103 protein-coding genes, 1 tRNA gene and 1 pseudogene (2 of these 105 cut by a window edge) are annotated in these 115343 nt (G+C 65.6%); 52 read left to right on the top strand and 53 right to left on the bottom strand.

What is annotated here, in order from left to right; genetic code table 11:
• On the top strand, nt 1-72 hold the 3' portion of the coding sequence (locus tag BKA07_RS19880) for a DUF5808 domain-containing protein (protein WP_425339346.1). 108 nt of this gene lie to the left of the window's left edge; 72 of the gene's 180 nt are visible here — the last part of the coding sequence; its start codon lies off the left edge, out of view; the stop codon is at nt 70-72.
• A gap of 8 nt (nt 73-80) precedes the next feature.
• On the opposite strand, the gene BKA07_RS03015 is transcribed toward BKA07_RS19880, so the two are convergent.
• From BKA07_RS03015 to BKA07_RS19485, 3 genes and pseudogenes are all read right to left on the bottom strand, one after another.
• Nucleotides 81-620, bottom strand: a complete 540-nt coding sequence (locus tag BKA07_RS03015) for a DinB family protein (protein ID WP_167949595.1) — start codon at nt 618-620, stop codon at nt 81-83.
• A 69-nt stretch (nt 621-689) separates the two neighbouring features.
• Complete coding sequence (locus tag BKA07_RS03010) at nt 690-971, bottom strand: DUF488 domain-containing protein (protein WP_280712827.1); 282 nt, start codon at nt 969-971, stop codon at nt 690-692.
• Nucleotides 971-1057, bottom strand: a pseudogene (locus tag BKA07_RS19485) (DUF488 domain-containing protein); the annotation flags it as partial. The pseudogene BKA07_RS19485 and the gene BKA07_RS03010, both read right to left, overlap by 1 nt.
• Before the next feature lie 154 nt (nt 1058-1211).
• Here BKA07_RS19485 and BKA07_RS03005 point away from each other — a divergent pair.
• Nucleotides 1212-1964 (top strand): pyrimidine reductase family protein, encoded by a 753-nt coding sequence (locus BKA07_RS03005; protein ID WP_167949594.1) that lies wholly within the window; start codon nt 1212-1214, stop codon nt 1962-1964.
• Between the two features lie 12 nt (nt 1965-1976).
• Here BKA07_RS03005 and BKA07_RS03000 read toward each other — a convergent pair whose 3' ends face one another.
• From BKA07_RS03000 to BKA07_RS02980, 5 genes are all read right to left on the bottom strand, one after another.
• On the bottom strand, nt 1977-2627 hold the full coding sequence (locus BKA07_RS03000; RefSeq protein ID WP_167949593.1) for a TetR/AcrR family transcriptional regulator: 651 nt from the start codon (nt 2625-2627) through the stop codon (nt 1977-1979).
• Nucleotides 2617-4218: an AMP-binding protein gene (locus BKA07_RS02995; protein ID WP_167949592.1), complete on the bottom strand. Its 1602-nt coding sequence runs from the start codon at nt 4216-4218 to the stop codon at nt 2617-2619. The genes BKA07_RS03000 and BKA07_RS02995 overlap by 11 nt, the downstream gene beginning before the upstream one ends.
• 69 nt (nt 4219-4287) lie before the next feature.
• Nucleotides 4288-5034, bottom strand: coding sequence for an SDR family NAD(P)-dependent oxidoreductase (locus tag BKA07_RS02990; protein ID WP_167949591.1), 747 nt, complete (start codon nt 5032-5034; stop codon nt 4288-4290).
• 28 nt (nt 5035-5062) lie between these two features.
• Nucleotides 5063-6208: an acyl-CoA dehydrogenase family protein gene (locus BKA07_RS02985; protein ID WP_167949590.1), complete on the bottom strand. Its 1146-nt coding sequence runs from the start codon at nt 6206-6208 to the stop codon at nt 5063-5065.
• Nucleotides 6209-6266: 58 nt separating this feature from the next.
• Nucleotides 6267-7094 (bottom strand): enoyl-CoA hydratase-related protein, encoded by an 828-nt coding sequence (locus tag BKA07_RS02980; RefSeq protein ID WP_167949589.1) that lies wholly within the window; start codon nt 7092-7094, stop codon nt 6267-6269.
• 277 nt (nt 7095-7371) lie between these two features.
• On the opposite strand from BKA07_RS02980, the gene BKA07_RS02975 reads away from it, so the two are divergent.
• Nucleotides 7372-7992: a hypothetical protein gene (locus BKA07_RS02975; protein WP_167949588.1), complete on the top strand. Its 621-nt coding sequence runs from the start codon at nt 7372-7374 to the stop codon at nt 7990-7992.
• A 133-nt stretch (nt 7993-8125) separates the two neighbouring features.
• On the opposite strand, the gene BKA07_RS19685 is transcribed toward BKA07_RS02975, so the two are convergent.
• Nucleotides 8126-11461, bottom strand: coding sequence for a PDZ domain-containing protein (locus tag BKA07_RS19685; protein ID WP_167949587.1), 3336 nt, complete (start codon nt 11459-11461; stop codon nt 8126-8128).
• Nucleotides 11462-11541: 80 nt separating this feature from the next.
• Here BKA07_RS19685 and argS point away from each other — a divergent pair, with 80 nt between their 5' ends.
• Nucleotides 11542-13326 carry an arginine--tRNA ligase gene (gene argS, locus BKA07_RS02965; RefSeq protein WP_167949586.1) on the top strand — a complete coding sequence of 595 codons (1785 nt, stop codon included), beginning with the start codon at nt 11542-11544 and terminating at the stop codon, nt 13324-13326.
• Nucleotides 13323-14633, top strand: a complete 1311-nt coding sequence (locus BKA07_RS02960; protein ID WP_342448974.1) for an MFS transporter — start codon at nt 13323-13325, stop codon at nt 14631-14633. The genes argS and BKA07_RS02960 overlap by 4 nt, the downstream gene beginning before the upstream one ends.
• Before the next feature lie 100 nt (nt 14634-14733).
• On the opposite strand, the gene BKA07_RS02955 is transcribed toward BKA07_RS02960, so the two are convergent.
• On the bottom strand, nt 14734-15516 hold the full coding sequence (locus tag BKA07_RS02955; protein ID WP_245161812.1) for a hypothetical protein: 783 nt from the start codon (nt 15514-15516) through the stop codon (nt 14734-14736).
• Between the two features lie 173 nt (nt 15517-15689).
• Here BKA07_RS02955 and BKA07_RS02950 point away from each other — a divergent pair, with 173 nt between their 5' ends.
• Entirely contained in the window at nt 15690-16229 is a 540-nt protein-coding gene (locus tag BKA07_RS02950; protein ID WP_167949585.1) for a peptidylprolyl isomerase, read from the top strand.
• Nucleotides 16230-16302: 73 nt separating this feature from the next.
• Complete coding sequence (locus BKA07_RS02945) at nt 16303-17010, top strand: rhomboid family intramembrane serine protease (RefSeq protein ID WP_167949584.1); 708 nt, start codon at nt 16303-16305, stop codon at nt 17008-17010.
• Nucleotides 17011-17473: 463 nt separating this feature from the next.
• Here the strand turns inward: BKA07_RS02945 and BKA07_RS19680 are convergent, their stop codons facing one another.
• Nucleotides 17474-18259: a cell division protein CrgA gene (locus tag BKA07_RS19680; protein ID WP_167949583.1), complete on the bottom strand. Its 786-nt coding sequence runs from the start codon at nt 18257-18259 to the stop codon at nt 17474-17476.
• 381 nt (nt 18260-18640) lie between these two features.
• Here BKA07_RS19680 and BKA07_RS02935 point away from each other — a divergent pair, with 381 nt between their 5' ends.
• The 4 genes from BKA07_RS02935 (at nt 18641) to BKA07_RS02920 (ending at nt 21214) form a co-directional block, all read left to right on the top strand.
• A complete protein-coding gene (locus BKA07_RS02935) occupies nt 18641-19678 on the top strand; it encodes a class E sortase (RefSeq protein ID WP_167949582.1) in 1038 nt (345 codons plus the stop codon).
• 2 nt (nt 19679-19680) lie between these two features.
• Nucleotides 19681-19854 carry a hypothetical protein gene (locus BKA07_RS02930; protein ID WP_167949581.1) on the top strand — a complete coding sequence of 58 codons (174 nt, stop codon included), beginning with the start codon at nt 19681-19683 and terminating at the stop codon, nt 19852-19854.
• Nucleotides 19851-20525: an anthranilate synthase component II gene (locus BKA07_RS02925; RefSeq protein ID WP_167949580.1), complete on the top strand. Its 675-nt coding sequence runs from the start codon at nt 19851-19853 to the stop codon at nt 20523-20525. Before BKA07_RS02930 ends, BKA07_RS02925 begins: the two co-directional genes overlap by 4 nt.
• A gap of 176 nt (nt 20526-20701) precedes the next feature.
• On the top strand, nt 20702-21214 hold the full coding sequence (locus tag BKA07_RS02920) for a GyrI-like domain-containing protein (RefSeq protein ID WP_167949579.1): 513 nt from the start codon (nt 20702-20704) through the stop codon (nt 21212-21214).
• A 60-nt stretch (nt 21215-21274) separates the two neighbouring features.
• Here the strand turns inward: BKA07_RS02920 and pknB are convergent, their stop codons facing one another.
• The 7 genes from pknB to BKA07_RS02885 all read right to left on the bottom strand — a co-directional run bounded on the left by pknB (nt 21275) and on the right by BKA07_RS02885 (nt 30928).
• A complete protein-coding gene (pknB, locus tag BKA07_RS02915) occupies nt 21275-23170 on the bottom strand; it encodes a Stk1 family PASTA domain-containing Ser/Thr kinase (RefSeq protein WP_167949578.1) in 1896 nt (631 codons plus the stop codon).
• 83 nt (nt 23171-23253) lie between these two features.
• The gene (locus BKA07_RS02910) at nt 23254-25080 is read right to left on the bottom strand and encodes a protein kinase domain-containing protein (RefSeq protein WP_167949577.1); all 1827 of its coding nucleotides are present in this window, start codon (nt 25078-25080) and stop codon (nt 23254-23256) included.
• Complete coding sequence (locus BKA07_RS02905) at nt 25077-26546, bottom strand: peptidoglycan D,D-transpeptidase FtsI family protein (protein WP_167949576.1); 1470 nt, start codon at nt 26544-26546, stop codon at nt 25077-25079. Before BKA07_RS02905 ends, BKA07_RS02910 begins: the two co-directional genes overlap by 4 nt.
• Nucleotides 26543-28123, bottom strand: a complete 1581-nt coding sequence (locus tag BKA07_RS02900) for an FtsW/RodA/SpoVE family cell cycle protein (RefSeq protein ID WP_167949575.1) — start codon at nt 28121-28123, stop codon at nt 26543-26545. The genes BKA07_RS02905 and BKA07_RS02900 overlap by 4 nt, the downstream gene beginning before the upstream one ends.
• Nucleotides 28120-29517: a PP2C family protein-serine/threonine phosphatase gene (locus BKA07_RS02895; RefSeq protein WP_342448973.1), complete on the bottom strand. Its 1398-nt coding sequence runs from the start codon at nt 29515-29517 to the stop codon at nt 28120-28122. The genes BKA07_RS02900 and BKA07_RS02895 overlap by 4 nt, the downstream gene beginning before the upstream one ends.
• A 53-nt stretch (nt 29518-29570) precedes the next feature.
• The gene (locus BKA07_RS19675; RefSeq protein WP_167949573.1) at nt 29571-30077 is read right to left on the bottom strand and encodes an FHA domain-containing protein FhaB/FipA; all 507 of its coding nucleotides are present in this window, start codon (nt 30075-30077) and stop codon (nt 29571-29573) included.
• Complete coding sequence (locus BKA07_RS02885; RefSeq protein WP_167949572.1) at nt 30074-30928, bottom strand: FHA domain-containing protein; 855 nt, start codon at nt 30926-30928, stop codon at nt 30074-30076. Before BKA07_RS02885 ends, BKA07_RS19675 begins: the two co-directional genes overlap by 4 nt.
• Nucleotides 30929-31327: 399 nt before the next feature.
• On the opposite strand from BKA07_RS02885, the gene BKA07_RS02880 reads away from it, so the two are divergent.
• Nucleotides 31328-31411, top strand: a tRNA-Leu gene (locus BKA07_RS02880).
• A gap of 102 nt (nt 31412-31513) precedes the next feature.
• On the opposite strand, the gene fni is transcribed toward BKA07_RS02880, so the two are convergent.
• The 4 genes from fni to mvk are packed head-to-tail and all read right to left on the bottom strand — an operon-like array spanning nt 31514 to nt 35745.
• The gene (gene fni, locus BKA07_RS02875; RefSeq protein WP_167949571.1) at nt 31514-32614 is read right to left on the bottom strand and encodes a type 2 isopentenyl-diphosphate Delta-isomerase; all 1101 of its coding nucleotides are present in this window, start codon (nt 32612-32614) and stop codon (nt 31514-31516) included.
• Nucleotides 32604-33695, bottom strand: coding sequence for a phosphomevalonate kinase (locus BKA07_RS02870; protein ID WP_167949570.1), 1092 nt, complete (start codon nt 33693-33695; stop codon nt 32604-32606). The genes fni and BKA07_RS02870 overlap by 11 nt, the downstream gene beginning before the upstream one ends.
• Nucleotides 33692-34756, bottom strand: a complete 1065-nt coding sequence (gene mvaD / locus BKA07_RS02865) for a diphosphomevalonate decarboxylase (RefSeq protein WP_167949569.1) — start codon at nt 34754-34756, stop codon at nt 33692-33694. Before mvaD ends, BKA07_RS02870 begins: the two co-directional genes overlap by 4 nt.
• Nucleotides 34753-35745, bottom strand: coding sequence for a mevalonate kinase (mvk, locus tag BKA07_RS02860; RefSeq protein WP_167949568.1), 993 nt, complete (start codon nt 35743-35745; stop codon nt 34753-34755). Before mvk ends, mvaD begins: the two co-directional genes overlap by 4 nt.
• Nucleotides 35746-35984: 239 nt before the next feature.
• Here mvk and BKA07_RS02855 point away from each other — a divergent pair, with 239 nt between their 5' ends.
• Together BKA07_RS02855 and BKA07_RS02850 are read left to right on the top strand one after the other, a co-directional pair.
• Nucleotides 35985-37784, top strand: coding sequence for a bifunctional 3'-5' exonuclease/DNA polymerase (locus BKA07_RS02855; RefSeq protein ID WP_167949567.1), 1800 nt, complete (start codon nt 35985-35987; stop codon nt 37782-37784).
• A gap of 182 nt (nt 37785-37966) precedes the next feature.
• Nucleotides 37967-39052 carry an NAD(P)-dependent alcohol dehydrogenase gene (locus tag BKA07_RS02850; RefSeq protein WP_167949566.1) on the top strand — a complete coding sequence of 362 codons (1086 nt, stop codon included), beginning with the start codon at nt 37967-37969 and terminating at the stop codon, nt 39050-39052.
• Nucleotides 39053-39134: 82 nt separating this feature from the next.
• On the opposite strand, the gene BKA07_RS02845 is transcribed toward BKA07_RS02850, so the two are convergent.
• Entirely contained in the window at nt 39135-39584 is a 450-nt protein-coding gene (locus BKA07_RS02845) for an anthrone oxygenase family protein (RefSeq protein WP_167949565.1), read from the bottom strand.
• 84 nt (nt 39585-39668) lie between these two features.
• Here BKA07_RS02845 and BKA07_RS02840 point away from each other — a divergent pair, with 84 nt between their 5' ends.
• Nucleotides 39669-40292 carry a TetR/AcrR family transcriptional regulator gene (locus BKA07_RS02840; protein WP_167949564.1) on the top strand — a complete coding sequence of 208 codons (624 nt, stop codon included), beginning with the start codon at nt 39669-39671 and terminating at the stop codon, nt 40290-40292.
• Between the two features lie 95 nt (nt 40293-40387).
• On the top strand, nt 40388-40855 hold the full coding sequence (locus tag BKA07_RS02835; protein ID WP_209043844.1) for a VanZ family protein: 468 nt from the start codon (nt 40388-40390) through the stop codon (nt 40853-40855).
• Nucleotides 40856-40974: 119 nt separating this feature from the next.
• On the opposite strand, the gene BKA07_RS02830 is transcribed toward BKA07_RS02835, so the two are convergent.
• Nucleotides 40975-41448: a MarR family winged helix-turn-helix transcriptional regulator gene (locus BKA07_RS02830; protein WP_167949563.1), complete on the bottom strand. Its 474-nt coding sequence runs from the start codon at nt 41446-41448 to the stop codon at nt 40975-40977.
• Nucleotides 41449-41567: 119 nt separating this feature from the next.
• Here BKA07_RS02830 and BKA07_RS02825 point away from each other — a divergent pair, with 119 nt between their 5' ends.
• Nucleotides 41568-41936 (top strand): VOC family protein, encoded by a 369-nt coding sequence (locus tag BKA07_RS02825; protein ID WP_167949562.1) that lies wholly within the window; start codon nt 41568-41570, stop codon nt 41934-41936.
• A gap of 24 nt (nt 41937-41960) precedes the next feature.
• Here the strand turns inward: BKA07_RS02825 and BKA07_RS02820 are convergent, their stop codons facing one another.
• The 3 genes from BKA07_RS02820 to BKA07_RS02810 form a co-directional block, all read right to left on the bottom strand.
• Nucleotides 41961-42989 (bottom strand): methyltransferase family protein, encoded by a 1029-nt coding sequence (locus BKA07_RS02820; RefSeq protein ID WP_167949561.1) that lies wholly within the window; start codon nt 42987-42989, stop codon nt 41961-41963.
• Nucleotides 42986-43825: a PhzF family phenazine biosynthesis protein gene (locus BKA07_RS02815; RefSeq protein WP_167949560.1), complete on the bottom strand. Its 840-nt coding sequence runs from the start codon at nt 43823-43825 to the stop codon at nt 42986-42988. Before BKA07_RS02815 ends, BKA07_RS02820 begins: the two co-directional genes overlap by 4 nt.
• Nucleotides 43826-44127: 302 nt before the next feature.
• Nucleotides 44128-45315, bottom strand: a complete 1188-nt coding sequence (locus BKA07_RS02810) for an ROK family transcriptional regulator (RefSeq protein WP_167949559.1) — start codon at nt 45313-45315, stop codon at nt 44128-44130.
• A 109-nt stretch (nt 45316-45424) separates the two neighbouring features.
• Between BKA07_RS02810 and BKA07_RS02805 the strand changes: the two genes are divergently transcribed.
• Both BKA07_RS02805 and BKA07_RS02800 read left to right on the top strand, forming a co-directional pair.
• Entirely contained in the window at nt 45425-46525 is a 1101-nt protein-coding gene (locus BKA07_RS02805) for a Gfo/Idh/MocA family protein (RefSeq protein ID WP_167949558.1), read from the top strand.
• Nucleotides 46522-46758: a hypothetical protein gene (locus tag BKA07_RS02800; RefSeq protein ID WP_209043843.1), complete on the top strand. Its 237-nt coding sequence runs from the start codon at nt 46522-46524 to the stop codon at nt 46756-46758. Before BKA07_RS02805 ends, BKA07_RS02800 begins: the two co-directional genes overlap by 4 nt.
• A gap of 123 nt (nt 46759-46881) precedes the next feature.
• Here BKA07_RS02800 and BKA07_RS02795 read toward each other — a convergent pair whose 3' ends face one another.
• On the bottom strand, nt 46882-47622 hold the full coding sequence (locus BKA07_RS02795) for a LysE family transporter (RefSeq protein WP_167949556.1): 741 nt from the start codon (nt 47620-47622) through the stop codon (nt 46882-46884).
• Nucleotides 47623-47770: 148 nt separating this feature from the next.
• Here BKA07_RS02795 and BKA07_RS02790 point away from each other — a divergent pair, with 148 nt between their 5' ends.
• From BKA07_RS02790 to BKA07_RS02780, 3 genes are all read left to right on the top strand, one after another.
• Nucleotides 47771-48520, top strand: coding sequence for a M50 family metallopeptidase (locus BKA07_RS02790; RefSeq protein WP_167949555.1), 750 nt, complete (start codon nt 47771-47773; stop codon nt 48518-48520).
• 143 nt (nt 48521-48663) lie between these two features.
• Nucleotides 48664-49371, top strand: coding sequence for an HAD family hydrolase (locus tag BKA07_RS02785; protein WP_167949554.1), 708 nt, complete (start codon nt 48664-48666; stop codon nt 49369-49371).
• A gap of 455 nt (nt 49372-49826) precedes the next feature.
• On the top strand, nt 49827-51737 hold the full coding sequence (locus BKA07_RS02780) for an HNH endonuclease signature motif containing protein (RefSeq protein WP_167949553.1): 1911 nt from the start codon (nt 49827-49829) through the stop codon (nt 51735-51737).
• A gap of 83 nt (nt 51738-51820) precedes the next feature.
• Here BKA07_RS02780 and BKA07_RS02775 read toward each other — a convergent pair whose 3' ends face one another.
• On the bottom strand, nt 51821-53416 hold the full coding sequence (locus BKA07_RS02775; RefSeq protein ID WP_167949552.1) for a nucleobase:cation symporter-2 family protein: 1596 nt from the start codon (nt 53414-53416) through the stop codon (nt 51821-51823).
• A 613-nt stretch (nt 53417-54029) separates the two neighbouring features.
• Between BKA07_RS02775 and BKA07_RS02770 the strand changes: the two genes are divergently transcribed.
• Nucleotides 54030-55409: an 8-oxoguanine deaminase gene (locus tag BKA07_RS02770; RefSeq protein ID WP_167952798.1), complete on the top strand. Its 1380-nt coding sequence runs from the start codon at nt 54030-54032 to the stop codon at nt 55407-55409.
• A 2-nt stretch (nt 55410-55411) separates the two neighbouring features.
• Here BKA07_RS02770 and BKA07_RS02765 read toward each other — a convergent pair whose 3' ends face one another.
• The gene (locus tag BKA07_RS02765; protein WP_167949551.1) at nt 55412-55897 is read right to left on the bottom strand and encodes a hypothetical protein; all 486 of its coding nucleotides are present in this window, start codon (nt 55895-55897) and stop codon (nt 55412-55414) included.
• A 146-nt stretch (nt 55898-56043) separates the two neighbouring features.
• Between BKA07_RS02765 and BKA07_RS02760 the strand changes: the two genes are divergently transcribed.
• Nucleotides 56044-56493: a DUF2871 domain-containing protein gene (locus BKA07_RS02760; protein WP_167949550.1), complete on the top strand. Its 450-nt coding sequence runs from the start codon at nt 56044-56046 to the stop codon at nt 56491-56493.
• 142 nt (nt 56494-56635) lie between these two features.
• Here the strand turns inward: BKA07_RS02760 and BKA07_RS02755 are convergent, their stop codons facing one another.
• Complete coding sequence (locus BKA07_RS02755; RefSeq protein WP_167949549.1) at nt 56636-57037, bottom strand: GyrI-like domain-containing protein; 402 nt, start codon at nt 57035-57037, stop codon at nt 56636-56638.
• 65 nt (nt 57038-57102) lie between these two features.
• Between BKA07_RS02755 and BKA07_RS02750 the strand changes: the two genes are divergently transcribed.
• The 5 genes from BKA07_RS02750 (at nt 57103) to BKA07_RS02730 (ending at nt 60541) form a co-directional block, all read left to right on the top strand.
• Nucleotides 57103-57843 (top strand): type 1 glutamine amidotransferase, encoded by a 741-nt coding sequence (locus BKA07_RS02750; protein WP_167949548.1) that lies wholly within the window; start codon nt 57103-57105, stop codon nt 57841-57843.
• A gap of 171 nt (nt 57844-58014) precedes the next feature.
• Complete coding sequence (locus tag BKA07_RS02745) at nt 58015-58629, top strand: DUF6230 family protein (RefSeq protein ID WP_167949547.1); 615 nt, start codon at nt 58015-58017, stop codon at nt 58627-58629.
• Entirely contained in the window at nt 58629-59312 is a 684-nt protein-coding gene (locus tag BKA07_RS02740; RefSeq protein WP_209043842.1) for a DUF6114 domain-containing protein, read from the top strand. The genes BKA07_RS02745 and BKA07_RS02740 overlap by 1 nt, the downstream gene beginning before the upstream one ends.
• Nucleotides 59309-60088 carry a hypothetical protein gene (locus BKA07_RS02735; RefSeq protein ID WP_167949546.1) on the top strand — a complete coding sequence of 260 codons (780 nt, stop codon included), beginning with the start codon at nt 59309-59311 and terminating at the stop codon, nt 60086-60088. The genes BKA07_RS02740 and BKA07_RS02735 overlap by 4 nt, the downstream gene beginning before the upstream one ends.
• Nucleotides 60089-60310: 222 nt before the next feature.
• On the top strand, nt 60311-60541 hold the full coding sequence (locus BKA07_RS02730; RefSeq protein ID WP_167949545.1) for a hypothetical protein: 231 nt from the start codon (nt 60311-60313) through the stop codon (nt 60539-60541).
• Between the two features lie 16 nt (nt 60542-60557).
• On the opposite strand, the gene BKA07_RS02725 is transcribed toward BKA07_RS02730, so the two are convergent.
• The 5 genes from BKA07_RS02725 to BKA07_RS02705 form a co-directional block, all read right to left on the bottom strand.
• Complete coding sequence (locus BKA07_RS02725; protein ID WP_167949544.1) at nt 60558-62090, bottom strand: AbgT family transporter; 1533 nt, start codon at nt 62088-62090, stop codon at nt 60558-60560.
• Nucleotides 62091-62287: 197 nt separating this feature from the next.
• Complete coding sequence (locus BKA07_RS02720) at nt 62288-63172, bottom strand: creatininase family protein (protein WP_167949543.1); 885 nt, start codon at nt 63170-63172, stop codon at nt 62288-62290.
• Entirely contained in the window at nt 63169-63909 is a 741-nt protein-coding gene (locus tag BKA07_RS02715; protein WP_167949542.1) for a FadR/GntR family transcriptional regulator, read from the bottom strand. The genes BKA07_RS02720 and BKA07_RS02715 overlap by 4 nt, the downstream gene beginning before the upstream one ends.
• A gap of 58 nt (nt 63910-63967) precedes the next feature.
• Nucleotides 63968-65059, bottom strand: a complete 1092-nt coding sequence (locus tag BKA07_RS02710) for a CE1 family esterase (protein WP_167949541.1) — start codon at nt 65057-65059, stop codon at nt 63968-63970.
• Between the two features lie 147 nt (nt 65060-65206).
• Nucleotides 65207-65875 (bottom strand): GntR family transcriptional regulator, encoded by a 669-nt coding sequence (locus BKA07_RS02705; protein ID WP_342448972.1) that lies wholly within the window; start codon nt 65873-65875, stop codon nt 65207-65209.
• A gap of 177 nt (nt 65876-66052) precedes the next feature.
• On the opposite strand from BKA07_RS02705, the gene BKA07_RS02700 reads away from it, so the two are divergent.
• Nucleotides 66053-67069: a 1-aminocyclopropane-1-carboxylate deaminase gene (locus BKA07_RS02700; protein ID WP_167949540.1), complete on the top strand. Its 1017-nt coding sequence runs from the start codon at nt 66053-66055 to the stop codon at nt 67067-67069.
• Here BKA07_RS02700 and uxuA read toward each other — a convergent pair.
• From uxuA to uxaC, 3 genes are read right to left on the bottom strand one after another with little or no spacing between them, the layout of a single operon-like run.
• Nucleotides 67051-68157: a mannonate dehydratase gene (gene uxuA / locus BKA07_RS02695; RefSeq protein ID WP_167949539.1), complete on the bottom strand. Its 1107-nt coding sequence runs from the start codon at nt 68155-68157 to the stop codon at nt 67051-67053. The genes BKA07_RS02700 and uxuA overlap by 19 nt on opposite strands.
• On the bottom strand, nt 68154-69815 hold the full coding sequence (locus tag BKA07_RS02690) for a mannitol dehydrogenase family protein (protein WP_167949538.1): 1662 nt from the start codon (nt 69813-69815) through the stop codon (nt 68154-68156). The genes uxuA and BKA07_RS02690 overlap by 4 nt, the downstream gene beginning before the upstream one ends.
• Nucleotides 69812-71272, bottom strand: coding sequence for a glucuronate isomerase (uxaC, locus tag BKA07_RS02685; RefSeq protein ID WP_167949537.1), 1461 nt, complete (start codon nt 71270-71272; stop codon nt 69812-69814). The genes BKA07_RS02690 and uxaC overlap by 4 nt, the downstream gene beginning before the upstream one ends.
• A gap of 235 nt (nt 71273-71507) precedes the next feature.
• Here uxaC and BKA07_RS02680 point away from each other — a divergent pair, with 235 nt between their 5' ends.
• Nucleotides 71508-73130: an MFS transporter gene (locus BKA07_RS02680; RefSeq protein WP_167949536.1), complete on the top strand. Its 1623-nt coding sequence runs from the start codon at nt 71508-71510 to the stop codon at nt 73128-73130.
• Between the two features lie 64 nt (nt 73131-73194).
• On the opposite strand, the gene BKA07_RS02675 is transcribed toward BKA07_RS02680, so the two are convergent.
• Nucleotides 73195-74139: a sugar kinase gene (locus tag BKA07_RS02675; RefSeq protein WP_167949535.1), complete on the bottom strand. Its 945-nt coding sequence runs from the start codon at nt 74137-74139 to the stop codon at nt 73195-73197.
• Nucleotides 74136-74780 carry a bifunctional 4-hydroxy-2-oxoglutarate aldolase/2-dehydro-3-deoxy-phosphogluconate aldolase gene (locus BKA07_RS02670; protein WP_167949534.1) on the bottom strand — a complete coding sequence of 215 codons (645 nt, stop codon included), beginning with the start codon at nt 74778-74780 and terminating at the stop codon, nt 74136-74138. Before BKA07_RS02670 ends, BKA07_RS02675 begins: the two co-directional genes overlap by 4 nt.
• A gap of 106 nt (nt 74781-74886) precedes the next feature.
• On the opposite strand from BKA07_RS02670, the gene BKA07_RS02665 reads away from it, so the two are divergent.
• The 3 genes from BKA07_RS02665 (at nt 74887) to BKA07_RS02655 (ending at nt 78903) form a co-directional block, all read left to right on the top strand.
• Nucleotides 74887-75642 (top strand): IclR family transcriptional regulator domain-containing protein, encoded by a 756-nt coding sequence (locus tag BKA07_RS02665; protein WP_167949533.1) that lies wholly within the window; start codon nt 74887-74889, stop codon nt 75640-75642.
• Nucleotides 75643-75963: 321 nt separating this feature from the next.
• Entirely contained in the window at nt 75964-77358 is a 1395-nt protein-coding gene (locus BKA07_RS02660) for an NAD-dependent succinate-semialdehyde dehydrogenase (RefSeq protein ID WP_167949532.1), read from the top strand.
• Nucleotides 77359-77568: 210 nt separating this feature from the next.
• Complete coding sequence (locus BKA07_RS02655; protein WP_167949531.1) at nt 77569-78903, top strand: MFS transporter; 1335 nt, start codon at nt 77569-77571, stop codon at nt 78901-78903.
• Here BKA07_RS02655 and BKA07_RS02650 read toward each other — a convergent pair.
• Genes BKA07_RS02650 through BKA07_RS02640 form a run of 3 tightly spaced genes read right to left on the bottom strand, consistent with a single transcriptional unit; the run spans nt 78839 to nt 80267 of the window.
• Nucleotides 78839-79285: a helix-turn-helix domain-containing protein gene (locus tag BKA07_RS02650; RefSeq protein WP_167949530.1), complete on the bottom strand. Its 447-nt coding sequence runs from the start codon at nt 79283-79285 to the stop codon at nt 78839-78841. The genes BKA07_RS02655 and BKA07_RS02650 overlap by 65 nt on opposite strands.
• Nucleotides 79282-79623: a DUF6204 family protein gene (locus BKA07_RS02645; RefSeq protein WP_167949529.1), complete on the bottom strand. Its 342-nt coding sequence runs from the start codon at nt 79621-79623 to the stop codon at nt 79282-79284. Before BKA07_RS02645 ends, BKA07_RS02650 begins: the two co-directional genes overlap by 4 nt.
• Nucleotides 79620-80267 carry a TetR/AcrR family transcriptional regulator gene (locus BKA07_RS02640; RefSeq protein WP_167949528.1) on the bottom strand — a complete coding sequence of 216 codons (648 nt, stop codon included), beginning with the start codon at nt 80265-80267 and terminating at the stop codon, nt 79620-79622. The genes BKA07_RS02645 and BKA07_RS02640 overlap by 4 nt, the downstream gene beginning before the upstream one ends.
• A gap of 203 nt (nt 80268-80470) precedes the next feature.
• On the opposite strand from BKA07_RS02640, the gene BKA07_RS02635 reads away from it, so the two are divergent.
• The 4 genes from BKA07_RS02635 (at nt 80471) to BKA07_RS02620 (ending at nt 86562) form a co-directional block, all read left to right on the top strand.
• The gene (locus BKA07_RS02635) at nt 80471-82072 is read left to right on the top strand and encodes an AMP-binding protein (RefSeq protein WP_167949527.1); all 1602 of its coding nucleotides are present in this window, start codon (nt 80471-80473) and stop codon (nt 82070-82072) included.
• Nucleotides 82069-83505: a beta-ketoacyl-[acyl-carrier-protein] synthase family protein gene (locus BKA07_RS02630; protein ID WP_342448971.1), complete on the top strand. Its 1437-nt coding sequence runs from the start codon at nt 82069-82071 to the stop codon at nt 83503-83505. The genes BKA07_RS02635 and BKA07_RS02630 overlap by 4 nt, the downstream gene beginning before the upstream one ends.
• Complete coding sequence (locus BKA07_RS02625; protein ID WP_167949526.1) at nt 83492-84697, top strand: acyl-CoA dehydrogenase family protein; 1206 nt, start codon at nt 83492-83494, stop codon at nt 84695-84697. The genes BKA07_RS02630 and BKA07_RS02625 overlap by 14 nt, the downstream gene beginning before the upstream one ends.
• A 194-nt stretch (nt 84698-84891) precedes the next feature.
• Nucleotides 84892-86562 carry an amidohydrolase gene (locus tag BKA07_RS02620; protein WP_167949525.1) on the top strand — a complete coding sequence of 557 codons (1671 nt, stop codon included), beginning with the start codon at nt 84892-84894 and terminating at the stop codon, nt 86560-86562.
• Between the two features lie 23 nt (nt 86563-86585).
• Here BKA07_RS02620 and BKA07_RS02615 read toward each other — a convergent pair whose 3' ends face one another.
• Complete coding sequence (locus BKA07_RS02615) at nt 86586-88088, bottom strand: sodium:solute symporter family protein (protein ID WP_167949524.1); 1503 nt, start codon at nt 88086-88088, stop codon at nt 86586-86588.
• On the bottom strand, nt 88085-88456 hold the full coding sequence (locus tag BKA07_RS02610; RefSeq protein WP_167949523.1) for a DUF3311 domain-containing protein: 372 nt from the start codon (nt 88454-88456) through the stop codon (nt 88085-88087). Before BKA07_RS02610 ends, BKA07_RS02615 begins: the two co-directional genes overlap by 4 nt.
• 349 nt (nt 88457-88805) lie before the next feature.
• Between BKA07_RS02610 and BKA07_RS02605 the strand changes: the two genes are divergently transcribed.
• Nucleotides 88806-90440, top strand: a complete 1635-nt coding sequence (locus BKA07_RS02605) for an ABC-F family ATP-binding cassette domain-containing protein (protein ID WP_167949522.1) — start codon at nt 88806-88808, stop codon at nt 90438-90440.
• A gap of 65 nt (nt 90441-90505) precedes the next feature.
• On the opposite strand, the gene BKA07_RS02600 is transcribed toward BKA07_RS02605, so the two are convergent.
• From BKA07_RS02600 to BKA07_RS02585, 4 genes are all read right to left on the bottom strand, one after another.
• Nucleotides 90506-91972, bottom strand: a complete 1467-nt coding sequence (locus tag BKA07_RS02600; RefSeq protein ID WP_167949521.1) for a dihydrolipoamide acetyltransferase family protein — start codon at nt 91970-91972, stop codon at nt 90506-90508.
• Nucleotides 91972-92991, bottom strand: a complete 1020-nt coding sequence (locus BKA07_RS02595; protein WP_167949520.1) for an alpha-ketoacid dehydrogenase subunit beta — start codon at nt 92989-92991, stop codon at nt 91972-91974. Before BKA07_RS02595 ends, BKA07_RS02600 begins: the two co-directional genes overlap by 1 nt.
• The gene (gene pdhA, locus BKA07_RS02590; protein ID WP_167949519.1) at nt 92988-94094 is read right to left on the bottom strand and encodes a pyruvate dehydrogenase (acetyl-transferring) E1 component subunit alpha; all 1107 of its coding nucleotides are present in this window, start codon (nt 94092-94094) and stop codon (nt 92988-92990) included. Before pdhA ends, BKA07_RS02595 begins: the two co-directional genes overlap by 4 nt.
• 135 nt (nt 94095-94229) lie before the next feature.
• Nucleotides 94230-94772: a YqeB family protein gene (locus BKA07_RS02585; RefSeq protein WP_245161811.1), complete on the bottom strand. Its 543-nt coding sequence runs from the start codon at nt 94770-94772 to the stop codon at nt 94230-94232.
• A gap of 190 nt (nt 94773-94962) precedes the next feature.
• Between BKA07_RS02585 and BKA07_RS02580 the strand changes: the two genes are divergently transcribed.
• The 3 genes from BKA07_RS02580 to BKA07_RS02570 all read left to right on the top strand — a co-directional run bounded on the left by BKA07_RS02580 (nt 94963) and on the right by BKA07_RS02570 (nt 98814).
• Nucleotides 94963-95631 (top strand): TetR/AcrR family transcriptional regulator, encoded by a 669-nt coding sequence (locus tag BKA07_RS02580; protein WP_167949518.1) that lies wholly within the window; start codon nt 94963-94965, stop codon nt 95629-95631.
• Nucleotides 95632-95880: 249 nt separating this feature from the next.
• Nucleotides 95881-97785, top strand: a complete 1905-nt coding sequence (locus tag BKA07_RS02575; RefSeq protein WP_167949517.1) for a siderophore-interacting protein — start codon at nt 95881-95883, stop codon at nt 97783-97785.
• A gap of 12 nt (nt 97786-97797) precedes the next feature.
• Nucleotides 97798-98814 (top strand): ABC transporter substrate-binding protein, encoded by a 1017-nt coding sequence (locus tag BKA07_RS02570; RefSeq protein WP_167949516.1) that lies wholly within the window; start codon nt 97798-97800, stop codon nt 98812-98814.
• Nucleotides 98815-98873: 59 nt separating this feature from the next.
• On the opposite strand, the gene BKA07_RS02565 is transcribed toward BKA07_RS02570, so the two are convergent.
• Nucleotides 98874-99332 carry a winged helix-turn-helix transcriptional regulator gene (locus tag BKA07_RS02565; RefSeq protein ID WP_167949515.1) on the bottom strand — a complete coding sequence of 153 codons (459 nt, stop codon included), beginning with the start codon at nt 99330-99332 and terminating at the stop codon, nt 98874-98876.
• A 406-nt stretch (nt 99333-99738) separates the two neighbouring features.
• Here BKA07_RS02565 and BKA07_RS02560 point away from each other — a divergent pair, with 406 nt between their 5' ends.
• From BKA07_RS02560 to BKA07_RS02550, 3 genes are read left to right on the top strand one after another with little or no spacing between them, the layout of a single operon-like run.
• A complete protein-coding gene (locus tag BKA07_RS02560; RefSeq protein WP_167949514.1) occupies nt 99739-100515 on the top strand; it encodes an electron transfer flavoprotein subunit beta/FixA family protein in 777 nt (258 codons plus the stop codon).
• Nucleotides 100516-100526: 11 nt separating this feature from the next.
• Nucleotides 100527-101513 carry an electron transfer flavoprotein subunit alpha/FixB family protein gene (locus BKA07_RS02555; protein ID WP_167949513.1) on the top strand — a complete coding sequence of 329 codons (987 nt, stop codon included), beginning with the start codon at nt 100527-100529 and terminating at the stop codon, nt 101511-101513.
• A gap of 1 nt (nt 101514) precedes the next feature.
• Nucleotides 101515-103986: a cytochrome b/b6 domain-containing protein gene (locus BKA07_RS02550; protein WP_167949512.1), complete on the top strand. Its 2472-nt coding sequence runs from the start codon at nt 101515-101517 to the stop codon at nt 103984-103986.
• Nucleotides 103987-104417: 431 nt separating this feature from the next.
• Here the strand turns inward: BKA07_RS02550 and BKA07_RS02545 are convergent, their stop codons facing one another.
• Nucleotides 104418-105080, bottom strand: coding sequence for a GntR family transcriptional regulator (locus BKA07_RS02545; RefSeq protein ID WP_167949511.1), 663 nt, complete (start codon nt 105078-105080; stop codon nt 104418-104420).
• A gap of 106 nt (nt 105081-105186) precedes the next feature.
• Between BKA07_RS02545 and glyA the strand changes: the two genes are divergently transcribed.
• From glyA to purU, 7 genes are all read left to right on the top strand, one after another.
• Nucleotides 105187-106644 (top strand): serine hydroxymethyltransferase, encoded by a 1458-nt coding sequence (gene glyA / locus BKA07_RS02540; protein WP_280712826.1) that lies wholly within the window; start codon nt 105187-105189, stop codon nt 106642-106644.
• Nucleotides 106644-107861 (top strand): sarcosine oxidase subunit beta family protein, encoded by a 1218-nt coding sequence (locus BKA07_RS02535; protein ID WP_167949510.1) that lies wholly within the window; start codon nt 106644-106646, stop codon nt 107859-107861. Before glyA ends, BKA07_RS02535 begins: the two co-directional genes overlap by 1 nt.
• Nucleotides 107862-107886: 25 nt before the next feature.
• The gene (locus BKA07_RS02530) at nt 107887-108219 is read left to right on the top strand and encodes a sarcosine oxidase subunit delta (protein WP_167949509.1); all 333 of its coding nucleotides are present in this window, start codon (nt 107887-107889) and stop codon (nt 108217-108219) included.
• Complete coding sequence (locus BKA07_RS02525) at nt 108216-111179, top strand: 2Fe-2S iron-sulfur cluster-binding protein (protein ID WP_167949508.1); 2964 nt, start codon at nt 108216-108218, stop codon at nt 111177-111179. Before BKA07_RS02530 ends, BKA07_RS02525 begins: the two co-directional genes overlap by 4 nt.
• The gene (locus tag BKA07_RS02520) at nt 111172-111885 is read left to right on the top strand and encodes a sarcosine oxidase subunit gamma (RefSeq protein WP_167949507.1); all 714 of its coding nucleotides are present in this window, start codon (nt 111172-111174) and stop codon (nt 111883-111885) included. Before BKA07_RS02525 ends, BKA07_RS02520 begins: the two co-directional genes overlap by 8 nt.
• The gene (locus tag BKA07_RS02515; protein WP_167949506.1) at nt 111885-113303 is read left to right on the top strand and encodes an L-serine ammonia-lyase; all 1419 of its coding nucleotides are present in this window, start codon (nt 111885-111887) and stop codon (nt 113301-113303) included. Before BKA07_RS02520 ends, BKA07_RS02515 begins: the two co-directional genes overlap by 1 nt.
• 114 nt (nt 113304-113417) lie before the next feature.
• Nucleotides 113418-114272 carry a formyltetrahydrofolate deformylase gene (purU, locus tag BKA07_RS02510; protein WP_167952789.1) on the top strand — a complete coding sequence of 285 codons (855 nt, stop codon included), beginning with the start codon at nt 113418-113420 and terminating at the stop codon, nt 114270-114272.
• 138 nt (nt 114273-114410) lie between these two features.
• On the opposite strand, the gene BKA07_RS02505 is transcribed toward purU, so the two are convergent.
• Nucleotides 114411-115343, bottom strand: partial view of an Ldh family oxidoreductase gene (locus BKA07_RS02505; protein WP_167949505.1) — the 3' portion only. The gene runs 54 nt beyond the window's last position; the window shows 933 of its 987 coding nt (coding positions 55-987); its start codon lies beyond the right edge, outside the window; the stop codon is at nt 114411-114413.

Raw genomic sequence — 115343 nt, 5'->3', positions numbered from 1 at the left:
TTCGGCAGCCCGTGGTCGCTGCTGTTCCTCATCGTCGTCATCGCCGTTCTGGTGTGGGGCATCTTCTTCTGAGGCAGAGCTCAGGCACCCACGTCCTGCAGATGATGCTGAAGTTCATGCAGACCGTACCGGGTCAGTGAAGTGACGGTGAATTCGCGTCCGTCGGAGCGGTAACCGGTGCGCTCCCACTGTTCCTCGGTGACCTGGGCCAGATCGGCGGCGTAGGCCAACGATGCCGCTCGCAGGCCCACCGCCACCTCGGCGAGGTTCTGATTCCGGTAATCGGACTCGAGGGCCACGGCATCACCGTCGAAGTTCAGAAGCGTCGGTGCCGACTGGGAGACGATGAGCTGCGTGCGCTCGCGGAACAGGTCGAGGATATCGCGGACATGGGCCGCGTACTCGACGTCGGACCAGCGGTCCGGGCGGGAGCGAAGACCGGCGTTCGGTCTGGCCAGCACCTCATCCCACCTCTCCGCAGAGGCGGAGACGACTCCGGCCACCGCGGCGACGTCCTCGTCGCCGACGAACCCGCACTCGGCGCAGCCGGTCTCCAGCACGTCGGCCCAGTCGCGTGTGTCCGGTTCGATGCCCTGTGCACCTGATTCGGTCTCGCCCATGTCATGCACCTGTCCTGTCGTGGTCGTATCGCGGTCGTGTCCCGGGTGGTGGTCGTATCGCGGGAGTTACTATTTCCCGTCCAAGACCTTCTTCAACACCGTCGCATCGCTGATGTCGTCGCGCTTCGAGGCGGTCAGGAGGGTGAGTTTGCCCTTCTTCGCATAGTCCTTGAGCTGTTCGAGCGCCTCGGCGTGGTCATCGTCCTTGAGCTCTTCACGGTAGCGCTTGGAGAACTCATCGAACTTGTCGGGGTCGTGGGAATACCACTTGCGCAGATCGCTCGAGGGCGCGCGAGATCCTTCAGCCAGTCGTCGAGCTGGGCCTTGTCCTTGCTGAGCCCGCGCGGCCATATGCGGTCGACGAGGATTCGGGTTCCGTCGCTGTTGACCGGATCATCATAGGCTCGACGCACCTGCACCCGGTGCTGCTCTGACATGATCGTCCTCCCGTTCGCAAACTGATCGTTGGTGCCGATCTGTCGTGCTGCTGTCAGTCTAAGACGGAACAGGTCAGACGCAAGGTCTGATCGGCGACAACCCCGAGCCGTTCGAGCGTAGACTCGACGACCAGTGTGATGAAGCGAGGTGGCGATGACTGAGAATCCGAGGATCAACCGGCTCTTGCCCGACCAGGTGCGGGGTGTGGGTCTGTCAGATGCCCTGGCGTTTCCCACCGATGCCGGTCACTGGGTGCGGGCGGTGTTCGTGGCTTCGGTCGACGGGGCTGCGACCATTGCCGGTCACGTCGGGGGGCTGGGCAATGACGTCGACAAGCAGCTGTTCGCACTCAACCGGGCTCTGGCAGATGTCATCCTCGTCGGCGCCGGCACCGCCCGGACCGAAGTCTACGGACCCGCCGAGGACGATCCGCAGTGGCGGCATCTGCGCGAGGGCCGCAGTCCCACAGCACCCATAGCGCTGGTCTCACACAGCTTGGGCCTCGATCTCTCCGCGCCGCTGTTCACTGAGGCTCCCGACTCGGCCAGGACCATCCTCATCACCTGCGCAGACGCTCCCGCTCGGGCGCGAGCAGAGGCTGCCGAGGTCGCCGAGGTGATCGTGGCCGGGCAATCGTCCGTGGACCTGAAGGCGGCGATCGTCGAGCTTCGAGCTCGTGGATTCGCACGTATCGTGAGCGAGGGCGGTCCTCAGCTGTTCACGGATCTGCTGATTGCCGGAGTCGTCGACGAGCTGTGTCTGACCCGCAGCCCGACCCTGGTCGCCGGGACCGAGACGACCATCCTGCGTGGGGCTCAGTTCGAGCCGCCGGTCGACCTCGAGCTGGAATCCCTCTTCGGCACCGAAGACGGATATCTCTATCTGCTGTATCGACCCGCGGCATGATGGTATTCGACCCTAGTCCAGGCCCACCCGTCTGCGTGCACCATCGCTGAGGTTGCCGACGATCACGGTGCGAACCTGCCGGTCGATGTACCGATCGAGACCGACTCCCGTCTGCTGGAAGTACCAGTGTTTGAGTGCCCACATGTGCGCCAATGTCATGAGGTCGTGGCCGAGCGTGCCTGCGTCGACTTCCCGCAGGTCGCCCCTCGCCGCGGCCTCGTCGACGACGTCGATGAGCGGCTGCAGGGTCGCCAGCTCCTGGGATTGGATGGACTGCAGACCGCTGCGTGAGAGAGACCGGGAGGACTGATAGGTCAGAACGACCGCCAGCCGGTGCTCGTCGACGACCCGGCAGAACTCGGTGAACGCCGCGATGATCCGATCGACAGGATCGTCGGCGTTCTGGATGGCGGCAGGAACGCGCAGCCGGAAGTCGTCGAGAACCCGGGTGATCGCGGCCAGCACGATCTGCTCCCGGTCCGAGAAGTACTTGTACAGCAGTCCCACGCTGACGCCCGCGGATTTCGCGATCGCCTGCATCGACACCGCGTGCGAGCCCTTCGTCTGCATCAGGCTCACGGCCGCATCGACGATCTGCTTCTCGCGGAATTCCGCGCGGGCGCCGCGAACGATGGCGTTGAGATCGTCCGTCTCACTTGTCATGGGTGGTGACCACTTCCTCACGGAGCTTGAACTTCTGAATCTTACCGCTCGGCGTGCGTGGGAACTCATCGAGGCACTGCAGTGCCTCTGGCCAATAGTGTTTGGTCACACCCTTGGCGGCAAAGAATTCGCGCAGGTCGTCCATGGTGAAGGTGTGCCCCTCCCGCAGCGTGACCACGGCACAGGCGACGGGAATGTTCTCCCCTCCCCGGATGATGATGTCTTTGGAGCGGCCGCCGATCTTGATGAAGCCCTCTGCATCCATCTCCGCGATATCGCCGGTGTCCAGCCAGTCACCGTCGAAGGCCTGATCGGTGAGCTTCGGTTCCTTGAGGTATCCGACGAACAGGAACGGCCCTCTGACCTGGACCTTCCCCTCGGTTCCGGAAGGGACGGGCTCCCCGAGGGGGTCGACGACTCGGACCTGCATATCGCCGAGGGCGCGACCGTCCGTGCTCGTGACCTTGTCGTCCGAGTCGCCGGGTGCGGTCATGGTGACGAGGCCGCATTCGGTCTGGCCCCAACCGCCGAAGACGTTGAGGTTCGGGAGCAGCTCCTTGGCTTCATGGACCATGACGCGAGGGATCGGGGCACCCATGCAGCAGAAGTGCCTGAGACTCGACAGGTCACGTTCTGTCGTCTTGGCCGCCTCGATGAGGTCGTGCAGGAACGGGGTGGCACCCGAGGTGTGCTCGATGCCGAACTCCTCGACCAGCCGTGCGAACTCCTCGCCGTTCCAGGCATCTTGGAAGACACCGGAGCCGCCGACGAGCAGCGGCAGGCAGACTCCGTACATGTAGCCGGTGAGGTGTCCGAAGGTCGAGGCCATGTGGATGACGGAATCGGGTCCGAGGCCGAGACTGTCGGGCCATGGCAGGGAGGCCGAGAGCACCGAGTTGTGCGTGTGCATGACGCCCTTGGGATCACCGGTCGTCCCCGAGGTGAAGAGGATCAGACCGACATCATTGGGAGCGGGGCGCCGGGAGTCCCAGTCGACGTCCGTCGCTGAGGTGCTCGCACTCGGCGCGTCCACCGAGCCGTGGTCTCCCCGATCGAGGAAGTCGGCCCATCGCTCGAGTCCCTCGCGAGCGACGAACGGCTCCTCCCCCGGCGCGTCGACGACGACCGTGTGGCGCAGATCTGGCAGACCGTCCCGGAGACGGTCGACCATGTCCGGGTAGTCGAACTTGCGGAACCGGTTGGGGACGAAGAGGACTGTGACCGCCGCCTTCTTCGCCATATATCCGATCTCGCGATCCCGGTAGATCGGGATGAGGCCGTTGGTGACGGCGCCGGCCTTGAGCGCGCCGAGGTGGATGACCAGCCATTCGTACCAGTTCGGCAGATGGATGCCCACGACTTCACCGGGAGCCACACCCAGGTCGATCAGGCCACGGGCACACGCCTCGGCGTCGGCTGAGAGCTGACGATACGTGTGGCTTCCATAGGGATCCCTGGAGACGACCGAATCGGGGGTCTGACTCGTCCAGTGGTCGAGATGGTCGAGCAGCGTCGCGTTCTTCCACGCACCGGTCGAGGTGTATTCCTCGATGAGGGCGTCGGTGAGGATCGTGTCGAATCGGGTGGGCATGTCAGGGCTCCTTTGCTCTGGTCTCGTGCCGGTGATTGCGGGTCGGTGCGGTGACTCGGTGAGAGAGGTTCAGGCCATGGTGAGTCCGCCGGAGACGGACAGCGTCTGACCCGTGACGTAGGCGGATTCGGGACGGGCGAAGAAGGCGACGGCATTCGCCAGGTCGTGGGGATGAGCGAGGCGACGCATCGGGATCGCCTTTTCCAGTGCGGTCCGCAGCTTCGGGTTGTCTTCCGAGATCTCGGCGAACAGAGGGGTGTCGGCAGGTCCCGGGCAGACGCAGTTGGCCGTGATGTTGTGCCGTGCGACCTCACGGGCGAAGGTCTTGGAGAAGGAGATGATGCCGCCCTTGGCCGCCGAGTAGACGGCTTCACCGCTCGAGCCCACACGTCCGGCGTCGGAGCCGATGCTGATCACGGCCCCGGATTCGGCGGCGATCATGTGGGCCGCAGCCGACTGCGTGCAGTTGAGCGTGCCGATCAGGTTGATGGCGATGACGCGATCCCAGGTTTCGGCCGTTGACTCCATGAAGGGCTCGACCTTGTCCCAGCCGGCGTTGTTGACCAGGACATCGATGCGTCCGAAGGTCTCGATCACTTCAGCGGTCATGGCATCGACCTTGGCCCGATCGGTGACATCGACGGAGAGGCCGATGGATTCGTTGCCCAGCGCCGAGGCGGTCTCCTGGGATTTCGTCTCGTCGAGGTCGGCCACGACGACGGTGGCTCCGTCGGCGGCCAGACGGGTGGCGATGCCCTTGCCGATTCCGGAGGCGGCGCCGGTGACGATGATGATGCGGTTGTCCAGTGCGGACATGGTGTGGTCCTTTCGACGAAAGCGGTTGTCAGGGGGCGTAGGCGCGTCCGGCCGATTCCCTGGCGATGACGAGTTTCATGATCTGTGCGGTGCCGTCCCCGATCTGCATGCCGAGCACGTCACGGAGTCGTTTCTGAATGTCTCGGTCCTGTTTGTAGCCGTTCTGGCCGTGCAGGAGGAGGCACTGGTGGATGGCGTGATAGGCCTCGAGCGGGGCCCACCATTTGCACATGGCCGCCTGCGAGGTGTGGGGCAGACCCTCATCGCCGAGCCAGAGCGTGTTCAGGCACAGGAGTCGTGCGGCGGCCATCTTCGTCTCGGCCTCGGCCAGGGGAAAGGAGACCCCCTGGAACGTCGACAAGGGCTGGTCGAAGGCTTCCCGGCCCTTCACATATCCCCAGGTGTCCTCGATCGCTCGGCCGGCACTGCCCGTGCATTGCAGGCCGATGAGGGCCCGGGAGAAGTCGAATCCCTGCATGACCTGGGAGAACGCTGCTCCCTCCGCGCCGAGGAGGTGGTCGGCCGAGACCCTGACATCGGTGAAGTCGACAGAGCCGCGGGCGACCGCGGACTGTCCCATATCGACGATCGCCGTGCGGGTCACTCCCGGGGAGTCGAGGTCGACGAGGAAGGCGGAGATGCCCTTGCCTCTGGTTGCGTCCGGATCGGTTCTGGCGAAGATGACTGTGGCCGTCGATGTCAGCGCCAGTGACATGGACTTCGTGCCGTTGATGATCCAATCGTCGCCATCACGTGTGGCCGTGGTCCCAGGATTGCCTGCATCCGAACCCGCTTCGGGTTCGGAGAGGCCGATGGCCACTGTCCCGGCACCGGAAGTGATGAGACGGCAATAGTGCTCGGCCACCTCGGCGCTCGCGTTGCGGGCGATGACCTGACCCATCAGTGAGCCCACGACCTGCAGATACGCTACGTTGAGGTCGCCTCGAGCGACCGCCTCGGTGACCAAGCCGGCGGTCACCTTCGACTGATTCTGTCCGCCGAGGTGGGTCGAGAGTTCGGGTGCGATGAGTCCCGCGCTGCCCATTTCGCGGGCGATCTCGGTGCCGATCTGCCCGTTGGCCTCGCGAGAAGGTGCCTCGGAGATGAGGCGTTCCTCGAACGCTGCCGCCTTGTCGAGCAATGTTTCGGCCCCTGGGGTGATTGCGAAGTCCACGGTGATCCTCTGTTCTGATGGTCCGGTCTCTGATGATCCGGTTGACCTCGGATGCGGCTCAGTGAGCGCCGTCGAAGCCGCTGAAGTCGGGGTCGCGCTTCTCTGCGAAGGCTTCCGCTCCCTCGTGCGATTCCGGTGAGTGTGCGTAGAGGTCGAGGGCACTCATGGCCAGGTTGGTGACACCGGTCTGCATCTCGGAATCGGCGTTGAAGGACTGCTTGAGGAACCGCAGCGCAGTGGGTGCCTTGAGCCCGAGGGCACGTGCCCGGTCCCTGGCCCGCGGCATGAGCTCCTCGGCCTCGACGACCTCATTGGCCAGCCCCCAGCTTTCGGCTTTCGGAGCATCGATGAGTTCGCAGAAGTACCACATCTCGCGGGCACGCTTCTCACCGATGATCCTGGCCAAAAAGGCTGAACCGTACCCGGCGTCGAAGGATCCGACCTTCGGTCCGGCCTGTCCGAATCGGGCGTGTGTGGCGGCGATCGTGATGTCGCAGAGAGTGTTGAGGACGTTGCCGCCGCCGATGGCGACGCCGTTGACCGCGGCGATGATGGGCTTCGGCACGGAGCGCATGGTCTTGTGCAGTTCCGAGATGCGGAACATGCCGTATCGGCTGGGACCGTAGTCTCCGGTCTTCGCCTTCTGCTTGACGTCGCCGCCGGCACAGAACGACTTCTGCCCGGAGCCGGTGAGGATGATGGAGCGGACTCGGTTGTCGCCCCAGGCCAGGGTCAGTGCCTCGATGAGTTCATCGACGGTCTGTGAGCGGAAGGAATTGAACGAGTCGGGACGGTTGATGGTGATGACCGCGAACGACTCCTCCACCTCATAGAGGATGTCGTCGAACTCCTGTGTGGTGCCTGCGGATTCGTGTGTGTCCGGCATCGTTGCCTCCTCAAGTTGGACTCCTCCGATCGGATTCGATCGTGACGCGAAGGAGTATGAATCGTAGTTCACACTAAGTGAACCGCAATTCACCAATGAGGTCAAGACCCACTTCGGCGATGTTTCGAAGGTGCTTGGGCGGATTCGCGCCAATGGACGGCGAGGGGTGCGAGAATGTGAATGCAGAACCGAGCCTCGCGATCCGGCGGTTGCCTTCTCTGCCCGCTGATTGCTCGACCGGAGACCGTGGCGCCCGTGCTCTCTCGACAGGACAGTGATGACTCAATCGCGCGAGACCAGACCCCAGCCGGCCGCCGGTGCGGAGATCGGCTCCCTGATCGGCGGGGCGTTCGGCCTCGTGTTCCTCATCGTCAACAGTGCCCAGTTCTCGACTCTGGGCCGCATTCTCGTGCTGGTGTTGGGCGTCGCTGCCTTCGCCGTCATCGCGGTCTTCGCCATCCGAGGTCTGCGGCGAATGGGGCGCACCGAGACCGCTGAGATTCGAGCCTCAACCCAGCAGACGATGCCGGACGACGGCACTCGCGAGGCCGTAGGCTTGAGAGCAGGCCCCTTCGGGCGCAGCTACTGGATCATCGTCGCGGTCGAAGCGCTCGCGCTCTTCGGCGGCACTCGCCTGTTGAGCGGCTTGGGGCACCCCGAGCTCGGAGTGGCCTGGGTGGCGTTCGTCGTCGGCACTCACTTCTATGCGCTCGGCCACGTATTCAAACTCAACCGATTCCACGTTCTCGCCACAGTCGTCACCCTGTGCGGCATCGTCGGCTTCATCGCCTTCTTCGCCTCGCTCCCGGCGTTCATCCCGATCTTCGGCGGAATCATCCCCGGATTCGTGCTCCTGGCCTTCGGTCTCTGGTCGCTCGTGGCGATCGAAGGGCGCTGAGCTGTCGCGTCGTGCGCAGCTGGGCGATGTGATTGTGGGCAGATGGTCGAATCTGCGCGTGATATCGACCATCTGCCCACAATGACGCGGACCATCTGCCCACAATGACGCGGGGTGCCCGCTGCTTTGGTGTCTACTGGACCCGTGGGGCCGGGAAGTCCGGGGCTGTGGCTGCGGGTGTCTCGTCGAGGCCGGCGAGCACCTCGGCGATGGCACGGTCGAGCTGCAGATCGTCCTCGCTGAATAGCTGCGAGGGGTCGTGCTCGACCTCGATGTCGGGGTCGACACCGTAGTTCTCCACACCCCAGCCCTTGCCCTCGAGCCAGAAGGCGTAGCGCGGCTGCGTCACTCCGGTGCCGTCGACGAGGTCGTAGCGGCCGTCGATGCCGACGACTCCGCCCCAGGTGCGGACGCCGATGACGGGACCGAGACCCTTCGCCTGCACACGGGCGTTGATGATGTCACCGTCGGATCCCGAGAACTCGTTCGCGAGGAAGGCGACCGGACCGCGGCGGGTGTCCTCCGGGTCGGGAAGCATGGTGTCGTAGTTCCTGGAGGCGTTCCATGCGATGACTCTGTCGGCGAAGCGCTCGGCCACCAGGGCACTCGTGTGACCGCCCCGGTTGAATCGGACATCGGCGATGACGCCCTCGGCGGACATCGCCTGCCGCAGATCACGGTGCAGCTGAGCCCAGCCGCCGGCCATCATGTCGGGGACATGGACGTAGCCGAGGCGGCCACCGGACTTCTTCGCCACGTACTCCCGCCGTGAACGCACCCAGTCCTGGTAGCGCAGCTTCTCCTCATTGGCCAGCGGGATGATCGCCACCACACGATCCTTGCGTCCCCGTCGCAGGGTGAGTTCGACGATCGAGTCCGCCGCTCCCACCAGATGGGCTGCGGGACCGCGCACCTCGTCGACGGGCTGACCGCCCACGGCGACGATGAGATCCCCTTCGCGGGCACCGACACCGGCCTGGCGCAAGGGTGACCTGGCCGCCGGATCGCTGCTCTCACCGGGGAGGATGCGGGCAATCTTCCAGCCCTGCTCGGTCCGCTCGAGGTCAGCACCCAGGAAGCCCAGCTTCTTCGACTGGTCACCGGGCGGGCTGGGCGGAGAGACATAGGCATGCGAGGTGTTGAGCTCGCCCACGGTCTCCCACAGGATGTCGACGAGGTCGTCGTGGGTCAGCGCCTTCGCCGCGATCCGGCGCCAGCGCAGGGTCACACCTTCCCAATTCACCCCATTCATGTCCGCGCGCCAGTAGTGGTCGCGCATGATGCGGGAGTTCTCCTCGAACATCTGCAGCCATTCGGCCCGCTGGTCGAGCTCGAAGCGCAGACGAGTGAGATCCACGGAGACCGAATCGTCGTCATCGGCTTCGACCTTGCGGGTGGCCGGCCGCACCGTCACACCCCCATCGTCGGAGACGATGATGAGCTTGCCGTCACCGGTCACGGCATAGTCATCGGCCTTGTCGACCACGGTGGAGAGCTTGCGCTTGGCGAAGTCGAAGTATTGGACCACCTCGCTCGGCTTCTCGCCTGCATCGCCGGAGCGCTTGTCGCCGAGCTCACCCTCCTCGGCATCACCGGTGCGCATCCACAGAACACCGCCCTCGGCCGCCTTCAGATTGCGGAAGACGCCCGAGGAGACGGGGAACGCCACGATCCTCTCCTCCGCTCCTTCCAGGTCGGCCTCGGAGGTGACGACAGTCTTCGCCTTGTCCGACTTCGAGGACTCATCGGTGACCTCGCCGATCGCCCACCCGCCGGCACTCGGTCCGAAGGGTGCGGGCTCGGTCGAACTCAGCGGCAGCAGCCACGGCCTGGTCACACCGTTGAACGAGAGGTCGAAGGAATGCTGATTGTAGGAGGGGTCGAAGGTCCGATCGGAGAGGAACGCGACATACTTGCCATCGGCGGTGAATGCCGGAGAGAAGTCGTTGAACTTCCCACTCGTCAGCGCCTGACCTTCACGATCCGACCTGGTGTCGACGATCATGAGCCGCTCCAGCATCTCCTCGCCCTGGGTCGGCTGCGACCACACGAGATAGCGGCCGTCGGGAGAGAACCGCGGAGTTCTGGCTTCCCCGAAACCCGAATGACCGACGAGGCGGGTCCTGCCGTTGCCGACCTCGACGAGGCGGATGCTGCCATCGTGGGAGATCGTGGCCAGGGTCTTGCCCGCCGGATCGGATGCCATGTCGAGGACACGTCCCAGGGCACCCGCCCCGATGCGCCGAGGCGGCTTGTCACCGGAGATCGCACGCACCTCGATCGAATCCTCTCCTTCGACGTCGGTGATGTAGGCGGCGAGTCCGGTCTGTCCGAGCACCACCGGCTCACGGGTGCGGATCGACGAATCCGCGCACAGCGCCCGTGCCGGGCCCTCACGGTAGGCCAACCAGAAGGTCTTCCCACGCCATTCCACCACCGAGGCATTGCCGGCGTGATCAGGCACGATGCTCAGCGTGCTGGACGTGGAATCGATATTGAGCGGCTGCACCCCGGTCCCCGGAAGCTGCACGTTCAGGGTTCGGATCTGCGCGTCGAGGCTGTCGAGGATTCGGATCTCCCCGTGACTGTGCCACACGATGCGGGTTCCATCGGTCGTCGCGTCGCGAACATAGCCTTCCGCCTCGGTCTGGAACGTCAGCTGCCGAGGTTCACCGGCGGCGGCCTGCTCCGATCCCTCGCGCGCAGACCCGGTCCCGCCGGTCCCGCCGGTCCCGCCCGTCGCGCCGGTCCCGCCCGTCGCGCCGGACTGCGTCGCCAGGCCGTCCCAGATCCACAGATTGGCCTGCTCGTGTGCATGGTGTGGGAAGGTGGCGGCACGATCGGAGGTGAAGACCAGCGAGTCGCCGACCCAGATCGGATCGGTCAGCGACGCCTCTTCCTCACGGAGCAGGCGCTGCCACCTGGCACCCGTCCCCGAGGAGTCGCCGGCGCGATCGAGCCACAGTCTGGGCGCGGTGCCGCCGCGATAGCGCTTCCAGTGTGCGGGTGGACGGGAGAACGGGGTGGACAGTGCCGTGACACCGGTGTGGTGTCTGGCCAGCCCCGAGGCCCGACCCAGCGAGAGACGCTCGACGCCGCCATCGAGGCCGACGGACTTCACCACATGGTTGCGGACTTCGAACTCACCGGCATTGGATCCGACGAGAACATGGGACTCATCGGTCCATCCCAGCATCGTCGTCGTCGACCCGCCCAGCCAACTCAGCCGTCGCAGGGACCCGGAGGCCACCTCGGCGAGCATCAGCTCGGGGTGACCGTCACGGAATGACACATAGGCGATGTGTGCGCCGTCGGGGGAGATCCGCGGACTGCGGACGGGAACATGGTCCGAGGTCAGACGCCAGGCACGCCCGCCGGCTGAGGGGGCGATCCAGACGTCGTCGTCGGCGGTGAAGGTGATGAGGTCACCATGGATGTGCGGATACCGGAGGTAAGAATACTGAGTCACGTGACCTACATTACAAGCTCGCGAGCCGAGGTGACGCGGCCCATGCGGCGCAGTCGACCCCCGACCAATAGAATGGTCTCATGCCATCATTGACTTCGCTTCTCAACGATCGTTTCGCACTCGCCCTCGAACTCTCCTTCGGCGAGGACTTCAAGCGACGCGATCCCGTGATCAGGAGCAGTCAGTTCGCCGACTTCCAGGCCAACGTGGCGCTGCCCCTGGCCAAGGAGCTCAAGTCCAAGCCACGCGACATCGCGAGCACGATCGTGGACAATCTCGACCTCGCCGGCATCTGCGAGACTCCGGAGATCTCCGGCCCCGGTTTCATCAACCTCACGTTCACCGCGGACTTCCTGGCGTCGACCCTGAGCCGGGGCGGTGCGACCGAGGTCGGCGGTGCGGTCGAGGTCGGCGACGCGGTCGACGAGAGCGCAGAGGTCACTGCCGCGAAAGGTGCGGCCGGTTCTGGGCAGCGCATCGTCATCGACTACTCGGCACCGAACGTCGCCAAGGAGATGCACGTCGGCCACCTGCGGACCACGGTCGTCGGCGACGCGTTGGCACGGACCCACGAATACCTGGGCAACACGGTCGTGCGCCAGAACCACATCGGCGACTGGGGCACCCCGTTCGGCATGCTCATCGAGCATCTCCTCGACGTCGGCATCGAATCCGAGACGGCCCAGGACATCTCGGACAACCCGAACGCCTTCTATCAGGCTGCGCGCGCGAAGTTCGACGGTGACGAGGCCTTCGCCACCCGCTCCCGCTCCCGCGTCGTGTCACTGCAGGGCGGCGACGAGGCGACCCTCGAACTCTGGGAGCGCCTCGTCGGCTTCTCGAAGACCTACTTCAACCGCATCTACTCGCTGCTCGACGTGACCCTGCAGGATGACGATCTTGCAGGTGAGAGCAAGTACAACGATGATCTCGCCGCGGTCTGCGCCGAACTCGAGGACAAGGGCCTGGCCCGCATCAGCGACGGTGCCCTGTGCGTCTTCCCCGAGGGCTTCACCGGCCGTGAGGGCGAACCGCTGCCGCTGATCATCCGCAAATCCGACGGCGGCTACGGCTACGCCACGACCGACCTCGCGGCCGTGCGCCATCGGGTGACTGAACTCGGCGCCGACCGCGTCCTCTACGTCGTCGGCACCCCGCAGGCCATGCACTTCGAAATGGTCTTCTCCATCGCTCGGGCCGCCGGCTGGCTGCCCGAGGGCGTCGCCGTCGAACATGTGAAGATCGGCAATGTGCTCGGCGACGACGGGAAGATCCTGCGCACCCGCTCCGGCGCGCCGCTGCGCCTGGCCGAACTCCTCGAGGAGGCCATCGCACGGGCGAAGACCACCCTCCAGGAGTCGAACGCCGAATTCGGCCCCGAGGAGGAAGCCGTCGTGGCCAAGGCAGTCGGCATCGGCGCCGTTAAGTACGCCGACCTCTCCGTCGCCCACGACACGAGCTACACCTTCGACCTCGACCGCATGCTCGCTCCCATCGGCAACACGGCCCCCTACCTCCAGTACGCCGGCGCACGGATCCGCTCGATCCTGCGCAAGACGGATGACGATGCGTTCGCGGCTGCGCCGATCCATCTCGGCGAGGCGGCCGAACGTGATCTGGGCCTGTCCATCCTCGGGTTCTCCGATGTCCTCGCCGAGGTGGCCGCCGGGTCCGCGCCGCACCGACTGTGCACGTACCTGTTCGACCTCGCCCAGTCCTTCACCTCCTTCTACGAACAGTGCCCGGTCCTCATCGCCGACTCCCCCGAGGTCCGCGATTCCCGGCTGCGTCTGAGCCAGACGGTCCTCGAGGTCCTCGAAGCCGGCCTCGGAGTCCTCGGCATCCGCGTGCCCGAGCGCATGTGACACCATCGTCGCGCGCCGCCGGGCGGATGCTGCCGTGGATGATCGTCGGCATCGTCGTCCTGGCGATCAATCTGCGGGCACCGATCATCGCCCCGACGGCCATCCTCGGCGAGATCCGGGATGACACCGGGCTGAGTGCGGCCGGGGTGGGACTCCTCACCGGCCTGCCTGTCCTACTGTTTGCGCTGGCCACCCCTGTCGCCGGGAAGACCATCGGTCGTCTCGGCGCCGAGGCGACCGTGCTGTCCTGTCTCACCGGCGTCCTCGTCGGAACCGTTCTGCGTTCCGTCGGACCGCCGTGGCTGGTCCTCGTAGGGACCGGAATCATCGGATTCGCGATCACCCTGGGCAATATCGCGGTGCCGGTGATCATCCGGCGTGAGGTTCCGTGGAACCAGGTGTCGATGGTGACCGGTCTGTATTCGGCGACCATGAACGTCGGCTCCATGATCACCCTGCTCGGCACGGGACCGCTGGCGGCCGCCTTCGGGTGGCGTTGGGCCGTGGCCATCTGGGGCACCTTGGCTGTCATCGGACTCGCCTTCTGGCTGTTCCTCGTCCGAACCCGGATCCGTGGCAGCGAACCGTCCGAGGCCGCGATCGAATCGTCCGAGGCCGCGATCGAACCGTCCGAGGCCGCGACCGAATCGTCACGGACATCGGAGTCCGGTGGTCCGAATCGGCCGTGGCGAGAGGCCCCGGTGGAATTTCGGCGCATCATCGCGCTGCTCGTGGTCACCTTCAGCGGACAGTCGATCGCGTACTACACGACCACGACATGGCTGCCCTCGATCCTCGCGGACACCGGACGCCTGAGCTCGGCGGCTTCGGGCGGCACCGCCTCACTGTTTCAGGTCGCGGCCATCCTGGGCGCATTCGGAGTGCCCTTGCTGGCGGCCCGATCCAAACCCTGGGCCCCGGTGGCGATCATCGCCGTTCTGTGGATCTCGCTGCCGCTCGGGCTGCTGCTGGCACCGAACGCCTACGTGCTGTGGGCGATCACCGGGGGTGTGGCCCAAGGCGGCGGCTTCACCGCGATCTTCTCCATCATCGCCCGCACCGCCGGAAATGATCGGGAGACCGCATCCGCCTCGGCGCGGGTGCAGGGCGGAGGCTATCTCGCCGCGACGCTGGCTCCGCCGTTCGCCGGCTGGCTGGGCAATGTCACCGCGGGATGGGCCGCGCCGATCCTGCTCATCCTCGCGGCGACCCTCGCGTTCACGATCTGCGGTCTGCTGGCCGCTCGGATCTCCGGTCGGTTCGGCAGAGGTGGTCCATCGGGCAGGCGCGAGGTGCTCGACGAATGACGAACGGCTCCCGTCGCCGGCAGCTTGTCCACGTAGGCAGGTGGACGAACTGTCAGCGACGGGAGCCGTTCGATGTGCCCGGCCGGTGCGGCCGAGCCGATCAGTGCTTGGCGTTCTTGTCTTCGACCGACTCGGCAGTCGAATCCTCTGTGGTTGACGGGGAGTCGGCGGCCGCCTCGGCGGACTTCGTCTCGGGCACCGCGGTCTGCGAGACCTCGGGGGCCGTTGCCTGATGGGACGCCGGGGTCGAACCCACCGGACGGGCATCTGCCGGACGGTTGTTGGGCAGCGGGGTCGACCAGGGATCCTCGACCGGCTGCGCCTTCTTCCACACGTAGTAGCCGATTCCGGCCGCCGAACCGATGACCAGGGTCCACACGACTGCGGTCTTGCCGCCGCCGGACTTGCGTGCGGTGTCCTTCTGGATCCGCTTTCCGGCATTCGTCAGGGCCTTGCGGGCCTTCTTGACGGCCTTCTTGTCACCGGTCACGCGCACGGCCAGATCATCGATGAGCTGAGGGGTCTCAACGTTTGCAAGGGAGTTGGCGGCGTTGGACGCGACCCTGCCGGCGCGTTCGGTGGCTTCGGGGCGGTAGGCCTCGAGTTTGTCCGCCCAGGCATGGACCTGATCGTTCGCCTTGTCTGCGAATGCCTCGACCTGCGGACGAGCCCGCTCGGCCAGACCTTCGGCCCGATCGGCCAGTGCTTCGACCTGCGGGCGCGCCTTCTCAGCGAAGGCTTCGACCTGAGGGCGTGCCTTGTCAGCGGTATCACGGAGTTTTGGCGCTGCGGCTCCGCTGGCATCGGCCAGGACTCGGAGTGACGTCTGCTTCGCGGAATCGAGCTTCGAAGCTAACGGATCTCGAGCTGACTTCTTCGACATGAACATTCCCAATCCTCTTTGTCGCCGGTCAATTGATCAGTCTCAGTCTACGGCCTCGGTGCAAACCTCCGGACACCCGCCCGACATGAAATTGCCTGCGGATACGCTGACAGAGTCCGCAATCCCACCGGTGCGAATCTGCGGAACCCGCGCGGGCGTGGAAGAATGACCCCATGACTACAGCTTCTACGCACACAGCAGTCCTGCACACCAACCACGGTGACATCACCCTCAACCTCTTCGGCAACCACGCGCCGAAGACCGTTGCCAACTTCGTGGAGCTGGCCAGAGGCGAACGTGAGTTCACCGACCCCGCCACCGGCGAACCCGCCAAGCGTCCGTTCTTCGACGGACTCAACTTCCACCGCGTCATCTCGAACTTCATGATCCAGGGCGGCTGCCCGCTGGGCACCGGCACCGGCGGCCCCGGCTACACCTTCGACGACGAGATCCATCCGGAGCTGCAGTTCGATCGCAAGTACCTGCTGGCCATGGCCAACGCCGGCAAGCAGATGGGACGCGGGACCAACGGCTCGCAGTTCTTCATCACGACCGCCGAGACCCCATGGCTCAACGGCAAGCACACCATCTTCGGCGAGGTCGCCGATGAGGCCTCTCAGAAGGTCGTCGACGACATCGACGGCGTCCGGACCGCGGCCATGGACAAGCCGGTCGAGCCCGTGGTGCTCGAGTCGGTCGAGATCAGCGGCTGAGACCGTTCGCCGGTGAGCATCGGCACTCGCAGCGCTCGAGTACTGAGGCCACCGAACTGAGTACCATGGTGTGATGGACACACCTCAGGAGGGCTCGGCCCGGGAGACCGGCCGGGCCCTTTCTGCGTCCCCACCGCTGGTCACCCGGTCGATCATGATCCTCACGGGCGTGGTGTTCCTCGCCCAACTGCTGCCCGCTCTGGATCTCGTGCACAGGCTCAGCTTCGTGCCCGCACTCGTCCTGGAGCAGCCGTGGCGGGTGGTGACCGTGGCGCTGGTGCACGAACAGCCCTCCCCGTTCCATCTGCTGGCCAATATGATCGGCCTGTTCTTCTTCGGCTCCTTCGTCGAGCGCGCCCTCGGCCACTGGCGCTTCCTCGTCCTCTATGTGCTGGGGACGATAGGCGGATCCGCCATGGTCCTCGTCCTCGCGAAGCCCTTCTCCCAGGACTGGGTGACCAACAACATCGGCGCCTCCGGTGCGGTCTTCGCCATCATCGGAGTCCTCTTGGTCCCGACGCGGTCACTCGACCGGAACATCGCCGGAGTCGTGCTGTTCGTCGCTCTCAACTTCGGATACGGATTCCTCGTCGCGGGAGTGTCCTGGCAGGCCCACCTCGGCGGACTCATCGCAGGCTTCGTGCTCGGCTGCGGCGCGCTTCTGGTCCCGAAGAAGCGGTCGGGGCCGGTCTTCTCCCTCGCTGCCGCCGGACTGCTGCTGGTGATGCTTGCCGCGGGTGCGTGGCAGATGGTTGAGGCCTGGCGGGTCGCTGCTGTGTGAGGGCCGGCGAACCGGGGCCCAGTGAGGGCGCCGGTGGGGGTTTGTGAGCAGACCGTCGGGAAGAGACGCAGGCTTATAACAGACTCCGGGCCGAAATTGGACTCTGTGACAGCTCAAATTGTCTGTCCACAGATGTTATCCACATGGTGGATAACTTACATGCGAGTATTTCCGCAGGTCACAAGCTCAAAATAAGTTATACACAGGCGGCGCTCCCGGCTTGGGTATAACTTCGACCTTGTGGACAGCCGGCAGCCACACCCGGGTTCAGGGGACTGATCGTCGCCAGTGTCGGCTCACGGGCGCGTGAACCGGGCACTGCGCGGGGTTTGTCGTGGATGCTGCGCGTGATACTGCGTACTGCCCGTGAATCGCAGAATGGGGGCTGTACCGAAATTCGAGTGCGCACCCGTGTCTCAGTACAGCCCCCGCACGTCGAGTTCGAGGGACGATGGCCCGGCCGCTACCGCCAGCGTGTGGACATGATCAGGCCCGCGACGAAGAAGGCGAACCCGATGAGGATGTTCCAGTTGCCCCAAGCCTCGACGGGGAATGCTCCCTGGGAGACGTAGAAGGCCACGAGCCAGATCAGGCCGATGAGGAGGAGTCCGATGAGGACCGGCAGGAACCAGCGGGGGTTCGGCTTGATGGTCTGCTGGCCGGACTGCGAGGTGTACGAGGCGGTCTTGCGTCCCTGGGGCCGCTTGGCCGGGTTGCCCGAACGTGAGGTGCGTTTGGCCGAGGATCCCTTGGACGATGCCGCCTTCGCCGAGGAGCCCTTGGCGCTCCCGCCCTTCTTCGCGCCCTTGCCCGACTTGTCGGTCTTGGCCGCTTCTGCGGAGGCGGACTTCCCGGAGCCGACTGAGGTGGTCGAGTCGCCCTCGGAGTCTGCGTCGTCGGCAGCGGGCTCGTGGGAGCTTGTGTCGTCGGCAGCGGGTTCGTCCGAGTTCGTGTCGCCCACATCGGCCTCGGAGATCTCAGAGGATCCTGTCTCCGATTCCTCGGTCGCGGTCTTCCCCGAACCGGCCTTTTCCGAACCTGACTTCTCTGAAGCTGACTTCGCAGCCGTATCGGTCTCGGTATCCGTCCTCTGGGAGTCCTCGGACGTGTCACTGTTCACGTCGTCTGACGTGAGGTCCTCGACTGCCTCGACATCGTCGATCGACTGAGCCTCGGTTTCGACGTCGGCCTTCGACGAGTTGCGAGAAGTGCGCTGGGGGCGCTGGGTCCGTCCGTTGGACTTGGCCACGGGTACTCCTTATACGGCCGACCGTTGCTGAGGCCACCGATTGAATGGGTAGGGACAATCGCAGACCAGTCTACTCGTGACATCCGGCAGTTTTAAAAACTCCAACTACCCTGAGAACGACCGCTTTGGGCAGGTGAATGCGATAAAGTGCAATACGGTGTCCCCGCTTGTCCTTTGGCCAGGCCCCGGATTCGAAACAATAGGCACGGTGCAGCAGTGGTGAATAGGCCCCCCTCGGGTAACGAGTCAGACGCAGGTGCGTCGTCGCGACCCACTATTCGCCCTGCTCAGAGGCAGAACGCCTCGCACTACCCGGCCAATGAACACCACGCCCCACAGGGTGGACACGGCGACTACGAGGTCGGTCCGGCCACAGAACCGATGAGTTCGGCGCCCGAGGCCGGCGCAGGGTCGAACCCGAGCGCGAATTCAGGGACCGATCAACCACTTCCCAGCCGCCGTGAACTTCGCCGCCGAGAAGCCGAGGCCGCTGCCGCCAGCGGTGCCCCGACGGCCGTCTACTCCGATGCTCCGCCCGTGTACTCGGACTCCACACAAGAGCACCCGCAGGTCAACAGCGGTGCGGGCCCCAACCTCGGCGCGCATGCGTCGGCGGCAGCTGCCGGCGGGAGGGGGCACGGCGACGATCCCGGTCGACGGCGGGCGCAGAAGCCGGAACGTCAACCGCTGGGCCCGATCCGCGGCACCATCCGCACCTTCGGCGAACTCTGCATCACGGCCGGAATGATCCTCATCCTGTTCGTGGTCTGGCAGCTGTGGTGGACCGACATCCAGGCCAACCGCGACAACGAGGTGCTGGCCGACAAACTCACCGAGGACTGGTCGAACCAGGATCCCAATCAGCTGCCCGACGACCCCGAAGAACCGGTCGTGGCGGATCCCGTGGAGAAGGACAGTGCCTTCGGCATCTTCTACATTCCGCGCTTCGGCGACGACTACTACCGCACGGTCGCCGAGGGGGTCGATCTCGAACCCGTCCTCAACCGGATGGGCGTGGGCCGGTACCCGAACTCCGCGATGCCCGGCGAGGTCGGCAACTTCTCCGTCGCCGGCCACCGCGTGACCTACGGCAAACCATTCAACCAGATCGCGAAGCTGCGACCGGGTGATGAGATCATCGTCCAGACCAAGGACGGCTTCTACACCTACACGTTCCGCAACTTCGACATCATCCTGCCCGACGCCGTCGAGGTGCTCGCCCCGGTCCCCGACGAACCCGAGTTCAAGGGCAAGGACCGGATACTGACGATGACGGCCTGCAATCCGATGTTCTCGGCCAGAGAGCGCTACGTCGCCTACGCCGAACTCACGGACTGGACCCCGGCCGCGGACGGTGCGCCCGACAACATCAAGGACTCCAAGGCCTACGACAAGGTCAGCAAGAACGGTGGTGCCTGAGAATGTACGGTCTGATCTGGCGGCTGCTTCCGGGCAACTGGTTCGTCAAACTCATCTTCGCCCTCATCCTCATCGCGGCCGTGGTGCTGCTGCTCATGCAGTACGTCTTCCCGGTGGTCGCCCCCTACATGCCCTTCAACAACGCAACCGTGACCGATTCAGGCGGTGGCCAATGACCAAGATCCTCGTCGTCGACAACTACGACAGCTTCGTCTACACGCTCGTGTCCTATGTCCGCGAGCTCGGAGCGCAGACGCACGTCATCCGCAATGACGATATCTCCGCCGAGGCTGTCGTGGCCCTGGCAGCCGACTACGACGGTGTCCTCCTGTCCCCGGGACCGGGAACTCCGGGTGAGTCCGGAGCGTGCTCGAACCTCATCGCCTGGGCCGAGCAGTCCGGCACCCCGGTGTTCGGCGTCTGCCTGGGCCATCAGGCCCTGGGCGAGGTCTTCGGCGCCACCGTGACCCACTCGCCGGTGCTCATGCACGGCAAGACCTCTGTCATCACACACGACGGTCAGGGCATCTTCTTCGGCTGCAAGAACCCGCTGACGGTGACTCGCTACCACTCACTGGCCATCGTCGACGAGACCCTCGACCTCGAGAAGTTCACTGTCACCGCCCGCACCGAGGACGGCGTCGTCATGGCCATCGAACACCGTGAGCATCCGCTGTTCGGGGTCCAGTTCCACCCCGAGTCCGTGCTCACCGAATGCGGTTACCTGATGTTGGGCAACTGGCTCGAGGTCTGCGGAATCGACGGTGCCGCCGCAAAGGCCGCCGAGATGTCTCCGATGGCCTCGGCGATCGCCGGGACGTCCGTTTCCTCCGGTCACCCGGCCTGAACTCCGCTTGAGCCCGGCCTGAAATTCGCCTGGGGCCGGGCGGGGGCTCGTGGATCGGTCCTCCTTGCCTCTTCCGACGTCGGGGCCTGAGACATTAGGATCGTGCCACACAGGCGATCCAGGGCCCGGAGTCTCGCCGAGGTGGCTGCGGGCAGGCGGAAGCGAGAGGGCCACCGATGTCAGAGTCGAGTTTCAACCGCAGCGAACCATTCTCCGAGCTCACCGTGTTCGAGGCGGACGCGATCCCCACAGCCGTTGTGGAGGCGAGGAATGTGCCCGCGCAGGATCTTCCCTCCCTCTTCGACCGGACCTTCACGGGGCTGCTCCCCGCATTGCAGGAGGCGCAGAAGGAAGTCGTGGCTCCGGCATTCGCGCTCTACACGCGCCAGCCCAGCGACACGGTCGACCTGGAAGTCGGACTGCCGCTGACCTCGGGTCTGACTCGGGCCCTGCCCCTGGGCGGGGGCCTCATTGCGATCCCATCACAGCTGCCGGGCGGATCCATCGCCGCACTGACCTATACCGGCGGCTACGACGGCTTGGCTGAGGCGTGGGCGGCATTCCTGAATGCGATCGTCGGTTCCGGGCACCACCCGGGCCTGCCGTTCTTCGAAGTCTATGTGACCGAGCCGCGGCCGGATATGGATCCGGCGGAACTGCGCACGGACCTCTTCCTCACACTGTCCTGAGGATCGGGTCGGCTCCAGGGCGGGCAGCCCCAGGGCGGCCGAGCCACCCGAGACCGCGGCTCAGTCGCGTTCGGAGAAGCCGTCGAACCAGCTGTCTCCGCCGCCGATGGCGTTGTCGTCGTCCCCGCCGTTGTCGTCGCCGTTGTCGCCATTGTTGCCGTTGTCGTCGCTGTTCCCGTCATCACTCGGTGAGGTCGGGACGCCACCGGGGACGGACGGGATGGTGGGCGAGGGCTCCGACGGCTTCTTGGCCACCTTGATCGTGATCTCCGCGCCCTGTTTGATGTCGCTGCCGCCGTTGGTCGACTGTTCGAAGACCTTCTTCTCCTCTTCGTCTGCGGTCTCGACCTCTTCGGTCTTGCACCCGAGCTGGTAGTCGTCGCCCTCGAGGATCTTGCACGCCTCCTTCGCGGACTTGCCGGTCACGTCGGGAACCTCGACCATGCCCGAGGAGACGACGAGATCGACATTGGAGTCGACATCCACCTCGGAGCCGCTGCCCGGCTTGGTCTCGATGACGACGCCCTTCTCCACGTCCGGAGAGTTCTGGGAGATGTGCGTGCCCGCCTGGAGTTTGTCGTCGTTGAGGACCTTGCGGGCGTCCTCCTCGGTCTTGCCGGCGACGTCGGGAACCTTGACGTTCTCGGGTCCGGTGGAGATGACCAGCTTCACGACGCTGTCCTCCTCCACACGCTGCCCGCCGGGAGGATCCGTCTTGATGGCCTTGCCCTCGTCGACGTCCTCGCTGTACGCCTCGTCCCTGTCGACCCTCAGGCCCTGTTTGATGAGAGCGGACTCGGCGTCATCGGCGTCCATATCGGCCACATCCGTGACCTCGACCTGGATGATGTCCGGGGGTTTGTTGATCTCGTAGACCCACAGTGCGATCGCAGCCAGAGCCAGCAGCACGAAGATGCTGCCGATCCAGATCCAGGCGCGCGAACGCCTCGGCGGTGGTGGTTCGTCCTGCTTGGCCATGATCGTCGACACGGCACCCGTCTCGGGGTCCACCTCGGCGTCCTGAGCGTACTGTGGGGGACCCATCATGGCCCCGGCCATCGGGAACGCCTGCGTGCGGTCGACGTCCTCGTCGAAGCTCAGCGGACGGCCGTCGCGGGCCGCGAGCACGTCCTCCCGGAAGATGTAGGCGTCCTGATAGCGCTCATCGCGGTCCTTGAACAGCGCATGCAGCAGGAGCCGGTCGACCTCCGGGGGGATGTTCGGGTTGTAGAAGCTGGGGGCCTGCGGGGTCTCACCCACGTGCTGGTAGGCGACCGCGAGCTGCGAATCTCCGACGAACGGGGGCCTGCCGACGAGGAGTTCGTAGAGCAGGCAGGCCGTCGAGTAGAGGTCGGAGCGGGCATCGACGACCTCGCCTCGGGCCTGTTCGGGCGACAGGTACTGGGCGGTGCCCACCACCGACTGCGTCTGGGTCAGGCCGCTGTTGTCCTTGAGCGCGCGGGCGATGCCGAAGTCCATGACCTTGATGTCACCTTCGGGCGTGAGCATGACGTTGGCGGGCTTGATGTCACGGTGGACGATGCCGTTGCGGTGGGAGTACTCGAGCGGCGCGAGCACCCCGGCGACGACGTTGAGCGCCTCGTCGATGGTGAGGGTGCCGTGTTCGTTGAGGACCTCACGCAGCGTCTGGCCCTCGACGTACTCCATGACGATGAACGGAACGGAGACGGTGGACCCGCCGGTCTCGACGAAGTCCTCCTCGCCCGAGTCGTAGACGGCGACGATGCCCGGATGGTTGAGCCCGGCCGCGGACTGGGCCTCGCGCTTGAGACGAGTGTGGAACGAAGGGTCACGAGCGAGATCGGACCGCAGAAGCTTGATCGCGACGCGCCGACCCAGTCGATTGTCGACGCCCTCGTGCACTTCTGCCATGCCCCCACGGCCGAGGAGCGTACGAACTTCGTACCGCCCCGACAGCACCTTGGGCTCATTCATTCTGGTCCTCCGCTTGGTTCACCCACGTCGTGGGAAAGTACTTCGCATGTCAAGTAGATCTCTGTTCTTCTCAGCGCATGGTGTCACCCGACTACCGAGTCCTCAAAGTTGGACCCGGCGCTGGGATCTCCGCCGCCACCGGTCGGATCCGGTCCGTCGGCGTCCTGATCCGACGAGGCGTTCGAGCTGCTGTCCGTCTCCGAGCTGCTGTCCGAATTCGAGCCCTCGTTGTCAGCATTGCTACCGCTGCCGTCGGTGCTCGTCTCGCTGTCCGATCCGCCGTTCGGATCGTTCGACGAAGTGTCGCCGGAATCGCTGTTCGAACCGTTGTCGGCATCGGCTGTGCCGGTGTCGTTCGAGCCGCTGTTGTCATCACTTGACGAGCCCTGATCACCGTTGTCGGTGCCGGAGCCGTCGTCGGAGGACGACCCGTCGTCACCACCGGTCTCCGTCGGGCTCGGCGTGTTCGTCGGCTCCGGCTCCTCCGTCTCCTCGGCCGGACCGGAGGAGATGTAGAGCGTGACCGTATCGCCCTCTTCGAAGGTGTAGCCGTTCTCGCCCTCGCCCACATCGGCGACCGTGCCCGCAGCGCGGGAGGACTCGATGGACTGGGTGTCGGCAACGAGTCCCTGCTGCTCGAGGTTCTGGGTCGCCGAGGATTCGGTGAGCCCGATGTAGTCGTTCTTGTCGATCTCGACCGTCTTCACCGCCTCCGACGTCGTGGTCTGGCTGGTGCTCGGTGCCGGTTCGGGTTCGGTGTTGCCGCCGCCGAGGAAGAACCACAGCAGTGCGCCGACGGCGATGAGGGCGATGATCGCCAGGATCCAGATGAGGGTGCGGCCCTTCTTCGACTGCTTCTCGTCGAGTGACTTGTCCTCTGCGTTCTCGGCATCGAGTTCGCTGCCATCGCCGGCCCCCGCGGCGCCTGCAGCACCGGCGCCCGGCATGACACGGGTCTGATCGTTCGAAGCCGTGACCGGCATCGCCTTGGTCGTCGGCACGGGCTCAGGGTTGTTGAAGGCCTGCGTGAGCGCCTCGGAGGCGGCACTGCCCAGACGCATCTGAGGCAGGATCTCCTCGGCGCCGGCCACATCGCCGCTCGCCAGAGCATCGGCCGCCCGGGAGACGGCCACCGCATCCGAGGGCCTGCGTTCGGGTTTCTTCTCGAGCAGGCAGTCGACGAGGCGGCGCAGCGGTTCGGAGACCGTGTCCGGCAGCGGCGGATGCTGTTGGTTGACCTGGGCGATGGCGATCGCGACCTGCGAGTCACCGGTGAACGGACGCTGCCCGGCCAGTGCCTCATAGGCGATGATGCCCAGAGCGTAGAGGTCGGAGCCGGAGCCCGAGCCCTTGCCGGTGGCCTGCTCGGGGGCCAGGTACTGGGCGGTGCCCATCACCTGGCCGGTCTTCGTCAGCGGAGCCTGGTCCGTGACGCGGGCGATTCCGAAGTCCGTGATCTTGACCCGGAAGTCCGGGGTCATGAGGATGTTGCCGGGCTTGACGTCGCGGTGGATGACGCCGACCTTGTGAGCGGCACCCAGTGCCTGCGCGGCCTGGGAGACGATGCTCAACGTGTCCGTCTCGGACAGGGGGGCGCTGCGTTCGATGATCGCCGACAGGGCCTCACCGGGGACATACTCCATGACGAGATACGGAGAGCCCTGCTCGTCGCCGTAGTCGAAGACCCCGGCGATTCCCGGGTCGGAGACGCGGCCCATGTTCTGCGCCTCGGCGCGGAACCGGGCGAGGAAGGTGGCGTCGGAGAGGTATTCGTCCTTGAGGATCTTGGCTGCGACCTCGCGGCCGAGCACCGAGTCGACGCCCTTCCAGACCTCGCCCATGCCGCCGACGGCGATCCGGGAGGTGAGCTTGTATCGGTTTCCCAACAGGGTGCCTTCGACGGGTCTCATTCTTCGACCACCGCTTCCATCATGTTCTTGGCGATCGGTCCTGCGACCGTCGCACCATAAGCTTCGTTGCCCGCGTTTCCGCCGTTCTCCACCACGACCGCGACGGCGACCTTCGGGTCGTCGGCAGGGGCGAAGGAGATGAACCAGGCGTGCGGAGCCGCACCGGGCCCGTGCTGCGCGGTGCCGGTCTTCGCGGCGACCTTCGTTCCGTCCATCTTGGCCACCGAGGCGGTGCCGTCCTCGACCACGCCTTCCATCATCGTGGTCAGCTGATCGGCGGTGTCACCGGAGACGGGCCGGGACTTCTCCGTCGGGCGGTTCTCCTTGATGGGTTCGAGGGTGTTCGCGTTGAGCACCCGATCGACGAGCTGCGGTTTCATCATCTTGCCGCCGTTCGCGATGCCCGCCGTCATCATCGCCATCTGCATCGGCGTGGACCTGACCTCGTACTGTCCCAGTGCGGACTGCGCCAGCTGGGGCGGGTTGAGATCGTCGGGGAAGCTGGAGGAGCTGACGTTGAGCGGGATCTCCATCTCCTGTCCGAAGCCGAACTTCTCGGCCTGTTCGCGGATCGCGTCCTGCCCGAGGTCCATGCCGAGTGAGGCGAAGGAGGTGTTGCAGGATTCGGCGAGGGAATCTGCCAGCGAGGGCTGACCGCCGTTGCGGCAGGCGCCCGGATGGGAGTTGCCGATCGTGGAGGTGGTCTGCGGCAGGTCGAGTTCCGCCGGGCCGTTCAGGGTTGAGTCGGGTTTGTAGTCGCCCGATTCCAGTGCGGCCGCGGCCACGAGGACCTTGAAGGTCGACCCCGGTGGGTAGAGGTTGCCGCCGATGGCCCGATTGTAGGCCGGTTTGCCCTCTGCGTCGTTGAGCTTCTCGAAGGCGTTCTGCGCCTCCTGCGGGTCATGGCTGGCGATGGGGTTGGGGTCCCAGCCCGGTGTCGAGGCCATGGCGAGGACCTTGCCCGTCTCCGGGTCGAGGGCGACCGCGGCACCATTCTGGTTGCCCAACCCGTCCCAGGCCGCCTTCTGGACCTCGGGGTCGATGGTGAGCTCCACGGCGGCACCGCGCGGCTGTTCACCGGTGAAAAGGCTGCCGACCTTGTCGTAGAACAGGGCGTCGGAGTCCCCTGAGAGGTAGTCGCCGGAGGCCCGCTCCATGCCCGAGGCTCCGGAGACGATGGAGTAGTACCCGGTCATCGAGGCGTAGGCACGGGGGTTGAGGCCCTCCGAACCGTACTTGCGCTGATACTTGTACTTGTCATCGACGGGTTCGGAGTACGCGATCTTCTTGCCGTCGACGAGGATGGGGCCGCGGTCGCGGGCCAGCTGGTCGAGGATCCGACGGTTGTTGAGCGGATTGTTGTTGAGCGAATCCGCGGTGACGAACTGCACCCAGCTGGTGGAGCCGAACAGGAGCGCGAACATGACGAACCCGACGACGGTGATGTGTGTCAGTGACCTCTTCATCGTTCACCTCCGTTTGTGCCCAGATTGGTTGTGGGGGCCTCATCGGGCCCGGTCGACCCGAGATCGGCGCCGCCGAGGTTGGTCGTCGGTGCGTCGTCACCGGTGGCCCGGTCCGCGCCTGCGCCGTCACCGTTCGCGTAGTCGCGGGCACCCTCGACCCGCTTCGTGTCGTTGCGGCCGCCGGTTCGGGTCCGGTCGTCCGGGTCCTCCGTGATCTTGAGGACGCCGGTGTGGAAGTCCTCGACCGGTCGTCTGGCATTGTCGGAGATGCGCAGGAGCAGAGCGATGATCATCCAGTTCGCTATCAGCGAGGAACCGCCTTGGGCGAGGAACGGTGTGGTCAGGCCGGTCAGCGGGATGAGGCGGGTGACGCCGCCGACGACGACGAAGACCTGCAGGGCGATCGTGAAGCTCAGTCCCGTGGCCAGCAGCGTGCCGAAGCCGTCGCGCAGCTGCTGGGCGGTCTTGATGCCGCGCTGGAAGATGAACAGGTAGCAGAGAAGGATGACGAAGAGCCCGGCCATGCCCAGTTCCTCGCCGAGGCTGGCGTAGATGAAGTCGGATTCCGCATAGGGGACCATATTGGGTCGGCCCTCGCCGAGTCCGGTCCCGGTCAGTCCGCCGTTGGACATGCCGAACAGGCCCTGGACCAGCTGATAGGAACCGCCGGCGGACTTGTTGTACTCCTCGGGGCTGAGCGCATTGAGCCAGCCGGAGACGCGCTGCTGGACGTGGGAGAAGAGGAAGGACGCGGCGAGGGCGCCGGCGGCGAAGAAGCCGAGACCGAGGATGATCCACGAGATCTTGTTCGTCGCGACGTAGAGCATGGCCACGAACAGGCCGAAGAACAGCAGCGAGGTGCCCAGGTCCTTCTCGAAGACGAGGATGCCGACGCTGGCGACCCAGGCGATGACGATGGGTCCGAAGTCCCGCAGACGCGGGAACCGGATGCCGAGGATCTTCGGGCCGGCGAGGACCAGCTGGTCGCGGTAGGAGACGAGGTAGCCGGCGAAGAAGACCGCGAGCAGGATCTTCGCGATCTCACCGGGCTGGAAGGACATCGGACCGACGCCGATCCAGATGCGGGCTCCGTTGACCGTCTTGCCGAGGCCCGGAATGAGCGGGAGCAGGAGGAAGATCAGTGCGGCGAACCCGGAGACGAAGGTGTAGCGGCGCAGCAGCCTGTGGTCGGCGAGGAAGATGATGACGCCGACGGCCAGTGCCACGCCCAGGGTCATCCAGATCAGCTGCGACATTCCGCTGTTCTGGAACTCGTCGGAACCGAGGTCGACGCGGTAGATCATTGCGAGGCCCAGGCCGTTGAGCAGGACCGCGATCGGCACGAGGACGGGGTCGGCGTACTTCGCCTTCCACCACACGATGACGTGGATGATCAGTCCGAGCGCGGCCAGCCAGGCCGCGTACTGGTAGACGTTGGCCGGGATCGTGTCCTCCGCCCCGAGGCCGACGAGGGCATAGGCGCTGGTGGCCACGGCGATGGCGAGGATCAGGAGGCCGAGTTCAGCCAAGCGATAGGGCCGTGGCCGCGCGACTTGGTTGGGATTCTCGGGCGTCACTGTGACTCCTCAGTGATGGCGTCACTGGGATCGACCGCTTCGGAGCTCGGCGGTGACGGCGCGGGATCGCTGGGCTTCGTCGCGTCCTGGACATTGCCCGAGACATTGCCCGAACGCTCGGCCTCCTTGCGCAGGTTCTCGATGATGCGGTCGGCCTCACCCCGGGAGTCGGCCTGGATGGAGCCGCGCAGGCGGTCCTGCGAAAAGCTGTTGAGGGTCCCGACCTCGATGTCGGTGGTGTCCTCGAGACGACTGAGTTCGATGGGCCCCAGCGTCGTGTCGAGGCCGCGGTAGAGCGTGACCTTCCCATCGAGCTCGGTCAGATAGTAGTGGTTGTTCATGTAGTTGTAGGCGAAGAATCCGCCCACGGCGATGGCGATGATGACGATGCCGGCGATGATCCACCCCAGGTAGGATCGTTTTTCGACCTCGTCGTCGTCAGCGTCGAGGTCATCCTCCTTGGTGGCCTCGTCCGTGTCGGACGCTGCCCGGTCGGTGCGCTGGGACGGTGGGACCACCTCGGCGGTGGGCTCCTGCTTGTCGGCGTCGGACACCGCCTGCAGGGGCACGGTGTCGGTGGGGATGTCACCGTCGCCGTAGTGCGGTTCCGCGTCGGTGGGGGCCTCCTCGGCGTCGGTGTTCGCGCCGATCATCGCATATTGGGGGTTGACGTGGACGGAGCCGACGGCGCTGCCCTGAGCGGTCTCGACGGTGCCCTCGAGCACGTCGCCGATGACCACGGTGACGTTGTCCGCGCCGCCCCCGGCCAGGGCCAGGTCGATGAGCTGGCGGCAGCATTCGTCGGGATCGGAGACCTCGGCGAGGACGCGAGCGATGTCGGCGACGTCCGCGAAGCCGGTCAGACCGTCCGAGCACAGCATCCAACGGTCGCCGATGTGGGCTTCGCGCAGGGTGAGGTCGAGATCGGGGGAGGCTCCGACGTCGCCGAGGACCTTCATGACCACGGAACGCTGCGGATGGGTTTCGGCCTCATCGGGGGTGATGCGGCCCTCGTCGACGAGCATCTGGACGAAGGTGTGGTCGTGGGTGACGGTCTGCAACTCCCCGTCGCGCAGCACGTAGCCGCGGGAATCGCCTATGTGGGCCAGTCCGAAGCGGTTGCCCGGTGCCCGCAGGAGAGCGGTGACCGTGGTGCCCATGCCCGCGAGTTCGGGCTGTTCGGCGACGCCGCGGCAGATGCGGTCATTGGCTTCGAGGATCGAGGTGCGCAGGATCTCCAGGGCGTCCTCGCCGCTGGGTTCGCGATCGAGCTCGGCCAGTCGGGACACGGTGATCGCCGAGGCGACGTCGCCTCCTGCGTGACCGCCCATTCCGTCAGCGATGAGCAAGAAGTTCGGACCCGCGTAGCCGGAGTCCTGGTTGTTCTTACGCACCAGCCCGGTGTGAGACCGGGCTGCTGAACGGAGGGTGATCGTACCGTCGGTCGTCACGATTGTGTCTCCAGCGTCGTATGGCCGATGGTGATCTGGGTGCCGATGCGCAGGCTGATCGGCGAATGTATGGGCGAACCGTCGACGATCGTGCCGTTCGTCGAGCCGAGGTCTTCGAGGACCCAGGAGCCGTTGGCCGCCACGATCCGCGCATGGTGGCTGGAGGCGAAGTCGTCGCTGATGACGATCGTGTTGTCAGGCGCGCGTCCGAAGGTCACGGGTGCCCCGGAGAGCGTGACGAAGGTCCCGGCCAGTGGCCCGGCGGTGACGCGGACGGAGCCCGGATGCGCCTGTTGACGGGGCGCTGCCGGCGCGGGTGCGGGTCTGCTCGGTGCAGGCGTCGGCGCCGCCTTGCGGTCGGCCTTGCCGCCTCGGCGCGATTTCCGGGAGCCCTTCTTGGCACCGAAGATGTCCCGTTTGAGGACGCCGGCCACGCCGAAGACGAAGAGCCAGAGGATGATGAAGAAGGCGAACCGGAAGACGGTGACGGTGAACTCGCTCACTGGGCGTCCTGTTCGCTATAGCGGACCTCTGCGTCTCCGGCCAGAAGGACGTCACCGTCGGTCAGGTTCGCCGAGGTGAGCTTGCGTCCGCGCAGAAGGGTGCCGTTGGTCGATCCGAGGTCGGCTGCGACCGCGTGATCGCGTTCGACGGTGATCTCGAAGTGCCGGCGGGAGACGCCGGGGTCGTCGATGACGTAGTCGGAGCTGGAGGAGGAACGGCCGAAGACGTTCGTCCCCTGATGGAGGTCGTAGCTGTGTCCGTGGATGGTCACACTCGCAGTGATCGTGCGGGCTCTGGCCGACGCGGACTGTCGTACGGGCGCCGATGCGGGTCTGCTCGCGGCTGCCGGCTCGGGGGTGCGTCTGGGAGGGACCGGACGGGAACCGGAGTTCGCCTGCCCCTCACCGACGATGTTGTGTGAGCGCGAGACCGGATCGTAGCCGCCGCGGTTGGCGGGCTGTGCCGCAGGTGATCCGTCGGGTCGCTGGGTACTCGATACGACACGGTACATCCCGGTGTCGAGGTCGTCGGCTTCGGCGAATTCGACGGAGACGGGGCCGACGAAGCTGTAGGCCTGCTCGACCGCGTGATCGCCGATGACCTGGCGCAGGTCGGAGCGGAGTTCGTTCTCCAAGTCGGAGAGACGGTCGTAGTCCGTCGGTGACAGCTCGATCATGTAGTGGTTGGCGGTCAGCGTCCGACCGCGTGAGACCACCGCGGCCTTGTTGTCGGCCTCCCGTCGCAGTGAGCCGGCGAGTTCGACCGGTTCCACCTGCGAGCGGAACGCCTTGGCGAAGGCACCATTGACGACATTCTCCAACCCCTTCTCGAAACGATCGAGAATCCCCATGGCACCTCCTCATCCAGGTGTCGTACGTGTGACGAACCGTTCGCCACCAGCTCGGACCGAGTGTCCGAACGGGTCTGTCCCGGTGAATCCGATCCCGGAGAAGGACACCGAGGTGGAGACACCAACACCCAATCCTAACGCGGTGAAGCTCTCAACTCACGTCACCGCCCATTTCGGGACCGAGCTCTGCCCGGATTCCCGGTGGCCGTCCAGCTTGAGAGGCGGTGCTGAGTACTGCTTGAGCCTCTGACGAGCGCTGATGTCATGGCGATTGTGCGGCGCGTCACGAGCCGTGTGCGAAGTTCGATGGTGTGAATGTGAACGTCGACACGTTTCGGGCGTTTCCTCCGATCCGAGTTTCATGATTGCCCGCCTCGATGCTAGAGTTTTCTCTTGTTCGCGCGAGTGGCGGAATTGGTAGACGCGCTGGCTTCAGGTGCCAGTGATCGCAAGGTCGTGGGGGTTCAAGTCCCCCCTCGCGCACAGTGGACGACAGCCCTTCACCGGGGCCCTTCGGGGCCGAGGTGGAGGGCTGTTTCGTGTCCGATGCCGGAATGCGGTTCTCAGAGTGTCGGAAAGCGGAGCTCAGGGTGCCGGAAAACGGTTCTGCGAGCGGCGAGACAGCGCCTCGACATCGATTCCACGCAGACGGCAGAACTCCCCGAGACGGCCGCGTGTGAGCAGATCCGTGCGGGTCAGGTCGTCGGCGCGTTCGGCTCCGAGCAGAGCGAACAGTGCCCGCGTCTGAGCCTGCCACGTGTTCACGACCTCGACGAGCCCCTCGGCGCCGCCATCGATCACCGCCTGGAGGAACGTCCCGGCGACCCCGACGGCTCTGGCTCCGCAGGCGAGTGCCTTGACGACGTCGTAGGGGTGACGCACACCGCCCGAGGCGAGAAGCACAGGGGAGCGCGCAGGTGCGTCGAGCAGGCAGGCCAGTGCCGACTGCCCGAACCCCGAGAGCATCGAGAAGTCGCTGCCCGTGCTGCGGGCGTTCTCGATGCGCAGGAAATCGGTGCCACCGGCGCCGCTGACATCGGCCAGTCGCACGCCGATCGACTCCAGGAGCTCCAGGGTGGGCCTGCTCAGCCCGAACCCGACCTCCTTGACGACGACGGGCACGGGGCATGCCTCGACGATGCGTTCGAGTCCGTGCGCCCATTCGGAGAAATCGCGGGTGCCCTCGGGCATTGCGGTCTCCTGCACCGGGTTGAGGTGGATCTGGAGAGCGTCGGCGTTGAGGAGCCCGACCGCTCGCCTGGCATCCTCTGGGCCGCGTCCGGCGCCGAGGTTGGCCATGACGAATCCATTCGGATTCTCCTCGCGGATCACGGTGAATCCCTGTGCGGCGATCGGATCCTCGAGCGCCACGCTCATCGAGCCGCAGGCCATCGGCATCCCGGTTTCGGCGGCCGCGATCGCGAGGTCACGGTTGATCCGGGCCGTGGTCTCGGTGCCCCCGGTCATGCCATTGACGTAGAAGGGGGTCGGCCAGGTCCAATCGCCGACGGTCACCGACAGGTCGACCCGTTCGGGATTCGTCCCGGCCAGGGCATGGTGGACGAACTCGAGGTCGTCGTAGTCGGTGCGCGGCGGGGCGTCGCCGCGCTGCTCCGATGCCAGGCGCACATGGTCATCCTTGCGTCCTGGGCGGGAGGAGCCGTTGTCCGGTGTCTCAGAATTCATCGATGCCGCCTTCTGCTCGGTGTGGGGAGAGGCTGAGGCGCTGGATGCCGTGGCGCTCCCATTCGCGGAGGATGTCGATTGTCGGCAGGCTTGCGTCGGAGAGGGCGATGCCGCAGTCGCCGCCGCCGGCGCCCGAGGGCTTGGCCGCGGCACCGTAGGTCTCGGCGATATCGCACAGCAAGCGCAGCTGATCGGTTTCGATCCGACTGCCCGAGGACTCGCCGAGTCGCTGGAGCAGTCGGCGTGTCTGCCGGATGTTCTCGAGGGCGACGGCCGCGTCGTCCTGATCGAAGGCGTCGACGAGAGCATCGACGCAGGCGCGGCTCTCGGACGTGAACGATTCGAACGGGAGGGGCTTCTCATCGCCGGGGGTGTGCACGCGTTTGACGAGGTGCTCCGTCGAAGCCGGGGAACCGGTCCAGCCGACGAGCAGGCGCAGGGATTCGGGTGGGATGATGCGGGTGGCCCCGGACCCTGCCCATTCGCTGCAATGCAGCGCCGAGGCGACTCCGTGGACTTCGCGGTGAAGCTTCAGAGCCGCCCGGTCCGGTGAGGAATAGCGGATCCACCCGCCGAAGGTGCTCGCTGCGAGATCCCCGCCCGATGCGTTGGGGGCGATGGCGATCGTCGCGAGCAGGGCGAGCTTGTAGCGTTCTGTGCGGGTCAGTCCCAGGGCGTAGAACTCGTCGAGGGCTGCGATTGTGGCCACCGTCACCGCGCCCGAGGAGCCGAGACCGAACTTCCGGCCGCTGGCGTCATCGAGTTCGCTGGAGATGTCGAGGTCGAAGTAGCGCGGGGGCGCGCCGAAGCTGGAGCGCAGCTCTTCGACGATGGAGATCGCTGAGAGCACATAATCGGCCGGTCGGTGTTCGAGGACGATGTTCTCGCCGTTCTCGTCGCGGACCCAGACCAGCGGGGCCTGGCCGTATTCGCTCGAGTGAACGCGACCTGCATCCTGGCTTTCCGTGAGCCGCACCGTGATGCAGCGGTCGACTGCGACGAGCACGGCGGGTTGGCCGGGTTCGACGACGGCGTATTCTCCGGCGACGAAGAGTTTGCCGGGAGCACGTTTCTCGATCATTGCCTCCCCTCCTTCGATCCCGGGGCCTCTGTGCCCTCGGATATCTCTGCACCTTCGGGTCCCTCTGAACCCTCGGGTACCTCGGCGCCCGAGGGTACCTCTGAGCCTTCGGGCAGCAGCTGAGCTCCAGGGCCCGGACCGACGATGCGGATGTCGCCGAGTCCCTCGAGCGCCCGTGCGACGGCCTCGGTGTTCTCGGGCCTGACGAGGACCACGACATTGGGTCCTGCGTCCGCTGTGGAATAGGCCTCGAGTCCGTTCTCGCGCAGCTTCTCGACCGCGTCGAAGATGGCCACGCTCTGCGGACGGAGGAACCGGATCGGCGGGGTCGTCGACTGGATGAGGGCATGCATCCGCAGTGCGTGCGACTCCGTGATCTCACCGATCCTCGTGAAGTCGCCTTCGCTGCAGGCGTCGATCATTGCCGACAGGCTCGTTTCGGTCGAAGCCACCCAGGCATCGTAGAAGGGTGAGGTGGCGGCGGTGAGACGCATGGCGCTGCGGCTCGATATCGGCTTGCGTCCGCGATCGACGGTGAGAACCACCATCCGCATGTCGGGTGCGCTGACGGGCTCGGCGAACGAGGTCTCATCGTCGCCCGCATGCCAGACGGACACACCGGGCAGCACCGAACGGCAGGCCGAGCCCGAGCCGAGTCGGGCGAGGCGGCTGAGATCGCGGGTGTCGAGGTCGAGTTCGAAGGCGGCAGCGGCCGCGGTCGCGAGGGCGGCGAAGCCGGATGCGGACGAGGCCAGGCCCGCTCCGGTGGGCACCGAGTTGCGCGAGGCCACCATGACCTTCTGCTCGGAGCCGGCCAGTGCCCGGACGTGGTCGAGGAACGCGGCGATGCGTCGTGTCGCCTCCTCGTCGGCGGGTTGACCGTCGAGTTCAAGGGTGTCGGCAACACCGTCAGGTGTCGGTATGACCGTGGTCGTCGTCTCGAAGGCGTCGAGCGTCATGGACAGGCTGCCTGCCGCTGGGAGAATTCGAGCCTCGTCGCGTTTGCCCCAGTATTTGATGAGCGCGATGTTCGGGTACGCGCGAGCGGTTGTCGTTCTCATGTCGTGGAAATCTCCGTTGTCCAGGTGCGTGGGGCTCCGGCGATGCGCAGCGCAAGCGCCAAGTGTTCGGCCTGTTCATCCGAGTCGGCGAGGGCGAGGATACAGCCTCCCAGACCGCCGCCCGTGAGCTTGGCTCCGTACGCTCCGGAGGCGAGTGCCGCTTCGACGAGCGCATCGAGGGCCGGGGTGCTGACTGCGATGCTCGCCAGGACCCGGTGGGCATCGGACATCCGCGAACCGAGAGCGGCGAGGTCACCGGATCGTACATCGTCGACCGCGTGCTCTGTGAGCTCTGCGAGTCGGGAGATCGCAGCCCTGACGGTCGTCGGTTGGGCGGCGCGCAGTGCGTGGACGCCGGCGACCGCCTCGGCGGTGGAGCCATGATGGCCGGAGTCCGCGACCACGAAGATCAGCCGCCGGCCGACGTTGATCGCGGTGGCACGACCGTCCCGGAAGCGGATGGGCAGCTGTGCTGCAACGGCGCGGGCGTCGATGCCGCTGGGTCGGCCGTGTGCAACGGACTCCGCTTTCGTCACGATGGTGTGGAGCGTGTCGTCATCGAACACCACGTCGCGGAGATCAGCCGCGGCCCGTGCGACTGCGGTGGCGACCGCGGCGCTCGAACCGAGGCCACGACTGTGCGGAATCGAACTGCGGATGCGCAGCTGCACCTCGGCGTCGGCATCTCCCGTTGCCTCGAGGGCCGCGCGCAGTCCTGTGACCACGGGGCTCATCGGCTGTGGTGCCGCTTGGACGGTTCCGGCGAACAGCTGGCTTTCGATGCGCGTCTCGCGCCCTGGGGTGAGGCGGAGATCGGCCTGCGCCCCGAGCCCGTGCAGAGGCACGGCGAGGGCGGGGGCACCGTAGACCACGGCGTGTTCACCGAAGAGGATCGCCTTCGCATGAGCGTGGCCCTGCGCGGCAGTTCGCGGGACAGCGCCTCGAGCACTCAAGGCAGCTGCCGGGTCGGGTGGAGAGTCGTTGTGCATGCAGTGCGGCTCAGTGGGTGCCGTCGGGAACGTGCCTGATCGCTGCTGCGCAGCGGGCGCGGTTCTGTGGTGCAGTCATGATGACTCCATCATATGCCGTCCTCCGGTTCCACTCACCGGCGGCGAGTGAGTCAGGGCGTTCGTCGGCCGTCGATTCGATCCGCGAGGAACGCTCCCCTGGCCACGGTGCCGACGATCTCGGGCGGCGGTTCAGATGCACTTCGCAGTACTGTGGAGGCATGACCACCCCACCCGCCGGCTCCCATGAATGGTGTGTGATCGGTCGTACCCCCGACGACAGCCTCGGTGGTGTGCGCGGAATGGGTTCCATGCTCGCCGTCGTGGACCTCGACGGCGATCGAGTGCGGATCGGCAGCCACCGCCTCGGCGCGGACGAGCTGCCGGACTTCGTCCGTGAGCGCGAGTCACAAGGACGGCCGAGGTGGGTCTTCAGTGATGCCCCGAACTGGTGCCCCGCCCTGCTGAGCGCCGGTGTGCGGATCGAGCGCTGCCATGACCTGCGGCTGAGTCATGCGATCCTCATGCGCTCGGAGTCCGTGAGGGATGGTGGTGCCGTGGCCGCTGCCGAGGAGTGGGACGCGGACCCGGTCAGTGCGCCGGCCGCTCCCGAGGCCGAGGCACTCTTCGACGTCACCGAGCGCCGCAGCCGCATCAAGCAGGTCCCGCACGACATCGATTCCGCCCTCGCCGAGTTCGACCGGCAATCGGCTGCACTCGCGAGCGCAGCCGATCCGGGACGGCTGCGTCTGCTCCTGGCCGCGGAGTCCGCGGGCGGTCTCGTGGCCGCGGAGATGCAGGCGGCCGGGGTGCCCTGGGACGTCGAGGAGCACGACCGGATCCTCGCTGAGGAGCTCGGTCCTCGCCCGGCAGGGGACGCGAAGCCGGAGAAGATGCTCGCCGTGGCCGAACAGGTCCGCACCGCCCTCGATGATCCGCGGGCGAACCTCGACTCCCACGTCAAACTCCTCCACTCCCTCCACGCCGCTGGCATCAATGTCGCCTCGACCTCGAAATGGGAGCTGCAGGAGAGCGAGCATCCCGCCATCGCGCCCCTGCTGGAATACAAGAAGCAGGCTCGGCTGCTGTCCGCCAATGGCTGGGCCTGGCTCGACGAATGGGTCGACGAGGGTCGATACCGTCCCGTCTACGTTCCCGGGGGAGTCGTCACCGGGCGCTGGGCGGCCAGCGGCGGCGGTGCTCTCCAGATACCCCGACAGCTGCGCCCGGCCCTGCGCGCGGACCCCGGCTGGCGGCTGGTCTCGGCCGATGTCGCCCAGCTCGAGCCGCGGGCGCTGGCCGCCATGGCCGGGGACCGCGCCATGGCGGAGGCCGGACGGGGCCGCGACCTCTACTCGGGACTCGTCGACGAGGGCATCGTCGCGACCAGGCAGGAGGCGAAGATCGCCGTCCTCGGCGCGATGTATGGGTCCACGACCGGTGACAGCGGGCGGCTCGTGCCCCGTCTGCGCGCGAGTTTCCCCGCCGCGATGTCCTTGGTCGATTCCGCCGCCGAGGTGGGCTCGAACGGAGGTGTCGTGTCCACCTGGCTCGGTCGCACATCTCCGGTGCCCGGCGAGGGGTGGAGCCGGGTGCAGAGGGCGGCGAACCGGTTCGACGCCACCTCGGCCGACGAGAACCGTGCCCGTCGCGCAGCCGGTGACCAGGGGAGATTCACCCGCAACTTCGTCGTCCAGGGAACCGCGGCCGAATGGGCGCTCGCCTGGCTGGCCGATCTCAGACTGCGACTGGCACGGCTGCCGGCGGTCGATCTTCCGACGGTCGAGGGGGAACCGGGAACCACCTCGGCGACAGCCTCCGGGCCGGTGTTCTCGCGGCAGGCCCACCTCGTGTTCTTCCTGCATGACGAGGTCATCGTGCACTCCCCGGCACAGCACGCCGAGGCCGCGGCGGCCGCGATCAGGGAAGCGGCCGCCTCGGCGGGCAAGCTCCTGTTCGGCAACGCACCCGTGGACTTCCCACTCGAGCTCACGATCTCCGAGCGTGCCGAGAAGGACTAGCGCGGTGCGAAGGAACCGTGCGCGGCCAAGGACGATCACGTGGGGCGGAGATCACGGTTGACGTGGGAATATGCGATCCATCAGCGGTGCTGCATTTGAGGTGTCTCCGGTTCCGTTCGGAGCCGTCGAGGCACTCGGAGTCGCCACAGCGCCCGGAATCGCAAGACCACAGAGGAGATCTCATGACTTTCACCGTCAAGGCACTGCAGAAGACCGGCCCCGACCGGCCCTTCCGCGTCGCGAACATCGAGCGCCGCGACCCCAGGGCCGATGACGTCGTCATCGACATCAGGGCGGCCGGAATCTGCCACAGCGACATCCACACCATCCGCAACGAATGGGGCGAGGCGAACTTCCCCCTGACCGTCGGCCACGAGATCGCCGGCGTCGTCGAAGCCGTCGGCAGCGAGGTCACCGACTGGAAGGTCGGCGATCGCGTGGGCGTGGGCTGCATGGTCAACTCCTGCGGAGAGTGCGAGGAGTGCCGGGCCGGCCAGGAGCAGAACTGTCTGAACGGCAACGTCGGCACCTACAACGTCACCGACGTCGACGGCACCATCACCCAGGGCGGCTATTCCGAGAAGGTCGTCGTCAACGAGGGCTTCGTCTGCCGAATCCCCGATGCCCTCGACTTCGACGTCGCAGCCCCGCTGCTGTGCGCCGGAATCACCACCTACGCACCGCTCAATCGCTGGGGAGTCGGCGAGACCAAGGACGGCGCCCCGAAGAAGGTCGCCGTGCTGGGACTCGGCGGACTCGGCCACATGGGCGTCCAGATCGCCGTCGCCATGGGTGCGGACGTCACCGTCCTCTCCCGCACCCTGAATAAGGAGAAGGCGGCCCTCGAACTCGGTGCGAAGCAGATGCTCGCGACGACAGAGGAGGACTTCTTCCGCGAGCACCGCGGAGAGTTCGACCTCCTCCTCAACACGATCAGCGCCGACATTCCGGTCGACAAGTACCTGAGTCTGCTCAAGCCGCGTGGTGTCATGACCGTCGTCGGCATGCCCCCGGAGAAGCAGCAGCTGTCCTTCGCCTCCGTGATCGGCGGTTCCAAGGTGCTGGCCGGATCGATGATCGGCGGCATCGCCGAGACCCAGGAGATGCTCGACTTCTGCGCGAAGCACGACATCGCGGCAAAGATCGAGACCGTCGGCATCGACGAAGCGGACGCGACATACGACCGCGTCGTCGCCGGGGACGTGTACTTCCGTGCCGTCATCGACACCTCGACCTTCTCAGACGCCGAGGTGGCCGCGACCGTCTGAGACCCACCGTCTGCTGTGCTCAGGGCACCGTTTCCTGTGCTCAGAACATCGCCTGCCGTGTTCAGAGCATCGCTTCCTGTGCTCAGAGCACGGCGGTGGCGACCGCAATGAGCACGAACGCCGCGACGATGATCGCCACGCGGACGTAGTGCCATCTGTCCCAGCGCCGGTACTGTTCGCGCCAATCCTCCGGGTGGTCCTCCGCGGTCCACGACAGCGAGCGGTTGTTGATCGGGACCAGCAGCAGGATCGACATGATCACGCTGATGGCGAGCAGCCCCGCGGCGATGAGCGCCAGGGTGGTGGTCAAGCCCCACGTGAGCACGGCCAGGCCGACGGTGAGAACGAGCGAGCCGATGTACCAGAACGGCATCGTGCGTCCGAGCATGCGTCCGCCGTCGGTGCGGGCGGCCAGAGAGGCCGCGACCGGCAGGCGGTGCGTGATCGGGTTGATGACGAAGGCGACCGCGAATTCGACTCCGACCATGAGGCCGACGACTGTCGTGGTGATGACGGCGAGAACGGGTTCCATGGGAGATCCTCTCGATCTAGCAACGATAGGATTTCTAGCAGTGATAGAGTATGTCCGGGGACGGCGAAGCGCAAGGGGAGTCGCATGGCGGATCAGGCGGACCGGCGGGCACGGGCGAGTCGGCCCGTGCAGGCGGAGCAGTCGGTACACCCTGCGCGGACGAAGCGGCAGGAGCGCAATGACGAGCGGCGATTGAAGATCCTCGACGCTGCCCGTGAGCGCGCCGACAGCAATGGGTGGGCGTCGGTGACAACCCGGCATCTCGCCGATGCCATCGGATATTCGCAGCCGGTGCTCTACGGTCACTTTCCCGGGGGCAAGGCGGAGATCATGCTGGCGATCGCGCTTGCAGGCTTCACCGACCTCGCGCAGCGATGCCGATCCGCAGCCGGCGGCAAGACGGGCAAGCAGGCGATAGCGGCCGTGGCGAACTCGTATCTCGAATTCGCCAATGCCCATCCCGCGGTCTACGAGGCGATGTTCCGCCAGCCGTTCGATGCTCGCTTTGCGGAGGAGGGCAACGAGCCAGAGCTGCGCGCCGGCTTCGACGCGCTGGCCGACGTCATCGGCGATCCCGCGAGCACGGAGGTGTTCTGGGGCGCCCTGCACGGGATCGGACTGCTCGAGAGTGCAGGATGGATGCGTCGGGAGCACCGCGACCAGCGGGTCGAGGAGCTCAGCGCCCGATTCGCGACCAAGGTCGACTGAGCCGAGCCGACTGAGCCGGAAGCTGGGTTCATTGACGGAGGCCCGGTCGCCGGTCATTGACCGGGTCTCAAGGGTTCGGCGGTAAAGTCTGCCCCATGACGGGTCATCGGCAGCGCGTGGGCAACGTCCCCTTGGTGCTGCTGATCTTCTATACCCTGTTCATCGCGTTCATGACGCTCACGCCGCAGCAGCTCGACACCAGTCCCGAAGGTCCCATCGGCAGAGTGCTCGATTTCTTCGCCTCCCACCGGTTGACCGAGTGGCTGACCTACGGGCGGGTCGAGAAACTGGCCAATGTCGCCATGTTCGTTCCCTTCGGCTTCCTGCTCGCGTTCCACCTGGGGCGCAGGCGCTGGTGGATCGGATGGGCGGTCGGCGCCGCTTTCACCTGCGTGATCGAGGGAACTCAGGCCACTCTGCTCTCTCCGACGCGCTACGCCACCGTCAGCGACCTGATCACCAACACGCTCGGCGCGGGAATCGGTGCCGTCCTCGCCCTGGTCCTGATGGTTCTGCTTCCTCCGCGAGAGGGGCCCGAGTCCACCGACCGCGTCGTGAGATAGGCGTGGTTCGGGGCAGTTCTGTCGATGGGAAGCGTGTCGACGGGGGTCGGGCCGTCGCTGTCGACGGGCCGTTGTCGCCAACGGGGCTCGGGTCGGTTCTGCCAACGGGTCGGCCCGTTTCAGCCGGCCGTCGGGTCGAGCGCTCCGATGCAGAGATCGAGGGCCTCGCCGAGGTTGTTCTTCTGTTCGTCGTCGAGTGCCGAGACCATGAGCGCCGAGATCCTCTCCACGTGTGAGACCGCCTGATCGAGCGCGTCCTCACCGTCCGGGGTCAGTGTCGTCGGCAGCGCCCTGCCGGTCGACGCCTTCGTCGGCCGGGTCACGAGGCCTCGCTCCTGCAGCCCGCGCAGCAGCGTGTTCATCGTCTGCCGAGTGACGAAGGCTCCCCGCGCGAGCTCCGAGTTCGATGCGCCCGGGGTTCGGCGCAGCAGTTCGAGGCAGGCGTACTGCGGGGTCGACAGCCCGATCGACCGCAGCGCATCGTCCATGCGCGAGCGCAGCGCCGACTGCAGATGTTTGAGCTGATATCCGATCATCGCCTCGAGTGGCGGGGGTGTCTCTGACTCGGGGGACGTCTTTGGCTCTTGACTCATGTAAGTATTCTGACATACATTCATTATGTCAGGAACCTGACAAACAAGAATCGAAACGCCGCGGCCCTCGGCACAGGCTAATTGCGGGGCGGGGCCGCCGCTCAGCGAAGGGAACCATCATGACCGTGACAGGACCGGATTTCGTCGCACTGCAGGTGCGAGATCTCGAGAAGGCGGCTGAATTCTACGAAACGCGAATCGGACTCAAGCGGGCTCCCGCGGCCCCTCCCGGTGCAGTCCTCTTCGCCACCTCACCGATACCGTTCGCTGTCCGTGAGCCGTTGCCTGACATCGATCTCGACTCGGTCGAGCGACCGGGAACCGGAGTGGCGCTGTGGTTCAGCTGTGATGACTCACAGGCGCTGCACGACAGTCTCGTCGAATCCGGCGTCGAGATTCTGCGAGCTCCGGCACCGAGCCCTTTCGGCCTGACATTCACCTTCGTCGATCTCGACGGCTATTCGGTGACGATGCACGACGCGAGCTGAGGCCGAGGTGGCCATGGCCGGGTACTACTCTTCCCGTCTGAGGGCACCGCTGTCTTCAGGGCCGGTGTTCTCCCCGTCGGCCTCTTCCTCGTCCGGGGGCTGGGAGAACGTCGGCACCCAGCAGGAGACGCGGCGGCAGTACTCATCGAACTCGGCGCCGAAGCGCTGTCTGAGATCGGCCTCCTCATGAGGGCGGATCAGCCAGTTCCACAGCAGCGATCCGACGATGGCATAGACGATGACCAACCACGAGCCGATGAACAGCCCGATCGCCACACCCTGAGCGATGCCGGCGATCGCCATCGGGTTGCGGACGAATTCATAAGGGCCCCGAACGACGAGGTGGTTCGCCATTGCTGACGGCAGCGGGGTGCCGGAACCGAAGTTCGCAATCGTCCGGGCCGACCACACCCCGAGCACGCTCGCGAAGGCGAGGAGGGCGAAGCCGGCCACTGCGACGAGGATGGGGAACTTCACGGCCAGGTTCCAGCGGACTTCGAATGAGTTGATGATCGCCGGCACGACGATGAGGAAGACGCCCCAGAGGACCATGATCTGGATGATGGTGCTGACCAGGACCTGGGACCGGACGCGGGTGCGAGAGCTGCGGAAGGCGAACGGTCCTATGAGGAGCCGCTCGGACGGTATCCTGCCGACGAACACGAGGATCCCGGCGATGACGCTGCCCACCGTCGCCGAGATCATGAGCACGGCACCCAGTCCCGCCTCGGTGGTGATGGTGGCATAGATGGCCATGAAGACCGCGACGAGCGCAGTCCAGCCGAGGGTGATCCACACCGCCCATCGCAGGTGGAGTGCGGCCAATCCTGAGGCGATGACGAAGAGCGGGATGCCGACGACGGCGACGAGCATCGGGTCGAGGCCGCCCAGAGTCGCCTCGCGCAGTCTGGGAAGCATGGTCACGCCGAGCCACCAGGCGGCGCCGGCGAGGGCCTGGAGGGCGAAGTACATGCGGCCGTGGAAGATCCTCAGCGGCCTGTTGCGCTTGTTGTGTCTGCTCCCTGCCTTCTGTTTGTCGGCTGCTCGACTCATGCGAATGCCGTTCCTCTCAAGCACACCGTCGTCGGACCGCCGACCCATACCTCGTCGTCCTCATGAGAGATGGCGATGACGCCGGCCCGTCCCAGGGCGGTGCCCTGCGTGACCGTGTATCTCTCCGGTGCGATCCCGGACCCGATGAGCCATTGGGCGACCGAAGCGTTGAGGCTGCCGGTGACGGGGTCCTCGGCGACTCCGACTCCGGGGACGAAGGCGCGGATCTCATACTCGTGTTCGGCGTCCTCGGGGTGGGGCCCCAGGACGCCGAGTTTGATGTCGGGGATCTGCGAGAAGTCCGGTTCCAGGTCGAGGACTTGCTGTGCGCTCGCGAGTCTCACCGCGGCCCACCCGGGGCCGTTGTCGACCCATTGATGGCCGAGGATCTCACTGCGATCGACATGCAGGGCGGCTGCGACCCGGGCGACGAGGCCCTCGTCGAGATCGCCGGACCGAATCGGATCGGGAGCGGCGAAGGCCAGGTTCCGGCCGCCTCGGCGGAGATTGACGAGTCCGGCACCGCACTCCTGGACGATGGTCCCTTCATTGTGGGGAATGCCGCCGGCTTCCAGCCAGGCTGCCGCCGAGCCCAAGGTGGGGTGACCGGCGAAGGGGAGCTCACGGACCGGGGTGAAGATGCGCAGACGGTAATCGGCGTTCGGAGTGGACGGCGGGAGCACGAAGGTGGTCTCCGACAGGTTCGTCCAGTTCGCGATCCGAGCCATCTCCTCATTGCTGAGTCCCTCGGCATCGAGGATCACTGCGACCGGATTGCCGCGATAGGGTTCGTCGGAGAAGACATCGACCTGGGCAAATGCTCGATTGTGGGGCAAGAGGGGCTCCTTCGTTGCGGGAACGCAGCTGCGTTGTGGGGCACGCACCTTCCATGATAATGGGGTCGGGCGCAGACTTGGGGATCAGGGACACGACGCACCGCGGGTTCTGAGGAAGCGAACAACGCTGCGGCGAGCGCGTCATGGTGGGGATCCGGTCGAGATCTCAGCGGTTTTCGACCGCCAGCCCACAGTTACCGAGTGGTAAAGGGCGGCCGCGATCGCAAGGAGGCTGCCGCATCCGAGGCGGCTGACCGGGCGAGGGTGGAGTCCGGTGCGAGGAAGCGGAGTCGGACGCAGACTCAGCGGCTGAAGGCGGCGGCGATCCGGTCGGGGGAGAGGGCCGCATCGATGGCCAGGTGCGCCGCCCCCAGGATGGCGGCGTCTCCGGCCGCTCTGGAGGGGGCGATCGTCAGGTGTTCGGTCGACAGGGGGACCGAGCGCGCATAGACGACCTCGCGGACCCCGGCCACAAGATGCTCGGCCGCCTGCGCCATGGTCCCGCCGATGAGAATGAGGGAGGGATTCATCAGGCTCACGCAGGTGGTGAGGACCTCGCCGAGGTCGCGGCCGGCTCGGCGCACGGCCTGAATCGCCTGCAGGTCGCCGGTCTTGACGAGTCCCATGACGTCGGCCGGAGTCGCCGTCGCCGCCCCCGATCGCGCGAGTTCGCCGGCGATCGCGCGTCCCGAAGCGACGGCCTCCAGGCAACCGCGATTGCCGCAGGCACAGGGAACTTCGGCAGCGCGAGGCAGGGCGACGTGGCCGATGTCTCCCGCGGCGCCGTGCGAGCCGCGGCGCAGTGAGCCGCCGGAGATGATGCCTGCGCCGATGCCGGTGGCCACCTTGACGAAGATGAGATCCGTGGTCTCCGGCCAGGCCGAGCTGCGCTCGCCGAGGGCCATGATGTTGACGTCATTGTCGACGAGGACCGGGGCGGAGAACGTCTGCTTGAGGGCGCCGGGCAGATCGAAGCGGTCCCAGCCGGGCATGATGGGCGGATTGATCGGGCGTCCGGTCGAGAATTCGACGGGCCCGGGCAGGCCGATGCCCACCCCGACCACGTCCGCGGGACTGCGTTCGGCCTCGCCGAGCAGGCCCAGCGCCGAGGCGGTCAGCCATTCGATGGCGCTGTCGGGTCCCTCTGAGATCTCACGTTCCTCGCCGAGTTCTGCCAGCACGGTGCCGGTCAGGTCCGTGACGGCCAGGCGAGCGTGTGAGGCGCCGAAGTCCGCGGCGACGACCACTCTGGCCTGCGGATTGAAGGCGAACTGCGAGCTCGGCCGACCGCCTGTCGAGACGGCGGCGCTGACGGGGGTGATGAGTCCGAGGCCGAGCAGCTGGTCGATCCTCTGCGCGACGGTGGGACGCGAGAGGCCGGTCGACTTCGCCAGATCGGCCCGAGTCCGCGGCCGCCCGTCACGCAGCAACTGGAAGAGCCCACCGGCATGCGACAGATCGGGGGCTTGCGAAACGGTCACCTGGCTCATGCCTTCAGTAAAACACATTCGGTAAAGCATCTTTGCCGAAGATGACGATCGAGACACAGCTTGTAAAAATATCTTGACAAAAGCGGGCAAGTTGGAATCAGAATGGTCAATGGACACTGTTGCCCAGACTTCCGCCCCTCCACCTCGCATCGGGATGTTGGGAGGCGGCTTCATGGCCCGCACACACACTCGGGCCGCCCGCACAGCCGGAGCCCGGTTCACCGCGATCGCGACCTCGGGAGCCGCCGGCAGCCGCAGGGCCGCAGCGGAGTTCGGCTACGACATCGCCGTGACCGCGGAGGATCTCTTCGAGCAGGACCTCGACGTCGTCCATGTCTGCACCCCGAACAGCATCCACGCCGAACACTCGCTGAAGGCCCTCGACTCGGGCTTCGACATCATCTGTGAGAAGCCGCTGGCCACCGATCCCACCGCTGCCCGCTCCATCCTCGAGGGTGCGAGATCACACGGGCTGAACGGAACCGTACCGTTCGTCTACCGCTATCACCCGATGGTCCGCGAGGCCCGCGCCCGCATCCGGCGAGGCGAAGCGGGGGCGCTGCTGACCATCGATGCCAGCTATCTGCAGGATTGGCTGCTGAGCGCCGACGACGACAACTGGAGAGTCGACGCCGGCTCCGGAGGACCCTCCCGCGCCTTCGCGGACATCGGCTCCCACCTCGTCGACCTCATCGAATTCGTCACCGACGAGCGCATCGTGTCCGTGGTCGCAACGACGAGAACCGTTCACCCTCGCCGAGGCGGAGCGCAGGTGACCACGGAGGACACCGTGGCGATGACGGTCGAGATGAGTGGCGGGGGAATCGGCTCGGTGCTCATCTCCCAGCTGGCACCGGGACGCAAGAACGGACTTGTCGTCGAGATAGCCGGCACCGAAGAGAGCCTGCAGTTCGCACAGGAACAGCCCGAGCAGCTGTGGATAGGTCGCCGTGCCGGCAGCCGGCTCCTCCTGCGCGACCCCGACTCCCTGTCTCCCGACGCCGCTCGCCTGTGCACGGTTCCGGCGGGACACCCCCAGGGGTACCAGGACGCATTCAACGCCTTCGTCGCCGATTCCTACGCCGTCTTCGCCGGTGAGAAGCGTGAAGGTGTGCCGATGCTGGCCGACGGCGTCCGCGCGGCACTTGTGACGGATGCCGTACTCAGATCGGCGGCCGAGCGCACATGGGTCGAGGTCGAACAGCTGTGACCGAAGAGACCCGGCCCAGCGAAGACACACCGGTGCTCAGCTTCACGGGGATCCGCAAACAGTTCTTCGGAGTCGAAGTGCTGCACGACATCGCGATCGAGGTGCGCGCCGGCACGGTCCACGGACTCGTCGGAGAGAACAGTGCCGCCGAGGCGGTCGTCAGTATCCGTGGGCTGCTGTGGATGAGAGCGGGCGTTTCCTTCGACGCCGCTTTCTCGAACCAGTCGTCATAGTGGACTTTCGGTCGAGAATTCAACGATTCTCGACCGGAAGCCCACAACTACCGGCAGGTAAGGTCCCTGTCGGCGGGGAAGGTCCTTGTCGGCAGGGAAGGTTCCTGCCGGCAGATATGGCTCCTACTGGCTTGCGAACGCCAGCGTTCCGCCCAGGCCGACGAGCATGCCGCCGCCGATTCCACGGATGCGCGACATGCGCCTCGGCGAGCGAGCGAACCAGCTGCGTGCGGTCCCGGCGATGAAGGCCCAGGATCCGTCCGAGAACAAGGCGAGGGCTTGGAAGAGGAGGCCGAGGCAGATCATCTGGAGCGGCACATGACCTGCCTCGAGGGAGACGAACTGGGGAAGGGCCGCGACGAAGAAGATGATCGTCTTCGGGTTCGAGATGCCGACGATGAAGCCCTGCATGAACATCGATCGATAGGTGATCTCGTGACCAGCGGGGACGAACGAGGCTGCGGCGGCCCCGGGATCCGCCGCGGTCTCGGGATCAGCGGCGACTCCGGGTGCAAGTGGCGTCGACCCGTCGTCGGCGGGCGCGGTCGATGGGTCCACGGGAACGTCGTTGCCGACCTTGCGGTGTCGGATGCCCTGAACGCCCAGGTAGACGAGATAGGCGGCGCCGAGAATTTTGACGACGGTGAAGATGACGACCGATTGGGCGACGACGGTGCCCACGCCGAACGCCACGGCCACGATGATCGGGATGATTCCGACGCTGCCGCCGAGCACGCTCGTCAGGCCTGAGCGTCTGCCGTGCGACAGCGATTGACCGATGACGAAGAGCACCGTGGGCCCGGGGATCACGATGATGACGAGCGCGGCGGCGAGGAATGAGAGGAGGGCGTCAGTGGTCGGCACTAGAGGAACTCTAGAGTCGGGGCGCACTCGGGGGAAGACGCCGGCACGGAGAGTTCGATCACATGGTCGGCGACCCTGAGGGCTTCACTCAGACTCGGTTCCTAGACTGGGCCGCTATGGACGAGCAGCCGATGACGGAGGTGACGGCGTGGATCTGAAACAGGGCATAGCGACCTGGTGGGATGCGATCACGTCGGGCTTCGGACGCCAGGACGGACTGGAACCCGATGCCGTGCAGCTGCTGCTTGTCATCGGGATCCCCCTGGTGGTGACTCTGGCACCCGGGATCTGGCGCTTCTTCGGCATGTTCGTCACCTTCGTGCACGAACTCGGCCACGCCTTCGCCGCGCTGATGACCGGCCGCGTCGTCAAGGGGATCTCGCTGAATTTCGACCACTCCGGGCAGATGAACTCCTTCGGCAAGGTCGGTTTCTCCGCGACGTGGGCGGGTTTCTGGGGCTATCCGGCACCCGGCGTCCTCGGATTGGTCCTCATCACCTCTGCGACTCAAGGTTGGGCACCGTTGGCTCTGTCGCTCGGTGCGCTCATCCTGTTGGTCGCTCTCATCTTCATTCGCAACCTCGCAGGTGCCGCGATCGCCGTAGTCACGGCCGTCGCCGCGCAACTCGTCGTCGTGTTCCTGCCGGTCGAATGGATCTCCGTCTTCGTGGCCGGTCTGGGAACGGCGCTGGCCATCGGCTCACTCAAGGACCTCGTCAAGGTCATCCGCGTGCACACCCGCAGGCGTCGGATCCAGCAGTCCGACGCCTATATCCTCGCCCAGGGGTCGAGCCTGCCCGCGGGTGCCTGGCTGAGCCTGTTCGCGCTTGTCATCATCGTCTGCGCGCTCGCCTCGGCATCCATCCTGTACTCCGCATCGACGTTCTCGTTCGGGTGATCGGCAGGGCAACGTGGTATCGGCCGGTAGGTTCTATCGGCCGGTAGGGCTGGGGCGGTCAGGTCTATCGGGCTGCCGGGCAGGGTCGTGTCTGTTGACCGGCCGGGCTGGGTCTGGTCAGTGCCGGGTGACAGAATCGGGGTATGGATCTGAAACCGAAATATGCTGCTGTGCTGTTCGACTGCGACGGGGTACTCGTCGATTCGGAGCGTCTGACGAACACGGTTCTGTGGGAGATGCTCAATGAGATGGGATGGCAGATCTCGCGGGAGGAATGCGTTGCCCGGTTCGTCGGGAAGATGCTCCGCGACGAGGCGGACGTCATCGAGGAGCATTCAGGTGTCCGCATCGACGCCGAGTGGCTGAGCCGGTTCCGCAGCCGACGCAACGACGCCCTCGAGGCTTCGCTGGAAGCGATCCCAGGAGTCGCCGAGGCGGTGCGTGCCCTTGCCGCCGCCTACCCCGGTCGGCTCGCGTGCGCATCGAGCGCCGACCGACCCAAGATCAACCTGCAGCTGCATAAGATCGGGCTCTTCGACGTCTTCGACGGCCGGATCTTCTCCGGGATGGAGGTGCCGCGGTCCAAGCCGGCCCCGGATGTGTATTTGGCGGCGGCTGACGCTCTGGGCGTCGACCCCGCTGCGACCGCGGTTATCGAGGACTCACCGACAGGTGTCGCCGCGGGGGTCGCGGCCGACGCGCACGTGCTCGGATTCTGTCCCGATTCGCCGGTTCACCAGCGTCCCGAGGCGCTGCAGAACGTCGGCGCCCACGAGATCTTCACCTCGATGGATCAGCTGCCGGGACTGCTCCTGCAGGCTTCCAGCGAACCTTCGCGGGCACTCGGCTGACCGGCGGGTGCTCTCGATGAACCATTGGGCGCCCCAACGAGCATTCGCGGGCTCTGACGATCACTGGAAACGAGATTGCAGTCCTATAGTGATCGATTGTCGATCGAAACATATTATGGTTTGTTATCGTATCGTGATGTTAATTCCAAGCGTCAGCGACTAGAATTGAGGTAAGCACTCACACCGAAGTGAAGAGCAGGTGACCACCAGTGAAGCACCCCTCCGATTCCGACAGCACCGCTTCCGAACCTGCCCGTGACTCACAGGGAACCTCCTCCAGTGCCGGATCCGAGTCAGACCGATCGGCAGTCTCCGAGGAATCTCGTCGATCACATGCTGCCGGCGACGCGTCTGCCGAAGTCTCCGACGGAGGGCCCTCTGCCCCTGGTGATCGGTCCAAATCGGCCAGGCGTCTTCACATCGATGCAGACTCCCCTTTCGCCGAGGCTGCCGAGGTGTTCGCAGCCAGCGATCGCGCGCAGCTGTCGGCCTTGGATGTGTCTGCTGAGCTGTTCTTCAATGAGGTTGTTGAGAATCTCAATCTCTTCAATCCCACCCCCGGCCGTCCCTACGCCCACGTCGGCATCGCGGACACAGTCCGCAGATACCAGCAGTCCGCATGTACATCCGGTGCGAAGACAACAGAGACGACACCGGAGAAGGCAGCTGAAAGGGCACCGGAAGAACCGAAGGACGAGCGGAACCGTCTGTCGAACTTCCCACGATTCAGGCTGGACCAGACCTTCTACGGCTGGGTGCATGACCTTTCGCAAGCCGAAGACATCGCCGAGTTCACCACGATCCTCGGCACGACCACTGCGCGAGCGTATACCCAGATCACATCCGCGATGACGCTCATACACGGGCTCCCCAAATTCCACGCACGGTGTCTCGCGGGAGAATTCACAATCGAGCACGTCAACGCCGCCGCGCATGCCTGCCGCGACGTGAAATTCAAGAACCTACCCTCTGTCGACGACTATCTCGCGGATCGTCGCGCGGACATCACTCTCGAGACATTCAAGAAGTCTTTGGGAATGAAGATCGCTGTGCTCGAGCCGCTCGAGGAGCGCGTCGAAGAGGCGAGCAAGCGTCGTCGCGTCGACATCACCACCGGTGACGACGGAACTGCTTGCCTCACGCTGACGGGGCCGGCGCCCGAGCTGCAGGCCTGCTACATTCGGATCGCCGCATTCGCACGAGCGATTCGTTCGGGCAACGTCGCACCGTTCAGCGATCAGGTGAAGCCTGGAATCTCGATCGACGACAATCGAGGCATCGATGCGCTGATGTTCGACATCCTCACACGGACATGCCCCCAGCTCAACATCCGGGTCACCTCCAACAACACGACGACCGGAGAGACCGAGACACGGGAAATTCCCCTCGACGTGCCCACTGATGCGTCTTTGGCTCCCGCCGATGTCGTCAACGCAGTGAAAGAGGGAATCGCGAACGCCTCAGCGGATGCGGAAGAGGACGACGATGGGCTGGAGGCAGAAGTCGTTCTGCGGATGCCGACCCACGGACAATGGCTCGAATCTCAGGCGAAGATGATCACGACGGTCCCCTTTCTCACTCTGGCCGGCGAGTCGGATCTGCCAGGTGTGTTCTCCGACGGCTCCCCGATCCCAGCCGACACGGCGCGACGGATCGCTGGCCATTCGAAATCATGGTCCCGGATCCTCACCGATCCGGCCACCGGAACACCGGTCGATGCAAAGGCCACCACCTATCAGATACCGATAAGTGTCCGGCAGACTCTTATCGCGAAATGGCAGACATGCACGATTCCGGGTTGCACACGGCGGTCAGAGAACACGGAGATCGACCACCTCATCCCCTTTGACCATGATCGCCCCGGGAGCGGCGGACTCACTCAATTCAACAACCTGCATTGCTTATGCAAACTGCATCACCAAGCAAAAACCGATCGCAAGTACTCGGTCCGCATGTCCCACACTGGAGTGTTGGAATACGTGTTCCGACACGGAATCACCACCGAATCAGCTCCCGGCGACCATCCGATCAACGCAGCTCATGCGAAATTGTTCGACGCGATGAGACAGCGAGAAGCCGAGCCTTCCGATCCACCCGAATCGGATGACCGGTTCCGAGGCGACCCATCCCGAAACGCCCGATCACCGAACACATCAACACAGGGCACCCGATCACCTAACGCACCAAGACTGGATTCACCGCCACAGGACGGAGCATCGCACGGCGATATCCGAATTTCTGAGGAGCGCCCAGGTCCCGAGGCGGCCGCCGGTCGGCCAGGATGGGTGAAGAACGATCCGATGATCAGCGCCTTCGCGAGCAAGAACGAATGGATCTGGGACTCCGGCGGGCCGCCGCCATTCTGAGCACGATCGCTGACGGGACAGCCTCCAGACACAGCGATCTTCAGACGCAGCGAGAGGGGCAGTCTCCAGACGCAGCCAGGAAGTCAGTCCTCGTTCTCCTGGATCACTCGGCGTACGTCGTCTTGGGTCTGCGCCTCGCCGCTGTTGATGGCCTCGACGACCTTTTCATGCTGGTGCTCGGTGACGACGGGGACCTCCTCGCCGTTGCAGTCGACGATCTTGCCGTCCTTGACGGTGTCTCCTTCGGCGAGGAGCGCCTCATGGTTGATGAGTCGCTCGAGTTCGTGTCTGCGGATGACGCGACCGGTGCCCGCGACGAACACGGAGCGATCGCTGCGGTCCTTGCTCCTCACACCGATGTGGTTGAAGACCAGGTTGAGCAGCACGGCCATGATGGTCGCCGAGGAGATTCCCGAGTGGAGGATGATGCCGACCCACGATGGGAATGAGTTGTAGAAGTCAGGCTCGACGACCGGGATGATGCCGAACGCCAGTGACACCGCGACGAGGATCATGTTGAGATTGCCCTCGTACTCGACCTTGGACAGCGTGCGAATGCCCGAAGCTGCGACGGTGCCGAAGAGAACGATGCCCGCGCCGCCGAGAACGGGGGAGGGGATGGCCGCAACTACCCCGCCCATGACGGGCAGCAGACCGAGCACGACGAGGATCACACCGCCGGCGGTGACGACGAACCGGGACTTCACTCCGGTGATCGCGACGAGGCCCACGTTCTGAGCGAAGGCCGACTGGGTGAATGAGTTGAAGATCGGAGACACCGCTGATGACAGCATGTCCGCCCGCAGGCCGTTGGAGATCCGTTTGGAGTCGACCTTGGTCCTTACGACCTCGCCCACCGCGATGATGTCTGCGGTGGTCTCGGCGAAGGTGACGATGATGACGATGAACATCGATATGATCGCCGCCGCGGAGAAGGTCGGCATACCGAACGCGAAGGGCTCGGGGAACGCGAAGACTCCGCGGTCGAGCACATGGGAGAAGTCGGCCCAGCCGAAGACGAGGCAGACGAGGGTGCCGACGACGATTGCCAAGAGGATCGAAAGACGGGAGACCATTGCCACGGGGACCCTGCTCAGAATGAGAACGACGGCGAGGGTGCCGACGGCGATGAGGATATTCCGACTGCTGCCGTAATCGGCTGCCTCGGCGTCGCCGCCCATCGCCCAACCGGCGGCAACCGGCATGAGTGAGAGGCCGATCGTCGTGATGACGGTGCCTGTCACCACCGGTGGGAAGAATTTGACGATGAGTGCGAAGGCCGGGGCGACGATGAGACCGACCGCCGAGGCGACAAGGACTGCGCCGAAGACCTCCGGCAGTCCATCGCCACCTGCGAGGATCGACGTCATGGTCGCGACGCCGGCAAAGGACACACCCTGGACCAGAGGCAGCTGCGAGCCGAAGAACGGGACGCCGAACGACTGCAGGATGGTGGCCAGGCCGCCCATGAAGAGACATGATGCGATGAGCACGCTGATTCCGCCGCCATCGAGCCCGGCGGCCTTGCCGATGATGAGGGGGACGGCGATGATTCCGCCGTACATGGTCAGAACGTGCTGCAGGCCGTATGCGAACGACGTGCCGACCGGAAGTCTCTCATCTTCCGGGCGTGCCGTCTTCGTCCGCTTCGTCTGAGACGACTGCTTGGATACCGACATCTATCTCTCCATTGAGTTCTTCCCTGAGCGACAGCCTCGGATCCCGTGCCCGGAGGGCAGTGAGGGTGGTCGACTGCAAGTGAGGGACCGGTTGCGCCACTTTCAACATGTGAAAGTATATTTCCTTATCGCAAAATGCTATGGGAAAGCTTCGAGCTTGGCAACCTGAATTCGTGATCTCTCGCACATGCTAGAGTGCAGTCTTGTCGGTGTACGCCTCGGGGGACAAATCAGTGTCACCTGAGGAGCGTTCTCCTGGGGTGCAGACCCGAGATCACAGCTGGGGCGCATTCCCCCGACCACACCGGACGGCGGAGCAGCAGACGCCGTGAAACCTGAGCTGGTGGCGCTTCGCCCCAGTGATGTCGCCACAGAGTACGAGCAGAGACGCAGTTCTCTGGACCGTCAGTGAGAGGCGACGAATCCTATGTCAACTGCAAGCGGACCCACCGTAAGCCGAGCAGTCACGTCGACTGCGCCCACCGCGCCCACCACGAGGGCAACGCCCACCGCGCCCACCACGAGGGCAACGCCCACCGCGCCCACTGTGCCCACCACGCCCACCACGAGTGCGGCACCCGCCGCGAGTGCGTCGCCGACGACCGGCTCCACCATGTGGCTCCGCAATCCCATGGCCGTCCACCTCGGCCGTGACGTCGACCCATCCCGGGCCTCGGGCGGAATCGTCATCGACAAGGACTCCGGGACGATCGTCGAACTCGTCCCCGCCGGCGGCGAGCCGACAGGAGGAACGCAGACCATCGCCGAGGTGGTCGATGCCAGCCAGCACGTCATCACTGCCGGACTCGTCAACACCCACCACCACTTCTACCAAACCCTGACCCGGGCTTGGGCTCCGGTCGCGGATCTGCCGCTGTTCGGGTGGCTGACCAACCTCTATCCGGTCTGGGCGAGACTGACACCGAAGGCCCTCGAGCTGGCCACGACGGTTGCGATGGCCGAACTGCTCGAATCCGGCTGCACGACCACCGCCGATCACCACTATCTGTTCCCGTCCGGCATGGATGAAGCGATCGACATCCAGGTCGAGGTGACCAGGAAGCTCGGCATGCGTGCCATGCTCACCCGCGGATCCATGTCCCTGGGGGAGAAGGACGGTGGGCTGCCGCCGCAGCGGACCGTGCAGGATCCGGATGTGATCCTCGCCGACTCCCGCCGCCTCGTCGAGGCCCATCACGAACGAGGTGACGGCGCGCAGGTCCAGATCGGCTTCGCGCCCTGCTCGCCGTTCTCCGTGACCACCGAGCTCATGCGCGAGAGCGCGAGCCTCGCGCATGAGCTCGGTGTCCGCCTCCACACGCACCTTGCGGAGACCCTCGATGAGGAGGAGTTCTGCCGGGAGCGCTTCGGACTGCGCACCGTCGACTACCTCGAGTCGGTCGGGTGGCTGAATGATCGATCCTGGTTGACCCACGGTGTGCACTTCGACGCTGAGGAGATCGCCCGCCTCGGCGCGGCCGGTGTCTCCGTGGCACACTGCCCGACGTCGAACATGCGCCTGGCGTCGGGCATCGCTCGGGCCGTCGAGCTCGAGGACGCCGGGGTCAGTGTGGGCCTCGGGGTCGACGGATCGGCATCGAACGACTCCTCGAACCTCATCCGCGAGGTCCGGCAGGCCCTCTACGTCCAGCGTCTGCGCTACGGCTGTGACGACGTCACCTGCGCCCGTGTCCTCGACTGGGCTACCCGCGGATCCGCCGCTGCCCTGGGGCGTGAGGATATCGGGCGCATCGAGGTCGGCAAACAGGCGGACCTGGCGATGTTCCGTCTCGACGGACTTGCCTTCTCCGGCTCCCACGATCCGATTCCAGCACTCGTCCTCTGCGGTGCTGAGAAGGCAGATCGGGTCATGGTCGCAGGTCAATGGCGTGTGCTCGACGGCAATGCCATCGGTGCGGACAACCTGGCGCTCGACAAGGAAGCGCTCATCGCGGCCCACCAGGAGGAGGCCCGCAAGCTCGTCACCGGCTGACCTCAGCTCTCGGGCTTCCGGAACACCTCGCGCATGTGATCGCTGGTGAGGAAATCGCCGATTCCGATCATGATGAGGCTGAAGGCGATCTGTTCGGTGATCATCCAGACGGGGTAGAGGCCGGGGATCGCGGCCATGACGAGGGTGATCACCGGGAAGATCTGGGCGAACAGGCGCAGCCGCTGATAGCCCCAGTAGTAGCCCTTCGTCGAGCGCCAGAAGAAGTAGAACAGGGTGGCTGTCATGCCGAGGACGACGACGGTGCGCATCCACACAGCGAACGGCACGGGCTCGCCCGCCTGGGCGATGATGATGGCATAGACCACGGCACCGAAGCCGAGCACGAGTTCGACGATGAGCAGCCAGGTGATCCACGCGAACGCGCGCTTCGTCTTCGCATGGGCGAGCCCTTCGGCCGGGACGATGAGTCCTGCTTTGCTGCCACCTGCGATGCGGTCGATCTTTGCGAACAGATTCTCGAAGGCCATGACGTCAGGTTAACTTCCGAGCGTGCCTAGAACCCGAGAAATCGGGGGTATTCGACCATGTGAGGACGAACATCAATCAAAAGTTGGGAACAGAGTTCAATCCTGTGGGTCAGGATTCGGACGCTGAATCCTGATGAAGTATAAGCATGAAGAAAATATTCAACGCGGCATTCTCTTACATGATCATCGGCGTCCTCGCGGGTCTGTTCTACCGTGAGTTCACCAAGGCCAACGACTTCCCGGAAGGTGATTTCACCCAGCTCAGCGTCGTCCACACCCACCTGCTGACGCTCGGCTTCATCGTCCTGCTCATCGTCCTCGTCCTCGACAAGGTCTTCGGGCTCTCCGGTTCGAAGCTGTTCTCCTGGTTCTTCTGGATCTACAACGTCGGCATCATCCTCACCGTCGGCATGATGGTCTGGCACGGATCGCTGACCGTCCTCGGGCAGGAGTCCAATGCCATGATCGCCGGCATCGCCGGGCTCGGACACATCGCACTCTCCGTGAGCCTCGTCCTGTTCTTCCTGTCGCTGCGCAAGGCTATCGTCGCCGACAAAGCCGTGACCGAGACGACGGCTCGGTCGATCGCTGACTGACCACCGCACAGATCGCAGTTCTGAATACAACCAGGCCACCGTCGCCGAGGCGGTGCCGGGGCCGGTACCCAACGACGTCATCGTTGAGCACGGGCCCCGGTTCGTGCGGCAACCTGGCGGTGTTCGGATGTCCACCGTGCGACTATCCCTGATTGAGGCACCACTCGCTCAAATGCTGCCAGCTCGCACCGATTCTGCTCATCGGTCCCTTGTGGATGAGAGTGGCCGCTGAACATGAGGGCAGCTCGGTGCCGCCCGCGGAGTCGGAGTACAGTCCGACGCCGACATGGACATCGCCACCGGCGTCCCTGATCCGTCGAGCGACCTTGCCGAACAGAAGACCGATCTCCGAGGTGTCGAACGGGGGATCGCCGAGCAGAACAGTCGTGCCGATGATTGTCTCTGCCGGCAGCTTCTTGATGACACAGTCCGGGAACTTCATGGTCATCCTTTCGATGAGGGCCAATCGAAACTCGATTTCGGCCAGTGAGGCTGCAGCGACCGCCTGTTCGGTCTGCAGCTGCTGACGACGGAAGGTGAACATATCGACCGCGTATCAGCATCAAGACTATGTCGACGGCAGCGATCCGGATCGGTGACAATGGCGGCATGAGCGAAATGAGAATCCTGGCCATCGAGCATGAGGCCGGTGCCGGTCCCGAGCGGTTCGGGGCGTGGCTGACCGAAGCGGGGGCGACCGTGGACGTCCTCCGTCCCTACCGTGGCGAAGCGATTCCCGGCGCACTCGACGGCACTTCTGCTCACCACGGCTATGACGCGCTCCTCGTCCTCGGAGGATCCGCCGGGCCCCTCGAAGATGATGACAACCCGTGGCTGCCCCAGGTCAGAGACCTGCTCAAGCGATCGGCGGCAGGGGAATTTCCCAGCTTCAACATCTGCCTCGGTGGGGAGCTGTTGGCCGCTGCCACCTCGGCGGAGCTCTTCCGGCGGGAGCGCCCACAGGTCGGCATCTACGATCTGCACACCACCTCGGCGGGGGAGAGGGACCCCGTGTTCGCAGCCATCGCAGGCGAAGAACGGGAGACGATCCCGGCGGTGCTCTTCCATCAGGAGGAGATGGAGCTGCCCGAGGGGGCCGAGCTCCTCCTGACGGGATCCGACGCGCCGGTCCAGGGCTACCGAGTCGGCGAATTCGCGTGGGGCACACAGTTCCATCCCGAATCCGATGCCGCGCAGGTCGAACGATGGCTGAGCTCGGACCCGCTCCAACTGCCCGAGGGCAAGACCGGCGAGTCGATCACGGCTGAGGTCGCCGAGGCGGATGCCGAGTTGATCCGGATCAACCGAGCGCTCGCACACAGCTTCGTCGACTATCTGCGTGAGCTCTGACCTCGGTGATCATCCGAGAGGCCAGACCACCGCCGCGCAGTGTTGCACGCACAGAATTTTCCAATCTCTTGACCCACGCCTGATGATCGATATACTCGTCAGTAACACCTGTCAGTAACATACGTCACAACCACGGCTCGGACCCAGCGCTCGATGTCGCCAGGAGGACCAATGAAGTTCCCGAAGTTTCGCAATATCCGCAAGATCGGCTCTTCGCACGCCGGACGCATCGCACTAGTAGGAATCCCTGCGGGCATCGTCTCGGCAGCACTGATGGGCGGGGTTGCGCAGGGTGCCGTTCCGGTCTCATTCTCGGTGTCGGGAAGTCAGTTCCAAATCAGTTCCTCACAGCTCGAGGGAGAAGGATTCTCCCAGTACAGCGGAATCGCGAAGGGCACCGAGGGCAAAGATCACCAGGTCGTGATCGCCAATATCGAGAAAGCCACGCTTGCGGATCTCTGTCAGTCGGTGACCACGGAGACTCCGCTCGGCAAGGTCGGCCTGCTCATCAAGGCAGGCGGCGGCGAGGAGCCGGCATCCGCCACCGGTCTGCAGATCGGTATGACGGAGCTCATGGGCGATGCCAAGTTCAAGAATATCCGGATCGGCGTCGACGCTTCCGAGGTCAACACCGAGGCCAAGGGCACCAAGGGTGACTTCGCCCAGGATTCCGACACGATTTCGATCGATAAGCTGGAGCAGAGAGCCTGGAGCACCCAGGCTTCGGTATTCACGCTCAAGGACATGTCATTGGAGATGACCGACGGATCTGAGACGTGCTTCTGATGAAGGAAGCATCAACGAGCGAGCAGCCGACCGTCGAGCAGCAGCCTGTCGACCAGCAGATCGACGAGCAGCAGGCTGACGAACAGCGGACCAGCCTATTGGCATTGTCTCGCCGAAGTCGCCGTGCCGCTGAGCGGGAGACGGCTGAGCGAGAAACACCCGTCACGGACCACTCCGAACAGGAGACTGAGGGGTCGGGTCGGGACGGTTCTCAGCAGTCTGCCGGATTCGGGCATTGGTATCGGCAACGGCCCTTCATCGGCGGTGTGCTCGTCGTGCTCGGTGGAATCGAGCTCTTCTTCTCCGGTCAGCTCGACCTGGGGAACATGAAGATTCAGTTCGGCATCGAGGGGCTGCAGGCCACGATCATTCCGATCGCACTGGTGCTGCTGGGTGTCTTCGCGACTCTCAGGCCCACGCACCACATGTTCTATGGACTGATCGCGCTCGCTCTCGCGGTCTACTCGCTGATCGGGGTGAACCTCGGCGGGTTCATCATCGGCATGCTGCTGGCCAGTATCGGGTCAGTGCTCGTGGTCGCTTGGATGGGGCCGCGCGAGCCGAAGCCCAAAGTGAATAAGTCCCGGTCGAAGAAGTCTCGCGCCAAGAAGGCTGAGGCAGAGGCGTCGGGTGCCGAACGGAGGGAAGCCGGCGAAACTGCGGGCGAAGAGAGGAACTTATGAGGACACCGAGTCGCCGCACGGCGTCGCTCTTTGCGGTTCTCGCCCTCGCTGTCACCTCGACGTTGGGCGCGACAGCGTCCGCAGTGGCCCAGTCGGCCCCGCTGTGCACCCCTGAGACCGGGTGCGGTTCGGATTCGCCGGGTTCGAAGCCATCCGAACCGAGTTCGCCGGACGATCCGACCCAAGGCCCGACGGACCCAGCTGCTCCGGGACCGACCGAGTCCCCAGCTCCGAGTGAATCCCCCACGCCGAGCGAGTCGCCGACGGATGAGCCGACTGAGTCACCGACCGAGGAACCGAGCGATGAGCCGACCGAGGAACCCCCGGTCGAGGCACAGAAGGATGAGGACGCGCCGGTCTTCACCGACACTCCGGCATCGATGGGATCCGAGTCATTGTCGTTCAAGGGGCTCAGCGGAATCGCGATCGTCGATGTTCCCACGGCTGATGGGGGAACTACCCGCACCTTGAAGATCTCTGCGGAGGAGATCAAGATCGAGGGGTTCTCGCTCACTGTCAGCCCTCGCGAGCAGGCTGGAGAGGGCGGACTGGTGACCAAGGCGGACACCATGACGCTCAAGGGAGACGTCGATGTGTACCTCGGCTCGATCACGGCCACGACCAAGAACGGTGATTCGCTGACCTTGGGCACTGACACGCCGCCGCCTCTGGACGACGTCGAGCCGGGGCTGCTCCGAGTGACGATGGGTCTGGTCGGCACCATCGCCGATTCGATCGAGTACACGAACACCGACCAGGCGATCGTCGAGCCCTGACTCGCCTGACGCAGCGGTCGAGCACGTTGCCCATCGACAGGCCCCCTGTCTTCCAGTGCCTTGAGGCGCTGGAAGACAGGGGGCCTGATTCGTGCCGCGGCACAACGAAACCGTCGGATCGAGTGGGCGCACGGCCGGGCGCCCGAATCCCATCTGGCCGCCGGGGCGGAAGAATGCGATAGGTGCAGGGCGAATAGACGCGCTGGCAGACAGGGGCCCGCGATGACAAAGCTCTTGTTCATCGGCGGGACGGTGCTCGTGATTCTGGGCGGGCTGCTCGCCGGAGGTGGTTGGTTCTTCAACACGTTCACGGGAGAGCCCGCCGATGCCAACATCGGTGCCGGCATCATGGTGCCGGTCGGCTGCACGATTGTCGGGCCGGGGGTGCTGGTTCTGCTGGCTTGGGCGATTGCAGCAGGCTTTCGGTTCTGGAGGCGTCGCAGAACCACATGATCCGTCCAGCGCCCGGTCACCGCACCGGCGCATCCGGGCCGAGCGGGATGCCCAGGCCCCACCAGAGGAAGAACAGCAGGCTCCACATGATCGTCATGCACACCGCCAGCGGCAGCGTGTGGGAGGCCAGTGTGCCTATGCCGGCGGACTTCTGGTAGCGCTGCATGAATCCGAGCGCGAGGATGAAGTAGGGGCTCATCGGGGTGATCGAGGTCGAACCCGAGTCGGCGATGCGGAAGATCGCCTGCGAGGTTTCGGGCGGAACGTCGAGGAGCATGAGCATCGGCACGATGACCGGTGCCATGATCGCCCACATGGCCGACCCGGACGTGATGAGGACGTTGACGACGGAGAGGACGAGCAGTACGAGGATGAAGACCACCCAGGTGGGCAGTCCGAGCCCTGTGAACAGCTCCGAGGTCGAGACCGAGACCAGCATGCCGATGTTCGTCCACTCGAAGTATTCGAGGAACTGGGCGATCGCGAAGAACAGGACGAGGACGGGCGCCATGCTCGCCAGCCCCTGGCTCATGAGCTTCGGCACGTCGGCGAACGTTTCGATGGTGCCCTCGCGGAAGCCATAGACGATCCCGCCGACGCCGAAGAGTAGGGCTATGATGAACGCGATTCCGGTCAGGAACGGCGACTCACCGATCGGACCGTCCCCGCGCAGCGGTGCATTGTCCGGTACGACGAGAACGACGATGACGATGAGCATCCCGATGACGGCGAACATCGCGAACTTCAGGGCCGAGCGTTCCTTGTCGGTGATGACCATGTCTTCGTGTTCGGCATCCTCGTCGGCTTCGAGGTTCTGTCGCTTCGTGAGCACGAGTTCCGTGACGATGGTGATGACGATGGCCAGGAGGATGGAGCTTGCGATGTTGAAGTACCAGTTGCCGATCGGGGTGACGATGTAGTCGGGGTCGATGATGTTCGCCGCCGCCGAGCTGATGCCCGCGAAGATCGCGTCATTCGGCGTCGGGATGGGGCTGGCGTCGTAGCCCGAGGCGATGGACGTGTACGCGACGATGACGCCGAGGACGGGGGAGCGACCGACCGCCTTGAACACCATGCCGCCGAGTGGGACGAGGATGACGTAGGCCGCGGCCGAGGCGACGTGGGAGACCGTGCCCATGAAGGCGACGGTGAAGACGATGAGGGACGCGGGGACCCTGGCAATCGAGACCTTCATCGCCGTCGACAGCATCCCTGTGCGCTCGGCGAGGGCCACGCCCATGATGACGACCATGATCGTGATCAGCGGCGGGAAGGACTGGTAGGCGTCGAGCGAGGTGCTCACGGCCATCGCGATTCCCTCGCCGCTGAGCAGGTTGTTCACCGGTGTCCATTCGCCGCTGCCGGGATCGTTCACCCCGACTCCCATAGCGGAGAGGACGAGGCTGAGGACGGCGAGGATTCCCGCCAGGATCCAGAACAGCCAGAACGGATGCGGCAGTCTGTTGCCGACGTCCTCGATGACGTTGAGGAACCGGATGACTGCTGGGAGTCGTTCCTGGGTGGGCTTGTCGGTGGTGGTCGATTCCATGGCTGGCTCCTGGGTGTCCGGGTGATGTCGGAGCTTTTGGGCACGACTCGGCTGTACCCGTGAACTCCATCGGTCTCAGAGGTGGGGCTGAAGTGAAGAGGTGGGACGAATATGAAGAGGTGCGGATCCGGAATGTGGCAGAGATCCGGTGGTGGAAGGCGCTGGTGATCCTGTGTCGAACTACGCGGGAGCGGCAGTCATAGTCTCAGCACTTCCCGGGAGTAGGCGACGAGCTTCTCAATGACTTCGCCGAGGATGTCGACCCCGGCCGTGGCTGTGGCGGTGCGAGGGTCCCCGAGGGCCCCGTTCTCGGAGTACTGGTCGAAGGTGACGGCGCTCGCCGGCGACTTCGTCCGACTCAGCCGAGCGCGCGGTGAGAGATCGGCGAGGTCGGTGGCTCCCGCGGTGAGGCGCGGGGAATCGACGAGACGGTCGTCGATGGCCAGCATCTGTGAGGTCTCGGATTCTCCGGAATGCCCGCTGACCTCTGTGCGCGGCAGTGCAGCGTTGGCCTCGGCGGCCAGAGCGCTGACCGGCGAATAGGCGAAGACGAGGTCTGGATGAGTACTCAGCAGCACCTGTTGGGCGACGCCGAGGGCCGCCATATTGCCCCCGTGGCCGGTGATCACCAGGACGCGTGTGAAGCCGGAGTCGCAGATCTGGCCGGCGACCGTGGTGACGATGTCGACGAAGGTCCGCGGATCGAGTGTGATGGTGCCGGGCAGGTTTCCATGGTGAGGGGACACCCCGTAGTCGATGCTCGGAAGCACGAAGGCCCTGCCTGCGTCAGAAGTGTCGTCGCCTGCCGGCCCTTCCGCCGCACACGACTCTTCGCCGACACCCAGCTCTTCACCGACGGTTAACTCTCCAGCCGCAGCCAGCTCTTCAGCCACGGCCATGGCCACATGATCGGCCCGGATGCTGTCGGTGCTCAGGGGCAGCCCGTCGCCGTGCTGCTCGCAGGCGCCGACGGGCAGGATCAGGAGGGCCTCGTCCCGCTTCGCGGCTTCGACTTCGAGCGAGGTCAGCTCCCCGTACCTGCGGATATGCGGTCGGATCTCCGTCACCGACTGCCGGGTCACTGTTCGGTGCCTTCTGGTGAGGCGTCCGATTCGGACTGTGCGCTCGCCTCGGCGATATCGCTGTCGTCGGTGTGGGCAGACCAGTCGGCGAGGACGGCTGCCCTGATGCTCTCGAGGTGCTTGCGCGTCCGATGTGATGCTTCGAGGCCGTCGCCGCGTCTGATCGCGTCGAGGATGTCCGCGTGCTCGTCGTGGTCGCGAAGCCGATCGTAGGTGAAGCGGGCCGCCTGCTGAGTGCGTGAGTGGATGGCCAGCAGGGACACGAGCATCTCGTGCAGCGCGCGATTGCCCGACGCCTTTGCCAGCTCCACGTGGAAATGACCGGCTGGCACCTCGGTGTGCAGCTGCAGGGCATTGTCGACCGCCGTCTCCATGGTCTGCACGGCGCTTTCGCCCTGCACGCTCGCTGCGAGTTCCGCGATGCCGGGTTCGATGGCGATCCGAGCGTCGAGCAGTTCGATGGCGGCCGCGAGGTCGATGGGCACATAGTGCGGATTGTCGAGGATGCGACGGTTGATCGCCTCCCGCACGTAGGTCCCTGAGCCGTGCTTGAGCTCGACCGACCCCGTGGCTTCGAGGCGGCGCAGCGCCTCCCGGACAGTGGGGACGGTGACTTCGAAGCGTTCGGCCAGCGCCTTGGCCGAGGGCAGCGTCTGTCCGGGCTGCAGGTCCTGCGAGCGAATCGTGTCGACGATGTCTCGGGTGAGTCGTTCGACGAGTCCGATGGGTGGTGTCATGTCACTCTCCTTCAAGTGTTTAAGTCATCTAATCACTTAGTGAATAGCGTGTCAAGGGTCACTCCGAGCCGGCCGCTCCCGCAGGTCCGACGGCTCCCGCAGATTCGGTGGAGGTATTGCTTCTCGAGTGGTCGCTGAAGAAATCCCACAGCGTCTCGGTCGCGGAGAAGTCCTCGGTCACGTACCCGCCGCCGCTGTACATGGTCTCGCCCGGCCAGACGTGACCTCCCTCGGCGACGGTGTAGAGCTCGACATCCGCACCGTCGCGGCAGTCCTGCCATGTGGTGCGCACGACCTTCTCGCCCTTCCTGCCGACCTTCCTGTCCTTCGGCTCTCCACAGTCGGCGGTCTCGGCCCAGGGCTGCAGCCACTCGTGCACGGAGGGGTAGGTCTCTCCCTGGCGCTCGCCTCCCTCGTAGTGCATGGTGGAGTCGCCGGTGCCGTGGATGGCAAGCATCGGCGTCGGCTCTGAGTAGTCACAGCCGGCGAACGACTGCGGATAGTAGGCGCCGGCAACGGTCGCGAAGGCGGAGAACCTGTCTCGCAGCTGGCAGGCGAGGACCGAGACCATGCCTCCGCCGTTCGACTTGCCTGTCGCATAGACGCGATCCAGGTCGATGCAGAACTCGTCCTCGACCGAATCGAGGAGGTCGGCGACGAAGCGCACGTCATCGGCGCCGCCGGCATACGGTGCGCCCTGCCAGGAACGCTTCCCGTCCGTGCGGACTCCGTCGGGGAAGATCGTGATGGCGGGCAGATCGGGCAGCCCCGTGTAGTTCTGGAATTCGGCGCCGTCCGAGCCTCTGCCATGGAAGCCCAGGATGAGAGGAGTCGGGACGGTGGCGTCGTAGTCGCGCGGGATGTTGATCCGGTAGGTTCGTTCGTCCCCCGCCGAGGTGATCGTGCCCTGGTCGTTCCCGGACTTCTGTTCGACCCCGCACCCGCGTGAGAGGCGGGGTTCGGTCTGGGGCGATCCGTCTCTTGCGCCCGCGGTTGATGGTGTGGCTGAGGTTGGTGTTGACGTTGCGGTTGATGTTGCCGCTGTGGGTGTGGCTGAGGCCGCGGGCTGTGGGGCGAGGGGCAGCGTGGGGCCGAGCAGGAGCGTCAGAGCGAGAGCGATGGACAGTCTGCGTTTCGTCGTTGAAGGCAATTCTCTTCCTTTGATCGTCGGTGATCGTCGGCGCCACTATACACGAGTCATTTAATCACTTGATGACTTAAGTGGGCGCGCAGAGGCTCGCTCATCTCCTCGCTTGGGACTCCGCCGGATAGTGGGGCGGGCCGGGCCGTCAGTTCGTCACTCAGTGCGGTTGCTTGTGAGTGCGGACCAGTTCTCGCTGGTCAGAGCCACTGCGCGGTCACGGTCGCCGGCGCGGATGGCGGCGATGATCTGCGCGTGCTGCTCGGGTGAGTCCGAACCCTTGGCCGAGTCGAAGTGCAGGTATTCGGCACGCCGCAGGGTCGCCGTGACGACCTCGAGGTGGTCGGGGATGAGCGGATTGCCGCAGCGTGACAGGGCTGCCTCGTGGAACGCGTCATCGGCGCAGATGGCCGCATCGATGTCGGAGGCGCTCGAGGCTGCATCTCCCAGTGCCGACCTCAGGTCCTCGTTGGCGGCCTCCATGTCGTCGATGTCCTTTGCCACCAGTTTCGGGAAGGCGAGACTCATCGCGAGGGCGTGCAGTTGGGCCGCGATCTGTCGGGCGTTGACGACCGACTCGGGATTCTCCGGGGCCACACGTGTCATCCGTCCCGGCTCGGCCATGACGAGGCCCGCCTGGGTCAGCCGCTGAAGGGCCTCGCGAACCGGAGTGCGGGAGACCTGCAGCCAGGCACCGAGCTCTTGGTCGCGCAGCTGTTCCCCGGGAGCCAGTTGTCCGCGGACGATGGCGTCGCGGATCGAGCGATAGACGTCGTCACGCAGCAGCCTTCGCTGGGGGATCGGCATGTTCGTGGGAATCGGCACCGGCGACCTTTCTGTCCGTCAGGTGAGCAATCAGTCCGTCAGGGGCTCGGTCCTGGCATGTGGGACTTCACTTGCGACTCATTGTAGTCCTAACCAGAATGCAATATATTGCATATCACAAGCACTGTTTGACTCGGCACCACGAGTCGAACGGCACCACGAGTCGAAGAGGACACCATGGCGATCACCGATTTCGAGCGCTATCCACTGACCTTCGGGCCCAGCCCGGTCCACGAGCTCAAGCGACTGAGCGCCCACCTCGGCGGGGCCGGGGTCTGGGCCAAGCGCGAGGACGTCAACTCCGGACTCGCCTTCGGCGGAAACAAGACCCGAAAGCTCGAATACATCGTTCCCGACATCCTCGCCTCCGGTGCCGATACGCTCGTGTCGATCGGCGGCTATCAGTCGAACCACACTCGGCAGGTCGCGGCCGTCGCGGCGCACCTCGGACTGAAGTCGCGGCTCGTGCAGGAGCGCTGGGTCGACTGGGACGACCCGGTCAACGACAAGGTCGGCAACATCGAGCTCTCCCGCATCATGGGCGCCGATGTGCGTCTCGACTCGGCCGGATTCGACATCGGCATCCGGTCGAGCTGGGAGAACGCGATCGCCGAGGTCGAAGCCGCCGGCGGCAGGCCCTACCCCATCCCGGCAGGTGCCTCCGAGCACAAGTTCGGCGCACTCGGCTTCGTCAACTGGGCCCACGAGGTCGCGGAGCAGGAGAAGGAGCTCGGCGTCTTCTTCGACACCATCGTCGTGTGCACGGTCACCGGCTCGACCCATGCGGGGATGATCGCCGGGTTCGCCGCGCTCGAGGCGGCAGGAGGGCCGAGGCGACAGGTCATCGGCATCGACGCCTCGGCGACACTGGACAAGACCCGAGACCAGGTCAAGCGGATCGCGAACAACGCTGCAGAGCTCATCGGCCTCGGCCGCGGGATCACAGACGATGAGGTCGACATCCGACCCGGCTGGGAGGGACCGGCCTACGGCATTCCCGAGGAATCGACGGTGAATGCGATCCGCACCACCGCGCAGCTCGAGGGCGTCATCCTCGACCCCGTCTACGAGGGCAAGTCGATGGCCGGGCTGCTCGACCTCGTCGGCGAGGGCACGGTGGGGAAGGACTCGACGGTCCTCTACGCCCACCTCGGCGGCCAATTGGCGCTCAACGCCTACAGCTCGATCTTCTGAGCCGGTCGCTCTTTCAGGAGGGGGGACTTGTCGGCGGCCTCCCAGAGCCCGTTGAGGTAAGCGGCACCGAGGGCCCGGTCGAAGAGCCCGTATCCGGGCCGCCCCGTCTCGCCCCAGATCATGCGCCCATGATCCGGCCGGATGACACCGTCGAAGCCGGCACGATGGAAGGCGCGAACGATCTGGTGCAGATCCAGAGAACCTTCCGACGACAGATGTGCCGACTCATAGAAGCGTCCCTCGTCCTGCCACCGGATATTGCGGATATGCGCGAATGGCACACGACCTTCCGGGACCAACTCCTCGATGATGTCGACGACGTCATTGGCCCGGTTGGCACCGAGACTTCCGGTGCAGAGGGTGAGCCCATTGTGCGGGCTGTCCACAGCGTCAACGATCCAGCGCAGGTCGTCACGGTCGGAGACGATGCGGGGCAGGCCGAAAAGAGGATGGGGCGGATCGTCCGGATGGATCGCCATCGAGACACCGGCCTCCTGACACACGGGCATGATCGCTTCGAGGAAGTACTTGAGGTTCTCACGAAGCGTGTTCGCGTCCACTCCCTCGTACTGGGCGAACAGGCTCCGCAGATCGGACAGACGTTCCGGCTCCCAGCCCGGAAGACTCAGATCTGATGAGCCTGCCGTGTACTGTTCCAGGAGCGATTCCGGGGAGATCGACTCGGAGACCGACCGGTCGTACTGCATCGTCTGCGAGCCGTCGGGCAATTCGTACCATAGGTCAGTGCGCAGCCAGTCGAAGACCGGCATGAAGTTGTAGCAGATGACCGAGATGCCCGCCTTGCCGAGCCGGCGGATCGTCTCTCGGTAGTTGTCGATGTACCGGTCACGACTGGGCAGACCGATCTTGATGTCGTCATGGATGTTGACCGACTCGATGACCTGAAGATTCAGCCCGGCGTCCTCCACCTGCGCCTTGAGCTCGGCGATCCGGTGCTCGGGCCAGGCTTCTCCGGTCGGGATGTCATAGAGTGCACCGACCACATCCCCGACGCCCGGGATCTGCCGGATGTGCGTGAGCGAAATGGGGTCGTCCTGGGCTCCGAACCAGCGGAATGACATTCTCATGAGTGATTGCTCCTTGCTGCGGCTGAGGGTTTCGCTGTGTGTTCGGGGCGAGTGGAATCGGCGAGTCTGTGCAACGTTCTGCGTACTGCCCCGGCTCCGGCCAGCATCGCACCGAGGTGGCCTTCAACCGTCGGAGCGAGCCCGACGGAGACGAGATCGACTCCGAAGATCGCTTCATCCGCGAGCAGGTCTCGTGCGCTCGAAGCGGTCTCAGGATCACCGATGCGCATACCCTTCAGACGATTGTCTATCGCGGGCAGCAGGGGGTCTGGGCTGCGCTCGAAGGGCGCAAGATCATCGTCGACGCCGAGGAGATATCTGACCCAGGCCGCGATCGCGAAGGGGATCCAGGTCAGATGCTGCGCATCGCCGACATCCACGTGTCGCCTGATCGTTTCGCCGAAGCGGATGCCGAGCTTCTGCGAGGTGTCCGTGGCGATGCGCTGCGGCGAGTCGGGAAGACCGGGATTGGGAAGCCGAACATCGATGACCTCCGCCAGGAAGGCTGCAGGGTCGAGGCCCGACGGAGTGTCCGCAACCGGCAGCCCCTCGTGTCGCCCGACGCCCTCGACGAGCGCTCTGATGTCACAGTCGTCCATCATGTGCGCGATCCGGGTGAAGCCCAGCAGGCACCCGACCACCGCCATTGCGGTATGCAGCGGGTTGAGGCATGTGCACACCTTCATCCGGTCGGCTCTGCTGACCAGCTCTCTGTCGCCCACCAGCACGCCGGCCAGCTCGAACGGCGGTCGCCCGTTGGGAAAGTCATCCTCGACGACCAGGTAGCTGGTGCTCTCGGTGTTGGAGAACGACGCGAGCGGGCCGCCTCCGCTGCGCTCGCGGACATCTGCGCCGATGAGGCCGCGTTCGGCAAGCATTGCCGCGACCGCGGGCGAGGGGGACGGAGTGATCCGGTCGACCATGGTCGATGGATAGGCGACCCGCTGCCGATCGCTGACATAGTCTGCGAACTCGGCCGGTGCCTGCCCGGACGCGACCCAGAGATCAGCGATGCTGCGCACCGCTTGGGCCAACCGGTCGCCGTTGTCCGAGAAGTTGTCCGTGCTCATCAATGCGATGGGAGTGCCTCCTGCGTGGAACCGGGTGAGCAGAAGGGACGCCAAGGCAGGGATCGCGGTCCGATTCCGAGCAGGACCGCAGTCGACGTCGTCCGCGATCTCGGGAAGGGCTTCCCCGGACGCGTCGACCGTCTGGTATCCCTTCTCCGTGATCGTGAGCGTGACGAGCTGCAACGACGACTGCCTGAACACCGCGCTCATTCGGTCCCAACCTGTGGCGGCATCTGACGCGAGCTGCGCACTCTCGGCGACGGAGGCGATGAGGGCTGGGTCGATGGTTCCGTCGGCGTTCATCACGACGTTGACGAAGAGGTCATCGGTCCGACGCGAGTTCTCCACCACGGTGTGATCTCGGAGATTCGCAAGAACGATCCCGGTCTCATGACCGCCGTCGAGCATCGCCTGCGCCACAATCGCATGAACGCTGCGGAAGAAGTTGCCGGCACCGAGGTGGACCCAGGTCGGCGCCGCAGTCGTCGCCTTCCGCATCACGCGAGGGTCGAACTGCGGAACCCGGAAACCTGCGGCTGAGAATTCGTCGAATCGGTCGAAGGAATCGGAGTCGAGAGCGAGACTCATGATCTCCCGCCCTGCAGTGCCGCATCGAATCGGAAGAAGCGCACCGCATTGTCATGGAAGACGTCGCGCAGAATCTCGATGAGGGTGTCGTGATCGGCGGGGACCTGTCCCGAATCGACCCACTGCCCCACGAGGTCGACGACGATGCGTCGGAAGTACTCGTGCCGTGGGTAGGACAGGAACGAGCGCGAATCGGTGACCATGCCGACCGCTGCCGGCAGATATCCGACCTCGGCGAAGGTTCGGATCTGATCCGACATTCCTGCGATCGTGTCATTGAACCACCACGCATTGCCCAACTGCACCTTTCCGGCGGTTCCGGGACCGGGGAAACAGGTGGCGAGCACGGCGAGCTGCTTGTTCTGCTTCTCGTCGACCGTGAAGAGGAGAGTCCGCGGCAGCTCGTCCGCTTCGGCGAGTTCGCCGAGGAACCTCTGCAGCGCCTGCACCGGAGCGTCCTCGCCGATCCCGTCGAACCCGCTGTCCGAACCGATCTCGTGCAGTGCGCGCGGATTTGCGTCTCGCAGCGCGTTGAGGTGCAGCTCCATCACCCAGTCGTGCCGGTGGTAGATTCTCGCCAGGTGGTGGAGGACTGCCCACCGGAACGATGCGGCTTCGGATTCGGTGAGCCGCTCGCCGCTGAGGCGCCGCACGAGTATTGCCTCCGCCTCGGCGTCGGTGGAGGGCTGTTTCGGGAATACCTCCAGTGATTGGTCGGAGACCGTCCCTCCTCGCTCCGCGAAGTAGGCGACCCGCTGTTCCAGAGCAGAGACGAGCCCACTGAAGTCGGTGATCGGTCCTCCGGTCACAGCGCCGAGCTTTTCGAGATAGGGCGCGAACTCGTCCCTCTCGATGCGCAGCACCCCGTCGGGCCGGAACCCTGGGACGACGAGGGTGTCGAAGTCCTCGGCTGCGGCGAGGGCCTGATGGTGTTCGAGCGAGTCCAGGGGATCGTCCGTCGTGCAGATGACCTCGACCCGGCTGGTCCGAACCAGCCCTCGGGCGCTGAAGTCGTCTTCGCGCAACCTCGAGTTCGCCGCATCGTAGATGGCGCGAGCGCTTGATGCGTTGAGCACATCGTGGATTCCGAAGAAGCGCTGGAGCTCAAGGTGGGACCAGTGCTGAACGGGGTTGCCGATGGCTCGACCGACGACGTCGGCGAACGCCTCGAACTTCTCCCAGTCCGAGCCGTCACCTGTGATGAGGCGCTCGTCCACTCCCGCGCCCCGCATCAGGCGCCACTTGTAGTGATCGCCTTCCAGCCATACTTCGGTGATCGACGCGAACCGTCGGTCGTCGGCGAGTTCCTGGGCGGAGAGGTGGCAGTGGTAGTCGACGATGGGCAGGTCGCCGGTGGCATCGAACAGTCGCTGTGCAGTCTCGGTTTCCAGCAGAAAGTCTGCATCGAGGAAAGAGCGCTGGGTGCTTGCGCCTTCACGTGTTCTCCGGCCGCTCATAATCGATCGCCACCTCAGTGTGTCTCAGCTTTTTCGGTTCCACCTGACGGACCTCAGGTCTGTATACGTGACCACGATACTCGATTCGGCAGAGCAATTGGTGCGTGAGGGGGCTTGCATTCATGTTCTCTGAGCTTTAGTGTCAATCCGTACTACAGATCACAGTTCCGTAGTACAGAACAATGTCGGCAGTGTCGCTGACTTGTTCGAGGACCAACGAAGGGACCTGCTTGACATGCACACCGATGCAACTGCCTCGAAGCGAAGCGAGCGCGACTACTCCGGCGCACGGGTATACACCGCGAGGCCGATCACGATCGTGCGCAGCATGGGCTACGGTGTCGTCGACCTCATGGGCGGCGGATGGAACACCATCGTCGGTGGACTCATGCTGTTCTTCTTCACGAACTACGGCGGGGTCTCGGCGCTGCAGGGCGCATCGATCCTGTTCATTGCGAGGATCGTCGACGCCGTCGTCAGCGTGCTCGTGGGGCCGCTGACGGACAACTTCTTCCGCACTCGACTCGGTCGCAGATTCGGCCGCCGACACTTCTTCCTGATGATCGGCGCACCCCTGGTCCTCCTCGTCTTCCCGCTGCTGTGGATAGCGGGCCAGGGCTATTGGTACTACCTGGTCGTCTATCTCGCAGTGGAGGTGATCATGGCGATCATCCTCATCCCCTGGGAGACGCTGCCCAGCGAGATGACCGAGAACTACACCGACCGCACGAAGCTGTCCGCAACTCGAATGTTCTTCTCAGCATGCGGAACCTTCCTGGTGTTCGCGCTGCCTGCAGCGATCCAGGCAACGGGCGATCCGCACGCCTACCTCATTGCCGGGACGGCATTGTCGGTGCTGTTCGCCCTCGGCGTCGCGATCGCCTATTTCACCACCTGGGAACGAAAGATCACACCGGAATACCTTGCGCAGCTCGAGGCACAGCCCAGACAGAGTCTCTGGCTCACCCTCAAGACCACTGTCATCCAGGCCGGCAGCACCTTCCGCAATCGAGCCTTCGTCAAGCACTTGGTCATCTACCTGAGTTCGTTCACCGCCAAGGACGTCTTCTCCAGTGCTCTGACTTTCTTCGTGGTGTATTCGATCGCCAGCAGTGAGACCTTCGGTCTCACGTTGCAGGCTCTCGGCATCGTGGGTCTGCCGGTCACGATCATTGCCGGGTTCCTCATGGTCGCACGCGGCCCCCGCTTCCTCTATGCGACCTCATACACTTTGATCACGGCGACTCTGCTCTCACTGGGTGCGATATACGTGTTCCAGCCGCAGTCCACGATCGTCTTGCTCATCATCGTCGGCGTCGCGTATCAGATCGGCCGAGCTCTGCTTGAGTTCACGCCCTGGAATGTCTATCCGTTCATTCCCGACGTGGACTATCTGATGACGGGAGAACACCGGGCCGGAATCTATGCGGCGGTTATGACCTTCGGACGGAAGTCGACCGGTGCCATCGGCTCACTCATCGTCGGCGGGTTGATCGACGCGTCCGGCTTCATGAAACCGGGAACCAGCGGTGGAGTCCCTGTCGACGCCGGTTGCACCGGTGAGTGTGTGCTCGTTCAGCCCGCAGGAGTGTCCGGTGCCATTGCAGCGGTCACAATCTTCGCTCCGCTGATACTCATCATCATCGCGTTCGTGGTCTCGCGGCGCTTCCACCTCGACAAGCAGGCGCACTCGGTGCTTCTGGCCGAGATCGGCCGTCTCGAAGCGGGCGGGGCCAAGGCCGACGTCGACCTTCAGACTCGCACTCGCCTGGAGAAGCTCACCGGGCAGCCTTATGAGAAGCTGTGGCCGCTCGAGGAGGTCAAGCGCGAGGGCGCGAAGATCGAACCCTCGGAGTAGTCGAGCCCGGCATAGGCGAGTGCCGGAGCCGTGGCGAAGCCGGGCTCGAGACCCGGCCTGCGGCTCAGCGCGAGACCGGGTCGCCTCCCGTGGTGAGTTCCATGATGTCGCGGCGGGTCGGCATCATCTCCCAGTCGCCATCGCCACGACACGCGCATGCTCCTGCCGCTGCCGCCGTGCGCATTCGGCTCTTCAGGTCGAGACCGGCCAGACGCTCTGTCAGGTAGCCGCCGACGAAGGCATCTCCGGCGCCGACGGTGTCCGCGACCTCAACGAGGAACGGCGGCTGTTGCACTGTCTCGTCACCCACGAGGGCGTAGGCGCCACGATCACCGAGCTTGATCACAACCTCCTGCGGGCCGAGCGCTGTTATCCGCTGCGCCAATTCGCCGACAGAACCACTCCCGACAGCGATCGCGGCTTCATCATCTCCTGCGAACACGATGTCCGAGAGCCCGATGGCTTCACGAAATGCCGGCTCCGCCGACTCATGTGTCCACATCTTCGAGCGATAGTTGAGGTCGAATGAGACACAGCCTCCGGCCTCGCGGACGGTCCGCGCGGCGGTGAGGACTGTTCGGGCCACTTGGTCACCCAAGGCCAGGGAGATGCCCGTGAAGTGAAAGATCTCCGCAGACTCCAGTGCCGGCTGAGGGAGGTCCTCGACGCACAGACGGCTCCCGGCATTGCCGGTCCGGTAGTAGACGACACGTGTGCGGCCGAGCGACGGGCGGTCCTTGACCATCAGCGCGGTCGGTGCCGTGGAATCGAGAGCGCCATACACGTCGATCCCTTCGCCGCGGATGGTGCGTGTGATCCGGCGACCGAAGGCATCGTCTCCGATCCGGCCGACCCAGGACACGTCGGCGCCGAGGCGAGCTGCCGCAATTGCCACGTTGCTCTCCGCTCCGCCGAAACTGACGGCTGCCTCAGAGAGAACATCGAGACCGCCTGTGTTCCTCGTGTAGATGAGGGCGAGGCTCTCTCCGGCCGTGACGAGGCCGCTCATGCTCGAGCGCCGATGTCTGAGGTGGTCGCCAAGGCTGCACGTACGGTGCCCGCGACCTCGGCGGCGCCGCGATCCAGAGTCGTCGACGAGGTCATCCAGCTGCCGCTGACCATGGCCACAGCCGGGTGGGCCAGATGCTCGGCAAGGGTGTCGGGGGAGACTCCTCCCGAGGGCATGAAGGAGACGTCTCGGAAGGCTGATCCGAGTGCATCGATGTATCTGAGCCCACCGAGGATGTTGGCTGGAAACAGCTTCACCAGACGCAGGCCTGCCTGCCATGAGCGCATAACCTCGGTCGCGGTCGCGACACCGGGTACATAGGGCACGTTGTTATCGATTGCCACGCCGAGGATGTCGTCGGCGAAGCCCGGAGACACGAGGAACTGTGCCCCGGCGGACAGAGCCTCGTTCGCCTGCGAGCCGTTCATGACCGTGCCCGCCCCGACGATGAGATCACCGTCCGCGGCAAGTTCGGACAGCGCCGTCATCGCGTGAGGGGTGCGCAGGCCGATTTCGACGATGTTCAGGCCGCCGTCCAGAAGTCCTCGGTGCAGTGCGAGAGTCTGCGCAGGGTCAGCCGGGGCCGCCAACGGCACCAACTTCTGACCGTCGAACACGTCTATCCGTTGGGTCGTGTGCATCCTGCCCCTCCTCGATGAATGTCATCAGTTAGTTCTGTCCAGCAAAACTTAGTTCTATCAGTATTATAGACGTGCGGGACTTCGTAATCACGCGGGAGAGGCGAATGTGAACGACACAATAGGACAGAAGAGCGCCAGCGAGAAGACGATGAGTGTGCTCGCTGCCGCGCTCGAGCATTCACGATTCACCGACATCGTCGCCGCCTCGGGACTCGCCAAGGCGACTGTTCACCGGATCCTGGCCACACTTGTGGCCAGCGACTACATCATGGGCGACGGAGAGCACGGGTACCGTGCCGGCTCGGCCATGTTGTCGATTGCGGGCCGCGCGATCGCCTCCGTGGACATTGCCCAGTTGGCGAGCCCGACCGTCGATCGATTGGTGAAGGAGGTCGACTGCACGATCCATGTGGGCGTTGCCACCGGCGAGGAGATCCTCTATCTCATCCGCCGCGATGCATCCAAGCCGTACCAGATGAAGTCCCGCGTGGGACACGGCATGCCATTGCACTGCACCGGAATGGGCAAGGCCGTGATGGCGACGTGGTCGCCGAGTCGCGTCGCGGAATTCATCGAGCGCGTCGGCTTGCCTGCCCGCACGGCGCAGACCATCACGACCGCCGATGCGCTGTCAGCGGAGCTGGAGCGTGTGCGCGAGCGCGGATTCGCCACCGACATCGGGGAGAACGAGTCGGGGACCGTCTGTGTGTCTGCAGGGATCCGCAATCATACCGGCGAAGTCACCCACGGTCTGTCGATCTCGTCGATCGCACTGGAACATCCGGGTACGTCGATCGAGCAGTTCTCCGATTCCGCGATCGCGGCGGCCGATGAGATCTCCCGACTCCTCGGTGCCCGCTGAGTCCGTACGGCTTCACCGGTCAGGGACGGCCTGCGAGGTCTCCGGGATCAGTCGCGTGAAGTCGCGGTTGCCGAAACCGTGACCGCACTCACCTGTCTGTGCGAATTCAGTAGTAAGTCATGCGGATTCCGCAAAGGCCCTACGGGGCCGGCGGGTCGGATCAGAGACTGATGATTCCCCCAGGTTCCGCCACTTGTTGCGCCGGTCACGTGTTGATAGCGTGAGAGGCAAGCATACGCGATCCGTCGAATGCGACGGTGTTCAGCGATGCACAACGCCTTAACCGGCGCCATCGGGCGCCACTAGTCAAAGGAGTCTGGAATGAGCAATGTAGGCAGTGCTGCAGGCGGCTACCGTGTCGAGAACCCGGCCACGGGCGAAGTCGTCGAGAAGTTCGACACCGCCACCGACGCGCAGATCGAAAAGGTCCTCGATGCAGCTCACAAGGGCTTCCTGAGCTGGCGCGAGAAGACGACCGAGGAGCGCGGAAAGATCGTCAACGAGGTCGCCGCACTCTTCGGAGAGCACAAGGAAGAACTCGCGAAGATCATCGCCGAGGAGATGGGCAAGCCCGTCGCGGAAGGGATCGAAGAGGCCGAATTCTGCGAGGAGATCTTCAACTACTACGCGGACAACGGACCGGACTTCGCCGCCGACGAGCCCATCAAGTCGATGTCGGGCGGCAAGGCATTCATCCAGCGCCGTCCCGTCGGCGCGCTGCTGGGCATCATGCCGTGGAACTTCCCGTACTACCAGGTCGCCCGCTTCGCGGCACCCAACCTCGTGCTCGGCAACACGATCATCCTCAAGCACGCCGAGATCTGTCCGCGCTCCTCGGCGAAGATCGCCGAGATCATGAAGGAAGCCGGCATCCCCGACGGCGTGTACAACAACGTCTACGCCACCCATGAGCAGGTCGAGACCATCATCGCCGATGATCGGCTCGAAGGTGTGTCGCTGACCGGTTCCGAGCGCGCCGGTTCGGCCGTGGCGGCCACCGCCGGCAAGAACCTCAAGAAGGCCGTGCTCGAGCTCGGCGGCTCCGATCCCTACATCGTCCTCGATACGGACGACATGGACGAGGCAGTCGACACCGCCTGGGGCACCCGCCTCTACAACACCGGCCAGGTCTGCAATGCGAACAAGCGCATGATCGTCATGGATGACATCTACGAAGACTTCGTGTCCGGACTGACCAAGCGCGCTCAGGACTGGACGAAGGGCACCCCCGCCGAGGCGGGCGACGGCAAGTACTCGCCACTGTCCTCGCGTGGTGCGGCTGAGAACCTGCGCAAGCAGCTCGACCGCGCAGTCGAACAGGGTGCGACACTCGTCGGCGGCGAGCTGGCATCGGACGGTTCGGCCTACGTCTCGCCGGCCGTGCTGACCGGAGTCACCTCCGACATGGACGCCTACCGTGAGGAGCTCTTCGGCCCCGTGGCCACCGTGTACAAGGTGAGCAGCGACGACGAGGCCCTCAAGCTCGCCAACGACACCCGCTTCGGGCTCGGCGGCGCCGTGTTCGCCAAGGACGAAGAGCGCGCCGCGAAGCTCGCCCAGGGCCTCGAGGTGGGCATGTCGAACGTCAACACCCCCGCCGGTGAGGGTGCGGAGATCCCCTTCGGCGGCACCAAGCGCTCGGGCTTCGGCCGCGAGCTGGGACCCTACGGCATGGACGAGTTCGTCAACAAGCGGATGTACTACGTGGCTGAGTGACGCTGATGAGCTCAGCTCTCGCCGATAAACGGGTTGAGTGCCGAGACGCGCCTGCGCACGGGCGTGCCTCGGCACTCAACCCGTTTTTCGATGGTGGGAGCTGCGGGCACAGTGGGTGAGGTTCGTCGGGATCTCGACACGCACAGAGGCGCTCGATAGCGTCTGTGGCGTCCTTGACCGACGAGCGAACCCACGAATGAGGCGAGACGGATGCCCAGAATGCTCATCCTCGGCCTGTGCGCCGGGTACTTCCTCGTCCTCCTCGATGTGACAGTGGTGAATGTCGCACTGCCGCAGATCAACGTCGACCTCCGTGCGGGTCAGACGGGGATGGCCGGGGTCGTCAATGCCTATACCTTCGTCCTGGCCGCGCTGCTGTTGGCGATCGGGGCGATCGGGGACCGTTGGGGTCACCGCCGGATTGTGATATTCGGTTTCCTCTGTTTCTTCCTCGGCTCGCTGGCCTGTTCGCTGTCACCGACGATCGAGTTGCTCGTAAGTTCTCGCGCCCTCCAGGGCGTCGGTGCGGCCGCGACAATGACCGGAACACTGGCGATGCTCTCGGAATCGGCCGCGGACGAGAGAGAACGAAGCAGGCTCGTCGGTCTGTGGGCCGCGCTGGGCGGTATCGCCCTTCCCCTCGGGCCTCTGCTGGGAGGGCTGCTCGTCGATGTGGGCAACTGGAGAGCGGTGTTCTGGCTGAATCTGCCGATCATTCTCATCGCTGTCATCCCGATTCTTGCATCCTCTCCGAGGGGCGGGGCGTCGCGGTCCGGAAGCGGCGGGAGAGTTCGGGAATCTGAGCGCCCCGCCGCGCCCGACTCCGCACCGTCTGCCGAGTCCGCACCGTCTCCCGAGTCTGCTTCGGGCACAGGGCTGCCGCCAGTCGCTGCCCCGTCGGTGAGTTCATCGCGGGCGAGGCTGATGCTCGCCTGCGTCGTCGCTGCCATGATGAATTTCTGTGTTCTCGGCACTCTGTTCCTGCTCACCCAGTTCTTCCAGGACGGTCGAGGCCTGAGTCCGCTGCAGGCGGGATTGGCCACCCTGCCTGCTCTGCTTCCGATGCCGTTCTTCGGGGCCTTGTCATCGCGGGTCAGCAACCGCCTCGGCGTCTGGAGAACGAGCGCTCTGGGGCTCGTCGTGGGTGGCATAGGGCTCGGGCTGATGGGTCTGACGATCTCCGGTGCAGGGCTGTGGGGCCTGTGGTCCGCACTCTTCGTGTGGGCAGTCGGAGTCGGAACCCTCACCCCCGCGATCGTGGCAGCGGCCATGCATGCCCTGCCGCAGAGGTCGGGATTCGCCTCGGGTGCGGGAAGCACGGCGCGCAACCTCGGCGGAGCTCTGGGAGTCACAGTCTTCGCTGCCCTGCACGAGGTGGACACCGGCGTCCTGATGGCGGGGGCCGGTGTCGCCATGATCGCCGCCGCATTCATCTGCATTCAGGTGCAGCGCGGGAGGACTCAGGTTTCGACGGTAGATCTCACGGTGGACCGGAGTGAGGGAAGCGGCCAGATCCTACGGCCGAGATCACCTCTGTCGGATTGAGCCCGGTGTCGGTGAACCAGCGGTGTGCCGCCTTCTCGGCAAGACCTTCGGCCTGGTCGATGAGTGCTCGGCCGCTATCGGTGAGGGCGAACTCGCCGGACTCCGCACGCGAGAGCCAGCCGAGCTTGACCAGAGGCAGGCTGGAACGCACTGCATGCGATCGGGACTCGCCCATCGCCTCGGCGAGGTCCTCCCGGGTCAGACCCTGGGGCTGCGCGCCGATGCTGCGCAGCCGGCGGAGGTCATCCAGGGAGAGTCCCACACGGGAGAGCGCAGTGCCGATCGCGGTGTCCAGTGAGCTCTTCGCCCAGGCCAGAACAAGTGTGGCCTCGAGGCTGGGTGCTGCGTCCGCGGTCTCGTACTCCGGATGCTCAGAGTTCATCGGCGTGCCCCCGAACGCACTGTGACATCCTCGATGCACACCGATGAGACATCGACGATCCTGCCGCCGAGGCCACGCGCGGCGAGATCGGCATCGGAGAGCTCCTCGGCTCGGATGCCAGCGGACACCTCGGCGTCATCGGGGCTCGCCTCATCGATGGTGAGCAGAAATCGGTGCTGATAGTTCAGCAGTTGCGGTGTGTAGAGGAACGTTCCCTCCGGCGTGAAACTCGCGGCGAACATATCGTGGTCTTCCTGCGCAGCATGCAGGGACGCGCGCTGGATGTCGTCGAGGTCGGTGAATCGGCCGCGGACGGTGGTGCGGTAGTTGCGAATCATGAATGTGTTCCCTCTGGATCTGCGTTGTCAGTGCTGCGCGTGGCGTGGTCGAAGAGCGCGACGATCTCGTTCGCATCGATGCTGGTGTGGGCGGGCACTGCCGTGTCGAGGACCGAGCGCAGCGACAGGGCCATCGTGGTCACGTCGAAACTGCGCATCTCTCCTCTGCTTTGGCCCTCGTCGAAGAGTGCCACGAGCTCTGCGACAGAATCGGCCGAGCGCTGACCATAGGACGCCGAGCGCCGATCGTGGTGCTGCGTGCGGTCGACCTTCCTGCCGAGGTAGCCCACGGCCGCGATGATGGCCGCGGCCCGAGTCGGTTCGCGTCGGCAGTAGTCGATGTGCGTGGAGATATAGGTGGCGAGCCGTTCGTTGGTCGACGCCCGCGACCCCAGCGCCCGAGTGAGTTCGGGCCCGAGGTCTTCGATCACGAACTTCATGACCGCCGAGGCGAGCTCGTCCTTGTCGGAGAAGTTGCCGTGGATCGCTCCGCGGCTGAATCCGGCATTCTCGGCGACTGCGATGAGGGAGGTGCCGCGGACGCCGTGCTCCGCGAACAGCTGTGCCGCCGATTCGATGAGGCGTCGGCGGGTGGCCTGCTGGCTCTCTCTGCGCGTCAGGCGGGGATGGCGGGATGTGGTCATGAATTCAGTATACTTCATAGTATTCGAATACAGCAAAGTATTTGGAATTGAGGATCTGCTGAGAGTGATTTGACCACGTTGTACTGTGGGAGGGGCGGTCGGGGCACACCGATACGGACTGTGCTGATGCGGATCGCCCCGGCACCGGTGCACCGACCCGCTTGCTCCGACACGGTCTGCCACGAACATCAGGAGGTTCATACGTGCCGATCACTTCGATGATCCTCGACGTCGCCGGGAGAGACACCGAGCAGCTCGCCCTCGTCGGTGCCGAGGAATCCCTGACGTACTCCGAACTCGTTGAGGACTCCCGCCGGATGTTCGCCGTCGTCGACGAACTGCATCGCGCACAGGCCGACCCGCCGACCTCCGCGCCGGAGACCGACGGCATCCCCATCACTGCGATCAGCACCACCTCGGCGTTTCACACCTCCCGCATCATCGCCGGGCTCGCCGGGTTCCGCGCGGTGTCCGCGGCCATCGACCCGCGCTGGCCGCTGGCTCACCAGCTCGGCGTCATCCGCACGACCGGAATCGGCCTCGTCATCAGTGACTCGCCCGCCCTCGCCGAGGCGCTCGCCGCCTCCGACTGGACCGGCACGGTCATCAGCTTCGCCGACTTCCGCGCCCGCGAGGCGGCCGTCGTCGCGGACGCGTCTGCACACCCCGCATGTGCAAATTCTGCTCCCGCGCCCACCGTGCGCGACGCAGCCGAACCCTTCCTCATGCTCTTCTCCTCGGGCACGACGAGCAGTCCGAAGGCCTTCATCAAGACGCGCCAACAGTACCGGGACAATGTCGCGGTCTCCGCGGCCCACCTCGATCCGCTGCCCGGCGTCGCGACCCTGGCGCCCGGCCCGGTCTCCTACAGCCTCACGCTCTACGCCGTCATCGAGAGCCTCGCGACCGGAGGCAGCGTCCACGTCGCCGACGAGTTCGACCCGATCACGATGGGCAGACGCATCGCCGCGGAGGCCATCACCCGCGTCGTCGCCGTCCCCGCCGTCGTCCGCGCCCTCGCCGAGGCGGCCCGCCGTGACCCCGAGCGTTTCCTCGGACTCGACCTCGTCGTCACCGGGGGAGCCAACCTGCCGGCCAGCATCCGCGAGCGCCTCGGCGAGATCCTGCCGAGCACGCGCCTCATCAGCTACTACGGTGCTGCCGAGATCGGATTCATCGGAGACAGCCGGGACGGCGACGGCACGTGGATCACCATCTACCCGAGCATCGGGGCGCAGATCCGCAGTGAGTCCGGTAGGCAGGTCCCCGAGGGTGAGCTCGGCACACTGTGGATCCGGGCAGCGGCCTGCTCGTACGGCTACGTCACCGGCACCACCGACGCCGTGCTGCGCGGTGCTGACGGATGGGCCACCGTCGATGACCAGGGGCGGATCGAGAACGGAATGCTGCAGTTGGCGGGCCGGGCCGGAGACATCGCGATCACCGGAGGCCACAAGGTCTCGCTGCCCGAGGTGGAGCGGGCGTTCGAGACGTATGCGAACCTCGGCGAGGTGTGCGCGATCGCCATCGACGACACCTCGTTGGGCAGCATCATCGCACTCGTCATCGAAGGCGGCGCCTCTGCCCCGGAGTCCGGCCCCGGTGCCTCGGGGACAGGTTCCGGTACCTCGGAGTCCGGCCCCGGCAAGACCGCACTCATCGCTCACGCACGGGACCGCCTGGCGTCGCAGTTCGTTCCCCGTCGCATCTATCGGCTCGAGCGCCTGCCCAGGACGGTCGGCGGGAAGATTCGGCGGGCGGAAACCGTTGACCTCATCATGGACGGACAGGGACAGCGACTGTGAGCGCGCGGACAACCGAGAACCGCAAGGCACGGGATACGGCGAGCCGCCGGGTCGTCGTCACGGGAATGGGTGCGATCACTCCCAGCGGCAACGACGTCGACACACTTTGGGACTCCGTGGTCGCGGGCAGGAGCGGAATCGGCCGGCTCGAGGGGCAGCAGTTCGAGGATCTGGCCGTGCGCATCGGCGGACAGGTGAGAGACTTCGACGCCGAGGTCCTCCTGCCCCGAGCGCTCGCCCGTCGTCTCAGCCCGGTTCAGCACTGGGCAATCGCCGCAGCCGATCAGGCCCTGGCACAGGCCGGCATCATGACCCCGACCGCCGAGCCGAAGACCGGCGCTGCCCCGAAAGCCGACGATCTCCCCTGGGACCGCTCCAGGGTCGCCGTCATCGCCGCGACCGGCTCCGGGCCCGTCGATGCCATGCAGGCCGCGACGCGTTCACTGCTGGAGAGTGGGCCGCGCTCCGTGCCGCTGACCCTGGCGATCCATGGTGCCCCCGACTCGGCCGCGGCACTGCTGAGTCAGCGCTTCGACTTCCGCGGACCCGGACAGGGAGTCTCGGCGACCTGCGCCAGTGGGGCCGTCGGCCTGGGCGAGGGACTGCGCCGAATCCGCCACGGCTACGCCGATGCAGTGCTCGTCGTCGGCATGGAGGACTGTCTCAACGCGGTCAACCTCGCTTCGAATGCGAACATGCGGGCGCTCGCCGCCGGATTCGAGGACGATCCGACCTCGGCCAGCCGCCCCTTCGACAGATCACGCTCCGGGTTCGTCATGAGCCAAGGAGCTGCCGCGATCCTGCTGGAATCCGAGGCCGGGGCCGAAGCACGTGGAGCTACGGTCCTTGCCGAGCTCGTCGGATTCGGTGCCGCCAGCGACGCCCACCATCCGACGAACCCGCATCCCGAGGGGCGGGGTGCGGCCGCGGCGGTGATTGAGGCCCTGGTCGATGCCGGACTGGATGCTGCCGACATCGACCACATCAACGCCCACGCCACCGGAACACCCGCCGGCGATGCGGCGGAGCTCAGCGCCTTCGACGCCGCCCTCGGCGCCCCTGCGCACTCGATCCCGATCAGCGCCACGAAGTCGTCTACGGGCCACCTCCTCGGCGCCTCGGGCGTGGTCGAAGCCCTCATCGCCATCCGAACGATGGCCGAGCAGACGCTGCCGCCGACGCTCAACCTCGGCGATCTGGAATTCGAGGGTTGGGACATCGTCGCGGGTGACTCTCGTGCTGTTGGGCATGCCGGTGGTCGTGAAAGCGGGACCGGTGAACCGGTCGACACCGTCCTGTCGACCTCGTTCGGCTTCGGCGGGCACAACGGCGCGATCGTGCTGCGGCGGCCCTCACCTGGACGTGCCGCCTCGACTCGCTGGCCCCCGCCCGCAACTGCCCCACGAGCAAGGAGACATCATGACCGACCGTGAGACCCACCTCGGCGAGCTGGCCGAGAAATATCTCCCCGCCGAGGTGTGTGAGCGCTTCCGCGAACGCGCGGGCGTCTACGACCGGGAGAACCGGTTCTTCGACGAGGACCTCGAGGAGCTCAAGTCGCTCGGCTACCTCACCCTGTTCGTGCCCGATGCCTACGGTGGTCCGGGGCTGAGCCTGCACGAGGTCTCGCGTCTTCAGCAGCGGCTGGCCGCCGCGGCTCCGGCCACGGCCCTGGCGATCAACATGCATCTCATGTGCACCGGAGTCGTCAAGGCTCTCAACGACCGCGGCGACGCCTCCCTGAACTGGGTGTTCGAGGAGGTGATGGCCGGTGAGATCTTCGCCTTCGGCATCTCCGAACCCTCCAACGACTGGGTCATGCAGGGATCGAACACGGAAGCCGAACCCACCGCCGACGGCGGATACCTGCTCACCGGGGTCAAGATCTTCACCTCGCTCTCACCCGTGTGGACGCGGATGATCGTCCACGGTGCGATCAACCGCGATGACGAGTCCATCGCCGGCCCCGACGCCGGTGAACCCGCCGAAGGCTCGTTGGTCTACGGCTTCATCGAACGCTCGGCCGAGGGCATCACGGTCTCCGAACACTGGGACGTGATGGGCATGCGGGCCTCGCAGTCGCGGGCGACGATCCTCGACCAGGTGCCGATGCGTCCCGAGCGCGTCTCCCGCACCATCCCGGCCGGGAAGCATCCCGACCCGCTGACCTTCGCGATCACCAGCAACTTCCAGCTGCTCATCGCCTCCGTCTACGCAGGCGTGGCCGCCCGGGCGCTCGAACTCGGCGCCGCCGGGCTGAAGAAGCGCACGTCCGCGAAGGCCGGAAGCACCTTCGCCGAGGTGCCCGAGACCCGCGCCCGCCTTGCCGACGCACATCTCGACTATCTGACCGTTCCTGCCATGCTCGATGCCTATACGAGGGACTTCGACGCACTCGTCGACCACGGCGCCGGTTGGCCGCTGCGCCTGGTGGGAGCCCGGATCAAGGCCTCGGATGCGGCCCGGAGCGCGGCCGAGACCGCACTCATGTGCTCCGGCGGGTCGGCCTTCGACAACGGCCACGAACTCTCCCGCCTCTACCGGGATGCGACCGCCGGACTATTCCACCCGCCGAGCCCCGACGCTGCCCGCCCCATGTACGCGGCGGCCCTGCTCGACGACTGACAGGTGATCACGGGCCTCCCGTTCGATACATACTGCCCGTCGTTCAACGCTGAGCCAGGTTTTCGCTGTTGCCTCGAGGTGAAAACCTGACTCAGCGTTGAGCGAGCGTCTCAGGCTCCGAGTCATCCGGATGGGACGTGGTGGGACGTGGCACCATGGCCGCAACCATATGAGCTGCAAGGACGGAGTTTCCGATGGAGGAGAGAACACCGACGATCGTGCGCGCGAACTCGATCGTGTCGCAGGCGAAGACGCGGTCAGGCGCCCAGAGATCCCTAGCGGCCCGAGACTCGGCTGCCAGCCCGACGCGTGACTCGGCCCGAGAACCCGAAGCGCTGGCGGTCACCGGAGAGATCATCACCGCCTCCGGAACACTGGCCGAGCTGAGGGACCGATTCCCCGGCGCCGAGGTGCTCGACTTCGGTGACTCGACGATCATCCCCGGTCTCAACGACGCCCACATCCACCTCGCCCTGACGGCCGGTGATGCCCTCCACCTCGACCTGTCCCACGAGGCGGTCCGGACGGTCCCCGCACTCTTGGACACGATCGCCGCCGAGGTGGGAGCAACCTCGGCGGGCGAGTGGATCAAGGGCAGCCGCTACGACGACGAGAAGACCGGGATCGTCCTTCGCGACGAACTCGACCGGATCGCTCCCGAAGTCCCGGTCCTGGTCAACCATGTCGCCGGTCACTGGGGCGTGGTCAACTCCGCCGGACTGCGGTGGTTGGGCATCGACGAGGGTTCGCCCGATCCCGACGGCGGACGTTACGACCGCTACCCCGACGGGCGACTCAACGGGAAGCTCATCGAACGGGCGCTGATGAATGTCCTCATGCCGGCCACGGCCCGCGGTGATCGCTTCATTCCCGGCGACACGGCAGAAGACCTGCAGCTCGGTGCCGCGCGGACGATCGCGAAGTGGAATGCCGCGGGACTGACCTCGGTCTGCGATGCGCTCATCAGCCCCCAGGACATTGCGATAATCTCTGCCGTGCGCGGGCAGGATGCGCTGAACCTGCGGATCGGCATGCTCCTGTCCATCGATCACTACGACAGGGCCGTCGACCTCGGTGTGGGCAGTGGATTCGGCGACGACCGGCTTCGACTGATCGGCGTCAAGGCGTTCCTCGACGGAGCCATCGGCGGGCGGACGTGTCTGCTGTCCGAACCCTTCACTGATCCCGCCTATCAGGGCGTGCAGACGACCTCGACCGAAGAGCTGCGGGCCAACGTCGAACGCGTCCACGCAGACGGCAACCGGATCGGCGTCCACGCCAACGGCGACGCCGCGATCCGACTCGTCCTCGACGCCTTCGAGGATGTCTCCCGTCGGATCCCGCGACCGGGACTGCGGCACCGGATCGAACACTGCAGCCTCATCGACGACGACATCCTCGAGCGGATGCACCGCCTCGGCGCCATTGCGGTTCCCTTCGCCGGTTACCCGGGCTATCACGGTGGGGCACTGAACTCCTGGTACGGCGAGGAGCGGATGCAGCGGATGTTCGCCCACCGGTCATTCCTCGACAAGGACGTGACGGTGGCCGGTTCCTCGGACTATCCGTGTGGGCCGTACCAACCGCTGTTCGGACTGCAGTCCCTGGTCACCCGGACCGGAGTCGACGACGGGGTCACCGTCGGCGAATCCCAGAGGGTGTCGGCAGCGGAGGCGCTGTCGATCTTCACCCTCGGATCCGCCGAGGCATCGGGGGAGGAATCGTACAAGGGCCGACTGGCACCGGGATACCTCGCCGACTTCACCGTCCTCGGGGACAACCCGCTGACCATCGACCCGCACGGAATCTCCGACATCGACGTGCGCGCGACCTATGTCGGCGGGGAGCAGGTGTACTCGGGCTGAGGGGCGTTGTGCCTGGCACTGCCTCAGGCGTCCATCTTCGCCCGCTCCGGCGCCGGGACCCAGCGGGGGTCCGGCTTGGCCAGGGTGACGATGACGACGACGATGAGGTTGGCCGCGATGGCCCACAGGCCGCCGTTGATGCCCAGCAGGGGATCGTGGCCCGTGTAGTGGAGGGCCACCATGGTCACCGAGCCGACGATGAGTCCGGCGGCCGCGGCCTGTTTGCTCATCCGCGGCCAGTAGAGGGCGAGCAGTGCGGCGGGAACGACCTGAGCGAGCCCCTCGTAGCTGAGCACGGAGAGTTCGACGAGCGCATCGGGCATGAGCAGGCTCATCACCAGGGCGATCACGCCGACGAGGAGGCACACCCACTGCGACAGTCTCTTCTGCCGCAGACCGCGAGCGGCCAGCTGCTCGGACGTCATCGAGGCGGCGTTCTTCGGTCCTGCCAAGCCGCCGCCGAGCACCGTGCGTCCCCACATCGAGCCGATCGAGAGCATGTACACGCTCATCGGGACAATGGCAGAGAGGGCACCCGCGACGCCGATGACGGCCACGAGCGGTGCCGGCAGCGAGTCGATGACCACCGAGAACAGCGCCAGGTCCGCGTCCTTGAGTGCGGGGATGACGAAGAGTGCGGCGACACCGACCATCATCGGCACGAGCAGCAGCAGCTGGTACCAAGGCAGGATGATCGAGTTCCTGCGCAGGGCATTCGCGGAGGTGCCGGACAGGTAGCCGGCGATCGACGTCGGGAAGACGGTGATCGTGATGCCGTTGAGGATGATCGTCGAGATGAACCAGGCGCCACCGTAGATGCCCTCACCGGCACCGGGGAAGGTCAGCCACTGCGACTTCTCACTCACGAGGCGGTCGAGCAGTCCGTCCAGGCCGTCGAAGTAGTGCAGCGGCACGTAGATGGCGAGGAAGACCACGGCGAGGATGACGAGCCCGTCCTTGAGGGCGCTGACCCACGCGGAACCGCGCAGGCCGGAGAACAGGATGAACGCCTCGGCGACGATGAAGGAGATGATGGCGGCGACCTTGAGGTCGATCGCGCCGTAGCTCATGGCATTGACGACTGCGCCCATGCCCTGGATCTGCAGCTGGATGTAGGGAACGATGAACACGGTCGCGAGCACGGCGACGAGGATGGCCAGACCCCGTGAGCGGAAGCGGTGTTCGACGATGTCGGAGAGGCTGACGAGCTTGTGCCTGGCCGCATAGGTCCAGAACAGGGGACCGACGAGGTAGGCGACGACGAGCCCGACGCTGAGGTAGCCGATGAGGTAGAGGATCGGCACGCCGTAGGAGTACGACCAGCCGGCGGTGCCGAGGAACGAAAAGCTCGTATACGTCTCGCCCGCCATGAGCAGCAGGATGAAGACGAACCCGAGGCCACGACCGGACACCGACCATTCGTCGAGTGACTTCTCGCGACCGCGGCCCGACCAGACGCCGATGCCGATGGTCGCGAGCATACTGATGCCGAAGATGATGCAGGCGATGACGGCGGAAGTGTTCATTTATCGGCCTCCGATCCTGATCCTGCGCCGTCCGTTCCTGCGCCGTCGGAGGACCCGCCGCTCGCATTGCCGGTCGAGGTCTCGGCGATGGCGAAGTCCTCACCGAAGGCGATATCGGAGGGAACGTACTCGGGAGAGTCGTTCCGGTAGTAGTGGTCACCGCGGGCGGCCATCCACACGAAGAACCAGGTGAGGATTGTGACGATGATCGTGTAGGTGAGAACGAACGGCAGCCCGAAGATCCGCGGCTCGATCGTGTTGGCCACGACCGGGGTGAGGACGTAGAGCACGACGGGAATGATGAGCAGGAGGAGCGAGAACCGCCGCCGAGGCGGACTCGACGGTGGCGAATCGTGGATCCGTGACATGCTTGACCTCTTCTCCCTCGAATTCTCCGCGCGGTCAGCGCCGGTGAATGGACTGAGCCAGGCTAATGGGGCGAGTCATCGACGAAGAAGTTCGTTTCGAAGTGTGGAATCGGTCGGTCGGCGCAGCTCGGTGATCTGTCGCGGCAAGGTGTGATGTCTGGTACTTCGCAGTGACCTGCGATGACGTGCTTGGTAGAATGGTTGACATGTACCTCGGCATTGCTTCGATGAAGCTGTGGGACCGCCGCTGACGGCGGCGGGACCTTCCTGAACTCTCGTTCGCCGTCCTGGCCATTCGCCGGGCGGCCCATTCGTGCTGTCCGGCTCCACGACGAGCTGCGAGAACACAATGCCGATCACCTCATCACACAGAACCCGACAACTTCCTGCGGGTTCGGCCGCACACATCCGCGCCGAAGGCCTCAGCGTCGCACTCGGCGGGCGGACGATCCTCGACGGAGTCGACGTCACGATCTCGTCAGGGTCGCGCCTGGCCGTCGTCGGTGAGAACGGGCGGGGCAAGACCACCCTGCTCCACATTCTCGCGGGCACGCTCACCCCCGACAGCGGGACGGTCGTTCGCGCCGGTACTCACGCCCTCATCGAACAGGATCTTGCCGCCGGGCATGACAGGAGCGTCGGAGACCTCATCGACGACGCCGTCTGCGAAGAACGTGCAGCCCTCGACGCCCTCGAGACGGCGACCCAGAGGATCGCCCACGGCGAGGCGAGGGCCGACGACGCATACGCCGAGGCACTTGATCGCTCGATCCGTTTGGATGCCTGGGACGCCGAGAGGCGCATCGACATCGCCCTCGAGGGGCTGCGCGCCTGCACGGATCGTGCCCGCCGCCTGTCCGAGCTGTCCGTCGGCCAGCGGTACCGAATCCGTTTGGCGACGGTGCTCGGAGCGAGCACCGATCTGCTGCTGCTCGACGAGCCGACCAACCATCTCGACGCGGCGGCGCTTGAGTACCTGACCGGGCGGCTGCGCGACCATCCCGGGGGCATCGCCGTGGTCAGTCACGATCGAGCTCTGCTGCGCGATGTGGCCTCGACCTTCATCGATCTCGATCCCAGCCGTGACGGCCTGCCCCGGACATATGCCGGCGGTTACGACGGGTGGCTCGAGGGGCGGCGGAGAGACCGTGAGCACTGGGAGCAGGACTATGCCGCCGAGGTGGCTGAGCATGCGCGTCTGACGCAGGCGGCAGACGACGCCCGCGGTCGGCTGTCGACCGGATGGCGCCCGCCCAAGGGCACCGGCAAGCACCAGCGTGCGACTCGGGCAGCGGGGATCGTCCAGACCTTCAACCGTCGGGTCGAGGAGCTCGAGGCGCATCGGGTCACCGTGCCCCAGCCTCCGATGCGCCTGAGGTGGCCGGAATCCCGCACGCGGATCGGAGGCAGGATTCTCACCGCCGACGAGGTCATGGTCACGGGCCGTCTTCGCGCGCCGGTGTCGGTGAGCCTGACCGGGGGCGACCGCCTGGTCCTCAGCGGGCCGAATGGTGCAGGCAAGTCGACGCTGCTGGCGGTCCTGGCCGGCCGGGTCGAACCGATCCGTGGCACTGTGTCCCGTCACGCGGACTCCCGCATCGTCCTACTCTCACAGGAAGTGCCCGAATGGGATCCGGAAACGCCGGCCCATCGCGTGTTCAGCGAGCACGTCGCCAGAAACGGTCGAGTTCGCGAGGAGGCAGCAGCCCTGTCCGGTCTCGGTCTCCTCGATGCCTCGACCACGGCCGCACCGGTGGGCCGACTGTCCCAAGGTCAGCAGAGGCGTCTGCAGCTGGCGATGTGCCTGGCAGAGAGACCGGACCTCCTGCTGCTCGACGAACCGACGAACCATCTCTCATCACCCCTCGTCGACGAGCTCACCGAGGCGATGGGAGCCACCTCCTCGGCGATCGTCGTCGCTACTCACGACCGGCAGATGCTCAGCGACCTCGAGTCCTGGCCGCGGTTGGAGTTGAGTGGCTGACCATCCGTCATGCTGCCAGCGGTCGACGACCGGTGCGACCCATTGATCGGCCCCGCGCCGGTTCGTCACAGCTCCGGCAGCAGCGAGATCGGGTTCTCGATGCAGTCGGCGACGAAGGTGAGGAACCTGCTCGGCTCCTCGCCGTCGCAGGCGCGGTGGTCGAAGACGAATGACAGGTACATCACCTTGCGCACCGTGAGCTCCCCGTCGACGACCCAGGGGCGTTCCTTGATCCGGCCGAGTCCGAGCATCGCGACCTCGGGCAGGTTGATGATCGGGGCGGACCCGTCGACTCCGAACACGCCGTAGTTGTTGAGCGTGAACGTGCCGCCGGACAGCTCCTGGGAACTGAACTTCCCGGTCGGGGCCTTGTCGACGGTCTCGGACACGGAGTCGCGCAGCCGGCGCAGGCTCATCCGGTCGGCGCCGTGGACGACCGGCACCATGAGGCCACGCGGCGTCTGGGCGGCCAGACCGAGATTGATGTCACCGTGGGTGACGATCTCGTTGTTCTCGGTGTCGATCGAGGAGTTGATGATCGGGTACTTCTTCAGTCCCGCGACGACGAAGCGGGCGACGAGCGAGAGCAGGGAGTACTTCTCGCCTGTCCGCGACTCGAGCGCGCGTTTTGTCTCGAGCAGCTCGGTGGCGTCGACGTCGAGCCAGATCGTGGCCTCGGGGATCTCCTGCCGGGAGCGCGTGAGCCGGTCGGAGACGACCTTGCGCAGTCCCGTGATCGGAGTCCGGGTGTCGCGGTCGGAGTCGAGAGCGATTGCCCCCGCCGAGGCGGCGCCCGACAGGTCGTCGCTGCTTGCCTGCGTCGAATCCGACGTCCCCGCGGGGACACTCGCGGTGCGCTCAGGGGTGGCACCGGTCCCAGAGTCGATCGCCGAGAGCACATCGGCGCGGGTGACGACCCCGCTGGGTCCGGTGCCGGGCAGGTGTTTGGCGCTGATCCCGTGGTCTTTCGCCAGCTTGCGCACGATGGGTGAGGACACGGGAGAGACTCCGGTGCCCGAAGCCGTCGTCGACGTGGCCTCGGGCGCCGGGGGAGTGGCGGCCGACGGCTGGGTGGAGACCGGCTGGGTGGGGGTCGGCTGCGCAGCGACCGGCGCGACGGAAGTCTTCGCGCCGAAGGACCGCTTCTTCGTCGATCTGGCCTTGGGCTCCGAAGTTCCATAGCCGATGAGATTCGCACTGCCGCTGTCATCCGAACCCTTCGACTCAGGACCCTCGGCGCCCGAATGGGCAACTGACAACAGGGCCTGACCTGCGGTTACGGTGTCACCGGCGCTGGCGTGCAGCGCCTCGATCCGACCGGCGAAGGGACACGGCAGCTCGACGACTGACTTGGCGGACTCGACCTCGACGACCATCTGGTCGACGTGGACCTCGTCGCCGACCTCGACCAGCCAGCTGATGAGCTCGGCCTCGGTCAGGCCCTCGCCCAGGTCGGGGAGGATGAATTCGCGGGCTCTCGTCGCGGAACTGTTGGAGCCGGCAGCACCGGACACACTCGTCTCGGCACTCATCACAGCTCCCAATCCCATGATTCGAGGGCGTCGAGGATGCGTTCGGCGGTCGGCAAGAAGTACTCCTCGAGTTTCGGGGACGGATAGGGCACGTCGAACCCGGTGATCCGCAGGATCGGGGCCGACAGGTGGGTGAAGTTGGCCTCCGTGACCCGGGCGGCCACCTCGGCGCCGTAACCGCCGAACTGGGCCGCCTCATGGACGATCGCGGCACGCGAGGTCTTGCGCACCGAGGCGGACACGGTCTCATCGTCGAAGGGTGACAGGGAACGCAGGTCGACGACCTCGATCGACAGTCCGTGTTCGGCACCCTCCTCGGCCGCGGACAGGGCCGTGCGCACGGTGGGGCCGTAGGCCAGCAGCGTCGCATCCGACCCTTCGCGCACGACCTGCGCCCGATCCATCGGAGCGGTCTGCACGGGCAGGGACAGCTCGTCCTTCATCCAGTATCGGGACTTCGGCTCCATGAAGATCACCGGATCCTCGGAGGCGATGGATTCGCGCAGCAGGGAGTAGGCATCGGCCGGATTCGAGGGGGTGAGAACGGTCAGGCCCGGGGTCGACGTCCAGTAGGCCTCGGAGGAGTCCGAGTGGTGCTCGACGCCGCCGATGTCCCCCGCATAGGGGATCCGAATCGTCAGCGGCAGGCTGACATGGCCCTTCGTGCGATTGCGCATCTTCGCGACGTGGGACACGATCTGCTCGAACGCGGGATAGGCGTAGGCGTCGAACTGCATCTCGACGACGGGGCGCATCCCGGCCATCGCCATGCCGATCGCGGTGCCGACGATCCCCGACTCCGCGAGTGGGGAGTCCCAGACCCGGTCGGGACCGAATTCCTTCCGCAGGCCTTCGGTGACCCGGAACACCCCGCCGAGGCGGCCGACGTCCTCACCGAAGACGAGGACGTCCTCGTCTTCGCTCAGGCTGTCGCGCAGGGCCTGGTTGAGGGCCTTCGTCATCGTCACCGAGACCGGTGCCGGAACATCGTCTGCCGTGGTCAGGGCGGTGACGGTCATGACTGGACCGCCGCAGCCAGCTCTGCCTCGAGGGTGGCCCGCTGCTTGGCGAGGCTCGCTCGAGGGTTCGCATACACGTGGGCGAAGAGTTCGCTCGGGTCGACTTCGGCGTCGGTGTTCATGGCATCACGGACCGAGGTGGCGAGCTCTTCAGCGCTCGCTGTGATCTCCTCGGCCGTGTCATTGTCGAGGACTCCGGCTCGGCGCAGGTGCGTCTCGAGGCGGTCGATGGGATCGAACCGCTTCCAGTGCTCGACCTCCTCGGCGTCACGGTACTTCGTGGGATCGTCGGAGTTCGTGTGCGACTCCATCCGGTAGGTCAGGCACTCGATGAGAGTGGGCCCCTCCCCGTTGCGGGCGCGCTCGAGGGCCGCAGTGACGGCGGCGAACACCGCGGCGATGTCGTTGCCGTCGACGCGGAGTCCGGGCATTCCGTAGCCGGCGGCTCGGTCGGCGAGCATCGTGGCATTCGCCTGTTCGCGCAGCGGGGTCGAGATCGCATACTGGTTGTTCTGCAGCACGAAGACCGTCGGGGTCTGCCACACCGAGGCGAAGTTGAAGGCCTCATGGGTGTCGCCCTCGCTGCTGGCGCCGTCGCCGAGGAAGGTCAGCGTGCAGGCATCCTCGCCCTTGAGCTTGGCGGCCATCGCGAAGCCCGTCGCGTGCAGGGTCTGCGTCGCCAGCGGTGTCGCTGCAGGTGAGGTGTGATACTCGTGCGGGTCGAAGCCGCAGTGCCAGTCGCCGCGGAAGGCGGAGAGGATCTCGGTCACCGGCACGCCGCGGGTGAGCAGGGCGGCGGTGTCGCGGTAGGTGGGGAACAGCCAGTCATTCGGTGCCAGCGCCGTCGTCGCACCGACCTCGATTGCCTCCTGACCGGCGGCGGACGGGTAGGTCGCGAGACGCCCCTGTCTGGTCAGGTGGGTGACCTGAGCCTCGAAGCGACGGGCCTCGACCATCTTCTGGTACAGGCCCAGGAGGGTGCGATCGCTCGGGACCGTCAGCCCGTCGGTCGGAACGTCGGTGGTCTTTCCGTCTGCACCGATGAAGCTGACAGGCTGCAGCTGGGGCAGTGCGCGGCGAGTGGTGGGAACGTCGATGGTCATGACCCCATGGTGGCGTGACCCGCGTCACCGATCCAGGGTCTGTCGGCAGGTTCGGACGGCGCGTGCGATTGTGTCGACAAGAGTGGACGAAGAGCCCGGTCGCAGTGGTTGCGGGCGGACGTTTGGCTCGGGTGCTCAGATCTCACCCCATCGATAGCCACGCGAGGTGAATGCCTCGGCGACCTCGTCCTTCTTGCCCTCGACGTCGCCCTTGTACGCCTGATGTCCGCCCTCGGTGAGGATCGTCAGTTTGCCGCCGTCGAAATAGGCGGTCGAGAACGAGGCCCGAGAGATCCGCAGCGGATGATCACCGGTCCTGCCGACCAGGACCTCGTCCTCGCTGATGTGCAGCGGAGTGGTCGAAGCGGTGATGAAGGCGGCGGCGATGGCACCGAGGGCTCCGCCGATGATCGGGCGGGCGATGACCACCCACGCCTGATCGAACTGACTGAGCTTCTCGATGACTTCTCCGAAGGGAATCGGGAATGTCGCGGCGAAGGACCCGAGTGCCGGGAGGAAGAAGCCCAGGCCGACGCCGATGCCGACGCAGACGAGTCCGATGACGAAGACGTCGGTGCGACCGAGTGCGAACACGTCCTCGGGCGTCGCGGGCTCGTCGGTGCCAGCCGAACCCCCGCGCGCTGCGCTGCGGTTGGAGCTGCGGTCCTTGCCTGCCATGTGTCTCCTCCTGACCCTGCCTGCATCGCTCCTCGACGCATGATCCGATGCTCGGTGCCGAGTGACGGACGCCCCCATCGATAGCGATGTCTAGAACCCAAACTGGTATATGATTGTACCAAAGCGGAACACGTATGTACCACTAGGCGATCGGACTGCTCCGTCCGGGCCCAGTGAGCGAGAGGTGCAGATGGATTCGAAGAGCAGGGGGATGCGCCGCCTGGGGAGGGAGGCGCTGGTCGCGGAGTCGATGTCGGTCCTCGCCGACAGTGCCGGGGCATCGATGGCCGAGATCGCGAGCGAGATCGGCGTCGGGCGGACGACCCTGTACAGGCATTTCGGAGATCGCGAGACCCTGGTCGCCGAGGTGGCGCGGCAGGGGGCGCGCCTGTTCGTCGATGCCTTCCTGAGTGCTCGCCCGGACGTCGGGCCCGGTCTCGAATGTGTGGAGCGGGTGTGTGCGCAGCTGTTCACCGTTCCCGATGTGCTCACGCTCATGTTCGCCGACAGCCCGATCATCACCGACGACGTCTTCGCCGAGGTCGAAGGTGCGCGCCATGCCGACTCGGCGGCGAACCGTGAGCCGGCGGTGAGCCGAGTGAGCGGTGAGCCGCACGGAGGCGACAGGGCGGCACGTGAGGGCGACCCCTTGGAGGCGATCATTCGCAGAGGTCAGGACGACGGCTCCATCGCTCCTGAGGTGCCGGTCGAATGGGCCGCGATGTACGTCTTCCTCACGATCGGCTCGGGCCACCTCTTCGAGCTGAGCACCAGATCGCAGCCTCGAGAGGTCGGTGCCCGACCGGAAGCGCTCGACCTGACGACTCGCGCGATCAGGAAGACGCTGAGTGCATCGTAGGCTCGCCGCGGTCGCGGAATGGCGGCGGCGAGGGGTGCGGTGATGGCGACGGCAACGGTGGCAGTGACGGTCGTCGACCCCGATCGCTTGCGCGAGATCATTCTTGTGCGATGCCGAGAGATTAGGTTAGGCTGACCTCTGGGAAATAGAAAAGAGTCGTATGCCGTAATGCAGTTGACACACCTGCTTGAAGTTGCGAGTCCTGTTTCTCACTGTTTCATCCGTCAAGAGACCCTCGGAGCTGAACTCATGCCGCGCACTTCCCGGCCCATGCAGGTACATCCGATCATCCTGCGTGAGGTCGAAGTCACCGGCATCACGGACATCACTCCCAACATGCGGCGCCTGACAGTGGCGGGCGATCAATTGTCCGCGGGAGTGGTGGACGGGCTGCACCGGCCCGAGTTCCGCTCCGAGGGTTTCGACGACCACGTGAAACTCGTCATTCCCCCGCCCGGAAACGCACCCATCGACATCGGCGAGCAGGAGCAATTCCGCTTCAACTGGAACCGTGAGGCCCTCAAGCTCACTCGCGACTACACCGTGCGCAGCGTCGACGAGGACACCAACTCCTTCACCTTCGACGTCGTCCGACACGAATCGGGCCTCGCCTCAGATTGGGCGTTCGGCGTCGCCATCGGAGACTGTCTGAAGTTCGCCGGTCCGAAGACCTGCGCGGGACTCAGCGAAGGAATCGACTTCCATCTGCTCGTCGCCGATGAGACGGCGCTGCCCGCCGTGGGCCGATGGCTCGATGAGGCCCCTGCCGGCACGCGCGGACACATCATCGTCGAGGTCCCCACTGCCGATGACATCCAGGAGATCCCCACCGCCGCCGAGGTCGAGGTCGACTGGCTCATCCGCGGTGAGACTCTGCCCGGAGAATCCGGGCTCATGTACGAAGCGGTGAAGAACGTGAGTCTGCCCGCGGGGCGGACCTTCGCCTGGTGCGCGGGCGAGACGCTGACGATCGCCCCCATCCGGCGCTACCTGCGCCGTGATCTCGGGCTGCCCAAGGAGGACGTCGAGGTCGTCGGCTACTGGCGCAAGGTCGGCGCCAAGACGAATCCCCCAAGCGCAGCGACCACCGACCGGCCCGGCACCACGGGTGACTCCACGGTTGCCGTCGCGAACCCGACAGGGAATGCGGTCGGCACGCCCGGCACAGCGGATGATTCCGTTGGCGAGGAGTCGGTCCAGGCCCCCGAGGGCACGCTCGGAGTCCTCCACGAAGTCCACGAGATGTCCGAGCTCCTGCCTCCGATCATCACCCGCGTCGCCGTCACCTTCGGCATCAACGACCTGATCGCCGGGGGAGTGACCACCGCCGAGGCGCTCGCCGCCGAGATCGGCATCGAGATCGAGGGCGCACGCGTCGTCCTGACTGCCATGTGCGGACTCGGACTCCTCCAACGTGAAGGCGCCGACTACCGCAACACCCCCACCGGGGCTGTGCTCACCGGCGAGGGGTCGGCCGATGGCCTCGCTCTCGACGATCCCGCGCTGCTCGACCTGTTCTCGATCGTCGATCTCCTCGACGTCCTCAAGGGCGGATACGCCGCCAGGACGTCTCGAGCCTCGGCGATGGAAGCTCCGAGCTGGAGAACCCTGCGCGCCGCGGATGCGAACCTCGATGCTGCCCACCGCAGCCGCACCCTCGACCACCTCCAGTACGTACTCGACATCATCCTCGACCTCGAGCCCATCGCGAACGCCACGAGCGTGGCCCTGACCGGGGATGCCGACGCCGAGGTGGCCGCCGCCCTGACGCGAAAGGCGCCGGAATCGGGACGAACCATCCACACCCCGGGAGCCAGCTGCCTGTCGGGCGAGGAGGCATGGCCGGCAGTCGACTCCACCCTGGTCCTCGCCGGACTCACCGGACGCGGTCGCAGCGAGGCACGAGCCCTCCTCGCCCACATCTTTCAGTCCAGCCGCACCCTCGTGCTCGTCGAGCCCTTCACCGATGAGGCAGAAGACGACGATCATCAGTCGGAGGAGCTGGTCGCCACCTTCGCCGCGACCGGCCATGCGTCGTGGACGAGCGACGAGGTTCGCGGCTGCCTGACCGAGCTCGGCGCCGCCGTCGAGGTCGTCGAACTCGGCTGGGGCTTCGGGCGCTTCCGCCGCGCGGTCATCGCCCGAGGGGTCTGAGGGGCTGAACTCATGAAACTCAATCGCATCACCGCAGCTGTGATCGCTTCCGTGGCCGGCCTCGGTCTCCTGGCCGGGTGCTCGGGAGGAGAGGGCGGTGATAGGGAGGGCTCGGGCGAGGCCGAGACCCGCACGGTCACCGACTCCAGCGGTGCCGAGATCGAAGTCCCCGCGGAACCGGAGAATGTGGCCACTCTGCACTATGCCGCGACCGAGACCCTCATGGACCTCGATCTGCCTCCCGTCGGCCAGGGTGCGTTCCAGGAACCCTTCGTTCCCGAGGAGTGGGTCGAGCAGCTCGGTGACATCCCGGTCGTGGCCCAGAGGGAGCCCGACCTGGAGCAGCTGGCGGAGGTGGCACCCGACCTCATCCTCGCCCCCAACATCTACGAACCGGACACGATCGAACAGATGGAGGAGATCGCACCGGTCTACCAGTTCACTCTGCGCGGCGGCGACCGCGCCGATTGGCAGCAGCGCGTCGAGGAGGTCGCCGACGCCGTCAATCAGAGCGGCGAACTCGAAAAGCTCGACGCCGACTTCGAAGCCGAACAGAAGAAGATCGCCGCGGAGCACGGTGATGCCCTCGAGGGTGCGAAGCTGGGCGTCGTTTCGTCGTTCGAGGACAACTCCGCCTACCTGTGGGGCAGCGAGAACATGGTCGGGTCCCTGTTCAGGCCGCTCGGCTTCGACTGGTCCGACGACGAGGATGCCGCGATCGGGGAGTACGCCGACGCCGCGCAGGGCGGGAACACGTCCGGAATCAAGGAGCCGGAGGCACAGATCTCGATGGAAGTCCTCGACGAGAGCCTGTCCGACGCCGACATCATCTTCGTCACCTCGGACATGCGCGGAGAGTACGACGCGCTGACCGAGAAGCTGCTGGACTCGGCCGTGTTCGAGGAGCTGCCTGCGGTCAGGGCCGGACACGTCTATCCCCACGGCAAGGCCACGATCGCCGGATACTCCGATGCGAGGCACGGCGTCGAGATGGCCCGGAAGGCGATCGGGGAATACCAGAAGGGCTGAACAGGCGCCTCGGCCACGATGCCGCCTGATCACGAGGGTCGCTCAGTGGCCGGGACAGCTCAGTGGCCGGAGCCGGGCCGGTGTCCTTCCGCCTCATCGAGGATGAGCAGGGAACGGGAGGAGACCACACCCGGGACCTCGTGGATTCTGCGCAGAATCACCTGCGACAGGGCCGTATTGTCCGGAGCGTTCACAGTCACGAGGGCATCGATGTCTCCGCTGACGGCTTGGACCTTCTCGACGAACGGCAGTTCGGCGAGTTCATCTCTGACCTCGGGCCAGGGACGATCGCCGATCTTGACGACGACCACTGCGGTCACGGTCATGCCGAGGGCGCTGCGGTCCACCTCGGCGGTGAATTTCCTGATCGCACCCGATTCGATGAGGGCGGAGAAGCGCTTATGGGCGGCCGACCGGGAGATGTGCACCCGCTCGGCCAGCTGACGGACGCTCAGGCGCGAGTCGTCGACGAGGGCAGCGATGATGCTGCGGTCGATATCGTCGAGGTCGAATGCCACGAGGCGCTCCTTCAGCATTGATGCCGGCGTCGGACCCGTCGACTCGGAATCAGGGCCTGGTCACGGGCGGTGTCTCCATTCTAGGGCCCTGCCCATCACCGCGCTTCTCGCGCCGTCTGCAGGTGAGCCGCGCGGCCTCGCAGATGGATCTGCGTATTCACGACGTCTTCTCCGCCAGTGAAGGTGTCGTCTCCGCATGTGAATATGACATCGCTGGGATAGAATCTGTTCGAACGTTCGTACAATAGGCATGTTAGCTGTGGCACACAGGACGTAAGATGATTCATTGAGAACTTTTCCGGGTTTCGATCAGGACCCCGGGTGCCGAATGAAATTGCGCTGGCTGTAGATTATGAGACAGAAGTCTCATACCAGCTGGAACTGCCCCATGGAATAGGAGCCATCCTTGAAGATCGCGGTGTTGGTCAAAGAGGTCCCGGACACATACGGGGATCGGAAACTGAATTTGGAGACCGGTTTGGCGGATCGTGCCGCCTCGGAAGCGGTCCTCGACGAAATCGGTGAGCGTGCACTCGAAGTCGCACTCTCCCACAAGGACGGCAACGACGGAACCGAGGTGACCGTCGTTTCGATGGCACCCGACACCGCGACCGCCACGATTCGCAAGGGCCTGGCCATGGGCGCGGACAACGCCGTGCACGTGTCCGACGAGGAACTCCTCGGTGCCGACCTGGGCCTGACCGCCGAGGTTCTGGCAGCGGCCATCCGCCGTGGCGAGTTCGACCTCGTCGTGACCGGCAACGTCTCCACCGACGGCAACGGCGGGATGATGCCGGCCATGCTCGCCGAGCACCTGGACCTCCCGCATGTGACGGGCCTGAGTGCGCTGGAGATCGCTGATGGCAAGGTCACCGGCACCCGCGGAGTCGAGGGCGGCAAGCAGGAAGTCAGCGCCGAGCTCCCGGCCGTCATCTCCATCACCGAGGCGCTTCCCGAGGCCCGTTTCCCGAACTTCAAGGGGATCATGGCCGCGAAGAAGAAGCCGTTCGAGGTCATAGGCCTGTCCGACCTCGACATCGACGCGAACGACCAGTCCACTGCACGATCGATCATGGTCACGGTGGCGGAGAAGCCGCCACGTGAAGCCGGAGAGAAGATCGTCGACGAAGGAAACGGCGGAGCAGAACTCGCCGACTTCCTCATCAAGAACCGTTTGGCCTAAGGAGAATCGATATGTCCGAATTCCCACAAGACTCCATTCTCTCCGTCCTCACCGCCGACTCCGAGGGCCAGCTGGAGAAGCCGGCCGCCGAGCTGATCGGCGGCGCCGGTGAGATCGGCACCCCCGTCGCGCTGGTGCTGGCACCTGCGGGCCGCGGAGAGGCCGCCGCTCAGCAAGCCGCGTCCTTCGGTGCCGTGCAGGTCCTCATCGCCGAGGTGCCCGAGACCGACTCCGCCCTCGGCACCTTCGCCGTCGACGCCCTGAGCGCTGCCAGCGACCTCACCGCGCCCGATGCCATCCTCATCCCGCACTCGATCGACGGCAGGGACATCGCCGGACGCTTCGCCGTCCGCAGCGGATCGGCCGTGTCCGTCGACGCCCTCGGCGTCGAGCGCGACAGTGAAGGAATCGTGGCCCACCACTCGGTCTACGGCGGCGGCTACACCGCTTCCTCGGCCCCGACCTTCGGCGCTCCCGTCGTCACCGTCCGGCAGGGCTCCATCGAGACCCGCGGTCAGGCCCAGTCCGTGAACTCCCAGGTTCTCGAGGTTGCCGATTCCGGCAAGCGCTCGGCTCAGGTCGAGTCGTTCGAAGCCGTCGTCGAGACCTCCTCGCGTCCCGAACTGCGTGGTGCCTCGAAGGTCGTCTCCGGCGGCCGAGGTGTGGGTTCGGAGGAGTCCTTCGAACTCGTCGGTGAGTTCGCCGATGTGCTCGGTGCGGCTCTCGGTGCCTCGCGTGCCGCCGTCGATGCCGGCTACATCGCTCAGTCCCACCAGGTCGGACAGACCGGCGTGTCCGTGTCGCCGCAGCTCTATGTCGCGCTCGGCATCTCCGGTGCGATCCAGCACAAGGCCGGCATGCAGACCTCGAAGACCATCGTTGCGGTGAACAAGGACGGCGAAGCGCCGATCTTCGACATCGCCGATTACGGCGTCGTCGGCGACCTGTTCAAGATCGTTCCGCAGTCGATCGAGACCTTGAAAGAGAACAAATCCTGATATGGCCACCTACTCCAGTTCGCTGCGCTCGGGCCTGCCCAGAGTTCCGGGCGGTGAGCCGTGGCCCCCAGAGGGGGCTATCGGTGAGCCGGTCGAGCCGGGCATGTCTCCGGAGCCGGAAGACGCCGACGAGTCGGTAGATGCGGCCGAGGGGTATGACTCGGCTGAGCCGATCGAGCCGGCTGATACGGGAGAGTCGGTCGCCGGCGAGCAGTCCGTTGACGCTGAGTCGTCAGCCGAACCTGCCGATGCCGACACCGCCGAAGAGACCGAAGCGTCCGCTTCCGTCGGGACCGGTGCGGCAGTCGGCGCCGCCGGCGTCGCTGCCGGGGCAGCGGCTGGAACTGCCGCCGCATCCGATGCGGATGCGGGATCAACCAGTGAGGTTCCGTTGCGCAGGGGCCTGCCCCGCGTCGAAGGCGGCGAACCGTGGCCGCCTGAGGGTCTCGCGCCTGCAGGCGCGAAAGCACCCTCGAGTGCTTCGTCTGCTGCAGCCCCGGCCGCCGCTGCCACCGCGGGCGCCGGCGCGGCGGTCGGCACTGCCGCGGTCGCCGGTTCCGATGCTCCGGAGGAGCCGGCAGCCGCAGCTCCGGTGGACACCGAGCCTGCCGCTGAATCTGCCGCGTCCGAACCTGTTGTGGCTGAATCGGGTGCCGAGTCCGCGCCGGCCGGTGATGTTCCTCTGCGTCGCGGTCTGCCCCGCGTCGCCGGTGGAGATCCGTGGCCGCCGGAGGGTGTTGCTCCCGCCGGTGCGAAGGCCGCCTCCGCGACCTCGACGTCCTCGTCTGGTCACATGGCCGAGTCTGCTCCCGCGACCGAGACCTCTGCGGAATCGAGTCCATCCGCTGCCGATGCGGCTCCCGCAGCAGGTGAGACGTCCAGCGACGCAGAAGGGTCATCGGCTGCCCCAGCTGCGGCAACGGCCGGAGCCGTCGGTGCGGCTGCAGGCGCGGGCGCCGCGGTCGCCGCCACCGGGAAGAAGTCATCCGATGAGCTCAGCGATACGCCTCTGCGCCGTGGGCTGCCCCGTGTCGCGGGCGGAGATCCGTGGCCCCCAGAGGGCTTCGCGCCGGCATCCGCCGGTGCCGCACCGACCTCGACCGACACCTCCGCTTCCGCCGACACTGACACCGCCGCTTCGAGCGGCGCAGGCGCTGCCGCTTCGGCCGAGAAGCCTGCCGCATCGACCTCGGCCGAGAAGCCTGCCGCAGAAGAACCTGCTCAGGTCGACTCCGAGAAGTCGGCCGACTCCTCTTCGGCTGCTCCGGCAGCCGCCGCTGGAGCGGGCGCCGCAGCAGTCGGTGCCGGTGCAGCTGCGGCGGGTTCGAGTTCCGACCAGAAGCCAGCGGCCACCTCGGCGGAAAAGAAACCGGCCCGCTCCGGACTGCCGAAGTCGACTGGCCCCGCGCAGCGCAAGCCGATGAGCAAGCCTGCTGCGAAGGCCACGGACAAGCCGACCGCGAAGCCCGCGGCCAAGCCGACAGAGAAACCTGCGTCCGCACCGGCCAAGTCGACAGCGGCTTCGGGCTCGGCGGCGACCAAGACCGCAGCGGCGAAGAAGAAGGAACCGACGATGATCGGTTCGAAGTCCGTGGGGCAGTGGGCGAAGCTCGGTGGCCTCGGACTCGGCGGACTCATCGTCGTCGCCGGAATCCTGGTCCTCGCAGCCCGCGGGCTGACGACTCTGCCCGGTGTGCCCGAATTCCTCGAACGTTACCCGGGCGAATACCATCTGCCGGAGTTCGTCGACGACGGATTCCCCGGATGGGCACGGTGGACGCACTTCCTCAATGTGTTCTTCATGGTCCTCATCATCCGTTCGGGACTGCAGGTGCGTCACCAGCAGAAGCCACCGGCCTTCTACACCCCGAAGAAGGGTGGCAAGAAGGTCAGCATCAACCTGTGGTTCCACACAGGCATCGATCTGCTGTGGCTGGCCAACGGCGTCATCTTCGTCGTGCTGCTGTTCATCTCCGGACACTGGGCGCGGATCGTGCCGACGAGCTGGGAGGTCTTCCCGAACGCCGTCTCGGCGATGCTGCAGTATGCGATGTTGGATTGGCCCGCTGAAGACGGGTGGGTCAACTACAACTCGCTGCAGCAGCTGATGTACTTCATCGTCGTGTTCATCGCTGCCCCGCTGGCTGCGATCACCGGTGTGCGGATGAGCGAGTGGTGGCCGAAGGACGTTGCGAAGCTCAACAAGATCTATCCGGCTCCGCTGGCACGAGCGATCCACTTCCCGACGATGATCTTCTTCGTCGTGTTCATCCTCATCCACGTGTTCCTCGTGCTCGCCACGGGCATGCGTCAGAACCTCAACCACATGTACGGGGGTTCGGATGACCTGAACTGGGTCGGATTCATCTGGTTCGTGGTGTCACTGGCCGTCATCGCCGGCGGGTGGTTCGCTGCCAGGCCGATGCTGCTGGCACCGATCGCGAACATGTTCGGACGCGTCTCCAGCCGCTAGATTACAGCCGGTAGGTTTCCGGCTGGTGGGCGTCTAGCTGGTGGGCCTCCAGTCGCTGAGCGTCCAGTCGGAGGGCCTCCTCCCGTAGGGGTCCAGTAGCTGGGGCACCAAGCGGCAACGGGTGCCGGCGATGAGACACCGAAGCCCCTGCAGGATGATTCGATTCTGCGGGGGCTTCGTCGTATCCTGCGATGGCGCCAACTGGTGGCAAATCCTCATCGATCGAGAGCGAAAATTCGACCAGAACTTGCCGACCGTTGGGGGTCTGGGCAGACGCATGCGGTGTTTGGGGAGGTACGCGTGCCGAGGGCCGTTGCTTGGCGCGGCCGCTCGGTGTGGTGGCGTGTCACCTCGGGGGGGTGTCTGCCACCTCTGTGCGTGGCACCTCAGCGCAGGGCCGGCACAGGACTTAGCGCAGGGCGGCGCAGGCCTCAGCGCAGAGCGGAGCGCAGTGTCCTGTCGAATTCGCGGACGTGTTCGGCGGCGTGGGCCTCGACGGCCGCCTCCTTGCCTTCGAGGATCGCCTCGAGAAGGTCGATGTGCTCGCGGATGTGGCCGATGAGGTCCGGGATGCGAGGGATGACGAGACACCAGATCCGGGTGGCCAGATCGTCGAGGCGGACGAGGGTCTCCATCAGGTGCGGATTGTCGACTGAGTGATAGATGAGGCGGTGGACCTCGAGGTCGCGCTCCATGAGGGCACGCGGCTCATCAGCGGCACTCAGCGCGCGCAGGTCAGTGATTGTGGCTTCGAACTCGCGGCGACGCTCAGGGGTGAGGTTGTTGGCTGCCTTGCGTGCGGCGATGGGCTCAAGGACTTCCCGCATCTCGGAGATCGTCGACAGATCCTTGAGGTCGACATTGCTCGCGAACGTCCCGCGGCGCGGGTAGGAGACGACGAGGTGATCGCTCTCCAAGCGCTTGAGCGCCTCACGGATCGGGGTCCGTCCGACGTCGAGTTCGGTACTGAGCGCAGCCTCGTTGATGGGGTCGCCGGGGGCGATGTCGAGCATGATGAGGCGATGGCGGAGGATCTCATAGGCGTGATCGGCAAGGGATGACTTCTGGGACACCGCTTCGGCCGACGACTGCATGAAAAGAACTCCCCGATCACTCATTGCGTTCTGCTGCTTCCTCTGCATAGACTACAGGAACGCATCTGATATATTAGTTGATGATCAAATGGTCGAAGGAGATCACATGTCAGAACAACTCGTCGAGCCTCTCGCCTCGCCCGCGCAGCCGCCGGCACAGCCGCCCGCGCAGCCGCCGGCACAGCCGCCCACGCAGCAGGCGGCACAACCACCCGCACTGTCGCACTCACAGTCGACCGTGGAGTTCGACAGCAGAGAGCCGGTCGAACTGAGCGTGCCCATCGGCGAACTCGATCCCGAGATCGCCGGCTTCATCGATGCCGAGCTGCACCGTCAGCGCGAAGGCCTCGAGATGATCGCCTCGGAGAATCACACTCCGGCAGCGGTCATGGCCGCGCAGGGGTCCGTGCTGACGAACAAGTACGCCGAGGGCTACCCGGGCCGCCGCTACTACGGCGGCTGCGAGCACGTCGACGAGATCGAGCGCATCGCCATCGCCCGCGTCAAGGAGCTCTTCGGCGCCGATTACGCCAACGTCCAGCCCCATTCGGGAGCCCAGGCCAACGCCTCTGTCATGCACGCTCTCATCCGCCCCGGTGACACCGTGCTCGGCCTCAACCTCGCCCACGGCGGCCACCTCACCCACGGGATGAAGATCAACTTCTCCGGCCGCCTCTACTCGATCGTCCCCTACGGCGTCGACGAGGAGTCAGGCCGCGTGGACATGGCCGAGGTCGAACGTCTCGCCCATGAGCAGCAGCCGAAGCTCATCGTCGCCGGCTGGTCCGCCTATACCCGTCAGCTCGACTTCGCCGAGTTCCGCCGCATCGCCGATTCGGTGGGCGCCTACCTCATGGTCGACATGGCCCACTTCGCCGGACTCGTCGCGGCGGGTCTGCATCCCTCACCGGTGCCGCACGCCCATGTGGTGTCCTCGACGACGCACAAGACACTCGGCGGGCCCCGCGGCGGCATCATCCTCACCAACGACGCGGACATCGCGAAGAAGATCAACTCTGCAGTCTTCCCCGGCCAGCAGGGCGGCCCACTCGAGCATGTCATCGCCGGCAAAGCCGTGGCCTTCGGACTCGCGGCCACCGACACCTTCGTCGACAAGCAGAAGCGGACCCTGGCCGGCTCGTACGAACTGGCGCGCCGCCTCGGCGAAGATGACGTCGCCGAACGCGGCATCACGGTCCTCACCGGTGCCACGGACGTCCACCTCGTCCTCGTCGATCTCCGCGATTCCGTACTCGACGGAGCCCAGGCCGAAGACCTGCTCGCCCGTATCGGCATCACCGTCAACCGCAATGCCGTGCCGAACGATCCGCGCCCGCCGATGGTCACCTCGGGGCTGCGCATCGGTACCCCGGCGCTGGCCAGCCGCGGATTCGGCTCGCCCGCTTTCGCCGAGGTGGCCGACATCATCGCCGAGGTGCTCAAGGCCGGTGCGGCCGAAGGTGGCGCAAGCCCCGAGACCATCGCCGAACTGAGCGGCCGGGTCACCCGGCTCGCCGGCGACCACCCGCTCTACCCCGCAATCTCAGAGATCGGAGCACGCTGATGGCTGACCTCCCACCGGAACACCCAGACTTCCTGTGGCGCAACCCCGAGCCGAAGAAGTCCTACGAAGCCGTCATCATCGGCGGCGGCGGACACGGCCTGGCCACCGCCTACTACCTCGCGAAGAACCACGGCATGACCAACATCGCGATCCTCGAGCGCGGATGGCTGGCCGGCGGCAACATGGCGCGCAACACGACGATCATCCGCTCGAACTACCTCTGGGACGAGTCGGCTGCGATGTACGAGAAGTCCCTCAAGCTCTGGGAGCAGCTGCCCGAGGAACTCGACTACGACTTCCTGTTCTCCCAGCGCGGTGTGCTCAACCTCGCCCACACGCTGCAGGACGTGCGTGAGTCCCAGCGCCGGGTGAACGCGAACGCGCTCAACGGCGTCGACGCCGAATGGCTCGACCCCAAGCAGGTCAAGGAAGTCTGCCCGATCATCAACATCGGCGACGACCTGCGCTACCCGGTCATGGGCGCGACCTTCCAGCCGCGTGCCGGGATCGCCAAGCACGACCATGTGGCCTGGGCCTTCGCCCGCAAATGCGATGAGATGGGCGTCGACATCATCCAGAACTGCGAGGTCACCGGAATCGAGCGCATCGGCGACAAGGTCGTCGGGGTCCAGACCACCCGTGGTGATATCGCCACCGAGAAGGTCGCCATGTGCGTGGCCGGAGACTCCTCGGTGCTCGCCGACATGGCCGGCATCCGCCTGCCGATCCAGTCCCACCCCCTCCAGGCCCTGGTGTCCGAACTCTTCGAACCCGTGCACCCGACCGTCGTCATGTCCAACCACGTCCACGTCTACGTCTCCCAGGCGCACAAGGGCGAGCTGGTCATGGGCGCCGGCGTCGACTCCTACAACGGCTACGGCCAACGAGGCGGCTTCCACGTCATCGAGGAGCAGCTGGCGGCCGCGGTCGAGCTCTTCCCCATCTTCGCCCGCGCACATGTGCTGCGCACCTGGGGCGGCATCGTCGACGTCACCCTCGACGCCTCCCCGATCGTGTCGAAGACTGAGGTCGACGGGCTCTACGCCAACTGCGGCTGGGGCACCGGCGGTTTCAAGGGCACACCCGCGGCCGGGCTCACCTTCGCCCACACCATCGCGAACGATGAACCGCACCCGCTCAATGCCCCCTACGCCCTCGACCGGTTCGAGACCGGTCACCTCATCGACGAGCACGGCGCAGCGGCCGTGGCCCACTGAGCGGGTCAGAACAGGAAGGACACCCATGCTTCTCATCAGCTGCCCGAACTGCGGGCCCAGAGACGAAACCGAGTTCCACTACGGGGGACAGGCCCACGTCGAGTACCCGAAGGACCCCCACGCCCTGTCCGACAGGGAATGGGCTCAGTTCCTCTTCTACCGTGACAACGACCGCGGAGCCTACGCCGAACGCTGGAGCCACAGCCTCGGCTGCCGCAAATGGTTCAATGCCGTCCGCGACACCGTCACCTACGACTTCATCGCCGTCTATCCCATGGGCCAGGCGCGGCCCGACACCCACGCCGCGGCTGCTCCACAAACCTCCTCGACCACCGAATCCGAAGGAGCGGTCCGATGACGCACCCCACCCGTTCTCCCGAAACGGCCCGTCTGTCCGATACGACTCGTTCGCCGGCCGCGACAGGCATCGACCAGACGCGTCCCATCACCTTCACCGTCGACGGCCAGGAGTACACCGGTTTCGCCGGCGACACCATCGCCAGCGCGCTTATCGCGGCCGGTCGCATCGACTGCGGCGATTCCACCTACCTGAAACGCCCGCGCGGCATTCTCAGCGCCGGAATCGAGGAGTCGAACGCCCTCGTCCGCGTCAGGGGGCGCATCCCCGGCGATGTCTGCGAATCGATGCTGCCCGCGACCCGTGTGGCGATCACTGAAGGGCTCGAGGCCGACTACCTCGCGGGCCTCGGCATCCTCGATCCCGACCAGGATGAACTCGTCTACGAACACAAGCACGTCCACACCGATGTCCTCATCGTCGGAGCGGGCCCGGCCGGACTCGCCGCCGCGCGCGAAGCCGGCAAGTCCGGCGCCCGAACACTGCTGCTCGACGACCGGTCCGCTCCCGGGGGGTCGCTGCTGGCGAGTTCGGCAGACAGCATCGACGGTGTGCCCGCCACCACGTGGATCGAGTCCACCGTGGCTGACTTCGCCGAGGCGGAGGAACTCACCTACCGAGCGAACACAACCGTCTTCGGCAGCTATGATTCGAACTTCTTCGTCGCACTCGAGGACCGCACGCATGACCTCGTCGAAAACGGGGGAGCCGGTGCACCGGAGCGCGGCTCTTCTCGCCCGGGCACCCGCCAGCGGGTCTGGCACATCCGCGCGCAGCAGGTCGTGCTGGCCACCGGAGCACATGAACGGCCGATCGTCTTCGCCAACAACGACCGTCCGGGCATCATGCTCGCCTCAGCCGTGCGCACCTATCTCAATCGCTACGGCGTCGCTGCAGGACAGCGCGTCGCGATCGCTGCGACGAACGACTCGGCCTACGAGCTGCTCGCCGATCTTCACACGTCAGGCATCGAGGTGCCGGCGATCATCGACTCGCGGACAACAGCCTCGGCGATGGCCGAGTATGTTGCCCGGGAAACCGGAACCCGGCTCATCCTCGGTTCCGCGGTCAGCGACACTGCAGGTGAGGGCCCTGCCGGTCGCGTCAGCGCGATCACGGTCTCGGCCCTCGACGAGGACGGTGTGGCCACCGGTGATCCCGAGATCATCGACGTGGACGTGCTGGCCGTGGCGGGCGGATTCTCACCCGTCATCCACCTGCACGGACAGCGCAAGGGGCCCATCGAATGGCGTGAGGACATCGCGGGATTCGTCCCGAGAACCCCTGTGCGCGACCAGTTCACAGTCGGAGCCGTCAACGGCGACTACCCCCTCGAAGCGGCTCTCAGGCAGGGCGCCGAGGCCGGCAACGAGGCTGCTGACCGCACCGGATTCTCCGCGACGCTCAGCGTTCCGACGGCAGCGCCGGTTCCCTGTGCCCCGGCGCGCCCACTGTGGCTGGTCACTTCGGCCAGCGATGACCACACCGGACTGACCACGCACTTCATCGACCTCCAGCGCGACCAGACCGTCGCCGATGTGCAGCGGGCGATGAACGCCGGCATGCGCTCGGTCGAGCACATCAAGCGCTACACCTCGATCTCGACGGCCAACGACCAGGGGAAGACGAGCGCGGTCAATGCCATCGGCGCCATCGCCGGCATCCTCGGGGAGAACGACCTCGGAAGCGTCGGCCACACCACCTTCCGAGCCCCCTTCGCCCCGATTCCCTTCGCCGCACTGGCGGGTCGCCGCAAGGGTGAGCTCTTCGACCCCGCTCGCATCACCGCCATCCACCCTTGGCACGTGGAGCACGGCGCCGAATTCGAGGACGTCGGTCAGTGGAAGCGCCCCTGGTACTTCCCGCAGGCCGGAGAGGACATGGACACAGCGGTGCTGCGCGAGTGCCGGGCCGTGCGCGAGTCGGTCGGATTCCAGGACGCCTCGACGCTGGGCAAGATCGAGATCCGGGGCACCGATGCCGGTGAGTTCCTCGGCCAGATCTATACGAACGGCTTCAAGAAGCTGAAGGTCGGCAAGGGACGCTACGGACTCATGTGCAAGCCCGACGGCATGGTCTTCGACGACGGCGTCACCCTGCGCGTGGCCGAGGACCGCTACTACATGACCACGACCACCGGCGGTGCGGCCACCGTCCTCGAATGGCTCGAGGAATGGCACCAGACGGAATGGCCCCACCTCGACGTCGTCTTCACCTCGGTGACCGAGGAATGGAGCACGATCGCGGTCGCCGGACCCAAGTCCCGGGACGTCATCGCCAAGCTCGCCCCGAACCTCGATGTGTCGAACGAGGCCTTCGAGTTCATGGGCTTCCGGGAGACGACGTTGGAAGGCGGAATCCCGGCCCGCATCTGCCGCATCTCGTTCTCCGGCGAACTCGCCTTCGAGATCAACGTCGAGAACTTCTACGGGCTGAGAGTATGGGAAGCAGTCGCCGAGGCGGGGGCCGAGTTCGGCATCACCCCGTACGGCACGGAGACCATGCACGTCCTGCGCGCGGAGAAGGGCTTCATCATCGTCGGTCAGGACACCGACGGCACCGTCACCCCGGCCGATGCGGGCATGGACTGGATCGTGTCGAAGTTCAAGGACTTCATCGGCAAGCGCTCGTACTCACGAGTCGACACCGCTCGCGAGGACCGCAAGCACCTCGTCGGGGTCCTCCCCGTCGACGGCACGACCCGACTGGCCGAGGGTGCGCAGCTCATCACCTCGGGCACCCCGGTCACTCCCGAGGCGGGACCGGTCCCGATGATCGGCCACGTCACCTCCTCCTACCTCTCCTCGAGCCTGGAGAGGCCCTTCGGCCTCGCACTCGTCGAGAACGGCCGGAACCGGGCGGGCGAGATCGTCAAGTCCCCGATCGGCGACAGCTTGGTCGACGTCGAGATCACCTCTCCCGTCTTCTACGATCCAGAAGGGAACCGCCGCGATGGCTGAAACAACCCACAGCGCACAGACACTCGAGACCATTGACGAGATCAACGCCCTGCGCGTCTCACCCGCCGCGCATCTTACCGAGGAGATGGCCACCGCCACCGAGGCGGGAGGTCGGGTCGTGGGTCTGCGCGAACGAGCGTTCACCGTCCAGATCGGACTGAGATGCACCCCTGGGACCGACTCGGCCGACGCACTCGAATCCGCGCTCGGGATCAGCCTGCCCCGGGAGGTCGGGGAAGTCACCGGAGACTCGGCCGGCCTGCATGCGATCTGGCTCAGTCCCGATGAGTTCCTCGCCGTCGACGTCTCCCGACAACAGCGTCCGGGCGAGACCCTCGTCGCCGAGGCGGCACTCGAAGGGCTGCCGGGACAGGCCGTGGATCTGTCCGCGAATCGCACGATCATCGAGCTGTCCGGGTCGAAGGCCTGTGAAGTCCTCGAGAAGAGCGTGCGTGCCGACCTCCACCCCCGCGCCTTCGGTGTGGGCACGGCGATCGTCACCCAGCTGGGGCCGGTGCCGGTCATCCTGCACCATGCTGCGGACCTCGAATACCGTGTGTACCCGCGGGCGAGCTTCGCTGACTTCACCGTCCGCTGGCTGCTCGACGGAATGGCGGAGTTCGTCGCAGACGGCGGCGCGGCGAATGTCGACGACAGCGCCTCGGGTGTCGTCGGCAGCCCTGCGGCGGAGGAGGGGACCGGCTGATGGCACTCGGCGTCCTCGACCTCTTCTCCATCGGCATCGGCCCCTCCTCCTCGCACACCGTGGGGCCGATGCGAGCGGCAGTGCGTTTCGTCGATGAGCTGGGCGCCGAGGGAAAGCTCGAGCGAGTCGACAGGATCAGGGTCGGCCTGTTCGGGTCCCTCGGTGCGACCGGGATCGGCCATGGATCGGACTCCGCCGTCCTGGCCGGACTCAGCGGCATGGAACCGGAGACCCTCGACCCGGACAGCGTGGCACCGCTGGTCGCCGAGGTGCGCGATCAGGGCAGGCTCCACCTCGGCGGGCGACGGGTCGTTGCCTTCGATCGGCAGAACGACCTCACCCTTCATCCGCGCGAATCCCTTCCCGGCCACCCCAACGGGATGCGGATCAGCGCCGAGGTGGACGGGGAGGTCATCGACCGTGAGTACTACTCGATCGGAGGAGGGTTCGTCGTCACCGAGGACGAGATGGCCCTCGAAGCTGCGGACACACCCGATCGCCTCGAGTTCTCGGCGGCCGACGAACTGCTCGAACTGTGCCGTGAGCATGATCTGTCCATCGCCGAACTCATGGCCGTCAACGAAGGAGAACGTCAGGACGAGGAGCTCCTGCGCAAACAGCTGCTCGACATCTGGGCGGTGATGCGCGAATGCGTGCACAACGGATGCACCCGGAACGAGACGGAACTGCCCGGCGACCTCAAGGTCAGGCGACGGGCACCTGAGCTGCGTGCGAGGCTCGAGGCGGCCGAGTACCGGGCATCGGGGTCCCTCGACGCCCTCGAATGGGTCAACCTCTATGCGCTCGCCGTCAACGAGGAGAACGCCTCGGGCGGGCGGATCGTCACCGCGCCGACGAATGGGGCAGCAGGCATCATCCCCGCAGTGTTGCACTACATGGATCGGTTCGTCGTCGGCGATGTCGACGCGGTGAACGCAGAGGCATCGGGGAGTCTCGCCGAGGCCGGGCGGGCGAGCGACGACGCAGTCGTGACGTTCCTGCTCACGGCCGGTGCGATCGGGCTCCTGTTCAAGCGCAACGCCTCGATCTCCGGTGCCGAGGTCGGCTGCCAGGGCGAGGTCGGATCCGCGTGTGCGATGGCTGCCGCCGGGCTGTGCGCAGTCCTCGGCGGGACTCCCGAGCAGGTCGAGAACGCCGCCGAGATCGGTCTCGAACACAATCTGGGGTTGACCTGCGACCCGGTCGGCGGCCTCGTCCAGGTTCCCTGCATCGAACGCAACGCCATCGCCTCGGTGAAGGCGATCAACGCGGCTAGGCTGGCCATGCACGGCGACGGCAGTCACCGGGTGAGTCTCGATCAGGCGATCGAGACGATGCGCCAGACCGGTGCGGACATGAAATCGAAGTACAAGGAGACCTCACGCGGCGGGCTCGCCGTCAACGTCATCGAATGCTGAGCAGAACGATCTCTCGGGCTGTACAGGTGCACTGCCACTGCCGGACGGAATTCGGCACCATCACAGAACTCGTGCCACATCAGACTTCGCACGACCGAACAGGAAGACATGGACATGCAGGACTACATCTTCACCCTCGAATGCGACGAACGCCCGGGCATTCTCCATTCCGTCACCGGTGCCCTCCTCACGCACGGAGGCGACATCAAGGAGCTCAAGCAGTTCGACGATCAGTACGCCGAACGACTGTTCCTGCGCATCGACTTCAGCATCGAGGAAGGCTCGAACGGTGCGATCGATGACCTGCGCCGGGACTTCGAGGCCATCGGCACCGAGTTCGACGCGAACTGGCAGCTGTGGCCGCAGGGAGAGAAGCGGCGGGTGCTCGTCATGGTCTCGAAGTTCGAACACTGCCTCAACGACCTGCTGTTCCGCGCTCAGATCGGCGAGCTGCCCATCGAGATCGCGGCCGTGGTGTCGAACCATCCCGACCACCGCGAACTCGTCGAATGGCACCACATCCCGTTCTTCCGCATCCCGGTGACCAAGGAGACCAAGCCCGAGGCCGAGGCGAAGCTGCTCGAACTCGTCGACCGCTTCGAAGTCGACCTCGTCGTGCTCGCCCGCTACATGCAGGTGCTCTCCGACGACCTGGCGCGCGAGCTCACAGGGCGTGCGATCAACATCCACCACTCGTTCCTGCCCTCGTTCAAGGGAGCCAAGCCCTATCACCAGGCCTGGGAGCGGGGAGTCAAGATCGTGGGTGCGACCGCGCACTTCGTCAACAGCGAACTCGATGAGGGCCCGATCATCGCTCAGCAGCTCGTCGACGTCGATCACTCCTTCGGCCCGCAGGACCTCGTCGCCGCCGGACGCGACGCCGAGTGCAAAGCCCTGTCCAATGCCGTGAAGTGGCACGCCGACGGACGCGTGTTCCTCTCGGGGAAGCGGACCGTCGTCCTGCGGTGAGGAGCGGCGGGCGCGATCGAAACTTCACCGAAAGTATGACGGAGCGCCGAGAGCAGAGGTCGTGCGTCTGCTTTCGGAGCGCGGGTCGCCTCACGGTGCTCAACGGGCTGCACGGCGCTTACTGGGCCGCTCGTCGTATCATGCTCGGGAGCGTTCGACGAGGGCCGTGTGGATATCGCGAGGCAGCTCGATGAGCTCGTTGTTGCGTTTGCGTCCGAAGGCGATGCCGAAGTCGCGGTCGAGGCGCTCCAGGTGTTCTTCGACCCACTGGGTGTACCCCGGGTCGAAGGCATCCGGGGCGATCGCAATGACGAAGAGTCCGGTCTCCGGGTTCTCGTTCCCTTCGTCGATGACCGGGGCGTCGACGGAGAATCGGCTGCCACCCTGGACGGCGAGAAGTTCGATCATGAGGGCGAGGTTGCTTCCCTTGACACCGCCGAATGGCAACAGCGAGCCGGCGAGTGCGGTTTCGGCATCTAGCGTGGCTGCACCGCCCTGGCCCTGGGCCCAGCCTTCGGGGATCGATGCGCCGCGATCGGCTGCGTCGCGGATATTCACCCAGGCAGTCTCGCTGCTCGCCTGATCGAACATGCGCGGGCCGCCGACATGGGGGACGGCGAAGGAGAGGGGATTCGTTCCCGTCACGGGCTCCGATGAACCGAAGAGCGACATGAGCGCCGGGGAGTTGGCTCCGGCCAGGGTGACGAGCCCTCTCTGGGCGAGGCGGACCGTGTAGTACCCGAGCTCTCCAGCAGGGAAAGCATTCGCGATGTTGAGGATCGAGATCCCGAAAGTCTCGACAGCCTCGGTGAATTCCTCGAACGCCTCGTCGAAGGCGAGCTGGGTGATGCCGCGATCGGCGTCGACGTGATGCGCGGCCGGCAGGCGGCTGGTGTGTCGAGGTTCGGCGGAGCCGTTGATGCGTCCGGCTTCGAGTCCGTCGAGGTAGTCGAAGAGGTGTGCGGTTCCGACCTGTGTCTTGCCCCGCCGTTCGGCCGCCACGGTGGCGGCGGCGAGGGAATCGGCCAACGCCGGTGAACCACCCGCAGACACAATCGCTGACGAGCACAG

Source organism: Brevibacterium marinum (assembly GCF_011927955.1).
GTDB lineage: Bacteria > Actinomycetota > Actinomycetes > Actinomycetales > Brevibacteriaceae > Brevibacterium > Brevibacterium marinum.
This window is presented reverse-complemented; position numbering and strand designations above follow the sequence as displayed.

Coding starts and splice junctions, on each gene's coding strand:
- BKA07_RS02810 (WP_167949559.1), bottom strand. CDS start 45,315: ATGAGCCAGGTGACCGTTTCGCAAGCCCCCGATCTGTCGCATGCCGGT.
- BKA07_RS02620 (WP_167949525.1), top strand. CDS start 84,892: ATGGAGGAGAGAACACCGACGATCGTGCGCGCGAACTCGATCGTGTCG.
- BKA07_RS02525 (WP_167949508.1), top strand. CDS start 108,216: ATGACGCACCCCACCCGTTCTCCCGAAACGGCCCGTCTGTCCGATACG.
- mvaD (WP_167949569.1), bottom strand. CDS start 34,756: ATGAGAACGACAACCGCTCGCGCGTACCCGAACATCGCGCTCATCAAA.
- BKA07_RS02935 (WP_167949582.1), top strand. CDS start 18,641: ATGAGTTCGGCGCCCGAGGCCGGCGCAGGGTCGAACCCGAGCGCGAAT.
- BKA07_RS02750 (WP_167949548.1), top strand. CDS start 57,103: ATGAGCGAAATGAGAATCCTGGCCATCGAGCATGAGGCCGGTGCCGGT.
- BKA07_RS02825 (WP_167949562.1), top strand. CDS start 41,568: ATGACCGTGACAGGACCGGATTTCGTCGCACTGCAGGTGCGAGATCTC.
- BKA07_RS02645 (WP_167949529.1), bottom strand. CDS start 79,623: ATGATTCGCAACTACCGCACCACCGTCCGCGGCCGATTCACCGACCTC.
- BKA07_RS02670 (WP_167949534.1), bottom strand. CDS start 74,780: ATGCACACGACCCAACGGATAGACGTGTTCGACGGTCAGAAGTTGGTG.
- BKA07_RS02885 (WP_167949572.1), bottom strand. CDS start 30,928: ATGGGGATTCTCGATCGTTTCGAGAAGGGGTTGGAGAATGTCGTCAAT.
- BKA07_RS02580 (WP_167949518.1), top strand. CDS start 94,963: ATGGATTCGAAGAGCAGGGGGATGCGCCGCCTGGGGAGGGAGGCGCTG.
- BKA07_RS02675 (WP_167949535.1), bottom strand. CDS start 74,139: ATGAGCGGCCTCGTCACGGCCGGAGAGAGCCTCGCCCTCATCTACACG.
- BKA07_RS02585 (WP_245161811.1), bottom strand. CDS start 94,772: ATGGCAGGCAAGGACCGCAGCTCCAACCGCAGCGCAGCGCGCGGGGGT.
- BKA07_RS02920 (WP_167949579.1), top strand. CDS start 20,702: ATGTCAGAGTCGAGTTTCAACCGCAGCGAACCATTCTCCGAGCTCACC.
- BKA07_RS02760 (WP_167949550.1), top strand. CDS start 56,044: ATGAAGAAAATATTCAACGCGGCATTCTCTTACATGATCATCGGCGTC.
- pdhA (WP_167949519.1), bottom strand. CDS start 94,094: ATGACCATCGACGTTCCCACCACTCGCCGCGCACTGCCCCAGCTGCAG.
- BKA07_RS02805 (WP_167949558.1), top strand. CDS start 45,425: ATGGACACTGTTGCCCAGACTTCCGCCCCTCCACCTCGCATCGGGATG.
- BKA07_RS02870 (WP_167949570.1), bottom strand. CDS start 33,695: ATGATCGAGAAACGTGCTCCCGGCAAACTCTTCGTCGCCGGAGAATAC.
- BKA07_RS03005 (WP_167949594.1), top strand. CDS start 1,212: ATGACTGAGAATCCGAGGATCAACCGGCTCTTGCCCGACCAGGTGCGG.
- BKA07_RS02725 (WP_167949544.1), bottom strand. CDS start 62,090: ATGGAATCGACCACCACCGACAAGCCCACCCAGGAACGACTCCCAGCA.
- BKA07_RS02575 (WP_167949517.1), top strand. CDS start 95,881: ATGCCGCGCACTTCCCGGCCCATGCAGGTACATCCGATCATCCTGCGT.
- BKA07_RS02655 (WP_167949531.1), top strand. CDS start 77,569: ATGCCCAGAATGCTCATCCTCGGCCTGTGCGCCGGGTACTTCCTCGTC.
- BKA07_RS02785 (WP_167949554.1), top strand. CDS start 48,664: ATGGATCTGAAACCGAAATATGCTGCTGTGCTGTTCGACTGCGACGGG.
- BKA07_RS02650 (WP_167949530.1), bottom strand. CDS start 79,285: ATGAACTCTGAGCATCCGGAGTACGAGACCGCGGACGCAGCACCCAGC.
- BKA07_RS03015 (WP_167949595.1), bottom strand. CDS start 620: ATGGGCGAGACCGAATCAGGTGCACAGGGCATCGAACCGGACACACGC.
- BKA07_RS02680 (WP_167949536.1), top strand. CDS start 71,508: ATGCACACCGATGCAACTGCCTCGAAGCGAAGCGAGCGCGACTACTCC.
- BKA07_RS02840 (WP_167949564.1), top strand. CDS start 39,669: ATGGCGGATCAGGCGGACCGGCGGGCACGGGCGAGTCGGCCCGTGCAG.
- BKA07_RS02550 (WP_167949512.1), top strand. CDS start 101,515: ATGGCCACCTACTCCAGTTCGCTGCGCTCGGGCCTGCCCAGAGTTCCG.
- BKA07_RS02925 (WP_167949580.1), top strand. CDS start 19,851: ATGACCAAGATCCTCGTCGTCGACAACTACGACAGCTTCGTCTACACG.
- BKA07_RS02625 (WP_167949526.1), top strand. CDS start 83,492: ATGACCGACCGTGAGACCCACCTCGGCGAGCTGGCCGAGAAATATCTC.
- BKA07_RS02955 (WP_245161812.1), bottom strand. CDS start 15,516: ATGTCGAAGAAGTCAGCTCGAGATCCGTTAGCTTCGAAGCTCGATTCC.
- BKA07_RS02595 (WP_167949520.1), bottom strand. CDS start 92,991: ATGACCGTCACCGCCCTGACCACGGCAGACGATGTTCCGGCACCGGTC.
- BKA07_RS02945 (WP_167949584.1), top strand. CDS start 16,303: ATGGACACACCTCAGGAGGGCTCGGCCCGGGAGACCGGCCGGGCCCTT.
- BKA07_RS02745 (WP_167949547.1), top strand. CDS start 58,015: ATGAAGTTCCCGAAGTTTCGCAATATCCGCAAGATCGGCTCTTCGCAC.
- BKA07_RS02535 (WP_167949510.1), top strand. CDS start 106,644: ATGGCTGACCTCCCACCGGAACACCCAGACTTCCTGTGGCGCAACCCC.
- BKA07_RS02600 (WP_167949521.1), bottom strand. CDS start 91,972: ATGAGTGCCGAGACGAGTGTGTCCGGTGCTGCCGGCTCCAACAGTTCC.
- glyA (WP_280712826.1), top strand. CDS start 105,187: ATGTCAGAACAACTCGTCGAGCCTCTCGCCTCGCCCGCGCAGCCGCCG.
- purU (WP_167952789.1), top strand. CDS start 113,418: ATGCAGGACTACATCTTCACCCTCGAATGCGACGAACGCCCGGGCATT.
- BKA07_RS02715 (WP_167949542.1), bottom strand. CDS start 63,909: ATGACACCACCCATCGGACTCGTCGAACGACTCACCCGAGACATCGTC.
- BKA07_RS02855 (WP_167949567.1), top strand. CDS start 35,985: ATGACCACCCCACCCGCCGGCTCCCATGAATGGTGTGTGATCGGTCGT.
- BKA07_RS02770 (WP_167952798.1), top strand. CDS start 54,030: ATGTGGCTCCGCAATCCCATGGCCGTCCACCTCGGCCGTGACGTCGAC.
- BKA07_RS02905 (WP_167949576.1), bottom strand. CDS start 26,546: ATGAAGAGGTCACTGACACACATCACCGTCGTCGGGTTCGTCATGTTC.
- BKA07_RS02820 (WP_167949561.1), bottom strand. CDS start 42,989: ATGAGTCGAGCAGCCGACAAACAGAAGGCAGGGAGCAGACACAACAAG.
- BKA07_RS02570 (WP_167949516.1), top strand. CDS start 97,798: ATGAAACTCAATCGCATCACCGCAGCTGTGATCGCTTCCGTGGCCGGC.
- uxuA (WP_167949539.1), bottom strand. CDS start 68,157: ATGAGAATGTCATTCCGCTGGTTCGGAGCCCAGGACGACCCCATTTCG.
- BKA07_RS02975 (WP_167949588.1), top strand. CDS start 7,372: ATGACTCAATCGCGCGAGACCAGACCCCAGCCGGCCGCCGGTGCGGAG.
- BKA07_RS02930 (WP_167949581.1), top strand. CDS start 19,681: ATGTACGGTCTGATCTGGCGGCTGCTTCCGGGCAACTGGTTCGTCAAA.
- BKA07_RS02850 (WP_167949566.1), top strand. CDS start 37,967: ATGACTTTCACCGTCAAGGCACTGCAGAAGACCGGCCCCGACCGGCCC.
- BKA07_RS02755 (WP_167949549.1), bottom strand. CDS start 57,037: ATGTTCACCTTCCGTCGTCAGCAGCTGCAGACCGAACAGGCGGTCGCT.
- BKA07_RS02515 (WP_167949506.1), top strand. CDS start 111,885: ATGGCACTCGGCGTCCTCGACCTCTTCTCCATCGGCATCGGCCCCTCC.
- BKA07_RS02990 (WP_167949591.1), bottom strand. CDS start 5,034: ATGTCCGCACTGGACAACCGCATCATCATCGTCACCGGCGCCGCCTCC.
- BKA07_RS03000 (WP_167949593.1), bottom strand. CDS start 2,627: ATGACAAGTGAGACGGACGATCTCAACGCCATCGTTCGCGGCGCCCGC.
- BKA07_RS02830 (WP_167949563.1), bottom strand. CDS start 41,448: ATGAGTCAAGAGCCAAAGACGTCCCCCGAGTCAGAGACACCCCCGCCA.
- BKA07_RS02660 (WP_167949532.1), top strand. CDS start 75,964: ATGAGCAATGTAGGCAGTGCTGCAGGCGGCTACCGTGTCGAGAACCCG.
- BKA07_RS02765 (WP_167949551.1), bottom strand. CDS start 55,897: ATGGCCTTCGAGAATCTGTTCGCAAAGATCGACCGCATCGCAGGTGGC.
- BKA07_RS02910 (WP_167949577.1), bottom strand. CDS start 25,080: ATGAGACCCGTCGAAGGCACCCTGTTGGGAAACCGATACAAGCTCACC.
- BKA07_RS02700 (WP_167949540.1), top strand. CDS start 66,053: ATGGCGATCACCGATTTCGAGCGCTATCCACTGACCTTCGGGCCCAGC.
- BKA07_RS02690 (WP_167949538.1), bottom strand. CDS start 69,815: ATGAGTCTCGCTCTCGACTCCGATTCCTTCGACCGATTCGACGAATTC.
- pknB (WP_167949578.1), bottom strand. CDS start 23,170: ATGAATGAGCCCAAGGTGCTGTCGGGGCGGTACGAAGTTCGTACGCTC.
- BKA07_RS02735 (WP_167949546.1), top strand. CDS start 59,309: ATGAGGACACCGAGTCGCCGCACGGCGTCGCTCTTTGCGGTTCTCGCC.
- BKA07_RS02980 (WP_167949589.1), bottom strand. CDS start 7,094: ATGCCGGACACACACGAATCCGCAGGCACCACACAGGAGTTCGACGAC.
- BKA07_RS02605 (WP_167949522.1), top strand. CDS start 88,806: ATGCCGATCACCTCATCACACAGAACCCGACAACTTCCTGCGGGTTCG.
- uxaC (WP_167949537.1), bottom strand. CDS start 71,272: ATGAGCGGCCGGAGAACACGTGAAGGCGCAAGCACCCAGCGCTCTTTC.
- BKA07_RS02950 (WP_167949585.1), top strand. CDS start 15,690: ATGACTACAGCTTCTACGCACACAGCAGTCCTGCACACCAACCACGGT.
- BKA07_RS02530 (WP_167949509.1), top strand. CDS start 107,887: ATGCTTCTCATCAGCTGCCCGAACTGCGGGCCCAGAGACGAAACCGAG.
- BKA07_RS02545 (WP_167949511.1), bottom strand. CDS start 105,080: ATGCAGTCGTCGGCCGAAGCGGTGTCCCAGAAGTCATCCCTTGCCGAT.
- BKA07_RS02640 (WP_167949528.1), bottom strand. CDS start 80,267: ATGACCACATCCCGCCATCCCCGCCTGACGCGCAGAGAGAGCCAGCAG.
- BKA07_RS03010 (WP_280712827.1), bottom strand. CDS start 971: ATGGCCGCGCGGGCTCAGCAAGGACAAGGCCCAGCTCGACGACTGGCT.
- BKA07_RS02610 (WP_167949523.1), bottom strand. CDS start 88,456: ATGTCACGGATCCACGATTCGCCACCGTCGAGTCCGCCTCGGCGGCGG.
- fni (WP_167949571.1), bottom strand. CDS start 32,614: ATGAATTCTGAGACACCGGACAACGGCTCCTCCCGCCCAGGACGCAAG.
- BKA07_RS02835 (WP_209043844.1), top strand. CDS start 40,388: ATGACGGGTCATCGGCAGCGCGTGGGCAACGTCCCCTTGGTGCTGCTG.
- BKA07_RS02615 (WP_167949524.1), bottom strand. CDS start 88,088: ATGAACACTTCCGCCGTCATCGCCTGCATCATCTTCGGCATCAGTATG.
- argS (WP_167949586.1), top strand. CDS start 11,542: ATGCCATCATTGACTTCGCTTCTCAACGATCGTTTCGCACTCGCCCTC.
- BKA07_RS02740 (WP_209043842.1), top strand. CDS start 58,629: ATGAAGGAAGCATCAACGAGCGAGCAGCCGACCGTCGAGCAGCAGCCT.
- mvk (WP_167949568.1), bottom strand. CDS start 35,745: ATGCACAACGACTCTCCACCCGACCCGGCAGCTGCCTTGAGTGCTCGA.
- BKA07_RS02730 (WP_167949545.1), top strand. CDS start 60,311: ATGACAAAGCTCTTGTTCATCGGCGGGACGGTGCTCGTGATTCTGGGC.
- BKA07_RS02555 (WP_167949513.1), top strand. CDS start 100,527: ATGTCCGAATTCCCACAAGACTCCATTCTCTCCGTCCTCACCGCCGAC.
- BKA07_RS02775 (WP_167949552.1), bottom strand. CDS start 53,416: ATGTCGGTATCCAAGCAGTCGTCTCAGACGAAGCGGACGAAGACGGCA.
- BKA07_RS02520 (WP_167949507.1), top strand. CDS start 111,172: ATGGCTGAAACAACCCACAGCGCACAGACACTCGAGACCATTGACGAG.
- BKA07_RS02995 (WP_167949592.1), bottom strand. CDS start 4,218: ATGCCCACCCGATTCGACACGATCCTCACCGACGCCCTCATCGAGGAA.
- BKA07_RS02845 (WP_167949565.1), bottom strand. CDS start 39,584: ATGGAACCCGTTCTCGCCGTCATCACCACGACAGTCGTCGGCCTCATG.